The following is a 115,343-nucleotide window of genomic DNA, read 5'->3' on the forward strand; positions in this document are numbered from 1 at the left end:
CCGGTGCCCGGCTTATTATTTGCCCCGAGCCTGAAAAAGGGCTCAAAAATCCGGTTTTTAAATTCATCAGGAATGCCTTCGCCGTCATTACAAAAGACAATGGAAAGGATATCTTTTTCCGGGTCGTGAAATTTAATCTGTACCCATGCTCGTGTTGCTGCATATTTAACCGAATTAGATATAAGGTTGCTGACAATTTTATTCAATGCTTCTCTGTCAACAAATGCTTCTACAGGCCTTTGGATAAGGCTGGCCTTTAATTCAATATTAGCAGCAGCAGCTTGCGGCCTGAATGTCTGAACCTGTTCCATCAAAAGACCGTTGATATCTGTTTTAACAAAATTCAGACTAAATTGATATTCTTCTGTTTTTCTGAAATCAAGTAACTGGCTCACTAATTCCATCAAACGCTTTGTATTTTTTTCGGCGATTAACAAACTTTTTTTAATAGAGCTCTGACCCTCAAATTTTTGGGACAACCATTCTATAGGTCCTGCTATTAGCGTAAGGGGAGTTTGAATTTCATGTGTGATGTGTGTAAAAAACTCAATCTTTGACTGATATATTTCCTTTTCCATTTCACGTTCAAACAATTGTTGACGCTGCAAATTTTTTCGTTTCAAATGGGCATGATAAAAGTATAATGAGAAATACATACACAGCACTGCTGCTAAGAAATAAAACAGGTAAGCCCAGTTACTCTTCCAAAACGGAGGCAGGATTTGAATATAAAGATGCCGCTCTTTCCCTACCCAGCTTCCTGTATTGCTTTCAGCCTGAACTACGAATTCATAATGCCCGGGAGAAAGATCAGTGAAATAGGCATTTCTATTTGTATTTAGGTACGTCCAGTTACCGTCTAATCCTTTCATACGATACTTGTATCGTGTTACCCTGGGAGATGAATAGTTTAAGGCGGCAAACTGAATACTAAAATTGTTTTCATTGTATTTAAGCCTGATAGTATCTGTATAAAGAATTGAATGAATCAACGGGCCTTTTTCATCGGGGCTTAATTCTTTATTATTGATCTGGAATCCTGTAATGTATGTAGGTGGACTTTCTTCCTTTCCGTTAAACATCGAGGGGTTAAAAGCAATCAGTCCTTTTACAGTACCAAAATACATTTTGCCATTTTTATCCTTATAGGCTGAATTATAATTAAATTGATCGGTTATAAGGCCGTTTGATCTGGTGTAAACATTTATGTCTTCTGTTGATAAGTCAAGTCGCACAAGTCCGTTGTTGGTGCCTATCCAAAGATGTTTGGAATTGTCTTCTTGCATTCCGAATAAAATATTACTTGGGAGGCCATTCTTTTTAGTGATTTTTTTGATCGTTTTGCGGTCCTTACTTAGCTTAATAAGGCCTCCGCCAATCGTTGAAAACCAGATAGCATGTTCACTATCTTCAAGGATATAGTGAATAGGATATTCGTTAACTATTCTTCCGTTAACTACCTCTCCAAATCTAATGTTGCCACCTGCTTTTGTTTTAGGATTAAAGAAGTATGCACCACTTGATTCACTTGTTACCCATATGTTGTTTTCATAGTCTTCAGCGATGTGAAATACAGATGTGCCATGAGGTATTTGAGTAATGCGATTAAATGACTTCCTCTTTGGGTTGTAAATAAACAGCCCTGCTTCTCTGTATGCCGTGCCAACTAATATAGAACTATCTTTCGTTAAAAAAATGCTGACGACAAAATCTCCGCCTTTCTCATTCTTTTCGCCAACAAGATTAAATCGTTCTGTAATTATTTCTTTCCGGGTGTCCATAATCTCCATTCCATGTAAGAAAACACCGACTAAAAGCTGATGCTTATATGCTAACAATCCATGTATATTGTAATAGGATAAATCTCCTCCTTTTTCTTTAGAAGCAAAGTTTGTAAATTCACCTGTTCTTAAATTTAATTTGTTCAAACCTGCATCTTCGGTACCAATCCATAAATTACCCGAATCGTCGGCGCAAATCTCACCGACGGCTTCACCGGAGATAGAATTGTTTCCCCAAAAAGGATAATATTTTTCAAAACGTGCATTTTGCCTGGAATAATAATTTATACCACCAAAATAGGTGCCCAGCCATATATTGCCGTGGTAGTCTTTACACAGCGCATACACAGCGTTATCTGAAATTGAATAAGGGTCGCCATTTCGTTTCTTCAAGTTTATATTTGTACGCCTTACAGGGTCATAAATATATACACCCGATTCAGTTGCTATCCAATATTTTTCATTATTATCCGCAATAATGTCACGAACATAAAATGCATTGTTTCCTTCGGCACCCAAATGTAATGATTGAATTGCTCCGGATCTGACGTTATATGATTTTAGTCCTTGTTTAACGCACCCAATCAGTATCTCATTTTCATTTAAGGGGTATAGTTTACTAATAGCCCGCTGCGCCGCGGGAACATTCCGGCTAACAATGGGGAAAGAAGTAATGGACTTTTTGCGGTAATTATAAGCACTAATAGCTCCGTCATCATTCCCAATCCATATGTTATGTGAAAAATCTTTTGCAATGCAGGTTGCACTTATTTTTAGACTTCCCGGCTGGCCCGTTTTCTGATCGTAATAATAGAGAAATGAATTAGCAATAATCCATAGGTTATTGTCATTGTCTACTACGATTTGACTGATATTGGCCTGGGGGATCAACTGCAGCTCGGTAAAAACTTCCTTTTGGGGATCATATCTGAAAACACCTTTGCCTGTTCCAATCCATAATGCCCCATTCTTATCCTCTGCGATCGAAGTAATAACGTTATTACCAATTGTTCCAAACTTGTTGTTTTTGTTTTCGAGAATTTTGAAATTATAGCCATCAAAGCGACATAGACCGCCCCGTGTGCCTATCCATATCAGTCCCTTCCTATCCTGTAAAATAGATGTGACAGAATTATTGATCAAACCATCATCTACCTGGTATCGCTTCAAATAATATTGGCCGTAAGAGGTAGAAACGCTAACCTGAAATAACACATTGAGCAAAAACAAAGAAAAAAAGAATTTCATATACTAAATTCAAATATAAATATATTACTAAATTCAAAACATCGCGTTTTAAATACAATTATATCAATAGTTATAATGCGTTTGCCTGTTTGAAACGATTCGTCAAAATATTGAACAGAGTTTTCATAATGGGTTTACTTATTTTGATGTGTATACAACATGATGCTTTTTTGCCAGAAAGATAAATGACAGCTATTTAGCTTTAAGGTAAGGAATTGCCGGGCAGAAAATTTGTTCATTACGATAAATGAATATCAGCTTATTCAACATTTCGTTTAGGATAATAATAAAGCATTAAGCTAATATAGTAGCAACCTTCTGCGAAAGTGAAGAAGAAACAAATTAAATGTAGTTAAAATAGGTTAGAATGAAGACAAAAATTATAGCACTTGTTTTATTTTTAGCATGCGTGCTGTGTGCGCAAGCCCAGTTCAAGGTAGAGTACAACAGAACAGCAGACGGCGTTTATTTTCCCGGTATAAAAATATTATACGATGCAGCAGATGCTTTATCGGTAAAAACTACAGTACAATTCCTGGCAAAAGATGTAGAGCAGGTAACGGGCTTACAACCGGGTATATACACCAGGCCCGTGAATGCGGAGATGATGTTGATTGCCGGAACCTTACAGAGCAGGTGGATAAGCGAACTGGTAAAGTCCGGAAAAATTAAAACAGATTCACTTCAGGGACAATGGGAACGTTATGGTGTGTTTATCATAGATCGCCCTTTTCCTAAAGTGAAGCGTGCACTTGTTGTTGCGGGCAGCGACCGGCGTGCGGTTTCTTTTGGTTTATTTTCCATCTCTGAAGCGCTGGGAGTTTCTCCATGGTATTGGTGGGCGGATGTGCCTGTAAAGAAAAATAAAACCATCAGCCTTAGGGTGCAGGATTATATTTCACCTTCACCAAGCGTTAAATTCAGGGGTATCTTTATCAATGATGAAGATTGGGGTTTACTACCTTGGGCAAAAAACACGTTTGACCCGCAGTTAAAAGATATTGGACCTAAAACCTACGCAAAGGTTTTTGAACTGCTTCTCAGGTTAAAAGCCAATTACCTGTGTCCGGCCATGCACGAGGCTTCGGGCGCTTTTAATAAATATCCCGAAAACAAAATGCTGGCAGATTCCTTTGGTATTGTAATGGGGTCAACACATCCTGAACCGTTATTATTTAATAATGCCAGTGAGTGGGATAAAAAAAAGATGGGCGATTGGAATTATATGACCAACAGGCAAAATATTGTGGCAGCGCTTGATAAAAGAGTCAGTGAAAATTCAAAATACGAAAACGTATATACTCTGGCACTACGAGGCCTGCATGATAAACAAATGTCCGGAGATTACAGCCTGTACGACAGGTTACGGTTGGTAGATCACGCGATAAGCGATCAGCGGGATATTTTAAAGAAATATATTAACAAGCCCTTAGATGAAATTCCCAAGATATTTATACCTTATAAAGAAGTACTGGAGCTTTATAACGCAGGCCTTACAATACCGGAAGATGTCACGATCGTGTGGCCGGATGACAACTATGGCTATATCAAAAGGCTAAGCAATGAAGCCGAGCAAAAAAGATCCGGGGGCTCAGGCGTTTATTACCATGCCTCTTATCTGGGTATCCCACATGATTATTTATGGCTGAGTTCTTCCACGCCTAATCTTATGTTTGAAGAATTGAGCAAAGCTTATAAAACCGGCGCTAACAAGTTGTGGTTGCTGAATGCCGGCGATATAAAGTCGTGCGAGCAGCCAGTAACCTTGTTCTTGCAAATGGCTTATTCCCTTGATTCGTTTAACTTGGGTAATACACCACTTTTTCCTGCAAAGTGGTTGTCGGAACAATTCGGAGCGCGGTATTATGACCAACTTGTAAAAATTACACAACTTTATTCCCGGCTGGCATTTATTCGCAAGCCCGAGCACATGGGATGGGGGGTTGAATGGAATTCCAATAAATACCCGCGCGAACGACCCACAGATACAGAGTTTTCTTTCGATAACTATGAGGAAGCGCAAAACAGGTTGAAACAGTACACTCAACTGGGACAGATGGTGGAACTGCTCTATGCACAACTGCCTGAAGAGTGTAAACCTGCTTTTTATCAATTAGTATATTACCCTTCAAAAGGCGCGGAATACATGAACAAAAAGTGGTTATATGCTCAGCTCAGCCGTGAGTATTTTTACCAAAAACGCGCATCCACCAATGATATCCGGCAAAACGCACTGTTGTACCAAGATAGCCTTGTTTATATTACACAACAGTATGATACGCTTTTAAATGGAAAATGGAACCGTATTATGTCATTACGCCAAGGCGTAACGGCTTCTTATTTTGAAAAGCCTGTCCTGGACTCTCTGGCTGTTCCACAAAAGGGAATACTTAAAATTCAGGCGGCAGCTTCCAACAACCGTACTACCGGCATGCAGTATGTTTTGCCTGCTTTCAGTAAGGTGAGTGAACAGCCTGTTTATTTTGAACTTTACAATACCGGTAAGCAGCCTATACCTTTTTCCATCTCTTCTGATAATGAATGGATCAAGCTTAGTAAAGTAAGCGGAATGCTGGAAAAGCAGGAGCGAATAACTGTTGATGTAGATTGGGGAAAATTACAGGCCGGAACAGATTACCAGGCAATTATTCAAATAAAGTGGGAGGACATTACGCAAAAACTCTACATTCCGGTATACAACCCATTGTTGCCAACTGTTGATTTATTAAAAAATATTGCCATAGAGACCAATGGGTATGTATCTATACCTGCAGCTGGGTTTAACAGTAAGAAAGAAAGCCATACAGTAAAAATAGCTATAATAGATGAGCTGGGAATCGAAGGGCGCTCTGTGCAGTTGGGCGATCCGACCGGTCCTGTGAACGATCCACGCCGCAGTGATGCACCTTATGTTGAGTATGATTTTTATACGACCGGCCGAGGGATGGTAGACGTATATACTTATGTATTGCCCACTTTTCCTCTCTCAACTGGCCGCAATCTGGCTTTTCATGAGTTTTCCACTTTACAAACGAGATACGGGGTTTGCATAGACGATGGTGCAGTCAGCTATCCTTCTTCCTCTAATCCGGAATATACTCAAGCGTGGGCAGATAATGTTATACGCAACGCCGCGATCAACAAATCTGTTTTATACATTGATAAACCAGGATTCCACAGGCTGAAGGTAATAGCCGGAGATCCGGGTCTGATCATTCAGAAAATAGTTATAGATATGGGAGGAATGAAAAAATCTTATAGCGGGCCTCCAGCAACATTGATTAAATAGATTTAACGCTCTCCTCTAAAAGATATATCAGGTAATACAACTCATTTGAAACAATTCGACAAAATGTTGAATAAAAGCTATAAGTAGCGTTTGTTAATTTTGAGTTACAAAAAACTTAAAATTAATACAGGGTGAATTATGAAATAACCATAAGCAAAGGTTGCATACCCAACTATTAATGAATAAGGGCTATTCGATGTGGCAAATGAAAAGCAAATAAAAAATACACACATGAATTTTTATTGGATTGCAAGCAAGTATTATGTGGAAGATTTGAAATAAGGAATGAAAATAATTTTTGAGTTCTATTTTAAAATAAATAAATGAGTACGAATGAAAAGAAAATCTAATAAAACTATAACGCTCTTTAAGGATGCTAGAGTATATGTTGTAGTGGTGGCGATGATGTCACTGTGTATATCCACGACAACAGCTTACTCGCAAAATGATAACGTCGTGATGCAGGAATCAACGTTGCAAAGCAAAAAACGGATTACAGGTAAAGTAACCAACTCTGTCGGTGAGCCTTTGGTAGGAGCTTCCGTGCGTATTCAAAATACAACTACCGGTACCACTACTAACAACGATGGATTATATGTTATTGATGCATTTCCTACGGATATTCTTACTTTCAGTTTCACGGGCTACTTATCTCGTGATACTGCAGTTGCAACTGCAAAAGTATTGAATATAGCGCTTGAGCAAGATATACAAATGTTAGAACAGGTGGTGGTTGTGGGTTATGGAAAGCAAAAAAGAGCCGCCATGGTCAGTTCTATAAGTAGTGTTACATCAAAGGAACTCATGGTGCCTACAGGTAACATTACAGGCAATCTAGCCGGGCAACTTTCCGGTCTTATAGCCATCCAGCGAAATGCCGAACCTGGAAGAGATGCTGCTGAGTTCTGGATCCGCGGTATCAGTACGTTTGCAGGAGGTTCCCAGCCGCTTGTGCTTGTAGATGGTATCCCACGTAAGATAGGAGAGATAGAAGCCGATGAAGTTGAAACTTTTTCATTGCTGAAAGATGCGGCAGCAACAGCTGTGTATGGAGCGGAAGGTGCAAATGGTGTTATACTCGTTACCACCAAGCGAGGCATAATATCTAAGCCGCGCATATCTTTCCGTTCAGAGCTTTCTACCGCACAGCCACAGCGGTTGCCTGAGTTTGTAGACTCATGGACATATCTTGAGATGGCAAATGAAGCCCGCTTTAACGATGGGCTTGACCCCTATATTACCCAGGAACAAATTGAAAAATATCGTAGCGGCGAGGATAAAGACTTATACCCCAACACTAACTGGATGAAAGAGCTTTTGGCAAAAAATGTTAAAAATCAGCGCTATACCCTAAATTTTAGGGGTGGTGCAGAAAATGCCAAGTACTTTGTTTCCATGGCTTATTTCAACCAGGAAGGCGTTTTTAAAAAGAACGAGATCGGGAAATATAACAGTGATTTTGATTATCAGCGCTACAACCTGCGTAGCAATATAGATCTGAAAGTAAGCAATACTACTCAGTTGAATATAGACCTTGCCGGTCAGTATATTTCGCGTCTTACTGCCAACCGCTCGCCCGATGATATTTTTAAATTCATGCTTTTTACACCGCCACATCTGTTTCCTGCTATTTACAGTGACGGTACTTTAGCCACTTATAAGGTACCAGGCGATGCCAATAACCGCAACCCTTTTAACATGTTGTACAACCAGGGCTATCGCAAGGAGTTTAGTACGCGCATACAATCAAACGTAGGAATTAACCAGGACTTAAAGGCAATTACTAAAGGGTTAAGCGCCAGGGCTAATTTAAGCCTTGACTATGAGGGCAACAATGCAACATTACGCAACTACTGGCCTACACTGTATAATGCTTCAGGCCGCGATGCGGATGGCAAACTTCAATTTAATGAAGTAGTGTCAGGAAATGCCCAGTTGGAAGATCCTGTATATACTGATAATGGAAGAGATGCTTACCGCAACATATATATGGAGGGAGCTATTAACTATTCACGTGCTTTTGAGCGCCATAATGTAGGCGGCATGCTGCTCTATATGCAGAAAGAAAACCAGCGAGGTGACAATGTGCTGCCTTTCAGAAAACAAGGCCTGGTTGGCCGTGCTACTTACTCATTTGACAACCGCTATTTTATAGAGGGTAATTTTGGTTATACCGGTAGTGAAACATTTGCCAAAGGCAATCGCTTCGGGTTTTTCCCTGCAGTAGGTATAAGTTATTTTGTATCTAATGAGCATTTTTATCCTGATGCGTTGAAAGAAGTGCTAAACAGTGCTAAAATAAGGTTGTCTATAGGGCGCACCGGTAACGATAATACAGGAGGTTCGCGTTTTCTTTATCGCCCCACTTTTAGCACAGGAGGATTCAATTTTAACCAGGGCATCGGCACTAATGGTGGTACCAATGGACTGGGAGCGGGTATATTCGATCAGCGATTTGTAAACAATTTTATAGGCTGGGAAATAGAAAACAAACGCAACATAGGAATAGATTTAGGCTTCTTCAGAAACCAAATTGAACTCACAGCAGATTATTTTAATAATGAACGTACCGGCATCCTTATTCAGCGTCGTACTATTCCGGGTTCTGCAGGGTTCCATGCCGATCCATGGGAAAACTACGGTATTGTACATAATCACGGTGTGGATGCAAGCCTGAAAAGCAATCATAAGATAGGGGAATTTACAATAGGCACAAGAGGAACATTCACCTTTGCCCGCAACAAAGTTATTGAATACGATGAGCTGCCTCAAAACTATCCCTGGATGCAGATTACTGGCACAAGAGTAGGGGATCATAACCTGTACATAGCTGAAAGGCTCTATACAGAGGATGATTTTATAAGGACACAAAATCCAAACGGCACTTACCGCTACCAATTAAAACCCGGGTTGCCCGTACCTACTATGACCGGTAATGCTACAATGGGGCCAGGCGATATTAAATATGCTGATCTGAACAATGACGGCATTATAGATAATAATGACCGCAAAAGAGGCATAGGGCATCCTGAAAATCCTGAAATTAACTATGGATTCGGGCTGAATGTGGAATACAAGGGGTTTTATGTAAGCGTATTCTTCCAAGGTACTGCTAATACTTCCTTTGTAATGGGTACAGAGGGCTCGGGTACAGAAGCTTATACCTTCTGGCCTTTCAGTTGGGGTATAGAAAAAGGAGGCTATCGTACCGCTTTCTTAAACCGCTGGACGGCAGACAATGCTAGCCAGGATGTACTGATGACCAGACTGCATGATGGCTATGGAAACAATATCAGCAAGGAAGCCAGTACTTGGTGGATGCGCGATGCAAGCTTCCTGCGTTTCAAAAACCTGGAATTTGGATATACTATTCCCAAGAGCACGGTGCAAAGGATAGGTATCAGTGGTGCCAGGGCCTACATTATGGGCTACAACCTTTATGTGTGGGACAATATAAAATTATGGGATCCGGAAATGGGTGACCGTAACAAGGGCGTCAGCTACCCCATGTCTCGCACATTCACATTGGGGCTTGAAATAAACTTATAAAAAATTTCAAGAGTACATCTGATAATCATAAGATTTTTGGAGCAAATTATAATTCAAAGCAATGAAAATTAAATTCTCTATAGTAAAAAAAATACAAATGAAAAATAATTTTATAAAAATACTGTTAGCCAGCCTTTCCCTTAGTTGGCTTACATCCTGTAGCAAGTTTTTGGATGTGTCTGATGAGCTAGCCGGCGGTATCACTGATGTTGAACAGGTATTTGATAATGTAGACCGCACAAGGAAATGGTACGGGCAGGTATATAATAATGTACCTGATTATTCCGCCATATGGGTGTCGTCTGCTTCTATGGGCAATGCTTGGGCAGGCTATGCCGATGAGCTATACCACAGGTTGGCAAATAATACAGGGAAATATGGCAATTGGAACTCTTCCAACGGAAACAACCATCGTTGGGGCACGCTGTATGAAAGCATACGGCAGGCCAATATTTTCTTAGAGAAAGTAAAACCCATTGCCGCTACAGGAATAAATGCTAACGTACTTACCGAGGCAGAAGTACAGCGCTACAAAGCCAATGTACGCTTTATGAGAGCGGCTTATTATTATTACTTAATGGAGATGTATGGCCCTGTGCCTATTGTAACACAGTCCAAAACCTTGAAGGATGAGCTGGATGTGCCCCGCAACTCCCTTGATGAAGTAATTAATTTTATTGATTCAGAGCTGCAGGAAGCCATATTGGATATGGAGCAGGAGCCTTACCATACTCAGTTGGACTATGCCGCAGTGCCCACAAAAGGCGTAGCTATGGCATTACGAGCCAAGCTATGGGTATATGCCGCCAGCCCCCTCTTTAACGGTGGGTTTACAGAAGCGCTAGGCATTACTAATGCCGATGGTAAGCGCCTTTTCCCCGATCGTGACAACAGCAAAGTGCAGAAAGCCGTAGCAGTATTAAAGGAGTTCCTGGATTATGCCCACGGTGGCCGTTATGAACTCTACAAAAATACAGGCACTTTCGATCCTGCGCTGTCGCTATACGAAATGTTCCAAGTGTATAACAAAGAAATTATATGGGCCACTTCCAAAGATGCCTGGAATACTGCTACCACTGATGGTTTTGACCGTATGGTAACACCCCGCAATGAGCCAAGCGGCTTAGGAGCACTGCACGTAGTGCAGGAGCTGGTAGATGATTATTATATGGCAGATGGACGTCCTATAAAAAATACAAGTTTTCTTGCTGCATCACCTTCATACAAAGAAACCGGCTTTGGAATGTATGAAGGAGTAGAAGTGTCTAATATGTATATAGGTCGCGAACCTCGTTTTTACAATGCCATCACTTTCTCAGGTAAAAGATGGCACATCAGCAAGGCGGAAACTCAGTTTTACCTCGGCGGCAATGCCGATAAAAATGTAGTGGACGGCGCGCCTGTTACAGGATATCTTTTATATAAAAGAATGAGCCGTACGGTGTATGGCCGTACTGCCACGGGAGCCGTAACCAGGAGATACAGGCCTTCCATCATTTTCAGGCTGGCAGAATTTTACCTGCTGTATGCCGAGATGCTGAATGAAATGGAGCCTGGTAACCCTGATGTGTTGCGGTATACCAATCTGGTACGCGAGCGTGCCGGCCTGCCTAATCTTGAAGAACTGAACCCTGCCATAGCAGGCAGCCAGGAACTGCAGCGTGAAGCTATACGCCGAGAAAGCCGCATTGAGCTTGCCACCGAAGGGCAGCGTTACTTTGATGTACGCAGATGGATGATAGCTGAGAACCCGGTAGGCCAGGGAGGCCAGGGAGGAGAGTTTACTGGTATGAATCCTGACGGGAACAAAATAGCATTCCATACACGCAGGAGGTTCCAGACCCGTTACTTCGGCCGCAAAAATTACCTGTACCCTATACCGCTGGCAGAAATGCAGCGTACTAAAGGAATGCTGGTGCAAAACCCTGGTTGGGACAGGTAGCTATTACAGTCCATGTTGCTTCCTGCCTTAATGCCAGCAGGTTGAGTAGAGCAATGAGGACGGGGACCTAATCGGTAAGCCTAATACAAATAGAAACTATTTTGGTATAATAAAACTGTTTGAATTTTTTGATCAAGAACGCTAAGCTACAGGGCGCAAGTTGTTTCTTTTTGAGCCTTCGTAGTCTTTACTTTTAGTTCAAACAATTATAATTATTAAAAAAATAAAAACAGACAAATGAATAAAAGTAAAATATTGATTTTTGCCACTGTGTTTTTACTATCAGCGTTGCTGCTTGCAAGTTGCGACAAAAACATGGAGAAGGTGCAGCAAGTAAAAGTAGAAAGTGTTACTTTAAGTGAAGCGCTTAAAGGCGATAATATACTGCTTATAGGCACCAAGCTTGATGCAAGTTGGAAAGTAACCGTACTGCCGGAAAATGCCACAGACAGGGCGGAGAACTATTCTTCATCCAATCCTGCAGTTGCTACCGTAAGCGGATTGGGTATTGTAACTGCTGTCAGCAAAGGTACTGCCATCATTACGATATCGGTAGGTGGATATAGTGTTGAATTCCCCGTAACAGTAGTAGACAAAATTTTAATACCGGCTACGGAAATACGGCTGCTGAAGTCAGAGATAGACCTCGGATTAGGAGCTACCTACAACCTCTTAGATGATGTACATCTTGTGCCACTTAGCGCAAATGATGCCTTGGTTTATACTTCCTCTGATCCGGCAATAGTAGCGGTAAACGAAAGTGGTCAACTCACAGGTTTAGCCAAAGGCACGGCTAAGGTAACAGTAGCATCGTTGGAGCAGCCTTCCGTTAAAGCTACCACAACAGTAACCGTGGTGCCATTCAGCGGGGATTACCCAAGAGCCGGCTGGACGATGACCGCCTCTCATGCGCTAATGATTGCAACAGGTAATCCGGAAGGAAACTCGCTGTCCGCGGCAATTGACGGTGATCTTGCCACTAATTTCTGTCTTGTAAGACCTGGTAAGACTTCCGGTAATGGCACGGGCATTGTTTCTGTGCCCTCAGGAGAGGCTATACACTTTACCGTAGACATGAAGACCCCTCAGGAGGTGAATTACTTCAGGATACGTCACAGGAACACCACGCAAACCTTTGTAAGATGGTACGCTTTTGATGAAATACTGGGGAGTAATGATGGTACGAATTACGAGGTAATTGCAAAGAATGTGGTCATACCCGATGCTATAACAGGATCCTTGCAGGAGTCGGTTAATATATCCCTGCCCAAATCGAAGTACAGGTATCTAAAATTCTATGCGCAGAAAGCACAATGTTTCTATCAGTCATCCTACACCTCACAGGGTAATACTGTGCAGATACAAGAATTATACCTCGGCATTATACCCTAAATCCTGTAAGTGGTATTTTAAGCTTGATCTTAACGCGGGTAAGCTAAAACATAAAACATTCAAGAATGAAACGATTAATACTTATTGTATGTCTTCTGAGTAGTACATTAGTATGGACAGCTTGTGGCAAACCAGATGCCCCGGTGAAAAAGCCGGATCCGGTAAAACCTATACCCGAGCCACCTGCAGGTGAAGATGATTTAACCAAGTTCACCAAAGATGACAAGTTTACCAACCCTGTCATGCCGGGAGGGCCGGATCCCTGGGTAGTGCAGAAAAACGGCATTTATTACTACACATTTACACAGGGTAGTAAATTGGTGATCATCGAAACAAAAAATGTATCAGAGCTTGCTTCCGGACGTCGCACGGATGTATGGATACCACCTGCCAATCAGCCCTACTCAAAAAATGTATGGGCTCCTGAGCTTCATGAAATTAATGGTAAATGGTATTTTTATTTTGCTGCGGATGACGGCACAAATGCTAATCACCGCATGTATGTGCTGGAGAATTCCTCCCCCAATCCTACACAAGGTAACTGGGTTATAAGAGGAAAGATTTCAGACCCCACCAACCTTTGGGCAATAGATGGTACGGTACTTGATTATAAAGGCCAGCTGTATATGTTATGGTCTGGTGGTAATGCAGGTGCGCCGCCTCAAAATATTTATATAGCTAAAATGAGTAATCCCTGGACAATTACCGGAGAAAAGGTAATGATCGCTACGCCTAACTATGACTGGGAGAAAAAAGGCAATCCCATTAACGAAGGGCCACAAGTGCTTGTCAATCCTGATGGCCGTGTATTTGTAGTATACTCTGGCAGCGGCTACTGGTCTGACGGATATTGCCTAGGAGTGCTTACGTTAAAGAATAATGGTGATCCCATGAACGCTGGTGACTGGACAAAGGATCCTCACCCTGCTTTTTCCATGCTGGCGACGAGCAAGGCTTACGGACCCGGTCATAATGGTTTTTTCAAATCCCCCGATGGCAAAGAAGACTGGATCATTTACCATGCACGCAGCGTTGCCAACGATGGCAGCGCAGGGCGCACCCCCCGTATCCAGCGCTTTACATGGAACGCTGACGGTACTCCCAATTTCGGTACACCAACAAATATAGATATACCGCAAAACCGTCCTTCCGGCGAAACAGTCCGGTATATCCATCCTAAAACAAATTGGGATATCGCAGGATTTAGTTCAGAAGTAACGGCTAACGCCAGTAAGCGTATGATAGATGGCAATACTTCTACATTTTGGGCTGCAGCTACATCATCAGACTATCCGAATCATTATGTAACAGTGGATATGGGGGCGGTATCAAGGGTGAATGGTTTTATTATCAACCAGAAATCTGAGAATAGCAAAATTAAGGAGCTCCAGATAATGATCAGTAATGACAACAATACCTGGGAAAACCTCGGCACATTTACCCTTAATAATTTTGATCTGCGAAACCTATACATTGATCTGCCGCAACGTAAGCAGTTTCGGTATTTCAGGGTAGTGCCCAAATCCGGGCATGTGGCAAGTGAGAGGCAGCCTGGTCTGGCAGAAGTGTCTACTTTCAGGTATAAAGATTAAAAAATGAAAATGCATAATATTCTCTAGCAACAGGAATACACGCTGCCCAATTTTTAAACCTGATAAAATAGTATTTGTAAAAATGAACATAATGAAAAAAAAGATCTTTACGTTAGTATTGCTATCACTCCCCTTTCAGTATTTGTTTGCACAGAAAGATTTATTAACCGGCTTTCCCAAAGGTTACACTCCTGAAGAAGTGGGAAAACTTATTGCTTATCGTTTTGTGTATTCCAAACATGCCCTTCATGCCGGTAAATGGATCGGTTATCCGGAGACCTTCTATTGGAACGGAGCGCTTAACTTTGCCAGGCTAACGAAAGATCACATGCTGGCCGGGTTTCTTCAAAATAGGTTTGAGCCGTTGTTCTCTACAGAAAAAGCACTGTTGCCCATTCAAAACCATGTAGACCTCAATATGTTTGGCAGCCTGCCGTTAATACTCTGGCAGCTTACAAAAGAGCAGCGTTATTTTAATTTGGGGTTGCCTTATGCAAATACCCAGTGGGAGGTTCCTGCTGATGCAAACAGTGAGGAAAAAGCATGGGCAAGTAAGGGATATAGTTGGCAAACACGCCTGTGGATAGATGATATGTATATGATCACTATTGTGCAAACCCAGGCTTATAAAGCAACTGGAGACAAAAGGTATATTGACCGGGCTGCAAGACAAATGGTGCTTTATCTTGATGAACTGCAACGTTCCAACGGGCTTTTCTATCACGCACCGGATGTGCCCTTTTATTGGGGACGCGGCAATGGATGGATGGCAGCAGGCGTAACGGAGCTATTACGTTATTTACCCGGAAATAATAAATACTACCCGCGTATCTTACAGGGTTATCAAAAAATGATGAAAAGCCTGAAAAGCTATCAGCAGCCTAATGGTATGTGGAACCAACTGATCAATGAGGCGGATTGTTGGGCAGAAACATCCGGATCAGCTATGTTTGCCTTTGCATTTATAACAGGGGTGAAAAAAGGATGGTTAAATGCTGAAGAATATGCCCCAGCAGCCAGGAAAGCCTGGATGGCCCTGGTAAAATTTGTAGATGCTAAGGGGGCAGTTGCCGAGGTTTGCGTGGGAACAAATAAAAAGAATGATAAACAATATTATTACGACCGTCCGCGCAATACCGGAGACTATCACGGACAAGGGCCTTATCTATGGTGCGTAAATGCACTTCTTGAATAACAATTAACCTGGTTAACATTATAAATCAAAATCTTAGCCCAGGCCCTATTCAATATCATTTTTTCTTAATCATTGTTTAGGATTATAAATGGCAACACCTACTCTGCTGTCTGCACAGCCATAATACAGGAACCATTTGTTTTTAAAATAAACAAGTCCTTCCATAAAAACAGTACCTGCCGGGTATTGGCCACTTTTCTCAAAAGGTTCTGTAGGGATAAAGAAGGGCTTATCCAAACGTCGTATAACCTTTGAGGGGTTGTTCAGGTCGAACAGTACCTGTCCGCCTGCGTAGGTATTGGCTGTGTAATTGGTATCCCTTTCACTATTCCCTTTATTCTTGCCGTTATACAAAACTAAAATTCCTTGGTCTGTAATAATTGCAGGGGGACCGCACTCCGTCATGTCACTGTCAAAATGATGCTTCCTTGGTTTTAATATTAAATCCAGTTCCTTTTTTTCATTCAAGGCCGGATCCCAGTTTACCAGATCATCTGAAGTAGCAAGGTTCATGAAACGCTCGCCCCAGTACATTACATACTTTCCGTTCAGCTTCGTAATAACCTGCCTGCCGTTTTCTATTTTTGTAACGATAGATCCGGATTTGCAGAACATATCTTTAAACCGCCCATTATATGCCTTTTGGAACACCGGTCCATGCTTCGTCCAGTTTGTCAGATCTTTAGAAGTAGCTATTGCCAGGCGGGCGACTTTCCTGTTCCACTGAGTATACAGCATCACATACACGCCTTCTTTTGTAACCGCAATACGCGGATCTTCGCAACCACCCGGCCATTCAAATTCTTTTTGCCCGTCCTCATCCGGATAAAGAACCGGCTTATTTCTTTTCTTCATTTTAATACCATCCCTGCTTTCCGCAATCCCCAGCCTGGAGGTTCGCTTGCCGATACCTGTCCCTGACTTATCTTCTGCCCGATACAGCACGTATATCTTGTTGTTTTTTACAACCGCTGCAGGGTTAAATACATCGCCGGCCTCCCAGGAAATATGCTGCTTACTCATGGGGTCGAAGAAAACGCTTTGCGTATCCGGAGATAAAATAGGATTGGCATTGGACGGCCTTATAAAAGGACCCATTGCCCAGCCGGGAAGCTGATGCTGCGCCGATGCAAACAGAACAGCCGAAGAAAACGCTACAAACAACAACAAACGTAAAAAGAGATCATTCATAAATATAAAAATAGATTAGTTAATATGTATATATTTATTGTTTTTCAGTTGCTGCATGGAATTACTTCAGTGAGCTTCGTTTCGCCAGATAATAATTGCGGTTGGTATGCAGCATGTCTATTTCATGTGTTAATATTTAATTTTTCTGTTTGCCACACGGAATAACCAAAACCTTCATTCTTTATTATCATTCCCGGTTGGTATAGATTCTTAATCTTTATGGTTATTTCATGTGTTAATATTTAATTTTTTCTGTTTGCCACATGGAATAACCAAAACCTTAATCTTTATTATCATTCCGGTTGGTATAGATTCCTAATTTTTATGGTTATTTCATGTGTGTATAATTAATTTTTTCTGTTTGCCACATGGAATAACCAGCTTTTTAGATTCATACTCATTCACGGTTGGTATAGATTCCTAATCTTTATGAATATTTCATGTTTATTTATTCTAATAGTGAACAAGCAAAAGGATTATCTAAAGTTCGTTAATTTACCATATCAAGAGTCCGGCACTTTTATCTACGTTATACCTTAAACCTTCATAATTTACCGAATCTTAGGTATATTAAAGTTAGATAATGTTGCCAGATTTGCATTTATGGATTCGACTGTTAGTGTTTTCGCTTTATGCCAATTATTCTTTAAAACCTCTATTGTAATAGTTCGCGCCTCACCGGGCAATAACGAAAAGAAATTATCAGAATAGAATGTTGACGTCAACGTTGCTTTGTCTTTATCTATTAGCTTTACCTGTGTAAAGAATGCTATTTTATCGGATGTATTTTTTATATGCACATCCAAGAATATTTTTTCGTTAGTCTCTCTTTTTTTCACGCTACCAGTTAAAGCTGCTTCAGGCAGCTTACTAATGTCTGAAAACCCGGAAACTGCCGGACCGGTCATTGTCCAGGCGCCTTTGTAAGGGTCTTTGGATCGCCAGTAGAATGCTTCTGACACTTCTTTGCCCGCAGAAGATCTTAATACCAGTTTAATAAAATGCACCTGTGAGATGTCATTGCTAAAATCCAGCTTCAGCGCATCTTTTACCAACCCGTCTGCCGGGATATTTATTTTCTTTGAATGAGCATGCACCAGTTTTGAGTGCCAGTCATACACTTTTACTTCTAAGATATGACCGGGAAAAGGTTTCCGGTAGTCATTATACACCGAAACGGTATTTTTATAATAATCGAACTGAGGATGTAAGGGGGCCAGGCCGTTTTGCGCAAAATAAAGGGCGGCAGTAGGGCGCAGATACCAGTCGTACATACGGCTTGCCGTTTGTGGTAACGGGCTGTTATGATACCAGAATAAAAAGCCCGAGGCGAATCGGTCGCCCCAGCCAAATTTGTTATAATTCCATACTTCACAAATCGCCCGGTAGTTCATAGCGCCTACGAGTTGTGCCTTCTGTGCATACTCATCAATAGAAGATGATTCCCCAAACTGGTTTACCGCTTCCCTATATTTGGTATTCATATTATGAAAGCCATTTCCATCAAGGTAGTTCCAAACAGAGTCGTTAATAGGCCATAGATTTTTTTCAGGCATCATTTCCCGCAATGATTCCACCAGTGGCAGGCAGGGTGTGCCATATTCAGGGTTGAAGCCGTCCACACGGCTGCCTCTTGGAGAGGCGGTATTTTCAAAATATTGCATAGGGTTCTCATACTTATAGGGACTGCCGTCGTGTACCCCGCAACATTCGGATTGTTCCTGGTAACCGATCGTAGAGTCTAATGCATGTATAACCGCTTTTGTTCCGGGAAGCTCTTTTGACTCGTTAGAAGCTACATAATAAGCTACCGAAGGATGTGAACGTATGCGCTTAATGGTTGCCCTTAGATTTTGAAAGTACAGGGACGTATCTTGCGGAAAACGGGTATCACCTGTAATCCAGAATTCATTCCATACCAACAGCCCTAATTCGTCGCAAATATTGTAGAACTCATCGGACTCTGCTATGCCGCCCGCCCAAAGTCGTACGAGGTTGAAGCCAGCCTGTTTTGTATAGCGAAGCTCAGTTCTTGTTCTTTCGGCTGAGGTGCGTAACATGGCTTCCGGCACCCAGTTCGTTCCTCTTATGAATACAGGATGCCCATTCACTATAAACCTGCGGGATTTATCAGGCGTATGCCGGTCTGTTTGAATCTGGCGAACGCCAAAACGTGTGGTAAGCTGATGAGAAACTTTATTGCCTTGTTTGAACTCCAGTTTAAGTGAATATAAATACTGATTTCCCTTATATAGCGGCCACCATAATTTTGGATTTTTTATTTTAAGCTGCGGATAATTGTCCGGGTGAAATACAACCTGCTTTGTTTCTCCGGGTTGTAGGTCTACACGGGTCTCGAAACCTATATTTGTACCAGTAATATTTCCGGTAACCTTTCCGCTCTGTTTGGTGTTCGTTGCATTTTTTACATCAACCAATATCGTTTGCATGGAGAAGCTGGTATCAGGCAGAGGCAACCTGGTCTGAACAAAAGGATCCTGTAATACTACATCTCCTGTAGAGTATAACTCCACATCTCTCCAGATCCCTGTATTCCGGTCACGAATACCATCCGGTGAAGTAAAGTCCCATCCAACAGACATGAGCATGGTTACATTTTTACCGATCTCTCCATCGCCGCCATTATTATTTTCCCCTACGGCGCCGGTACGTTTTTTATTACTTTTGTATACATCGCCCGCAATATCTACCGGCAATACGTCTACTGCTAAAACGTTGCTGCCTGTTCGGTTTGCAATATCCGTAATATCAAAATCGGTTGCTTGAAACATACCGGACATAGTGCCCAGATTTTTCCCGTTCAGCCAGACGGCGGCCCGATAATTAATACCATGCAGCTTCAGCCATAATTTTTTACCATTTAATTCGGCAGGAACCTTGAACTCCGTTCTAAACCAGTAGTGGTAAAATTCTCTTCCGGCTTCGTACAAATCCGGTATGAGGTTGCGTGAACGGCGATTATTATCTCCGTAATAAGGGTCAGGATATATTTTATTATAAATCAGGCTGGTCAAAACCGTCCCGGGCACAACAGCGGGCATCCATCCATCGGGTTTGTAGGTTACAGAAGAAACCACTTCGCCGGAACCGGCTCTATCTGCTTTTTGCATATACCAGCTAGATCTGAAGCTATTGCCAGGTTTTAAAAATACGGACTGTGGCGCAGAGGCACTCATTTCAAAAGCTGCCTGCTGTGCATTTGAATGTAGCAATAGCATGGTAATAGTTACAGTAAATAATAAACGATTTGCTTTTAACATAAGAATAGATTGGTGCTCAAATATGATAAATATCTCAGGTTGTGGTTAATAATTTATTCAGGTATCCAGGATAGCTTCCAGAGGTATTTGTGCCATCGCCCTTGGTAATACTGTCGCCAAAACATACAATATCCTCTTTAGGAAGATTGTTGTATAGGATATAATCATATATGCAAAGCGCCATAAACCTATACCCGTTCGGCGTAGGGTGGATACCATCCGTTTTATTGGAATTGGCTTCATTTTGAATAAGTGAATCTTTATCTGTACCTATTTTTCCAACGGCCAGGAACCTTTGTTCCATATCAAGAATATGAGTTTTATACATCCCTGCCACTTTCCTGATGATATCGTTCACTTGTTTTCTCCTTCCTTCAACCCCTTCCGGCTCATAAAAAGATGCCCGATGGCGTGTAAGCAGGTAAGGTTCATATGCCGGCAAAATGGTCAGCATTAATAATCTGCTTCCGCCGGATACAATGCTATCTGCTATTGTTGCGAGGTTTTTTTCGTATTGATTAATCGGCACATACTTTACACTGTTCATATCATTGGTGCCTGCCATTAAAATAGTGAGTTTCGGCTTGTGTATCAGGCAATCCTTCCTGATGCGATTAAGCAGGTCAATGGTATTGTTTCCTCCAACCCCACTATTGATGACAGGCAGTTTTGTTGTAGGATGCCTTACTGTTTTTGTTGTTTCCAGCAGGCCACCTGCCATTGATTGGAAATAGGTTCCGGCTATAAGTCCGCTAACAAGGGCAGCGCCTTTTTCTAAAAAGTATCTTCTTGAATGGTCCATTTTCGGCGCGTTTAATGTTGTGGGCTCACAGGTACAAACAATACAGCATCTGCTGCAATGATGCCATTGGCATTTTGATTAGAGATCTCAACATATGTTTTCTGCCCGGCAGGCAAGCTGTATGTACCCAGTTCTACCCACTCGCCAGATGTCTGACCTGCTATTTTTACGTCCGCAGTGCGAATAGTCTTTAATGCCGCGTGTATTCCATTGTATACTTTAAGCTGCAGCACATCAGATGGATTTCGCAGACCCGGATAGTAAAAATATATTTTATAGCGGCCCGATTTTTTTATGTAAGGTTCAAAACGAACGCTGGCCGCTGGTTTCGTATTATTGGATAGAAATGAAGGGCCATACCCTCCTGTGCCTTCTCTTTTCCATTGCCCCGAAACCGTTTTAACATCGCTGTCATCAACAAGTATTTCCGGTATGCTACCATCAGCTAGTGGATCGTCCTTTAAATGTTTGTGCAGAAATCTTACATTCACCTCCTGAACCGCAGATCTCCCGTTAATGGCCAATGAGGCTGCAACAGCAGCAGATTGCCCCAGCACCATAAACACTGGTTCCATCCGTATAGAACCATAAGCCATATGACTTGCAGAAAGGCACACCGGAACGAGTAAATTGGTGCACTCCTTACGGTTCGGGGTAATAGAGCGATATGCTATTGGATAAGGCTGTATACCTTTAATCTGTACATCACCTTCATTCTTAACCATACCATTCCATATAATCCGTTGCGCATTATGGGAATCCATATTATATGCAGCCATACCAACGCCATCATTTACAATTGCCTTACCCACACAATTGGCTTCTGTCATTACGTATTCGCCAATCATGCGCCGCGCCTCCCGAACATAAAGCTGAGGGGTCCAGTGCTGTGTTTCTGCATATTCATCTTTGGGGTATCCCCACTGCAGCATCTCCTCTCTAAGATGTGCCGGCATGCTCATATCATGCCCGATAAAATACAAAAGTCCTTTTGTATAGTCCACATGATCCTGGAAGATCTTAGCTCTCGTTGCATAATCGCCATCAGGATAATCGTAGTTCATCCCGATCATATCCGTGGAGAAAGGCCCCTGGTTATTGATATCTGTTTTATGATTAGGCATCCTGTCTATTTTCAGGATCTCCCCCAACTGCTTTACAGGCTTCACCGAAAGATAACGCAGCAATAACCCGTATTTTGCGGAGTCATAATTTGCAGGACGGTCTATCGGCAGGCGGTTTTCTGGATTGTTGCTGAGGCATATCCTGAAATTGTAGGCCTGTATCTTTTTATCGCCGGAACCCACTTCCTTCAATGGTTCCTTGCTGATGCCCCATAACAACCCGCTTTCCGGTTTTCCCGGAATAATATAAGGATCTACCTCATCTGGAAACTGGTGCTTTTCTCTTAACTGCACGCCGTTAACGGTTTCATTGTATTGTACGTTCGGCTCTCTCCCGGTTGTATAGCTCACGCCGGCTTTGGCCATAAGGTCTCCCTCGTAGGAGCAATCAATAAACTGTTTCGCATATACCTGTACTGCTTCGGAAGAGCCATCGGAATTTTCCAGTATAATCGATTGTATAACAGTTCCTGATTTATTAACCTTATTTAATCGTTTTCCATACAAAACATGGCAGCCGGCCTTTTTAACATAATTGAGAAAAACTGTATGCGCTACTTTAGGTTCGAATATCCATTGCTCAAATTTCCCATAGTGCTGCCCTATACGCCGGTAAAAATCCCTGGCCAGCCCTGTAACCACATACTTATTACCTATATCTGTAAAACCTAAACCGCCGGATGATAAGCCTCCCAACCGGTGGCCAGGTTCCACCAGTAACACCTTCTTCTGTTGCATGGCAGCAGTGTAGGCTGCTATAACACCCGCTGAAGTACCGCCATATATGCAGATATCTACATTAAGCGTCGTTTCAGTAGACTGTCCTTGCGCCTGAACTAAAATGAGAATTGATAAACAAACTAAAATAAATTTCATGTGCATTGTAGTTGTTTTTCATTTTCCACATGGAATAACCATCTTTTTAGATTAAATGCTCATTCCAAGTTGATATAGATCTTAATCTTTATGGTTATTTCATATTACCTTTTATATACGTGGTATTTCCTATGCCGCTCGGATTGCTCTTGTCATTCATGTAAATTTTGCCACTTTTGATCCGGCAACAGTTGACCACTGATTACCACCCTTTATAAGTTGTCGCTATCGCTACACAGCGCATAAGCGCACCAAAGCATAGGTGCCTGCCCATGCAGGTCTCCGGTATTACGTTTACGATCAACATAATACTGATAATTATTTTGCGCATTCGTGCCTTCGCAAACATCTTTTATGTTATTATCACTGTTTATATAGGTTAGGAGCGAAAGCCATGCTTTGCGAGCGGCTGCCCCATATGTTTTTTTGTCGAGCCAGCCTTTTCTTACACCTACAATCATAGCGTAAGTAAACATGGCAGTCCCTGAAGTTTCTTTCCATAATTCACTTTTATCAATGAGCTGGCGCCACATACCGTCATCAGTCTGGTATTGCAGTAATGTACTCATCATTAATTTATAAGCATCTTCTATTTTTTTTCTGTGCATGTTGTCTTCAGGAAGCAATCTTAGTAATTCCGCCATTCCCACAGCCATCCAACCATTGCCGCGCCCCCAGTAATACGGTACGGTTGGTGTATGGTAAAATAATCCATTTGGACGTTGTATTTTATCAAGGTACATAGCCATTTCTTTGGCAGCTCTGTCTATATATATCCTGTTGCCTGTTACCTGGTATGCCTGGGCCTGCACGGCGGTTATCATGAACATATCATCAATCCAGATACGTGTTTGCCAGGAGTAGCCTTGATAGTGCCATTCTTTTTGTACTTGTGTGGCGTTTGCGGGCAGATCCCACTGTTTATCAGCATAAGCTAATCCCAGATTCAGGTATTTATTATCCTTTACTTTTTTATATAGTTCAAGCGGAACCGCCCCAAATATATTTTTATCGACATGATCGGGTGAAGGATACAAACTAGATGAGCCTGCCGAGAAAAATATATTGTCATACTTTGTCCGTAGCGTATTATACAACGACTCGTTCTTAACTGCCTGGGCAAACCAAAGCGCACCCAGCCAAGTACAAACATAGGGATAATTGCTACGTACACTATGAGCCGGATCACTGATCGTTTGGATGTATCTTTGTGCCAACTTTGTGCCTACTGTTTTAGGGTCTGCGGCCTCGGGGAAGTTTTCTAATCCGTAATCGTCATTATTTTTCGGTGTAGCTATAATTGAAACCTTGTTTGAGCGTTTCCCATTATCGGCAATTGATACGGCGGCAATAATATATTTTCCATAATCAGTCACTTGTATCAGGTAGCGCCCTGTCTGCCCCGAAACAGGTACATTTTTGCTGATCGCATTTACATCGCTCTGCCCTTCCAGAAGATAGGAGATGTCAATAGAGACAGCTTGTGAAGGATTATTCCAACTCACGGAAAGCTCGTTCGGATTATCGGTTGCTTCTGCCTTTAAGTTACTTACAGGTGAAATGATAGGATCTTCCCGGGAGCTACCATCTTTTTTACAAGCTGAAAATATCCAACCTACTATTACTGTCAAAAAGATTATTTTTAAGTTTCTCTTCATGCTTGTTCTTTACTTATTTTTCCAGGTGGCTATAAAGCAGCCTGTGTAAGATCGCAACGTTAAAAATTATTACTTCTGATTTTAAATTAGGTTTTTCGTTCTGTTATATTGGTAAATAAACTTCATCTTGAGATTTTTTATAGAGTAAAAAGAATTACTGTGCTTGTAGTTTAAAAAAATTATTTACCTGATAAAGCGGCGGCACACCACAGGTACGGAGCCTGTCCGTGAAAGTCCCCTGCATTGCGGGGACGGTCGTAATAATACTGCTTATCGTTCTTTTTCCCGGTGCCAATACAAACTTCGGTTACATTGTTGCGTGAGTCAATATAAGAGATCATAGCCAGCCACGCCTTTCGGGCTGCGGGGGCATACTCAGCGGCATCTAACCATCCTTGCTGAATGCCCATAATAAATGCATAGGTAAACATAGCTGTTCCGGATGTTTCCGGCCAGAAGTCTGGCTCATCAATAAGTTGATTCCACATGCCGTTTGGCCTTTGATAACTTTTCAGGCTTTTCATCATTTTCAGGTAACCTTCCATAATGCGCGGGCGGTCTTTGTGATCTTGGGGCATTATGCGCAACAGATCGGGCATACCTACCGCCATCCAGCCATCTCCTCTGGCCCAATAAAAAGGCACATCCGGCGCATGGTAGAAAAGCCCGTTGGGGTGTTGCAGCTCATCTAAGTACATCACCATTTCTTTGGCCGCACGGTCAAGGTATTTCCTGTCGCCGGTTACTTTATATGCCTCGCCCTGTACTACGGTGATCATGTACATGTCGTCTATCCACAGGCGTGTTTGCCAGGAAAAACCTTTATCTGCCCAGGCTTTTTCCTCGCGCTTTGCATTTTTTGGCAGCTCCCATTGTGTGTCAGCGTATTGCAATCCCATTTTCCGGTAACGTTCATCTTTTGTTATCTGATATAGTTTCAGTGCCAGGCTGCCGAACATGTTGTAATCCACATGGTTCATGGGAGGCAGGAGGGCCTTTTCGTAAGTAAAAAACGGTTCGAACTTATCCTGTAACAATTTAATGAGTTTGCGATCGTTTACTTTTACGGCATAGTCTAGGGCTCCATTCCACGTACATACTTCGTTATAATGAATGTGCTGTGCAAAATAAAGGTCGTGCCGGTCGTCCACAAAATGGTAGGCAAGACGCCTTCCTACTTCTTTGGGCGTTGATCCTTTTGGAAATCCAGCCAAGCGATTCTGTTGAGCAAACAATAACTGAAAAGAGAAAGTGGTTAACAGCAATAAAAATAACTTCTTACACATACTTTGTTTTTTACTGAACTTATTTATTTAAAATTTAATTGATTATAGTCTTTCGGATATATGAAAACGCTTCAAACCGGATGTCATCATGTGTACCTTAAATTACAACCCGCATTATTATCTTTTGCATATTCAATTCATTTGTAAAAAAACAAAAGATTTAAGGACTTTCTGGTTCAATGTTTTGTCGAAATGTTCCAAATTATTATCACAAAAGCCTTTAGCATTTACTGGCCCTATTTGTGTTTGTTTTACATGTGGCTCTAATGCAGGAAAAGTATTAGCACAGCTCATATTTATAGCCATCATCGGTGTTATCGCATTTGACGGCGCGTCTTTGTGGGATTGCCGGCTAAATATGGGCATGCTGGTTCTTTGGGGCCTCATCATATTTTTTGTAGCCGCGCGTGTATTCCGTTGGGAATAATTTAATAGAAAATATTTGGCTTATCTCTTAGAAATCAATAAATTGTATTATAGTTTCTATTCATCCTCAAAAATTATTTTATGGAAGAGAAAAATATTCCACAGCAGCACGAAGGTGCTTCTACCGATACTGTAAGTATAAAAACATTTGATAATCTACAAAGCGCCAAAGTATTCTACCAGGTTGTAAAAAAAAGAATGATTAGCGTGAATACATGGGATAAATGGGCTGGTAAAACATTGGCTGATTTTAAACTGCATGATCCATCCGGCACAGAGGTAAGCCGCGAGCCTCGCGAAGGAGATTATTTCAGTATAGATATTCCAGGGCCGGGCAATCCTTCCGGCGACGGCCGTGACTGGGTGCGTGTAAAGCAAGTTGAAGAAACGCATTCAGAAGATGCCTCCTGCTTTACTATGACAGTGCAGCCTGCTCCAAGCCCGCTGAACAACGATGACGATGTAGCACATTTCTTCGGCGAAGAAGCAAGCAGTACGTTCATTGTAAGGAGAAGCGGCCACGATGTGTCAGCAGAGGTGCACGGAAGAAATGAAAAGCCGAATGTAAAAGATGTGGATGTATCAGATAAAGTCAGGAATGCAGTAGTTGCAGTGGGCGGCATTTTAGGCTTCAGTAAAATACAATGGAAATCGCTTACAGAAGGGCTGATCCGGGAAGAGTAATTGTTTATCCAAATGTAAGTTCGATTATACTGCTAAGTCATTGCAAAGCGTTGCAGTATTTTAAAGGGTTTGCCGGCCCTATGATTTGATGTATTGCAGGCCTGTTCTGCCGGGTAAGCTCCGGACTATAAGGCGGCAGGAAAATAAGAATGATATTGCCAGGCACTTGCAGTTCTTTGGGCTTTATGAAAAATGCCATTTTCTTAGATAATAAATTTTAGCTCTTGCGGCTTTGGCCGGAAGCTGCTTTAGGAAATCTTGAAACATATCGGTGTTGCAATAAGTAGGTTTAGACTGTTTATAAAATATATTTTTGTATTAAGCAGATTACGCGTAAACATATTATTATTGATAATAGTTGTATGAAGCGATGTCGCTTAGTTGTAGCTTTGTTTTATAGCAATCAATGTTCAATTGAATAAACTTCAGCGGTATGAAATATATCATTTGCCTGGCTGTTTTGCTCTTGCCGCTTTCCTGCCTGGCGCAACTTTTTGATCAAATTGAAGGCGCTGTTGGTTTGTCTGTGCAGAGCTACACCATCTCAGAAAAGACAGGGTTCATAAAGCGTGCTGAGGGCAGGGACGGCGCTTTTCATATATCAATTTTGGGAAGGAGATTTATCAGTTCTAATCCTAAGTTTTCTTACCGGTACGGGATAGGCTTTGCAAGAGAACAACTCGCATTTTTTCCTTTAATGAAGGTTAGTGATATCAATGGATTTGCCAGCCCTGGTTATGATACCCTCACTGTTGCAGAAGTGGGTAATTGGGACTGGCAGTTCATAGCGCCGGCCGATATTTCTTATGAATTGTTTAAGCAGACGGATATTTATCCTCCTTTAATAGTGCTTCCCGGCATGCGCTTACGCGCAGGTATAGAGAACAGGTTTTCTTTTCACAGGATAAATACAGACGTTGTAATAGTTAAGAATTATGATGAGGAAAAAGATTATGCCTACACCATAGATAATAAAGATCTTAGGGAACGTCTTGGTAGTTTTTACTCGGATAATATAACACGTTACCGGTTAATGGCAGATGCGGGAGCAGAGTTCTTTTTCTATTATGTAAAAATTGGTGCAGTAGCGGGCGCTCAATATAAAATGCATCTATTGTCGCCTGTCAATAGTAAGATCCGCCGGCCTTCTTCGTTTGGCGCTTATATTGGTATTAGTTACCGGTTGGGAAAATAATGTGTTACCTTAACTTTCACACCGCTAAGCCTTTGGCGAAAAGCGCAAAAAAAAGTGGTAAAGTGAAGCATCTTTTCCATAGTTGCCCAGTAGGACTCGGATTTTAAATTGAAGAATAGACAGGCGCCATCGCCAGAAGTGATAGAATAACAGTGAAGCCAAGGCGCTAACCACAACGCTAAATCGCTTACAGAAGGGTTGACCCCTCGGAAAGATTAATTGGCTTATGCTTCTTTTGTCCATTGCCTTGCTTGCCATGATAGTATCAGGAAGCAGCGTCATTGCGATAAACCGCAGCGAAGGTATAGAATCAATCTTGGAGCGGGAGAGAAGGAGGAATTGTTCACGCAGAGTTCCCAAAGTTTTTCGCTAAGCGCACAGAGGTGACAGGTTGTTACATCATCAGGTTTATACTTCCTTTTTTCGTTATGAGGTAAGATTGCTTTGCTTCGTCCGGACGACCCCGGAACCGTCGGAGTACTCGCTCGCAAAGGCGCGTTCACGGAGGTTTCGTCATTGCGATAAACCGCAGCGAAGGTTTAGAAGCAATGCTCGGAGCGGGAGAGAAGAAGGAATTGTTCACGCAGAGTTCCCAAAGTTTTTCACTAAGCAAATGGAAAAAGAGGATGTATCAAAGTAAATTGAAAGCGTCGCGAATTGCTTGAACACAAACTTTCTGTACCTCCTTACCAAATAAAAGAGGCTGCCTCGATTTTGAGACAGCCCCTTTAAAAAACTTCTATCAGAAATTATTTGCCTGCTGCAGCTTCTTCCTGGCGCAATTGACGCGTCATTACAATAGAAGCAACAGGTATACGCGGAGGATTCATGATCTCCATGTTTTCTGTTTTAATATCTTCTACGCGAATATTGCCATTCACTTCAAGGTTGGTAATATCTACCTGGATGGCTTCTTTCAGGTCTTTGGGCAGACATTTTACTTTAATGGTTTTCAGCTTGTGGATAAGTTTACCACCGGCTTTTACGCCTGCTGCATTTCCGGTTAAGGCAATAGGAATATCGGCAATCAGTTTTTTATCTTCTACCAATTCTAAAAGATCAATGTGGGTAAGCACATCCTTTACTTTATCGAATTGAAGATCTTTTAAAATTGCGCGGTGTACTTCACCGTCGATGTTTACTTCTGCCAGCTGGAACTTACTGGTGTAAACCAAAGGTTTCAATTCTTTTGCAGAAGCATAGAAGTTGATTTCTTTAGCACCCCCGTAAATTACACCTGGTACATTTTCCTGAGAGCGAATTTGGCGGGTGGATGCTTTGCCGGTTTCGGTCCTCAGGTGACCCTGGATTGTAATTGTTTTCATGTGTTAATATTTATTTTTTTCTGTTTGCCACACGGAATAACTAAAACCTTAATACTTTATTATCATTCCCGGTTGGTATAGATTCCTAATCTTTATGGTTATTTCATGTGTATATTTTTTGTTTTTCTTTATGGTCACATGGAATAGCCTTTATTCATTGCGGTTGGTATGCAACTTTGCTTATGGCTATTTCATTTTTTTACTTTTTTATTTATGAACACCTCTCAATTGAGAGTGGATGAACAAACTGGTAATACTCTTGTTTTCATAGGCATTTTTTATCGCTATTGCCATAAGGTCTGCCACTGAAACGGTTTTTATCTTAGTTACATCTTTTCTTAACGGTATGGTATCGCATACCACTAATTCTTCCAGCACACTTTTTTCAATATTCTCGTAAGCCTCTCCGCTGAGTATCGGGTGTGTACAAAGCGCTCTCACGCTTCTGGCACCTTTGTCTTTCAATAGCTGTGCTGCCCTGCAAAGTGTACCTCCTGTATCAATGATGTCATCTATCAGGATAATGTCTTTATTGGTCACATCTCCTATCACCACCATGCTGGCTATTTCATTGGCGCGTTTGCGATGCTTGTCACAGATCACCATTTCCGCATCGAAATAGCTTGCAATTTCACGTACCCTTTTGGTACTGCCTACGTCAGGGGCCGCAAAGGTAAGACTTTTTAAATTTAGTTGCTCAATGTAAGGAATAAATATTGCGGAGCTGTCGAGGTGGTCAACCGGGATATCGAAGAAACCCTGTATCTGGGCCGCATGCAGGTCCATGGTGATAACCCTGTCTGCGCCGGATGCCTCTAAAAGAGTGGCAACGAGCTTGGCGCCAATAGCCACGCGCGGCCTGTCTTTCCTGTCCTGGCGGGCAAAGCCGTAGTAGGGTATTACCGCGATGATCCTGTTGGCGCTGGCACGTTTGGCAGCGTCGATCATCAGCAACAACTCCATGAGGTTGTCTGTAGGTGCGAATGTGCTTTGTACTAAAAATACATAATCTCCCCGAATACTTTCTAAAAAAATAGGCTGAAACTCGCCGTCGCTGAACTTCTGAAGTTTTATCTGACCGAGACGGGTACCGAATCTCTCTGCTATTTTGGTTGCCAGTTCAATAGAGCCTGTGCCGGAGAAAATCTTTACGGAAGGATTTATCATCGCTGAAATTAATAGGATTGAAACTTTGAATAGTGGCAAAGATAATTTTATACTACCAAAAAACTAAATTTTTATTATTTTTATGTGAATAACTTGCAAGCACCATGTCTAAGATTTCCATAAAAAACTGGGCAGAAGACGACAGGCCAAGAGAAAAGCTGCTGAACAAGGGTGCCGGTGTACTGAGCAATGCAGAGTTGCTGGCTATTATTATCAACAATGGCACAAAAGACCTTTCTGCGGTAGATGTAAGTAAAAATCTGCTGGCAGCCACGGGTAACAGCCTTACCAGGCTTGGAAAAATGACGGTAAAAGATATTTTACAATTGAAGGTAAAGGGCATCGGCGAGGCTAAAGCCGTATTCATTGTAGCGGCGTTGGAACTGCTAAACCGTAAGAACCAGGAAGAACATACCATCTCAACATTTAATTCCAGTAAAGATGCCGCAGCTTTTGTGCGCGCTAAGCTACAGGCTTATACAAAAGAGGTGTTTGGCGTTTTGTTTTTAAACCGGGCAAACAGGATCATAGCGTTTGAGATTATCAGCGAGGGTGGATTTACTTCTACGGTAGTAGATCCCCGTTTGATCTTTAAGCGGGCGCTGGTGCACAACACTACTGCCCTTATTCTTTCACACAATCATCCCAGCGGCAACGTGAAGCCGAGCGCCTCAGATGAAGAGCTCACTAAAAAAATTGTATCTGCAGGCCGTTTTTTAGATATACGGGTGCTGGACCATGTGATCGTGAGCGACAACGGCTATTTCAGCTTTGCAGATGAAGGCTTGCTGTAATTAGTTCAGCTGCGGGTCTGTAGGAAAATTAGACATCATTTTATATTCTCCGCCCATGCGCTCCATGCTCATCTTCCAGATAGCGGAAGGGTTGCTGTGAAACACCAGCTCGGGGGCAGCGTTTTGTATAATCCAGGTTTTCTCGTTGCATTCATCTTCCAGTTGCCTGGGATCCCAGCCGCTGTAGCCCAGGAAGAATTTAATTTCCGTTTGCTTTATCAGGTTGTTTTCTACGGCAAACATAGCTTTGTCATAATCGCCGCTCCAGAATATATTGTCTGTCACGGGCACCCCTTTTTCTATCAGGTCCGGGCGCGAGTGAATGAAATGGAGCGTTTCGGGCGCTACCGGCCCTCCGTAATAAGCCAGGATCTTATCTGAACCATTAATGGAAAATTCTTTGTTCCTGCGATCTCTGAATAGTTTGTTGACAACAAATCCCAGGCTGCCGCTTTCATCGCTTTCGCAAATGAAAATGACGGTGCGTTGAAAATAGGGGTCTTGTAGAAATGGGTCGCTGATCAACAATTTGCCTGCCGGTATTTGCATGAGTATACTTTTATTGGTTTACAATCACTACAACAGCATGTTGTATGCTGCTAAAAGTAAACTTACAAAATTTACGCCTAAAAAAAGCAGTGCTAGTGTAATAACTTTTTGTTGGTTTAATTAACATTGTAATCTGTATGAAATCATAAACTTATTGCATAGAATTAAGTCTTAAATTTGCTTATATTATATTTGTAACGCCCTGATGAATTAGGTAAAATAATCAGGATGCAACCAAATATGGTCTGGTATTTTTGCTTAGCTCATCTGACAATATAAATACCGATGAAACGAAGCATACAGAATTAGTATCTATACCAGGCGAAACAAATCGCGATGGAAATTTTAATGCGTAAAAAAACATAAAAATGCACATCAAATAGCCATAAGCAAGTTGCATAGCAACCGCGAATGAATAAAGGCTATTCCATGTGACCATAAAGAAAAAATAAAAATATACACATGAAATAGATAAAGATTAAGAATCTATACCAACCGGGAATGGGTATTGAATCTAAAAAATGGTTATTCCATGTGGCAACTGAAAACAAATAATACACACATGAAATAGCCATAAGCAAAGGTGCATACCAACCGCGGATGAATAAAGGCTATTACATGTGCCAACTAAAAAAACAATAACAATACACACACATGAAAAAAATAATTTCGCTTGCAGTATTCCTTTGTCCGGTACTGTTGTTTGCTCAGAATTTTAAGATCACGGGCAGGATCGGTAAAACCAATCCTAAAGTAACCAAAGTTGCTTTGTACTATGCACGCAACGGACAAAATATACTGGACAGCGTAGAAGTGCACAACGGCACCTATATATTTGAAGGCAGTGTTTACCAGCCCACCAGAGCCGATATTCTGGCTAAATATGATGGTAAAGTACAGCCGAGAATGTCCAGAGACCTGAAAACTATTTTCCTTGAACCCGGCAATATCACCATTAACAGCACAGATTCTTTTTCCAATGCTGTGGTGAGTGGTTCTGCTTCTAATGTAGAGTTTGAAAAATTGCAGAACATGGCTAAGCCGTACATGAGCAGGGCAGCGGCGGCTTCCAGGGATTTAGAGGCGCATACCAAATCTAAAAACACGGCTGCAAGAGACCGTGTACAAACCCAGTTGGATGCTATCAACAATGAACTGAAAGAGCAGGTGTACAAACAATATTTCAAAGCAAACCCCAATTCTCCGATCGCATTGTTTGCCCTGCAGCAATATGCAGGCGTGCTCATGGATGATCCCGTGGAGACAAATGCACTTTTCAACCAGTTGCCTGCGAAAGTCAAAGAGTCTGCTGAGGGCAAAAGGTTTGCACAGCTTATTAACTTTACCATGCGGGGCAATGTGGGCAAGGCAGCGCCTGACTTTACACAAAACGATGCGAACGGAAAAGCTGTAAAACTTTCATCCTTCAGAGGAAGCTATGTACTACTCAGCTTCTGGGCAAGCTGGTGTGCTCCCTGCCGCGCTGAAACGCCTACCCTCATTAACCTGCACAACAAATATGGCAACAGCCTGAAAATAATCAGTGTTTCACTCGACAAACCGGGGGAAAAGAAAAAGTGGCTTGACGCCATTCAAAAAGACAAGATGACCTGGACACAAATTTCTGACCTGCAATTCTGGAACAATGATGTAGCGGTGAAGTTCGGTGTATCAAGTATTCCGCAGAATATACTCATTGACAGGAATGGAAATATCATTGCCAGGAACCTGCGTGGTGAAGCCTTGCAGCAGCGCATAGCTGAATTATTGAAATAATAAAACTGATAAATTAGCGAATTGATTGAGCATCTACCGCCGGAATTAATCACCTCTCTGCAAAACATCACCGGATTTCATGAGGAGCGATTTAAAGAGGTTCACCGTTCAGATGAACTCGTTACTTCTATCCGTATAAATCCTAAAAAGATTTCAGGAGAACAGTTTGACGCGTATGCTGCTATCCCGTGGAATCCTTACGGTTATTACCTTCCGCAAAGGCCTATGTTTACACTTGATCCGTTATTGCACGCAGGAGCGTATTATGTGCAGGAGGCGGCAAGCCAGTTTTTGTGGGAAGTATTGCGGCAAAATTATCAACGTTCAGCGCCAGTAACAGCGCTCGATCTGTGTGCCGCGCCGGGTGGTAAAAGCACGTTGCTATCAACGTATTTTACCAATGGCCTGGTAGTAGCCAATGAAGTGATCAAAAGCCGCGCTGCTGTTTTGGAAGAAAATATCACTAAGTGGGGGAATATGAACGTGGTGGTCACAAACAACGACCCGCAACAGTTTCAGCGGCTGGAAGGCTTTTTTGATGTGATGGTTGTAGATGCGCCTTGCAGTGGCAGTGGCCTTTTCAGGAGAGACAATGAGGCGCTGGAAGAATGGAGCATATCCAACGTGGAGCTTTGCCGAAAACGCCAGCAAAGAATTTTACAAGATGCGTATACCTGCTTAAAAAAAGAAGGCATGCTCATCTATTCTACCTGCTCTTACTCTCCTGCTGAGAATGAAGAAATGGTTGATTATATTTTACAGCATTTCAATGTGCAGCCTGTACGCATTGCCGTAGATAAGGATTGGAATATTACAGAAACCATTTCAGAAGCAAAGCAAGGCTACGGTTACCGCTTTTTCCCATATGCCGTACGCAGCGAAGGCTTTTTTGTGGCGGCTTTTTTAAAAAATGACGGCACTGTTTTTACAGATAGCATCAAAGGCAATGTGGCGGCGGCCACTACGAAAGAAACAGCAGAAATCAATAAATGGATCAGTTATGCCCGGCCTGTATGTTTCTTTAAAATTAAAGATACTATCCTGGCTATGGATGCAGCACAAATGCAGGCGTTGTCTGCTATCCGCAGCAATTTATACGTAAAGAAAGCAGGGGTAGAAATAGGCGAAATAAAGAACAAAGGCCTGGTGCCGGCACATGCGCTGGCAGTTTCTGAAATATTAAATCACGAGCTGCCTTCTGTGGAGGTGAGCAAAGAAGTTGCGCTTGATTTTTTAAGCAGGCAGGAAATTACACTCGAAAACATAAAACCGGGCTGGACGGTTATTCAATATAATTCCCTGCCTTTGGGATGGATAAAAGTATTGCCGGCAAGAGTAAACAATTATTACCCGGTAGAATGGAGAATTTTAATGAAAACAAAATAAGCTATTGTTTTATTTAAGCTGGTAATTAGATAAATATTTATAATTTTATAGCCCGGTTTTAAAGAATAAAAAGTAAGGCTGCAATAACTCCGGATCAATTGCAACCATCAAAATAAATTAACAACATGCAACGATTCATAATACTGATATTGGGCCTGGCGCTTTCTTCGCCACTGCTGGCACAGAAGGTGCACACGGTAAAGACAGGCGAAACGCTTTCAGGCATTGCTCAGAAAAACGGCACTACGGTGGGAGATATCATGCGGCTTAATGGTATGACAGCCGACAGCAAACTATTGGTTGGCGCTAAGATAAAGATCCCCGGTAGCAGCAAGCCTGCGGGCAGGTCGCACAAAATAGCATCGGGAGAAACTCTTTCCATGCTTGCTGAAAAATACAATACCACTGTCGGCGACATTATGCGGCTGAATGGCATGAATGCAGACAGCAAGCTGGTAATCGGGGAAAGCTTAAAGATTCCCGCAGCAGGCGTTACTGTGGTACGTAAAGACGGTGGTACAACTTCTGCCGTTGCGAATGACGACTTTGAAGTTGTGGATGCCAACACCGTTACTACTTTTGAGAGCGAGCCAACCCCGCGTAAAGAAGCTGTGGTTGAGCGCAGTGATAGCTATTACGCATCGAGCTACAGAACTTCAGGCGCCGAAATGATAACTTCCGGCGATGCTAAAATTTTTAAATCTGCCAGCGGCTGGGGCGATAAAAAATACTTTATACTCATGAACGATCTTGAGCCAGGAAGAGTAGTGAAAGTACAAAACGGCGATAAAACTATCTACGCAAAAGTTTTGTGGAACTTAGGCACCGGCAAAGAAAACCAGGGGCTTACCTACCGCATCAGCGATGCAGCCGCGCAGGCATTGGGTGTGAATGGTGACAAATTTACCCTGTCTGTCACTTATTACCGGTAATCATTTGCCATATACTCAGCAATTATTTTCAATATATTCAGCATGCCCGCTAACTACGGGCATGTTTTATTTTCACAGAATGCAATTGCCATCAACGTTGTATTGCCGTTCATGAACTATTATAGTACGAGTTTTCCCGGGCATGGTGCATTGCTTAAATACGTAATAAAAACTTTCCCCATGTTTTAATGAAATCTTACCTTTGATCAACAGAGGCGAGCTCTGCAGGAACCATGTGTACTGAACTGATAAATTTATTGAGTGAAAGCTAATACTACAGAACAACCCAAATATATTTTAAACGAAGAGCAGGAAAAGAAAGAGATACTCAGGAATTATCGTGCGCTCATGAAAGCCTTACGCCCCAAGCTGAAGAAAGGCGATAAAGAACTGGTGCGAAATGCTTTCGAGATGGCTGCCGAAGCGCATGAAAACATGCGTAGAAAAAGCGGTGAGCCTTACATACTTCATCCGCTGGCTGTGGCAATGATCTGCGTGGAAGAAATAGGGTTGGGAGTGCGAAGCGCTATCTGTGCCATGCTGCATGATACGGTGGAAGATACCGTTATCAGTTTTGAAGATATACAGCGGGAGTTTGGTAATGAGATCGCCAAGATCGTTGACGGCCTCACAAAAATCTCATCCGTATCAGATTCCAGCTCCTCCAATTCACAGCAGGCAGAAAACTTTAAGAAGATTCTGCTCACCCTTACCGACGATCCGCGGGTAATATTGATAAAGCTTGCAGACAGGCTGCACAACATGCGCACCCTTGATTTCATGAAAACAGAAAAGCAACTGAAGATAGCCAGCGAAACTGTTTTTGTATATGCGCCGCTTGCGCACCGCATGGGCCTTTACGAGATCAAGACAGAGATGGAAGATCTTGCCATGAAATACATGGAGCCTGAAAATTATAAACTCATTGCCCAGAAATTAGCAGAAACAAAAAGAGAGCGAAACCGTTTTATTAACGAGTTCATTAAGCCTATCAGGCTCAAACTTGAAAAGGGAGGATTTAATTTTGAAGTATATGGCAGGCCTAAAAGCATCCACTCCATCTGGAACAAAATGAAGAAGAAAGGGGTGGAGTTCGAAGAAGTGTACGACCTGTTTGCCATCCGCGTGATTATTGACTCTGAGCCGAACAAAGAAAAAGAGGATTGCTGGAAAGTATATTCCATGATCACGGATGAATACCCGCCTTCTCCGGAGCGCCTGCGCGACTGGCTGAGCAACCCCAAAAGCAATGGTTACGAGGCTTTGCATACAACGGTGATGGGCCCGCAGGGTAAATGGGTGGAAGTGCAGGTGCGCAGCCGCCGTATGAATGATATTGCCGAAAAAGGCCTTGCCGCACACTATAAATACAAAGAAGGCAGCGGCGTGCAGGATGAGGACAGGTTTGATAAATGGTTTGCACAGATCCGCGAAGTAATGAGCGCCGGCTCAGACAGCGTAGACTTTTTGCAGGATTTTAAAACCAGTTTTCTTGTTGAAGAGATCTACGTATACACGCCGAAAGGTGAGGTGAAAATGCTGCCGCAGGGCTCAACGGCTTTGGATTTTGCATTCAGTATCCATACCGCTGTCGGCTCGCAATGCATTGGCGCTAAAGTAAATCACCGGCTGGTGCCCATTGGCCATAAGTTGCGCAGCGGAGACCAGGTAGAGATCATTACCAGCCAGAAGCAAAAGCCTACCGAAGACTGGCTGAACCTGGTGGTGACAGCCAAAGCACGCAACAAAATCAAAGATGCACTTAAGGAAGAGAAGAGAACCATAGCCGAAGACGGCAAATATATTTTACAGCGCCGGCTCGACAATATGGGTGCAGCTTTTTCTGCACACAACATAGAAGAACTGTATACTTTCTATAAACTTAACTCCCAGCTTGACCTTTTCTACCAGATCGCTATTAAAAAAATAGATTTAAAAGAGCTGAAAGAGTTCAAGGTTATCGGCGACAAGCTGGAACTGCCGCGGCCTGTAAAGCCCGTGATTGTTGATTCGCAGGAAGAAAGGCCGCCTGTATTTAACAAAAAAGATTCGGAGCTTATCATTTTCGGGGAGAGCAGCGACAAGATCATGTACACGCTTGCCAAGTGTTGCCATCCCATTCCCGGCGATGATGTTTTTGGCTTTGTAAGCACCGGCAAAGGCCTGATTATTCACCGTAACTCATGCCCGAATGCACCCCAGTTGCTGGCTAATTACGGCCATCGAATTGTAAAAACCAAATGGGCGAAAAATAAAGAGATATCTTTCCTTACAGGGGTAGAGATCATAGGCGTAGATTCCTTCGGCATGCTCAGCAATATTACTGCCGTGGTCAGCAATGATATGAACATCAATATTTCCGCGCTTTCCATAGAATCTGAAAGCGGATTTTTCAAAGGCCGTCTGAAAATATTTGTGCGCGATAAAGAAGAATTAGACCGCCTGATCATAGCGCTGAAGAAAGTGCAGGGCGTGCAAAAAGTCAGCCGGTTCGATGCAGAAGAAAAGTAATTATTGGTATTTATTTAAACTGATTGTTTGATTTTTTAAGCTGGCTTATGCTAATGTTAATGAAAGTTGTAATTTAGGCCTTAGAAATGTGTAGTGATGAAACGAAGCGATGGGATTGCGAAAGGATTGGTGAAGCGTAGTTCTATCCGCCCATTAAGAACATTAAAAATTTACGGATGAAACGCAGCGAACGGATTATTTCTACGGAACGGATTGGTGAAGCGTAGTTCTATCCGGCCATTAAGAACATTAAAAAATTTACGGATGAAACGCAGCGAACGGATTATTTCTACGGAACGGATTGGTGAAAGCGTAGTTCTATCCGGCCATTAAGAACATTAAAAATTTACGGATGAAACGCAGCGAACGGATTTTTTCTTTTACGAATGAGTTGGTCAAGCGTAGTTCTATGCGGTCATTAAGACCATTAAAAAATTTACGCATAAAATACACTATTCTATGTATTGCTTTTAGCTTGCTCGCCCTATTGGCATTTGCTCAAAAAACGAATACTATCCGTGCTTCATCTCCGGACGGCAGGGTGCTCCTCACTGTTACCATCAATGATAAAATCAGCTGGTCTGTAGAAAAAGACAAGCAGGCCATCATTGTACCCTCAGAGACTTCCCTGACGCTTGGTAACGGTACGGTGTTTGGCAGGTTTTCAAAATTCAGGTCCAGTAATATCACACATAAAAGCAGCGTTGTAAAGAGTTTCAATTATAAGAAAGCAACAATCCAGGATAGCTATACAGAAGCTGTATTGTCTTTTAAAGAGAGTTTCAATTTAATATTCCGGGTATATAACAATGGTGTAGCCTATCGTTTTTCTACTTCTATAAAGCATCCTGTAACTATCCGCAGCGAAGAAGCAAATTTTAATTTCGATAAAGATTATGCAACAGTAGTGCCGTATGTAAATACACATGTCACCAAAAACGGCACCGGAGATGTATACTTCAATTCTTTTGAAAATACTTACAATTATCTAAAGATATCGCAGCTCCATAAAGATACTTTGGCATTTACTCCCATTCTTGTAAACCTTGATAACGGTAAGAAGGCGGCTATTATGGAGGCTGACCTTGAAGATTACCCGGGTATGTTTTTGAAAGTAAAGAAAAATGGTTTTTACGGAGCGTTTGCGCCTTTACCAAAAACAGAAAAACAGGGCGGGCACAATAACCTTCAGTCTCTTGTAACTGCCCGTGAAGAATACATTGCAAAAACTGACGGCAACAGGAGCTTTCCGTGGCGTATAGTTACAGTAAGTGATGAAGATAAAGAGCTTTTGAATAATGATCTTGTATACTTACTGGCATCGCCATCACGTGTTCAGGATCCTTCCTGGATAAGGCCAGGCAAGGTTGCCTGGGACTGGTGGAATGACTGGAATATAAAAGGTGTTGATTTTAATGCAGGCATTAATACAGCTACATACAAATTTTATATAGATTTTGCGGCTGCCCACAATATAGAATATGTTTTGCTGGATGAAGGCTGGGCCAACAGCCTGGACATTATGGATATTGTACCTGCGATTAACTTGCAGGAGATTATTGATTACGGCAGGCAAAAAAATGTGGGCATCTGGTTGTGGGGAGGATGGCTGCCGCTGAGTAAGAAAATGGATGAGGCTTTAAGCAAATATGCCTCCATGGGCATCAAAGGATTTAAGGTTGATTTTATGGATCGCGACGATCAGAAGATGGTAAATTTTTATTACAAGCTCGCTGAGAAAGCCGCACAGTACAAGCTCATGATAGATTTTCATGGCTCTTATAAGCCCACCGGTTTGCAGCGCACATATCCGAATGTGGTAAATTTTGAAGGTGTTTACGGTATGGAACAGCTCAAATGGGGAAATTACCTGGACATGCCAAAGAATGATGTAACCATTCCTTACCTCCGTATGCTTGCAGGGCCGCTGGATTATACACCCGGCGCCATGTCCAACGCAAACAGAAAAAATTTCAGGCCTATCGGTTCAAAGCCTATGAGCCAGGGCACCCGGTGCCACCAGTTGGCTATGTATATAATTTACGAAGCGCCTTTTTCCATGCTTAGCGATAACCCCAATGCCTATATGGCTGAAAAAGAATCAACAACGTTTATTGCTGCTGTGCCCACGATATTTGACGAAACCATAGCAATAGACGGGCGCGTTGGCGAGTATGCCGTAATAGCAAGAAGGAAAGGCGATACCTGGTACATCGGAGGTATGACAGACTGGACCGAACGTGCTATTACCCTTGATCTTTCTTTCTTAAAAAACGGAAATTATACCATAGAATTATTTACTGACGGCGTAAATGCCGGCCGTGATGGTACAGATTATAAAAAGCAGGTTAAAAGTATTTCTTCTGCTGATAAAATTAAGATACACATGGCGCCCGGCGGCGGCTTTGCAGCAACCATACGATAGTATGGTACCGCTTATACTTTAGTTGCATCGGCTATTTTTACATCTATGCCCATTTCCTGTAAGCGTGTAAGCAGGTGTGCAGGCGCATTGCTGTCTGTAATAATCTGCTGCACGGCGCTCAGGTCGCAGATCTTGCCAAACCCCTTTTTGCCGAATTTGCTGGAGTCGGCAAGCACAATAGTTTTCTGTGAGGCTTCAATCATTTTTTTGTTCAGCTGCGCTTCCATCATATTTGTAGTGCTAAGCCCGAATTCCGGATCAATGCCGTCAACGCCCAGGAAAAGCTTACTAAATGAAAAGTCTTTAAGTATACTTTCGGCGTATGCGCCGGTAACCGACGAAGAAGTTTTGCGCATAATTCCTCCAAGCTGTATTACTTCTATATTGCTATATTGATTAAGCTCAAGAGCTACATTCAAACCCGGTGTGACCACCGTAAGCGTTTCAGTAGGGTTGATGTTTTTGGCAAAATAATAAACGGTAGTGCCGGAGGCAATAAGAATGCAATCATTCGGCTGTATCAGTTGTGCCGCCAGCCGGCCTATTCTTTCCTTTTCAGGCTCGTGTAGAAAAAGCTTATCCTTCACATGCCTGTCTGTGATGTAAGGATCTGTATAGGTTGCACCGCCGTGATTGCGGTATAGCAATTTCTTGCCCTCTAAAAGCTCCAGGTCTTTGCGTATGGTTACAGCAGAAACGTTGAGCTCTTTGCTGAGCTCAACTACGGAGACGCTGCCCGTTTCCTGCAGCTTATTAATAATAAACTGGTGCCTGTCTGTAAGACTTAGAACTGACATACAGCGAAATTAGTAACAATTAGTTAATTACATCCATTTGCCTCCTGTAATTTTTTTGTTTTTATTTGAATGAATTTTCTTTTTGTATTTTTTTAAGCTGTTATTATTTCATTTTATTTCAAAAAAATATTTTTTTGTTTCGAATTGTTTTATTTAACTTTGTATTAAGCTAATTTTATGAAAATTATTAAATTGTGTAAATATGGATCGAGCTATATGTTTAAGACAGGTACAAGAAGGAAAACAATGGGATATGATTGTCGTGGGCGGTGGAGCTACGGGCTTAGGTATTGCGGTGGATGCGGCTTCGCGAGGGTATAAAGTTTTATTGTTAGAGAAATATGATTTTGCAAAATCCACTTCATCCAGAAGTACTAAGCTGGTACATGGCGGCGTGCGGTATTTGGCCAACGGGGATATTAAACTTGTTTTTTCTGCACTATACGAAAGGGGCCTCATTTTCAAAAATGCCCCACACCTCGCAAGAGAGCAAAGCTTCCTGATACCTTGCTACACCACAATAAGTAAAATAAAATTCTTGGTGGGGTTGAAATTATACGACTGGATGGCAGGCAGGCAGCGGATCGGCAGGTCCGTTTTTTTGAACAAATCTAAAACACTTGAAAAACTTCCTACTATAAAATCCAAAAGCCTCAAAGGCAGCATCCGCTATTATGACGGGCAGTTTGATGATGCCCGCATGGCTGTAAATCTTGCACAAACAGCAGTGGAGCATGGGGGCTCGGTTATTAACTATGCAGCTGTAACCGGCCTCTTGGAAAAGAATGGCCAAATCATAGGTGTAAAATTTACAGATACAGAAACCGGCCATGTATATGAAGCGAGCGCCAAAGTGGTGATCAATGCTACAGGAGTTTTTGTAGACGATATCCTTAAAATGGCTTCAGTAAACCATAAGGCGCTTGTAAGGCCCAGTCAGGGAACACATGTGGTGGTAGATAAAAAATTTCTTGGTGGAGAGGATGCTTTAATGATCCCGGAAACCAGCGACGGAAGAGTGTTGTTCGGTGTGCCGTGGCACGGGCACGTACTGTTAGGAACTACAGATACGCCACTGGATCAGCATCTGGCAGAACCCCGCCCGTTACCTGAAGAGGTAACATTTATTTTGGATACTGCAGCACAATATATGACTTCACCTCCCAAGCGAGAAGATATATTAAGCGTTTATGCGGGTATGCGCCCCCTTGCTGCTAAAGGTGATAAAGACAATGGCTCTACAAAGGAGATATCCAGAGACCATAAACTTATTGTAGATAAAAAAGGTTTGATCACTATCACAGGAGGTAAGTGGACCACTTACCGAAAAATGGCGGAAGAAACTGTTGATAAAGCTATTAAACTCGTAAATCTTGATCCTGTTGTCTGTAGAACAAAAAACCTGCGTGTACATGGTTATGAAAGAGCCGATGATAACAGTACATCACACTGGAAGTGCTATGGCAAAGACAGGGAAGCTATCAATAAATTAGCGGCGGGCACGCCGGAGCTTGCCGGCCTGCTACATCCTAATCATTCATATATTAAAGCAGAGGTCGTATGGGCTATTGAAAATGAAATGGCTCGTACGATAGAAGACGTATTGTCGCGCAGAATAAGATTGTTGATGCTGAATGCAAAAGATTCGTTGGAATGTGCGCCGTGGGTAGCTAAAATATTGAAAGAAAAACTTAACCGTAGTAATGACTGGGAGCAGAAACAATTAGCTGAATATGCTGAGCTGGCAAAAAATTATTTTTATAATTAATTAAAGATGCACTTATGCACAAAGAATTGGTTTTGGCATTAGATCAAGGAACAACAAGCTCAAGAGCGATACTTTTCGATAGACAAGGAAAGATTGTATCTATTGCGCAAAAAGAGTTTAGGCAAATCTACCCTCATTCTGGTTATGTAGAGCATGATCCCGAAGAAATATGGACTACACAAATAGCTGCCGCTAAGCAGGTACTCAATGATGCCGGAACAAGTCCTGAAAATATTGCCTGCATCGGTATTACTAACCAACGCGAAACTACGGTGGTTTGGAACAAGGAAACCGGCATACCATTGTACAATGCAATTGTATGGCAAGACAGGCGTACAGCTGACTACTGCAAACAGCTTGATAAAGAAGGCTACGTGCCATTTATCAGAAAAAAAACAGGACTACCGCTTGATCCCTATTTTTCAGCAACAAAAATAAAATGGATATTAGATAATATTCCGGATGCAAAACAACTTGCTGCAGAAAACAAGCTATTGTTCGGTACTATAGATACTTGGTTGGTATGGAAGCTTTCCATGGGAGCACTTCACTTGACGGATGTATCAAACGCATCCAGAACCATGCTTTATAATATTCATAGCCTACAATGGGATGAAGAATTGCTGCAATTGTTTGGCATTCCTATGCAAGTGCTGCCACAGGTATTGTCTTCTTCGGAAATATATGGCCATACTGATAACAGAATATTGGGTAGCGCCATACCAATTGCGGGTATTGCCGGCGATCAGCAGGCTGCGCTGTTTGGCCAGCTTTGTACGAAAGAAGGAATGATAAAGAATACGTATGGTACAGGATGTTTTATGCTGATGAACACGGGCGATAAACCGGTAAATGCCGATGAAAATCTATTGACAACAATTGCCTGGAAAATAGGCAGCATTACAACCTATGCACTCGAGGGAAGCATTTTTGTTGGTGGAGCTGTAGTGCAATGGCTGCGCGATGAGTTGGGTATCATAGAAAACTCAGCAGACATTGAATTGCTTGCTTCTGAAGTTGCTACAAGTGAAGGTGTATATATGGTGCCGGCATTTACCGGGCTGGGTGCTCCTTACTGGGATTCATTTGCAAGAGGAATCATTATAGGACTGTCTCGTGGTACAGGTAAAGCCCACATTGCAAGAGCAGCATTAGAAAGCATAGCATATCAGTCTGATGAAATTTTTTCATTAATGCAGAAACAATCAGGTATTGATATTGCCGAAATTAAAGTAGATGGTGGCGCCGCTAATAATGATTTGCTCATGCAGTTTCAGGCAGAGCTGATAGGCAAAAACATCATTCGTCCGAAAAATACGGAAATCACCGCCTTAGGGGCTGCTTACCTGGCAGGCCTGGCAACCGGATTTTGGAAAAGTATGGATGAGCTCGCGGCCATCCAGGAGCATAATAAAATATTTGTGCCGGCTAAAAACGTACAGTATATACAGCAAAAGAAAAATGAATGGCAGCGTGCTGTACAAACAGTTTTATTCTGGTCGTCATATTCATCAGGCAAAACACAATAATATGAATATTTTTTTAGCAGAGTTTATAGGTACCGGTGTTATGATATTGTTGGGCTGTGGTGTGGTAGCTAACGTAGTGCTCGAGAAAACGAAAGGTAACAATGGAGGGTGGATTGTAATTACAACAGCTTGGGCATTAGCTGTTTTTATAGGGGTTGTTATTGCTGGCCCTGTTAGCGGAGCACACTTAAATCCGGCTGTTACTTTAGCAAATATATTACTGGGAAAAATGACGGTATCCTTAGCGCTATGGTATGTGACAGCACAATTTTTGGGGTCTGCAACAGGAAGTTTTCTTGTGTGGGTAATGTATAAAAAGCACTTTGATGCAACCAGTGCTTCAGACTTAAAGCAGGCCGTATTTTGTACGGCGCCCAATATTTATCATATACCTTCTAATTTTTTATCAGAAATGATCGGAACGATGGTATTAATATTTACCATTTTGAGTTTTACGGATGTGAAAGTAAATAATGAAGCCACTGTTGGGATGGGATCTTTAGGGGCCATTCCCGTAGCTCTATTAGTATGGGTAATAGGCCTTTCTTTGGGTGGCACTACAGGATATGCTATTAATCCGGTAAGAGATCTGGCGCCAAGGATTGTTCATGCCCTGTTGCCCATCAAAAATAAAGCTCACTTTAATATACGTTACGCATGGATTCCTATATTGGCACCACTCACGGGCGCTACGCTTGCCGCATTATTATTTAAATTATTTCAGCATTCAAATTGATTCTTTTGAATACACCAAAAAATATAATATACTGGTTTATACTGATGCTGTGCATTGCCTTCTTACCCCTTGCGTGTAAGCCAAAGAGTGCTTTAATAGAAAAGATACCTGTGCAGGCACTGCCTGGAATGGACCTTGTAGGACGCGTCACCATTAATCAAAAACCAGCATCCGGCGTGGTGGTAAGCGATGGTTATTCTGTGGTGAGTACAGATAAAAATGGAGTATATCAGATGAAGGCGAATGAAAATGCACGATTTGTATTTACTTCCATTCCGGCATCTGCTAAAATTCCTATGAAGAACGGATTGCCGGAAATATACAAGCCGATCTATAAAAATAAGCAAGTTGCCCGACAGGACTTTCATTTAGAAGCAGCAACAAAATTCAGTAAGTTTCATTTGCTGGCACTGGCTGATGTACAAATAGCCAATAATACGGATCTGTCTTTATTAAAAGCCGATATAGAAAAAATAAGAGAACACACGCTTGCCTTAAAAGATTCAGGGGAAGTAATAGGTATATCCTTGGGTGATCTTGTTTGGGACAATATGTCTTATTTTCCAAATTATGCCGAGGAAATAAAAAAACTTAAGATTCCGGTTTTTCAGGTTATTGGTAATCACGATCATGATTTAACAGAGAGCGATGATCGTAAGGCTATTCGTCATTTTGAAAATAACTTTGGTCCTGCATATTATTCGTTTAATTTCGGCTCTAATCATTTTGTAGTATTAGATAATGTGCTATACAAAGGCAATAAAAAATATACAGGTGAGATTACAGAAGCGCAACTGAATTGGCTGAAGAACGATCTTGAGTATGTAAATAAAGATCAGCAGATTATTGTGGCACTACATATACCTACGAGCAAAAGATTTTCATCTTTTGTAAGTCCCAATAGTCAGAAATTATATTCACTTTTGGAAGGCTATAAAGTAAAAATATTATCAGGCCATACACATTATAATGTAGTAACTACAGTTAATAAAAATATACAAGAATATACGATCGGCGCTGTCTGTGGCGCATTTTGGACGGGCGACATTTGTAGCGACGGAAGCCCTAGAGGCTTTACAGTGTTTAAGCTAAAAGATAATGAGGTAGTAAATAAATATTATAAAGGCACGAATCATGAAAAGGCCTATCAAATAAAAGTGTATGAGCCGGGCAAAGCTGTGAGTACAGGCTTGAAGAACGATGTGATAATGAATGTTTTTGGATGGCATACTAACTGGACAGTAAGCGTGTCTGAAGATAACCAAACGCCGGTAGTTTTAAAGAATATCACTGAAAAAGATCCGGATGCTTTTAATACGATGAACGGGAAGTCTTTGCCTGTATACAGGCCATTTGTAGAGCCGCATGCAAAAAATGACCACATGTTCCATTACCGGCCTTCTGCCAACTGGCAACAAATAAGCGTGCAGGCAGCAGACCCCTATGGAAATATATATAAGTCAGTACTTAAAAAAAAGTAATACCTCTATCCGCAAGCGTATTACAATCATTTTAAACTTCATGCTATGAAATTAAAATCAACCAAAATTACGGAGAAGCATATACCTAAAAGTATCCTGCTTTTCACATGTACCTTGCTGTGCATGGCTTTTTTGTTTGTCTATCCTGCCGTCGCACAATCAGGCACAAGCAGAATTGTAGGTAAGATGATAGACTCCGTTAGCAGCGAGCCCTTGCCTGGAGTGTCGGTTTTTTTAAATGGCAGAGCCGTTACTGCTTCTGACGGAAATGGGGTATTCAAGGTGCAAGCCAACCCCGGAGACAATATATCCTTTAGCCTTATTGGTTATTTAAACAAAAACATTATTATTGGAACTATTAAAGATACCATAACAGTATCGTTGCAACAAATACATGCTGATATGGGAGATGTTGTAGTAACTGCTTTAGGCATTCGCAGAGAAGAGAAATCATTGGGCTATGCACTTACAAGTGTTTCGGGTGAAGAGCTCACAGAAGCAGCTTCTAATAACTGGACCGATGCTTTGTCCGGGAAAGTAGCCGGGTTAAACCTGGTGAAGTCCGGTGCAGGTCCTGCCGGCACCAACCAAATTATTCTACGCGGAGAGACTTCACTAACAGGTGGAAATGATGCCTTAATCGTAATTGATGGGGTAGTGCTGGGTGGCGGTGTAGTGAGCACCGCTACAGGGAGTGGTAACTACCAGTCTGCCGACGCTCCTGTTGATTTCGGCAATGCACTTGCAGACCTAAGCGCAGACGATATAGAGTCTGTATCTATATTAAAAGGACCGGGAGCTTCGGCCTTATACGGTTATCGGGGAGCAAACGGGGCAATTATCATAACAACTAAATCCGGGAAGCCTATACATAAAGGGTTAGGCATTTCGGTAAATTCAAATTTATCTGTAGGTACCATAAATCGATGGCCTGAATATCAAAACGAGTATGGTCAAGGGGTTCGTGGCGGCGACCTGTACTATTCTTATGGCCGGTCAGAAGATGGCCCCAGCACACTTAGTACAAGCTCTGCGTGGGGGCCAAAGTTTGACGGGCAATTGTATTATCAGTACAATCCTGATTATTATCGTGTAACACCTCCTGAAAGGACGCTTTGGAGAGCTTATGAAAACAACAGGAAAGAATTTTTTGAAAATGATTTTACGGCCAAAAACAGTATTTCTATTTCCGGAGGAAACAGCATAACTTCTGCACGCCTGTCCTACACCAATACCTACAATTCCTGGATTATCCCGAATACAGGATTTAACAGGAATGCTATTTCCTTACAACTCAATCATAAAATAGGAGAAAAGTTAATCTTGTCTTCCAGAATGAATTATACATTGAAAAAAAGCGATAATCTGCCTAATACAGGCTACAATAACCAAACTTATATGTATTTTATAAGAGGCGTTGTGCCCAACTGGAACCCGGCATGGTTTAAGCCCTACTGGCGCCCGGGAGAAGAAGGAATCGTACAAACCACGCCTTTCTCTAATTTGCTTGATAATCCATATACTATTGCTTATGAAATGCTTAACTCGCAAAATAGAAATAATTTTGTTGGCAATGTACAGGCTACGTACAATTTTACTGATAATTTTAATTTAATGGTACGTGCCGGAATTGACTTTGCGTTCGATAAGCGCTTACAGAGGCGCCCGTTTGACACATACAGATATGCTTATGGCTATTATCGCGAAACAGGCGTAATGACTCAAGAGTCAAGCGCCGACTTTTTATTTAGTTATATGAGCAAAAAAGCTAAAACAAAGGATTTCCAATATGGCGCTTCTGCCGGAGGATCCATGACCAATAATAAATATGACCGAAGCGATCTTTTTACCCAAAAACTTGTGTATCCTAATGTGTATAACTTTGCCAATACGGCAGAAGACCTTACTTATAATCCTTATCGTTCGCAATACGCTGTTCACAGCCTTTATGGATTGTTGAATGCATCGTATAAAGAATGGCTTTTTGCTGATGCGAGTGCACGTATAGATTGGGCAAGCACTCTGGCCCAACCGTTGCAGTCGAGTGTGGATCCGTTCTTTTATCCCTCTGTTAATCTTAGTTTTATAGCATCACAAGCGTTTAATTTGCCTAAGGCGATTAACTTTTGGAAATTACGGGCATCTGTTGCTTCTGTGGGTGGAGGGGGCACCATACCTTACCGCACTTCCTATACTTATAATGTAGTAGATAATTTTTCTCCCGGCCTCACCAACCCGGCAACTATACCTAATCTCAATTTAAAAAACGAAGGTAAACGTTCTTTTGAATTAGGAACGGATCTCAGAATGTTTAAAAGCAGGCTACAACTGGACCTTACCGTATATAAGAGCAATACTTTTGACCAGATATTAGAAGTGCCTATTGATCCCGCCAGTGGTTACCGGTACCAAATAGTAAATGCTGGTAATGTGGAAAATAAAGGCTTGGAAATGAGCCTGTCTGGTACCCCGGTTAAAAACAAAAAATTTACCTGGAGACCTTATATGAAGTTTACAGCGTTTGATACAAAGATCATTTCTTTGGCAGATAGTGTACAAAGTATTGTGCTATCTACTGTGTTTGGTAGTCGCGGTACGGTAGAGGCGCGCGTTGGTGGGCGTTATGGCGATATGTACGGCTTTGGATATATGCGCAACGAGAATGGAGATATCGTGTATAAAAATGGACTACCTCTTACAACCAATGAACTTATTTACCTCGGCAATGCAAATCCTACAAAGAAATTCGGCTTCGGCAATGAATTTAAATATAAAGACTTTAAATTTAATGTATTAATAGATGGCCAGTATGGTGGCGTAGGATATTCACTTACACATGCCGTATTGATGGAAGAAGGAAAACTGAAAAAGTCTTTACCCGGAAGATATAACGGCATTATAGGAAATGGCGTGGTTAAAAATGCTGATGGCACTTATAGTCCCAATACCGTTGTAGCTGACGCAGGAGATTATTATTATGCACATTTTAACCGGGATCAATTGGAAGCAAATGTTTTTTCTACTGATTTTATAAAAATCCGGGAAGTCAGGTTGGATTATACTTTTCCATTAAAAACAGCTGCTAAGTTAAAAATGAATAGTTTAGTAGTAGGATTATATGGTAGAGACTTGTTTGTATTCTCGAATTGGCCTGCCTTTGATCCGGAATTTGCGTCTTTAAATAGTAGTGGCATTGAAAAAGGGGCTGAAATAGCACAGTTCCCGTCCACCAGGATTTTTGGTATTAATATTACTGCAACTTTTTAATGTTAAAATATGAAAATCAATAAACTATTATTCATCTTATTTGCAGGCATTACATTTTTAGCAGGATGTACAAAAGATTTTGTAGAAATAAATACAAACCCGAATGCCAGCTCGGTAGCCAGTCCGCAAAGTTTGTTGGCACCTGTGCTTGTTAGTACCATAAATAATAATCTCGACAGAAACTTCAGGATAAATAATGAATTGATGCAGGTAACTGTAACCACTTCGGATGCCAGAGAGTTTCATCGCTACGAAATAAAACCGTCTGAGTCTGAATATATGTGGAGGGTGTGGTATTCTTCGCTGACCGACATTAGAGATATTTATACCAATGCTGAAGCTACCCGCCAGACCGGTTACCAAACTTTTCAAGGAATTTCTCTCATTCTTGAAACCTGGGTAACTTCGTTGCTAACAGATGCTTTTGGCGATGTGCCGTATTCAAACGCTATAGAGGGCAGAAAAGGAAACACTACTCCATATTTTGACAAGCAACAGGATATATATACAGACCTGTTTAAAAAATTAGATTCCGCTAACGCATTGTTAAGCGTAAAAGTAAACTTACCCGCGGATATCAGCAATACAGAGCCTGTCTATGGAGGAGATGCAGCTAAATGGCAAAAGTTTGGTAATTCATTGTTTCTGAGATTGCTTATGCGGGTTGCTCATAAGCCGGAAAGTAATGCTATAGAAAAAATTAAAGCAATAGTAAGTAATCCTTTACTCTATCCTATAATCAGAGACAGCAGTGAATCAGCCATATTGTATTTTACTAATAAACTGCCTTATGTAACCCGTTTTTACAACGCCAGGGATTTTGATTTTAACGGTGATAAAGGATATTCGGAGTTCTTTATTAATAACTTAATGGAGCTCCAAGACCCTCGACTTTCAAGATGGGCTACTGAAGCATCGTTAGGTGTTTATGGTGGCATGCAGAGCGGATACCCCAAAGGCGCAGTGCCAGAACCTCAATCCCGCCTTCAGTTATCTCTAAAAACCGAGCCGTTATTAGGAAATATTATGAATTATGCAGAGCTCCAGTTTATACTCGCAGAAGCTGTATTAAGAGGTTATATCAACGGAGATGCCGAAGCATATTATAAAAAAGGTGTTATAGCTAATATGGAAATGTGGGGCTGCCAGGTTCCTGAAAATTATTTTACAAAACCAGCAGCAAGTTTTTCCGGTACGGAAAGAGAATTAATGAATAAGCTGTTTCTGCAAAAGTATTTCTCATTGATGTTTACAGACTTTCAGCAATGGTATGAGTATAGACGAACAGGCCTGCCTGAATTGTATATAGGTCCAGGATTGCTCAACGGTGGAAAAATGCCGGTAAGGTTCAATTACCCTTTGATAGTCCAGTCTCTTAATAAAAGTAATTATGACAAGGCTGTTGCGGGTATGGGCGGCGATAGTGTGAATGAAAAAATGTGGTGGCAGCCGTAAAAAACTTTTTAAATTATTGCGTGGTAAAAAGATTAAATATGATTGAAATGAAAAATACAAATTATCGCATAGTATTCTTTAGTTTACTGCTATCTTTTTTAGCAACAGGATGTATAAAAAAGGATATAAATACAGCGGAGGGCATACCTAACCCACATGTTTCATTATATGTATTACGAAATGTGTTTAAAGGCAACGAACTGACTATTAACAGAGATATTTTAGGAGGAGCATACAATACGTCAGGAGTAGTAGTCTCTAATCACGAAAATAAAAACCTTCCGCCTAATACTATAGCTTTGCAGAGTGTCTGGCGGGGGCAGTCAAGAGGCATGCTGATACGCGTGCCCGAAGCTGGTTCGTACAGCTTTGGCGACTCTTTACATATTAATGTAGAGCAGGCAAGGCTGGTAATGGACAAAGGCATGCTTGTATTGGACGGACTTACGAAAGATAAAATTACCAAAGTGGCAGAAGGCGTGCGTAAGGGTTATATGCCCGTATCTATTCAAAATCTTTTGAAGAATGCAGGCGCCTATGAAGGCCAGTTGGTAAGCATTACGGCAGATGTGGACCCCGATCCTGCGCCCGGAACTACGTTTAGCGGTAAAAAGTATCTCAAAGACAGTGAGGGAAATCAAATGCAATTGTTTACAGAGGAGGGAGCTGTTTTTGCCGGAAGCAAAATAGCGCCAAGCGCTACTTTCCAGGGAGTCCTTGTAGGGTCGGATAATGGGCCGCAACTGCGGTTGCAAAAGCTCGAAGATATGACATTTCCTTCCGGAAAAATATACCAGGGATGGCCCGAAACCTTTGAGAAGCCTTATCGGGGCAAGCTTAGCTACAATATTTCAGAAACAAAAAATCTGCTGCAAATGTCAACAGGTGAGTGGTGGCTTTATCAGGTTATTCAAGGTGAAACCGCTGGAGGAGACCGCATCGTAAGCGGTAAGCAGGCATTGCGTTTTCAGCAAAACAGATCTGATAATGCATACGCACAAATGAATTTTGACATGCCCGACGGGGCTTCAAAAGTTACTTTCTGGTATGGAGCTTATTCTACAGACAGATCCTGTACATTCCAGCTTGAATATTCTGTAAATAAGGGCGCATCATGGGAGAGAATCGGGAGCCCTATATCCAATGTGCCTACGGTAGTGGAAAGCCCTACACCAAAACAAGCAATATATTTAATGAATATCAATCAGCCTGTTAGATTTCGCATCAATAAGCTTGGGCTCGGTACCAGCAGTAACACAATAAGTAACGGGCGCTTAGGTATTGATGACTTTGCAATATACCAGTCTTATTAAATTGAACATTGTGCAACAATATGCGTTTATTAAAAAGTATTTGATTTAAACCCTTCTTGAATATGCTCCAATTCTTAAAACCAGCTCCGCATAAGGCAAAGCTGCCCGATTCTGAAATAGATGCTACGTATAAGAAAATACGCTGGCAGGTGTTTGTAGGTATTTTTGTAGGTTATGCAGGCTATTACCTGGTGCGCAAAGTATTTTCTATGGTTATGCCCGATCTTATTGAGCAGGGATTTACCAAGGGGCAACTCGGCTTAGCGCTTTCGGCTATTTCTATAGCTTACGGACTTAGCAAGTTCGTAATGGCTACTGTGTCTGACAGGAGTAATGCGCGTATTTTTTTGCCGCTTGGCTTAATACTCTCTGCCGTTACCATGATCTTTATGGGCTTGCTGCCTTTTGCTACTTCATCTGTAGCTGCTATGTTTGTTTTTCTTTTTATCAACGGCTGGTTTCAGGGTATGGGTTGGCCGCCTTGCGGACGCGTAATGGTACATTGGTTTTCTGTAAAAGAAAGAGGTACAAAAATGTCTATCTGGAATGTAGCGCACAATGTAGGAGGCGGTATTATGGCGCCTCTTGCGATTGCAGGCATATCTGTGTTCGGCGTATGGCAGGGCAAATTGTATTTCCCTGCAGTAATAGCTTTGCTTATTGCTTTTATTACTTATATGCTCGTAAGGGATACCCCGCAGTCATGCGGCCTTCCTTCTATTGAAAAATTCACCAATACACATACCAAAAGCTACGATCAGTCGCACGAAAAAGAGTTGAGTACGCGCCAGATACTTTTTGATTATGTATTGGTAAACAAGTTGATCTGGTATATAGCATTTGCCAATGCATTTATTTACCTGGTACGGTATGGGGTACTCGACTGGGCGCCTACTTACCTGAAGGAAAATAAAGGCTTCTCACTGTCTGAAACCGGTTGGGCATATTTTTTATACGAATGGGCAGGCATTCCGGGCACATTGCTTTGTGGGTGGCTCAGTGATAAAATATTCAAAGGGCGCCGTGCGCCGGCAACCATTATATATATGGTGCTGGTAACGGTAATGGTATTTGTTTACTGGAAAAATCCGCCGGGCAATCCATTGATCGACAACCTCGCGCTGGTGGCCATAGGGTTTCTTATCTACGGACCCGTGATGCTTATAGGCGTTCACGCGCTGGACCTGGTGCCTAAGAAGGCAGCCGGCACAGCTGCCGGGCTTACAGGGCTTTTCGGGTACCTCGGCGGCGCGCTGTTTGCCAATGCAGCCATGGGCTATGTGGTAGATCATTGGGGATGGGATGGCGGCTTTATAATATTGGTAGCATCCTGTGTGCTTGCAATAGTTTTCACAGCATTTACCTGGAAAAAAGAAATAAAGGAATTGGAAGTACAATAAAAGAACATTCATGAAATAGCCATAAGAATGTGCATACCAACCGCAGATGAATAAGCGAAAGGAAGTTCACTGCAAGTATTCCATGTCAGGATTTAAAAAAAGCCGCAAAGGGGAGCACTAAAAAATATACACATGAAATAGCCATAAGCAAAGTTGCATACCAACCGTTGATGAATAAATGCTATTCTATGTGCCAACTGAAAAACAAATAAAGATATGCAAATGAAAATGTATAAGCTTTATGCCTTACTGTTATGGCTATTGCTGCTGGTAGCTTCCTGCAGCAAAAACACAGGCCCTGATAATCCGCCACCACCGGATCCGAAGCAGGAGGTGACTTTAGAAAAAGCAGTGTTTAATGACCCTGCAATATTAGCGAAAGGGGAAAATGCCAACAATATTAAAACCGAGATCTTACGCTATCTCAGCTCTGCAGTAAAAGGCTCTCTGGTGCATATCAATATCTATCTTGTAGATGATGATGATATTGTCAACGCCATTGTCAATGCTCATAATTATGGTGTCAATGTCCACATGCTTATCGACAGCAGCCGCGCAACAAGCCAGCAGCAAAACAAGCAGGCTATAGAAAAGTTGCGTGGAGTCCTCACCGGTACCTCAAGCCTGAAGGTAGTAAAAAGCGATGTGATCATTAACCCCACTAGCGGCTCTATCAACCACCATAAAAGTATGCTTTTCTCCGAAGTAGCCCTTAAAGAAGGAATAGCAAAAAATGTAGTGTTTTCTACCTCGCAAAACTTTATAAAAACAGGGGTTAGAAAAGTCCAGGATGCAGTAATATTTACAGACAAAGAGCTATACAATGCATTTCTAAGTAACTGGAACGCCATTGCAGACCGCGCCTCCTCAGGCATGAAAACTTTTGCATACAACGTTTATAATGCAGCAGACGGCAAAACAACAGCTATATTTTTTCCAAGGCTTATTAATGGCCAATGGGATAGTAAAGACGACATTGTAGACATTCTTGACAAAATAAGCGATCATAAAAATGCAACGGTACAAATAGGCATGTCTGACTGGTCAGATTCCAGGAGGCCTGTTGTGGATAAGCTGGCGCAGCTCCATGAGAAAGGAGTAAAAATTGAAGTGATCGCGAAGTCTGGTATAGGCGACTTTACAAGAGCGCAACTGCAAAAGCTGGCTGACAAAGGCGCCTATATAAAGATATTACAAATGCCGTCGCAAAACATACACTCAAAATTTATGCTTATCAACGGCACCTGGGATGGAAAAGCGCAGACTGTGATCATCAACGGTACACATAACTATACGCCCAATGCACTTCGATACAACAATGAAGTGATACTGTTGCTTAAAAACAGCCCGTTGTTTAAAGAATACCAGGCTAACTATGAAAAAATTAAAGCTAATTTTTGACAATTTTAGAGGCAATAAATTATGCTAATCTCATTAATATAAATAAACTAAAGGATTTATCAGGACAATTATGCATATTGCGGCAGACAATAAAAGATTAAGCTTAGTGATGAAACGCGACGATGGCTATATCTTGTACAACTGGTCTGTGGCTGCCCGCATTAAAAAGTAAAAGCTAAAAAAAGATAAGAATGCAATAAGCATAAGACGACGCATCGTGACCAACCGAGGATGATAATAAAGCATGAAGGTTTTAGTTATTCCATGCGTCAAACAGAAAAAATTAAATATTAACACATGAAAAATCTATCGTTGTATACAACCATATCGGTTCTCCTGCTAATGGCTTCCTGTGCTACCTCTAAAAAGGCGCCGGGACTGGCTTTCCCCGTATTTGATACCGAAGCTCATCGCGGAGGCAAAGGACTGATGCCCGAAAATACCATTCCGGCTATGCTCAACGCCATTGACCTGGGTGTAAGTACACTTGAAATGGACTTGCAAATATCGAAAGATAAAAAAATAATTGTATCTCACGATCCGTATTTCAATCACAATTTTACAACTACACCCGAAGGGAAATTTTTGTCTGCTGCGGAATCGCGCAAGCTTTTATTGTATAATATGGATTATAGCAACATTAAGAGGTACGATGTAGGGCTGAAATATTACCCGGACTATCCGCAACAAAAAAAAATAGCTGTGCACAAGCCGCTGCTGGCCGATCTTATAGATGCTGCTGAAAAATATGCCGCAGGCAAAGGACGTAAAATGCTGTACAATATTGAGATAAAATCAAACAGGAAAAACGATGGCATCAACCACCCGCCTGTGGCGGAGTTTGTAGATCTGGCTATGAAGGTTATTCTGCAAAAAGGGATTGGCGCCAGAACCATCATCCAGTCTTTCGATCCGCGTGCGTTGATAATCATGCGCCGCAAATACCCGGCAGTAGCCACCTCTTTGCTGATTGATGGCAACGATAAGCGCAGCCTGGATGAGCAGTTGCAGGAAATAGGGTTTGTGCCTGTTGTATACAGTCCGCATCATAGCTTAGTTACCAGGGAGCTGGTAGAAGCATGTCATGCAAAAAATATGAAAGTAGTACCCTGGACGGTAAACGATGTGAGCAGGATGAAAACCTTGATTGCATTGAAAGTTGATGGTATCATTTCCGATTATCCCAACTTGTTTGCCGGGGCTCTGCAATAATAAAAAGATATAAGAAAGCTGCATGCCAGGCGTGCATGAAATAGCCATAAAGATCAGGAATCTATACCAACCGGTAATGAATAAAGGCTATTCCATGTGATCATTAAAAACAGCGCAAAGCGGCGCACTAAAAATTACACACATGAATAAGCAAAACAAAGTTTACTGGTAAAGTATATAACTCTTGCAAATTTAAGCAAGAGGATTTTATGTGGAGCAACAGGATCTTTGCAACCTTAATCATAAGTACATAGTTTTCTGATCTTTTCTTTCCGCAATTATGCCTTCCACAAATTCCGGTCTTGCCTATCGTACAGCAGAGATATTGATCTCTCTTTATGAGTTTGCCAGGGAATACTGTTTATAATAACAAACCCCAGACTTTTGTACCGGCAATACATGCGCAGCAATTAGTAACAATTTGTTAATTAGAGGAATTCAATTCCTCTATTTTTTTGAGTTTTATTTGCAAAAAATTTCTATTTATATTTTTTTTAAGTTCTTGTAGTTTCATTGTATTTCAAATAAAAATATTTTTTATTCCGAATTCTTTCTTTTAACTTTGTTTTAAGCAAATTTTTTGAAAAAATAGGGATATGAAATAATCATAAATGAAAAAATCTACACCAACCGGAAATGATAATAAAGAATTAAGGTTTTGGTTATTCCGTGTGGCAAACAGAAAAAAAAATTAAATATTAACACATGAAACGCTCATGATAATTTTTCGCACACAGGGAAATGTATAATCGGCGTTCCATTCCACAAAAACATTAGCCGCAAAGCGGCGCACTTAAAATATACGAATGAAATAGCCATAAGCAAAGTTGCCTGCCAACCGCGAATGAATAAAGGCCATTCCATGCGACCATTAAAAACAGCTGTAAAGCGGCACACTAAATATATATATACGCATGAAATAACCATAAAGATTAGGAATCTATACCAACCGTGAATGAGTATGAATCTAAAAAGCTGGTTATTCCATGTGGCAAACAGAAAAATTAATTATACACACATGAAAACAAAAATTGTATTACTTACGTTTATGGCAATAGCCATATGTTATCACACGCTTGCGCAGACAGGTACGGGCAGAACTATACAAGGTACGGTGTCCAATGTAGAGGGACAGCCATTACAAGCGGCTTCTGTAGTTATCAAGGGCTCTACCACAGGCGCAATTACAGATAGTGAAGGCAATTATCAGATAAGGGTCCCGGAAGAAGGAACCCTCATCTTTAGTATGCTCGGCTATAGTGCACAGGAAGTAACCACGAGTGGAAAAACAGTAATTAACGTACAGCTTATAGAAGTAGGTGCTGATTTAAATGAAATAGTGGTTGTAGGGTACTCCGAAGTTGAAAGAAAGCACGTAGCATCTTCGGTGTCGCAAATGGATATGCAAAAGGCCCGTTACCGTCCTATTTTTAAATTGCAGGAAGCATTCAGCGGTACTATACCCGGCGTAACAAGATTGCAGGGCAGTAACCTGCCGGGGTCAGGAGGAGGCGAAATATCCATTCGTGGCATAAGCACATTGCAAAGAGCATCGCCTCTGGTGATTGTTGACGGCATTGAACAGTCTCTTACAGATCTTGATCCAAACCAGATAAAAAGCATAACCGTGCTTAAAGATGCAGCATCTGCGTCCATGTACGGTTCCAGAGGCGCGAACGGTGTAATTATTATTGAAACAGAAAGAGGATATACCGGTCAGTTCAAAGTTGATATCAACGCGTGGAGCGCAGTGAGTGATGCTATTGATCTTCCTGACTTTGTAAACTTGGCTGATTATATGAAACTGAACAACGAAGCCAAAACTATACAAGGCCAAACGAAATTATTTACCGATGAGCAAATAGAAAAAGCTAAAAGCGGAGAGGTGAAAGGCGTTAACTGGCTGAATGAAGTTATGGAAAGACGCCCGTTTGCCCACAACACTACAGCAAGCATTTCAGGCGGAGGCGGCGTGGGGTCTTTTAACCTGATGCTGGGACATATTAAGGAAGGCGGCCTCAATGAAATTGAAGGAACTGAAAAATTTTCTGCCCGCTTCAATACCAACGTAAACATAGCCGATAAATTTGTATTATTGGCAGATTTTTATGCGCACCGCCTACAGGTCAACCGGTTATTGGCAAATGATGACGGCCATGGGCTTTATCAAATAGCCTGGAGGATGAACCCTTCACAACAGCTATATTATGACTCTTCTGACATACCTAATCATTATATGCTGCACGACGGGCTAAACCCTGTGGCTTCCATAAAACATGGCGGCACTAAAAATTATCTGCACGATAGAAGCACTATCAACCTTCGTCCGAAATACTACATTACCAAAGAGCTGAATGTTGAAGCCAATATTTCTTACATGCTTAATAAATCGGCTAATAAATCAAAAAGAGAAACATTTAAATTTTATGATGGCAATGGCCGCCCTGTTACTATCTGGGGGAATATAGTAGACTCAGAACAAGGGGTTAGCGAAAGCCAGATCACCGCACGTGCCTTGCTCAACTATATTAAAGATTTAAGAGGATCGAAAGATAAAATTTATCTTACTCTTGGCTCTGAAATAATGAATTATGCGTATACAGATTATAAAGAAATAAGCAAAGCCTCGTTTTTTGGCAAACTCAATTATTCTTTTGCTAACCGGTATCTTTTAGAGCTTACTGCAAGAGGCGATGGAAGCAGCAAATTTGCTCCCGGTCACAGGTGGGGATTTTTCCCGGCCGCTGCATTAGCCTGGAATGCACATAATGAAGCTTTCCTGCACAATTTAAAGAACAGTGGCATGCTTACTGAACTAAAGTTCCGCTTTTCTTATGGGCTCATAGGAAATGAGAATGTGGATCCTTACCTGTGGCAGGAGGTTGTAAATAACTGGGGCTGGGTAATGCGTGTGCCCAACCCGGAATTTTCATGGGAGAAACAAAACCAGTGGAATGCAGGCGTTGATGTAACCACTCTCAACAAAAGATTAAGCTTCACGGCAGACGTTTATAGAAAATACTCTTATGATCTCATTTTTTCTTCCTTCCCAGTGCCGCCACTTACCGGCGCAAGCAACTTGGAATCTTCAGTAAATGTGGGTGAAGTGGAGAATAAGGGATGGGAATTTTCTGCCAACTGGAACGACAAAATAGGCGAGTTTTATTATAAGATCGGCGGAATGATATTTGATAATAAAAACAAAGTGTTAAAAGCCGGTTACAAGAGTTCAGATACCCTTATTTTTAAAGGAGATAACGATAGGATCTGGTTCAACGGCACAGCCATAGAAAACTACTATGGCTTCCAGACTAACGGCTACTTCCAGACCCAGGAGGAGGTGGACGCCACCACGGCTAAGCAGCCCAATACATTTGTCGGCGACATCCGCTACGTAGATCAAAACGGCGATGGCATCATCAATGATCAGGACAGAGTAATATTGGGAGATCCCTATCCGCACCTAAATTATTCTTTAAACCTGGATATGAAATATAAGCGCTGGGACTTTAGTTTTCTCGGTCAGGGTATAGGCAAAAGAACAGGCAGATTGGGAGGCATGGAAGGCTATCCGATTTACGTAGACGGCTCGAGCAATTCGCTGGGTTCGCCAAGGCAATACTATGCTAACAACAGGTGGACACCGGGAACCCCCAACAGCAGGTTTCCACGTGTATGGACAGGCAATAGCGCCAACACGTACCTGAGCGATGTGTGGTTGAGCAACGCCGCCTTCTTTCGGGTGAAAATGCTTCAATTGGGCTATACCATACCTCAGGTTGGAAAATATTTCAAAAATGTGAGGTTATACATCAACGCGCAGGACGCCATCACTTTTACAAAATGGGAAGGACTTGAGCCGGAAAGAAATGGCGGAAATGGTTCGTATCCAAGAATGGCAACATATAGCTTCGGGATAAGAACAACCATTTTATAATTTTTAATAAAAAGAAAATAGCCACAAACAATTCTCGTGACCAACCACGGGTAAAAATACGGCGAAACGAAGTTCACTGAAGTAATTCCATGTGACAACTAAAAAACAAATAAATATACACACATGAAATAACCATAAAGATTAGGAATCTATACCAACCGGGAATGAATATGGAATCTAAAAAGCTGGTTATTCCATGTGGCAACTAAAAAAACAAAATAAATATATACACATGAAAAACATTTTATTAATAATACTTATTGCCATTGCGGCAACAGGCTGCGAAAAGTTTTTAGACAAAAGAGACCCCAAGGCTACTACTTTTCAGGAGTTCTTCAACACGGAAGAAGACCTTAGAAGAGTGGTGTACAGTAGCTATACGGATGTCTTTACAACTGTAACTGACAGAAGGTTGTTGTTTTATATGCAGGATGGCAGAACAGACGACGCCTATTCAAGAATCTCGGGAGATCATCACCAGCTCATTGCCAACGGCTCTATGAACAGCAATGCAAGATTAAGCGAATATTACTGGACCATCCACATGAAGCATATAGGCCGTTTAAATACATATATTGCCAATGTAGACATTCCCTATGTAGATGACGAAGCGGTAAGGGAAAATTACAGAAACATCCTGGAAGGATTAAGAGCCTGGCACTATTTTATAGCCACCTCACGGTGGGGAAACGTACCCTTTCTTTTAGAACCCGCCGATCTGGAAACTGCTAAACAGCCCGCCAAGCCTAAGGAAGAAATATTAAACCTGCTCTTCCCCATGGCAGAAGAAATTGCTAACAAACTCCCGCCGGATGAATATACCACCAACGCATACATGTTCAATAAATATTCTTTGAAGGCATTGATTATGCGCTACGCCTTGTATAATGGAAAATATGAAATGGCTGCACGCCTTGCCAAAGAAATAATGGATAGTAAAAAATATGAGCTTTTTGCCAGCTATGCCAATCTCTTCAATTACAAAGGCGATAAGATAAATAAAGAATTTATCATGAAAATGGACATGCCCAGCCACAACAACACCGCTACAAATTCATTCAGAGATTTAGGGCCTCAGTACAGAACTGGTCCCGGACAGTCTTATTCCGTGCCTACGAAAGCGCTGGTAGATGCTTACTGGACATTGCAGGGACGGCCAATAGACAAATGCCCGCTTTATAAAAAAGAACAGTATGAACTTAATCCTAAATTAAACCGCGATCCCCGTTTCTCAGCCAGCATCTTCGGGCATGGAGACAAGTTTTCAGGAGAAATCATCAATATCTATGATGAAAACAGCCCATTATACTACAAAAACCTGCGGGCAAGCAGCACCGGCTATTGGTACAAAAAATTTGTAGATGAAGCAGATGCTTTCAAAACCAGCGGTGGTAACATGCACTTTCCGCTACTGCGCTACGCCGAAGTACTGCTCACCTACGCCGAAGCAAAAATAATGTTAGGCGATGTGGATGATCTGGCAAAAAGCTGCATCAACCAAATACGCAAGCGTGCCGGGCTGGACATGAGCGTTGCAGATGTAACTCTCACACCTAAAACAAAACAGGAATGGATTGACCTCATCAGAAACGAGCGCCGCACAGAATTCGCAGCAGAAGGGCTTCGCTACGATGATATAATAAGATGGAAAACCGCAGAAGTGGTGCTTAACAAGCCGGCTTTGGGGCACACCAGGAAAATAGATGATTCTCTTGTAAGCTTAAAAATAGAAGATAGAGAATTCCTTACGCACCAGTATTTATGGCCGTTCCATGAAAGCTCATTAAGAGTAGAGCCAGGATTAAAACAAAATCCCGGTTATTAAAAACATTTCCGTCAATGTTTTACGAGGTTGTATTGCTGTGCTTATACAGCAGTACAACCTTTGAGTCTGGTATTAATTTATGAATATTACCTTAGCATATGAATTCCTGTATATGTGGTATAAAAAAAATAACAACTTCGTTTGTTTACAATTACCACTATCTTTAATTTTCGCAAATCCGTATTAGTTTACATTCAAACAATTGCTTTTTCATGAATCGCAGAAAATTTATTAAAAATAGCGCCGCCACCATGGCTGCCTTTTACATTGTGCCTTCTCATGTACTGGGCGGTACCCGCCACATTGCGCCCAGCGACCAGCTAACAAGGGCTATCATTGGTGTAGGCTCCATGGGCCGCGGGCATATCCGCTACCCGGGCGCCAACCTCGTGGCCATTTGCGATGTAGATAACAATCATCTGAAACGCGCTTTAGGGCTCTCTCCGAAAGGAACAAAAACATATCATGATTACCGTGAGTTGCTCGGAGATCCGGGCATCGATATCGTTCATATTGTAACACCTCCGCACTGGCATGGCATTATGAGTGTGGATGCAGCCAATGCCGGCAAAGACATCTGGTGCGAAAAGCCTATGACGCGTACTATTGGCGAAGGCCTCCGTGTAAGGGAAGCTGTAAAGCAGAATGGCCGTATTTTCAGGCTAAACACCTGGTTCCGTTTTAAGGATACATTTTACGGAATGAAGACTACCGTGCAGCCTGTTAAAAAACTGGTGCAGAGCGGGCTGCTGGGCTGGCCGCTGAAATGCACCATCAATGCTTCCACCGGGTTCAACTGGAAGTTTTTCTGGATCGGCAAAACCGATCTGGATGTACAGCCTGTTCCTGCCGAACTGGATTATAACATGTGGCTGGGCCCGGCGCCGTTCAAGCCATACCATCCGCACCGCGTTCACGGAACTTTCCGCGGCTATTGGGATTACGATGGTGGCGGACTGGGCGATATGGGCCAGCATTACCTGGATCCAGTGCAGTATTTTTTGGGTAAAGATAATGAGCTGCCTGTGCGCATTGAAGTGGATGCTGCCCAGCAGCACCCGGATGCAGCAGGCACGTGGAAACGGATTGAACTTACCTATGCGGATGGTTGCAAAATTGTATTGGATGGTGAAAACAAAGATACCAATGCGGCATTTTTGGAAGGCCCCGCCGGAAAACTCTTCCCCGGCTTCCGGTCTACAATTCCTAACCTGGAAAAAAAATTAGCTGCATTTCCCGAACCGGAGCCGCAGCTGACGGATTTTTCGGAGGCGGTGAAAACCCGGAAAAAATTTGCCCTGAATGAAGATAATGGCTTCCATTCGGCTACGCTCGTAAACCTGGCCATTATGGCTGTACGTTTAAACCGTTCATTGCAATTCGACCCTGTTAAATTGCAGTTCATAAACGATCCCGCAGCTAATGCGCTTATCCACCAGCCCATGCGTGCACCGTGGAATATTTAAAGGATGCAGCTAAATGCGGCATATATACATTGTTGCTTGCTAAGCAAGCGTAGTTAAGCAAATGTGCAGGCTGCAGCAATGCTTTTGCCCACGATCATAAATAAAAAAACAACTGATTCCTGAATAAAATGAAACAACTACAAATTTTTTTACTTGCGCTGTTTTTAATCCCCGTAATTACTTTCGCCCAGCCCGGAACAGATGTAAGGTCTATTGAAACCAAAGTAGCCGACCTGCTGATGCAGTTGCCGGCGCAGAATACGGCTTCCCATAATGCCTTAATGAAAGAATTATCATTATTCGGCAACCCGGGCATCAAAAACCTGGCCTCTAAACTGGTCGCTCCCGGAAAAGGTAATGATGCATCAGCACGTTATGCCATTAGCGGGCTGGCCAAGTATGTTGGGCAGCTAAATGATATTCCTTTGAGACGGGCCACTTCTGCTGGCCTGCTAAGCGCTTTGGGTACGGCAAAAGATGATGAAGTAAGAGATTTTATTTTACAGGAGGCACAGTATGTTGCGGGCGATGAGGCTGTACCGCTTGTACGAAAATACCTGGTTGATAACCGCCTCGCCGATCCGGCTGCCCGCTTGTTGTTAAGAGTAAGAACCGGCGATGCCTCTAAAGCTATGCTTTCTGCGCTGTCCTCAGCAAAAGGCAGCCCCCGGCTTACACTAATAAAAGCGCTGGGCGATGCACAATATAAGCCGGCCGGTGCAAGATTGTTGCAACTGTGGCCTAAAGCCGCCAATGACAATGTTAAGAAAGTAATACTTCGTTCGCTTGCGCAAATAGGCGAATCCGCTGCGGCGCCCACGCTTAAAGCGGCTGCGGAAAAAGCAAATTATAAATTTGATTCTCTTGATGCGACAGGCTCTTACTTGGTTTTCCTGGAGCGCCAGTTACAACAAGGAAATAAAACATATGTTGAGCGGTCAGCAAGGAACATGCTTGAAAATACAAGTATCCCTGAGCAAATAAGAAGCGCTGCACTGTCTTTACTTTCAAAAGCTGCTGCCGGCGGCGCGGCTGCTGAATTGCTTCATGCGCTGAATTCACAACAAAATAACTATCGGGGCACGGCTGTCAGCTTGCTGACTGATATTTACACGCCTGAGGTTTCCAGGCAGGTACAAAATATTTTAAGAACTACAAAGGATGCGCAGCTGCAATCAGCATTGGTGTATCTGCTGGAGCAAAAGGAAGATAAAGCGGCTTTGCCGTTATTGATTGAGCTGTTCAACAGTTCCGATCAGCAGGTTCAGTTTGCTGCGGTCAATGCTGTGGCTAAAGCGGGCAAACAGGATGCTATTGCACCACTTATTTTACTGATTCAAGGCGCCAAACCGGATATTATACACGTAGCTAAAAATGCCTTGCTGACGATTCCGGGTAATGCTGTGGCTGATGCTGCTGCAGGCGCGTTGCCACAATCGGCAGGAGCAGCTAAAGTAGCTTTGGTAGAGATTATCGCTCAACGCATGGCTGCAGCACATTCAGGATTGATTTTTAATGAAGCAAATAATGTAGATGCGGCTGTGCGGCTGGCAGCTGCTAAGGCATTGAGTAATCTGGCAGGGGAAAGCGATGCCCATAGAATTGCGCAGCTTCTCAATAATGCTTCTGAACCCAGGCTTGTAACAGCATACCAGCAGGCTTTAACCAATGCCATAGCAGCAAAATCAAAAGCAGATCAGATATCCGGCGTTCAGGAACTGATGAATAAGAGTAATAATAAACAACACCTGTACTACAGCGTTCTGTCTTCAACAGGCGGCAGGGAAGCGCTGCATATTGTACTGAACGATTTTAAAAATGGCACGGCTCAACAAAAGGAAGCGGCCATGAAAGCATTGTCTTCATGGAATGATGATACGGTTTTAGAAGCGCTGTACCAGATCGCAAAAGTAAGCAACGGGGCTACGAAAGAAACAGCGCTTAACAGTTTCATTGCCGCCATCAACAATTCAAAAAACACTACTGATCAAAAAGTGCTTATGTTTCGCAATGCCATGGACATAGCTGCAACCACCGCCCAGAAACGGAATATTTTGAATGGTATTTCAGCTAACAGCACTTTACAATCGCTGATATTTGTGTCAAAGTATTTTGACGATAAGGACCTGCAGCAGGATGCCGTACAGGCTGTTATTAATATTGTTTTGGATCATAAGGAACTGTATGGAAAAAATGTTGAAGCAATTGCCAACCGGGCTATTGAATTAAATAAAGACAAAGAATCTGATTATTTAAAACAAGCGCTCATCCGCCATCTGGCGGCGCTGCCTAAGGAAGAAGGCTTTGTGGCGATGTTTAACGGGAAAGACCTTTCAGGATGGAAAGGCCTCGTGGAAAACCCGATCAAAAGAGCATCAATGAGTGCATCAGAGCTTGCAGCCAGGCAAAAAGAAGCAGACGCTCAAATGCGCAAAGACTGGAGAGTTGAGAACGGCGTTTTGGTTTTTCAAGGTAAAGGTTATAACAACCTTGTATCAGAAAAAATGTACGAAGATTTTGAAATGCTGGTGGACTGGCGCATGGAACCCAAAGGAGATGGAGGCGTTTATTTAAGAGGCTCGCCGCAGGTACAGACATGGGATACTTCTCGTACAGATGTGGGCGCACAGGTGGGCTCAGGTGGTCTCTACAACAATAAAGTTCACCGCAGCACACCCCTGAAAGTAGCTGACAATCCAATTAATGAATGGAACACTTTCAGGATTAAAATGATTGGAGACCGGGTTACGGTGCATTTGAACGGCCAGCTTGTAACAGATAATGTAATACTCGAAAATTACTGGGATCGCAAAATCCCGATTTTCAGTAAGGAGGCCATAGAATTACAGGCGCATGGTACCAGGCTTGAATTTCGCGATATTTATGTGAAGGAAATACCACGCCCCAGGCCTTATGAGCTGAGTGTACAGGAAAAGAACGAAGGGTTTGTTCCGCTTTTCAATGGTGTAAGCCTTGACGGATGGGTGGGCAATAAAGTAAATTATTACGCCCAGGAGGGCATGATCGTTTCTGATCCTGCGCCCAAGCGCCCCGCCGGGATGAACAAGAATATTTACACGGATAAAGAATACAGCGACTTTATTATGCGATTTGAATTTCAATTAACGCCAGGCGCAAATAACGGCTTAGGTATTCGCACGCCGCTGGAGGGAGACGCTGCCTACGTGGGCATGGAATTACAAATCCTGGATAACGAAGCTGAAATCTATAAAGACCTGAAACCTTATCAATACCATGGATCTGTTTACGGCATTATCCCGGCGCTGCGCGGTTATTTAAAACCCATAGGCGAATGGAATTACCAGGAAGTGAAAGCTATCGGCAACCGCATCACCATTACACTTAACGGCAAGGTGATCCTTGACGGCGACATTGCTCAGGCCAGCAAAAACAATACAGCCACAGCTGACGGGAAAGCGCACCCCGGCCTGCTTAATAAATCAGGCCATATTGGTTTCCTCGGACATGGCTCTTACCTTAAATTCAGGAATTTGAGAATAAAAGATCTGGGGAAGAAATGAAAAGACAATTAAGGGTATTTAAGCCTTGTCTTACAAAAAAATGATGCTTAACCCCGGGTTAAAATATAAAGCCGCGAAAACACTTATGTATCGCAGGCCAGGATTGCAGGCATACAGGTATTGCCTGAAGAGTAGCAGATAAAGCCGCACTGCATCTTCAGAAAATGGATAATGCCTGCTGTAAGATGAATACATGATAATTTATAAGTGGTTGTTTGGAACTTATACGAATTGGGAACCGGATAACCCAAAAATCAGGATATAGATTATTGGTGAATGCCTACCTTGCAAAAATATTTGGTTCGTATTGCTTTCACTTGTACTTTTGCAACAGTTCTTAAAATTCTTATCAAGAAAGGCTGAGTGACTGGCACGTTGAAGCCTTGGCAACCTCATCAACAGATGAAAGGTGCTAATTCCAACCAATATAAACTATTGGAAAGATAAATCGGATGATAACTTTTAAAGCAAATATTGTAAAATATATTTAGGAGCCTGTCTGATTTCAGACAGGCTTTTTTTGTTGCAACCAAAACAATACTAGCTTTAGATGACCGGCTGATAAGGGTTTCAAAGAATTTTTAAAAATTATTTTGAACCTTTAAAAAGACAAAAATGGCAGACTTAAAATTTGAAACCCTGCAACTGCACGCAGGACAGATCGTAGACAAAGAAACTAACTCACGTGCAGTACCGATTTACCAGACTTCTTCCTATGTATTTAATGACGTTACCCATGCGGCAAATCTTTTTGGACTGAAAGAATTCGGTAATATTTACACCCGGCTGCAAAATCCCACCACTGATGTGTTTGAACAAAGAATAGCTGCACTGGAAGGCGGTGTGGCCGCATTGGCCACATCATCCGGACAGGCTGCTCAGTTTATAGCGCTGAACAATTTTTTACAGGCAGGAGACAACTTTGTTTCATCACCGTTTGTATATGGCGGCACCTACAACCAGTTTAAAGTTGCGTTCAAACGTTTAGGTATTGAAGCGCGTTTTGCAGAAGATGATACCGCAGAAAAACTGGAGGAAAAAATCGACGGCTCTACAAAAGCTATCTACCTTGAAACTATTGGCAACCCGCGCCTGAACATCCCGGATTTTGATAAGATAGCAGCATTAGCCCGGAAGTATGATATACCATTTGTAGTTGATAATACTTTCGGCGCCGGCGGGTATTTGTTCAATCCCATTGCACACGGAGCAAACGTGGTAGTGCATTCTGCTACCAAATGGATAGGCGGCCACGGCACTACGCTTGGCGGCGTAATCATTGACGGCGGCAACTACAACTGGGGCAATGGCAAATTTCCGCAGTTCTCCGAACCATCCGAAGGCTATCATGGCCTGAATTTCTGGAATACTTTCGGAGAAGGAAATCCTCTTGGCTTGCCGAATATTGCATTCGCAATCCGTGCACGCGTGGAAGGGCTCAGAGATTTTGGACCGGCACAAAGCCCTTTCAATGCTTTCCTGCTGTTGCAGGGAATTGAAACCCTTTCTTTACGTGCAGAACGCCACGTATCAAATACGCTCGCATTGGCAAAATGGCTGGAAGCACAGCCTGAAGTTGAGTTTGTATGGTATCCCGGCCTGGAAAGCAGTCCCTATTATGAACTGGCTAAAAAATACCTCACCAAAGGTTTTGGCGGAGTGCTGAACTTTGGTGTGAAAGGTGGTAAAGACGCAGCTTTGAAAGTGATCAATAATTTCAAGCTGGCAAGCCTGCTCGCCAATGTAGGAGACGCTAAAACACTGGTGATACATCCGGCATCTACCACACACGAACAGTTAAGCACCGAAGCACAGGAGAGAGCAGGCGTATTGCCCAATTTAATACGTGTAAGTGTCGGCTATGAACATATTGACGACATCATTGCAGATTTTGAGCAGGCAGTGAAGAGTAGTTGACAATTGATAATGGATAAGTGATAATTGATAATGGACAATGAAGTAGAGAGAGGAGAGTGAACGGCCTTAGAGGTTCGTCATTGCGATAAAACGCAGCGTAGCGGAGTTGTAGAAGCAATCTCTGTCGCGATTGAGGGCTGAGTTGAGATTGCTTCGCTCCGAAGGACTCCGGAACCTTCGGAGTCCTTCGGACGCAATGACGGTCTTTAGGGTTAATGGACAAATTGATAATTGATAATGGACAATGAAGTGGAGTGAAGGTTTAAGCTGAACGCTGATTGCTAAAACGCCAGCATGATAATGTACAATAGGCGGAAGAGAAAAGTGGATAAAAACACTACACAAAATAACTCGATCACTTGATCACTGGATAACAACGGTAACTATGAAACCATCGGTTTATAAATACAAGAAAGATTTTCTTTTAGAATGCGGTAAAACTATCGCAGGATTTCACTTGCAGTATGCTACTTACGGTAAAATGAATGCCGATAAAAGTAACGTGGTATGGGTATTTCATGCGCTCACCGCCAACAGTGATGCAAAGGACTGGTGGCCGGGACTTATAGGAGAAGAGAAGCTGTTCAACCCTCAGGAGCATTTCATTATCTGTGCAAATATTCCCGGCAGTTGTTATGGCAGTTCCGGCCCGCTGGATATCAATCCCAAAACAAAAAAGCCATACTACAAAGACTTTCCCATCTTTACCATCAAGGATATTGTCAGAAGTTTTATAGAATTAAAAGCACACCTGGGGATTGATAAGATCTGGCTGGGCATCGGCGGCTCTCTCGGTGGCATGCAGTTGTTGGAGTGGGCTGTAGAAAATCCTGATGATTTTGAACACATCATTCCTATTGCTACCAGCGCCAAAGCATCGCCCTGGGTCATCGCCATGAACACCTCGCAGAGAATGTGTATCGAGCAGGACCCAACCTGGAACAATGGTAAAGATGACGCGGGAAAAAACGGCATGAAAACTGCGCGTACCATTGCTTTGCTTTCTTACAGGAATTATGAAACCTACACCCAGTGCCAGCAGGGCGTCACGCTCGACACAGAAGACCTGAGCATAGATCAGCAAGTGTTCAGGGCTGAAACCTACCAACGCTACCAGGGCGAAAAGCTGGCTAAAAGGTTCAACGCATACAGCTACTACAACATTACCAAAATATTAGATACGCATGATGTAGGGCGGGGCAGAGGCACGGTAGAGTTTGCATTAAGCATTATCAAGGCAAAAACTTTGGTCATAGGCATTTCATCAGACCTGCTTTTCCCGGTAAAAGAACAGGCGCTGATAGCCGAACATGTAAAAGACGCACACCTGGAGATCATAGAATCGTTTTACGGACACGACGGCTTTTTGCTTGAGTTCGAGGTGATCCATTATATCATTTCAAAATTTTTAAAATCAAAATAAATGTCAGAAGAAAAAGAATTAGTCATAGGTATGTTTGGCTTTGGCGTGGTTGGGGAGGGCTTGTACCGCATATTACAGCAAACGCCTTCTTTGAAAGCCAGGATGAAGAAAGTATGTATCAAACATCCCGGTAAAAAAAGAAATGCACCTGAAGATCTTTTTACTACCGATAAAAATGAATTGTTGTTTGATGAGGAGATCAACGTGATCGTTGAGGTGATCAATGAGTCTGATGCAGCATTTGATATAGTTTCCACGGCATTGAAGAATAATAAGAATGTAGTCAGCGCCAGCAAGAAAATGATCGCTGAACATTTACAGGAAATACTTGACCTGCAAAAACAAACAGGGCTTTCTTTTCTTTGCGAGCCTGCTGCCTGTGCATCCATACCGGTCATCCGCAACCTGGAAGAGTATTACGATAATGACCTGCTGCACTCTATACGTGCCATCGTAAACGGATCTACGAATTTTATTCTTACCAAAATGTTTGATGAAAATTTGTCTTTCCAGGATGCGCTGCTGCTGGCGCAGCAACTAGGCTATGCAGAGACTGACCCTACGCTGGATGTAGAAGGCTTTGATGCTGCCAACAAATGGACTATTTTATTGAACCATGCATACGGTATTGTGGTGCGCAGCGGAGAGATATTGTTTTCAGGCATACAAAACGTACAACTGAGCGATGCTAAGGTAGCCAAAGAAAAAAAATGGCAGATAAAACTGGTTGCCCAGGCCAAGACATTGCTCAATGGTAAAGTGGCCGCATTTGTATTGCCGCAGTTTGTAGAAGATGAAGACCTGCTGGCATTTGTAAAAAATGAATTCAATGGCGTGGTCATAGAAAGCGGTTTTGCAGACAAACAGTTTTTCTATGGAAAAGGCGCAGGCAGCATGGCTACCGGCTCTGCTGTGATGAGCGACGTGGCTGCATTACGCTATGGCTACCGCTACGAGTATAAAAAACTTTATCACCACAAGCCTAAAGAACTAACCAACGATTTTTACCTGCGTGTGTACGTGAGTTTTGATGAATTTTCAACCATTGAAAAAGACGATTTTGAATGGATAGAAGAATGGCACGGCGGCCTTGACAGGAGCTACCTCATCGGCGTAATACATTTTGAAAAATTGGTAAAGAACCAATGGTGGAAAGAAAAAGGCATTTCCTTAATACTCTCTGCAGATGAGATCATTGAGGAGATCGAATCGCGGAAAGTAAAGAAGCGCAGCCTGGAGCTTGCAGGTATACAATTGAAATGATCTTAAGCTTCTTTGTGAGGCTTATTTTGCTTCAGCCTTATTTTTTTATAAATATCAATAGCTGCAAATAGTACTGCTATCAGCAATATAATGCCTACCAGGGCATAGAGCAGGCTCAATGAACTTTTTACTACTGCCAGAAACACAACAGCTACCAGGATCACCGTGGCTACTTCGTTCCAGATGCGGAGTTGTTGTGAAGTGATCTTGTAAACATTGCGCAATTGCTGTTGAAGAATTTTATGAAGTGAATAATTATACCAGTAAAACAAAACCACTAGTATAAGTTTTATCAACAGCCACAGCATGCTTCCTTCAAAAAGGTAACGCCAGTAGCCGCGTTCGATCAGCAGCCAGGTGCCGGTGATTAAAGAAATAACAGCAGATGGAATGGTGATGCCGTACCACAGGCGTTTTGCCATCACGTTGAACTGCTTTGTCATGATGGCGCGCGCATTGCTATCCGGCTGTTCCTGCGCCTCTATGTTATAGATAAAAAGCCTGGGCAGATAAAAAATTCCCGCAAACCAACAGACAACAAACACTATATGTATAGCTTTTAAATATAAGTAGGTCATTTTAAATTACAAATTACAGATTACAAATTACAAATTTCAGATTACTACTTCATTGTCCATTGCGCATTAAGCTCTCCAGTCATTTTAGCTTTTAGCAATCAGCGTTCAGTTTAAACTCTCCACTGTCCACTTCATTATCAACTATCCATTGTTAATTCTCCATTAAACTGCCTCTTTCCACTCTCCTCTCTCCTCTCTCCTCTCCCCTCTCTCTACTTCATTATCAAACTTCCATTTGTCAGGGACGCACAATTCTCCATTGTCAATTCTCCATTGCCATTGTCCATTGATCAGCATCAACTTCCCTCACCAATTCCGCAACCGTGTCTACCCAAAGCTTATCTGTATTCAGGCACGGAATGTAGGTATAGCTTTCTCCGCCGCTGTGTAAAAATTCTTTTTTCCCTTCCACGGCTATTTCTTCCAAAGTTTCCAGGCAATCGCTCACAAAAGCAGGGCATACGATCAGCAATTTTTTTACGCCTTCACCGGGTAATTGCTGTAGACGCTCCTGTGTACTTGGCGCCAGCCAGGGATCGCGCAGCAAGCGGCTCTGGTAGCTTATCTGCCACTGGTCTTTGCTCAGCGCTAATTTTTTGGCTACCAGTTCTGTAGTAATAGTGAGCTGGTGCCTGTAACAGGTTTTGTGAGATTCACTGGCTTTGTAGCAGCAATTTTCCACCTGCATGCAATGGCTTTTAGTAGGGTCTGATTTTAAAATGTGCCGTTCCGGAATGCCGTGATAGCTAAACAGCAACTGGTCGTAGTCTTGCGACAGGTATGGTTGAATGCTTTGCGCCAGGGCATTGATGTAGGAAGGATGTTTATAATAGGGCGCCACCACTTTCAGTGCAAAAGAATATTTTTTCTTTTTATAAACTGTACGCATGTGTTCCACAGCCGTTTCGTAGCTGCTCATGGCGTAGTGGGGGTAAAGCGGTACCAGTATTACCTCTTCCAGGTTTGGCTCCCGCTGCAGCAGGTCGTTGTAAGCCGCTTCAGGTGTAGGATTCCCGTACCGCATAGAGATGGTCACCGGGCCTTCAAAGTGTTCCTGCACCTTATCTCTCAATTGCCTGGTCAGTTCTATCAGTGGCGAGCCTTCCTTCCACCAGATAGACTCATAGGCTTTGGCAGATTTAGGCGCTCTGAAAGGAGAGATAATGCCGCGCACAAGCAGGAAGCGAAGCAGGAAAGGCTTATCTATTACTCTTTCATCCATGAGGAATTCATTGAGGTACCTGCGCACATCGGGCACAGACGTGCTGTCTGGCGAGCCGAGATTCATTAAAACAATGCCTTTTTTTGCCATGTAATTCAAAGTGTATCATTCACCACATGGTGAATAGTTAAGTGTAATGTCCAAAAATAAACATTACAAATGTACTTCAAAAAGGTTATTGAATCTAGCTAAAAGAGAATTGTTGGTAAAGATGACAGAGTTCAGACTTTTACTTTAGATGCCTGTTTTTTCCCGTTTTTATTTTGAATTTTTTGCTGTAAAAACCGGTCGATAGCTACGGCCATATTCGGGCTGTCAGGTGCAGGGCTCGCTATCACTACATGTAAGCCTACTTCCTCTGCTTTCTTCAAAGTATTCGGGCCAAATGTACCGATGTTGGTTTTTTGAAGTTTGTCTTTTACATTGGCTTCCATGGCAGCAGCTATGCCGCTTGGTGTAAAGAAGCAAACAATATCATAGTCGTCCTGCAATATTTCGGCAATGTTGTTGTCAACAGTGCGGTACATAAACGCCAGCCTGTATTCACAGTTGTGGTCTTTCAGCCATTTTTCTATTTCTTTATCCTGCTGGTTTTCGCTGCACACATAGAGAAAGTTCATTTCTTCTTTGTGCTTATTGATCACATCAAACAGGGTTTTATTGGTGCCGTGGGCTCCGAAGAATACTTTTCTTTTTCGGTAAAGGATAAATTTTTGCAGGTAAAGCGCTACTGCTTCAGATACGCAGAAGTATTTGGTATCCTGGCTCACGTTTACTTTCAGTTCTTCACACACCCTGAAAAAATGGTCAATGGCGTGGCGGCTGGTGAATATAACGGCTTTGAAAGCAGTGATGTCTGTCTTCTGTTTCCTGAATTCTTTGCCTGTAAGCCCGTCCAGACGAATGAAAGGATGAAACGTAAGTTTTGCATTGTATTTTTCCTCCAATACAAAGTAAGGAGATTTTTCACTGGCAGGATTAGGCTGAGAAATTAAAATTTTTATTCCGTTTGTTGCTTCGTTACTTCCTTCACGTTTTGCCATAATCAATAATACAATTCTAAGGTTTATGTCTTCATTGATCTGTTAATCTTATGTCAAGCCTCTTGCGTTGATTTGTTCTGTTAAAAACTTATAAGTAACAAGTATCGGGATGAATTCGACAGCGCAAAGGTAAATAAAAAAATGGAACGCGTTGATTTTTAAATTGTTTTTGATTAGTATGAACGAAACGAAATACCGGTAGAGCAACAGTAGTATAAATACAACTGTTAATACTGAAAAAACTTTCTGTACCAGCGGGTCCATGGTGGGATTGTCGCGGAAAGCAATGAACATAAGTAAAAATAACAGCAAAATGCCGATGAATTTATTTACCATAAACACAATATGCGTATAGGTAGATACTGCTTCACCCGCGTTGAACAGGTAGCCGCTTAGCTTCAGTACAACAAATTTCACGATATATACGGAGGCAAGTATTCCTGAAAAAATAGCCCATAGCTCCCAAAGATTATAAGCCTGCACGCTGTGTTGAATAAACAAAGCCACAGTAAGGCCGCCGCAAAGCACAAACAGCAGGTTAAGTAAAAAGGAAGGGAATTGGCCTCGCGCCAGATTTTCACGCGTTTGAGAAAGGCGGTAGCCGGGTTGGGTAAAGGATTGCAGGAAGCCCATGAAATAATCATCGAAAAAGTACATGACAATACCCAGCAGCAGAAACATGCCGGCAAGAATGTAAAATAAAACATCCTTGTTGCGGTGAATGTGGGGTTCGTTGATGGATAAAATGCTTTTCTGATTGAGCTGCAATCCGGGTGATGCAAAAAGCCTTTGCTCAAAACTTTTGGAGAAAATAGCCGTATCGCCGTGTTTGCGTGCTGCAATGTTGTCGTAGTAGGAAATAAATTTTTTATGTAAGATGCTGTCGGGCACTTTTATTGTACTCACCTGCCATGAGTGCACAGTATCGCTTGCACGGGCAGTTGCTGAAGTGTCGCGTCGCTGCGCAGATGATTGTACCATCAATAGCGCCGTAAGCATGAGAGTAAATATTGCCCTGCATTGAATCATGTGGCAAATATATAAAATGTGTTTTGATGCATGGGAAGATTCGAAACATTCTTAGTTAAATTTAATGAATAAAGATGCGCTTTGCAAAAACTGCATGAAGCTTGTGGTGTATGATAGCGATACACATAACTGAAACAAACTATTACCACCAAAACCTAAACTATGAAGCAGGAAATAATCAAACTGATAGAAGAACAACTGAATGCATCCCTGGCCAACCTGGAAAATTACAGCGAAGGGCTGCGCACAGCTGCTGACCTGGATGAAGAAGAAACCCGCGAGCTGGACGATTATTCGCAGCAGGCAGAAGACCGGGACATGGAAGCCCGCATGAAACAGCAGGCATTGATGGTCGGCGAAAGTATTAACTGGCTGAATGCACATGCCGCCACAACATCAGAAATTGTAGAACCCGGCGCACTGGTAGAAACTAAAGATACCTGGCTGTATTTTGGTATTCCTTTGCCCAATATGGAAATAAAAGGTAAAAAGCTGGTAGGCGTGTCTGAAGATGCACCAGCATTTGCAGAAATGCAGGGCAAAAAGAAGGGCGATAAAATAATGCTGGGAGATCAGAAACTTACCATTGAGGCTATTTATTGATTGGAGAATATTGAGCTTAGGCTCTTTGAATTGCCAGTGACGAAAGGTGATGTAAAGGTTTTTTTAACAAGAATTTAATAAGATGTGCCGGCCCTGGTAGCGGATTAATTTCATTTTGCATATCAGAAATTATGTATTACCTTTGCAGACCTTAGAAAAAATCAGACTTTCCCTGTTGTGGACAATGCGCGCAAATACTGTTCCTCCAGTGGTAAGTTAGATAATATTTTTACATAAACCGGTTAAAATATAATATGTCATCTACTAAAGTTCAAAACAACAGGATCAATTTTGGTAAAACAAAACATCTTGCTGACACTCCTGATTTATTAGACATTCAATTAGAATCTTTCCGGGAATTTTTTCAGTTAGAAACTACTCCGGACAAGCGCAACAACGAAGGCCTTTTCCGCGTTTTTAAAGAAAACTTCCCTATTTCCGATACAAGAAACATTTTTGTATTGGAGTTTCTCGATTATTTCGTAGATCCGCCCCGCTACTCCATAGATGAGTGTATGGAGCGCGGACTAACCTATGCAGTTCCGCTGAAAGCCAAGCTGCGTCTGAGCTGTAACGATGAAGAGCACGTTGATTTCCAGACCATTGTTCAGGATGTATTCCTGGGTAATATCCCTTACATGACGCCGCGCGGCACTTTCGTGATCAACGGCGCTGAGCGTGTGGTGGTATCGCAGCTTCACCGTTCTCCCGGCGTTTTCTTCGGGCAGTCAACACACCCCAACGGTACCAAGATCTATTCTGCACGCGTTATCCCTTTCAAAGGTGCGTGGATGGAATTTGCTACAGACATTAATAATGTAATGTATGCATACATTGACCGTAAAAAGAAATTCCCCGTAACTACTTTACTTCGTTCCATTGGTTACGAAACAGATAAAGACATCCTGGAATTGTTTGGCATGGCTTCTGAAGTAAGCGCAGACAAGAAATCCCTGGAAGAATATATAGGCCAGAAGCTGGCCGCCCGCGTATTGCGTACCTGGGTAGAAGATTTCGTGGATGAAGATACCGGCGAGGTGGTTTCCATTGAGCGTAATGAAGTGGTATTGGAGCGCGATACAATTATTGATGAAGACACGATTGATGCCATCCTGGATTGTGAGGTAAAGAGTGTATTCATACAACGCGAAGATGTTAGCGGCGACTATGCTATTATCTACAACACATTAAACAAAGATACCTCCAACTCTGAGCTGGAAGCCGTACAACATATTTACCGCCAGTTGCGCGGCGCTGATGCTCCGGATAATGAGACAGCACGCGGCATAATTGAAAAATTGTTCTTTAGCGATAAACGTTACGATCTCGGAGAAGTAGGACGCTACAAGATCAATAAAAAATTAGAGGTAAAACAAAACCTGAACGTAAAAGTTCTTACCAAAGAAGATATCATTGAGATCATCAAATACCTGGTAAGGCTTACCAACAATAAAGCTGAGATTGACGATATAGACCACCTGAGCAACCGCCGCGTACGTACAGTAGGCGAGCAGTTATACGCTCAGTTCGGCGTAGGCCTCGCAAGGATGGCGCGTACCATCCGCGAACGCATGAACGTAAGAGACAATGAGGTGTTCACCCCGGTAGACCTGATTAACGCAAGAACGCTCTCTTCTGTTATCAACTCATTCTTCGGTACATCGCAGCTTTCACAATTCCTGGATCAGACAAACCCGCTTTCTGAGATCACGCACAAACGCCGTATTTCTGCCTTAGGCCCCGGCGGTCTGAGCCGTGAAAGAGCAGGCTTTGAGGTGAGAGACGTACACTACTCACACTACGGCCGTCTTTGTACCATTGAAACTCCGGAAGGACCTAACATTGGCCTGATCTCTACGCTTTGTGTACACGCTAAGATCAATGACATGGGCTTTATTGAGACTCCTTACCACAAAGTAAACGATGGTAAAGTAGATCTGAAGACTATGAAATTCCTGAGCGCTGAAGAAGAAGATGAAGCAAGAATTGCACAGAGCAGCGTGGAACTTACAGATAAAGGAGAATTTGTAGAAGACAGGATCATCAGCCGCGAAACAGGCGATTTCCCTGTACTTGACAAAGAAGAAGTACAATACATGGATGTAGCGCCCAATCAGATCGTTGGACTGAGCGCTTCCCTGATTCCTTTTCTCGAACATGATGATGCCAACCGTGCCCTTATGGGATCAAACATGCAGCGTCAGGCAGTGCCCCTGTTGAAACCTCAAAACCCGATCGTGGGTACAGGCCTCGAAGGTGTGGCTGCACGCGATGCCCGAATACAGATACATGCAGAAGGCGACGGTGTGATAGAATTTGTGGATGCAAAAGAAGTACATGTAAGGTACAACCGCAATGATGCCGACAGGCTGATAAGCTTTGATGATGACCTAATCGTATACAAACTTACCAAATTTATAAAAACCAACCAGGCTACTTCCATTATCCTGCGCCCCGCAGTTGTAAAAGGCCAGAAGGTGAAAAAAGGAGATTTCCTTACCGAAGGTTATGCAACAAAAGGCGGAGAGCTGGCCTTGGGCCGTAACCTCCAGGTTGCATTCATGCCTTGGAAAGGCTACAACTTTGAGGATGCTATCGTAATCAACGAAAAAGTGGTACGTGAAGACCTGTTCACCTCTGTACACATTGATGAGTATGAGCTTGAAGTGCGCGATACCAAGCTGGGTGAGGAAGAATTAACACCCGATATTCCCAACGTTTCTGAAGAGGCTACCAAAGACCTGGATGAAAACGGTATTATCCGCATCGGCGCTACCGTTCGCGAGGGTGATATCCTTATCGGGAAAATTACACCGAAAGGAGAATCTGATCCTACACCGGAAGAAAAATTGCTTCGCGCTATCTTCGGCGATAAAGCCGGTGACGCAAAAGATGCTTCGCTGAAAGCGCCAAATGGCACCGAAGGTGTGGTGATCAATAAAAAGTTATTCCAGAGAGCCAAAAAAGACAAGAACAGCAAGCTGCGTGAAAAATCACAGCTTGATAAAATTGAAGCCGGGCACAATAAGAATGAAGCCGAGCTGAAAGAATTGTTGCTGAATAAATTGCAGACGCTTCTGAAGGATAAAACTTCTGCCGGCATCAGCAATAACTTTGGTGAAGTGCTGATACCGAAGGGTTCTAAATTCAATCAAAAGAATTTAGGTTCTATCGATTATCAAAACGTGAACCCGCTGGGATGGACCGGCGATGACAGCATTGATAACAGCATCAACATTCTATTGCACAACTATAACATCAAATACAACGAAGAACTTGGCCGTTACAAAAGAGAGAAATTCAATATTTCCATCGGTGACGAATTGCCTGCAGGTGTATTGAAGCTTGCTAAAGTATATATTGCAGTAAAGCGTAAGCTGAAAGTAGGTGATAAAATGGCGGGCAGACACGGTAACAAAGGTATTGTAGCCAAGATCGTTCGCCAGGAAGATATGCCGTTCCTCGAAGACGGTACTCCTGTTGATATTGTATTAAACCCGCTGGGTGTACCTTCCCGTATGAACCTGGGACAGATCTATGAAACTATTCTCGGATGGTGCGGTAAGCAACTCAATGTAAAATTTGCCACTCCGATCTTCGACGGCGCTATGCCGGAAGAGATCAGCGAATATTGCGAAAAGGCCGGCATACCTCAGATGGGGCATACCTATCTTTATGATGGTGAAACGGGCGACCGCTTCCATCAGAAAGCCACCGTGGGTGTGATCTATATGATCAAGCTTCATCACATGGTAGACGATAAGATGCACGCACGTTCAATCGGGCCATACAGCCTGATCACACAGCAGCCGCTGGGTGGTAAAGCACAGTTTGGCGGACAGCGTTTTGGTGAGATGGAGGTTTGGGCGCTTGAAGCATACGGTGCATCTAACATCCTGCAGGAATTGCTTACCATTAAGTCTGATGATATCATCGGCCGCGCTAAAACTTACGAAGCGATTGTGAAAGGCGATAACGTACCAAGGCCGGGCGTTCCTGAATCATTCAATGTATTGATCCATGAACTGAGAGGTCTGGGACTTGACCTGAAGTTTGAATAAGCTTTATTAAATTAATATGAAAGGCCTGTGTAATGCAGGTCTTTTTTGTTGGCAGCAAGCATATGATTCACGCGAGGAAAGTATGTGCAATGAAGTGATTTGCCGTCATGCATCTCCTATACGTAGCAGGATATGTATTAAACGCAAAAGGTAATTGTAAACCGGTCTCATATTAATGCACAGGGTATTTGATTCTGCCAGTAGGAGACAATACTGTGCCAAAACGATGAATGCACAATTTACTGATTGACAATATTATTTTTCTTTCCATGTTTGTTTAAATTCATCTAATTTATTAATCGCCTGGTTAATTAAATCGGCAATAACTTTGTCATTGATGTTTGCCAGACTTATTATTTGAATTTGTCGCAAAAAACGGCTTGTTTTTGTTAATAAAATATTTGAATGGTCGGTTAAGTATGAACCAATGAAAATTCAAACCGACATACTTTTTTGTCAGGCTAATTGAACAAATCCAATGGTGGAAATCGTTATTTACAGCAAAAGCTATTTATCGCCAGTTGATAGCGCATTGGAGATTGGGATTACAGCCCTTAATTATCATGAAAGCCTTTGGATTATTTCCTTCTGATTTGCATCGGCTTTACTTATAAAATCTTTAATTTCTTTGTTCTCTGTCATATTATTCAAATTACAATGTTCTTCTTTGTAAAATAGCATACGACGGTTTCGGGCCTGCAGAAGATGGGATTTTAGCATCTTTATAGCTATTGGAGTTCACCCAAAGAACGAATGTGGAGTCTTTACAAAATGTCCGGTGAAGCCGGTAACCTCGTTTTTTGGTAATGCAATGTTATGTGCAATGGTATTCAATTATTTTAAATGATGTTTAGATTTTACTTCGAAACTAACTCTGCTAAATTAGCAGCTATTCCTTTTAGTTATCCATTGTACTTAATCCACTGCAAGCAACTCCAAACCAAATCAAAGATACAAGCTTTTCACACATAAAATAGACTGTAAATATATATTAGCAGTCGATAGGTTTACTTATTCATTATCCCCTGTCGTTACTTCCCTGTTCTGTTCTTTCTTCTCCCTCAATATCAAATTCAAAAGTATACCTACAATACTGCACAGCCCAATGCCCGACATTTGAAAAGATCCTATCTCAAAGTGTGCGCCGCCGATGCCCAGTACCAGTATCACAGAGGCGATGATCTGGTTCTTGGTGTTCATTAAATTTACCTTGGCATTGATCATGGTATTTACGCCTACTGCCGCAATAGAGCCGAACAGCAACAGCATTACACCACCCAGCACAGGCTTGGGTATAGAAGTAAGTAAAGCTGTAAGCACGCCGATAAAAGAAACTACAATGGCTGTAATGGCAGATATCCGCAATACTTTCGGGTTGGTGACCTTGGTGAGTTGTATAGCGCCTGTTACTTCCGCATAGGTAGTGCTGGGCGGCCCGCCGATAAAAGAAGCAAAGAAGCTGCCTACGCCATCGCCCATAAGGGTGCGGTGCAAGCCGGGTTCTTTAATGAAATTTTTGCCTGCCACGTTGCCAATGGCGTATATGTTGCCAACATGCTCTACAATCGGCGCTATGGCAACCGGCGCTATATACAGGATGGCCTGCCAGTCAAATGCCGGCAATACTACCGGCGGCACACTCAGCCAGCCTGCGTTGTGAATGCCGGAAGTATCTACATGCCCCGTAAAATAAGCAGCCAGGTAGCCGGCTACCAGCGCTGTAAAAATGGGAATCAGCTTCAGCATACCTTTACCATACATCACTGTTGCCACAGCCGTGAGCAGCGTGATCAATGCAATACCCCAGTTCTCCCCGGCATTGCTAACCGCGATGGGTGCAAGTGAAAGGCCGATAACCATGATCACTGGCCCGATGACTACCGGCGGGAATAGTTTATCAATAAAACCGGTGCCGAAATATTTTACCAGTAAACCAAACAGGAAATACATGACGCCCACAGCTACCAATCCTGACAAAGTATTTTCATAACCATAGGCAACGATTGCCAGCGGTATGGGTGCAATAAATGCGAAGCTGCTACCCAGGAATACCGGCACCTTACTTTTGGTGATCAGGTGAAAAATTAAGGTAGAAATACCCGCAGCCAGTAAAGCAATCGCAGGCGAAAAACTCTTATAGGTTTCAGGAAAATCGGTGATGCCTTTCTTCGCCAGCTCGGTCTCTACGCCGCTGGTTACAAGTATGGGTACCAGAACGGTTGCACCGAAAGCGACAAACATAAACTGTATGCCGAGGATTATATTTTTCATCAGCTATGATTACTTAACTTGTGAAACAATTATTTCAAGAATAGATAAAGCGCCGATGAACCACATAATGGGATGTATCTTATCGAACTTTCGCGTGAAAATGCAGAGCAGTAAATAGCTGGCAAATCCATAAGCAATGCCCGTGCTGATGCTGTATGTCAATGGCATTAATATAAGCGTAAGAAATGCCGGCACGGCAATATAGAGTTCACTGAAGTTTATTTTAATTAAATGTTTTGACATATAAATACCCACCATGATCAGTGCGGGAGCCGTAGCATAAGATGGTACCACGCCGATCAGCGGCGCAAAGAACATGGCCAGCAGGAAAAACACAGCTGTAAAGATGGAGCTTAATCCTGTGCGGGCCCCATTGGCAATGCCTGCCGCAGATTCTACGTAGGTAACGGTGCTGCTGGTGCCCAGTACGCCGCTCAGCGTTGTTGCTACCGCATCTGCTTCCAGTACTTTTTTAATGTGCGGCATCTTGCCGTCTTTATCTACCAGTCCTGCTTCCATAGAGCAGGCAATGGCTGTGCCGATAGAATCAAATAAATTCACAAACAAAAAAGAAAATATAGGTACAATGAAGGCGATTTTCAATACAGACCATATCTCCAGTTTGCCCAATACGGGCGCCATGGAAGGCGGCGTGCTCACCACTTCTGCGGGCATGGTAAGGTTAGCATCGAAGATAAAGCCAAGAACGGTGGCGGCAATGATGCCAATGAGAATGGAGCCTTTTACTTTATAGATCTCCAGCAATACGATCAGCAATAAAGCTACGATGCCTATCACCAGCGCAGGGCTGAAGCTTCCTACACCCACGATGGTTGCTTCGTTTGGCACGATCAGCCCCATCTGTTTAAACCCGATGAATGCAATAAATAAGCCTATGCCCGCACCGATGGCTATGCGCAACGATTGTGGTATAGCATCTATGATCTTATGCCGCAAACCTAAAATAGAGATAAGAATAAAAAATATGCCCGACATGAACACTACACCCAGCGCCTGCTGCCAGCTTGCGCCCTGGCTCAGTACCAGTGTGTAGGCAAACATGGCATTCAGCCCCATGCCCGGAGCCATGGCAAAAGGTACATTTGCCCAGAGGCCTACAATGAGCGTACCGATAATGGCTGCCACACAGGTCACGGTGATCAGTGCTTCCTTAGGCATACCGGCGTCTGCCAGTATGTTTGGATTTACAAAAATAATATAAGCCATGGTAAGAAAAGTTACCAGGCCGCCCATGAATTCCTGCCGGATGCCGGTTGACCTTTCCTGAAGTTTAAATAGCTTGTTTAGCATGTTGATTTAGTTTTAAAAATTACCAGCCCCATTTAACCATTACCGTAGGAAATACTTTCAGATCATCTGTGCCTACAACAAAATTTTTACTGATCTCTACTTCTGAGCCTATGGAAAACTTCGGTGTAATGTTGTACAGGAACTGTGGCTCGGTGAGCAGTACAGCCGTTTTCTTGTTTTTATCGTTCCAGTGCTTTGGCTGGCTCCATACATCCAGGAATCCGCGGATGGTCATTTTATCGTTGAACAGGTTCTGGTGCCATACGGCAGTAAACTGCCCGTCGAGCCCGTTGGAGCGCTGGATATTTTTATAAAGGTAAGAAGTGTTTAAAACAAAATTGCCCAGCTTTACCGGGAAGCCAACACCTGCCAAAACAGCACGGTTGATGGGTATGCCAATGGGTGTTTCCGATTTGGAGATCAGCAGGCCGTCATTGTATTCAATGTGCGCATTCAAACCGTCTATTGCTTTATTGGGAATATTGAATTTGCGCGCGATCTCAAAATAGGCCAGGGAAGCGCCGCCTTTGTGCCTGTTGAAGTCTACATCCGTAAACATAAAGGTGCTGCCGAGCCTGTCGGGCTTAAAAATTTCGAAGGTACCGGTGAGGTATTGCCTTTCTTTCAGGAAGTCGTAGTGTAGTTGCAGTTCCTGCGCATGAGCATGTATGCCGCTTGCAAGAAGTAGTGAGCATAATAATTTTCGCATAATAAATTAATATAGATCTTGATGGGAAAAAGTTGTGCAAAATTATCAATAATAACAACACGGGGAAGATGATTTTTATCAATAAAAAATCCGCCTGTAAAAAGGCGGATCATATAAATATGTAATGTCAGTTATGACTAACTTACTAATTGCTGGTAAGCTTCTGCACTAAGCAGCCCTTCTGTTTCGGAAGGATTTGTCATTTCTACTTTCACCATCCAACCGTTGCCGTAAGGATCAGAGTTGATCAGTTCAGGAGCATTGGAAAGTTCGGGATTTACTTCCAGTATCTTGCCGCTGATGGGTAAGAAAAGATCGCTCACTGTTTTTACAGCTTCAACGGAGCCGAACACATCGTTTGCATTCAAATTTTCACCCACGGTAGAAATATCCACGTAAACAATATCTCCCAGCTCTGTAGCAGCAAATTCTGTAATACCGATCACTGCAATATTACCTTCTGCAATACGTAGCCATTCGTGGTCTTTAGTGTATTTTAATTCGGTCGGGTAGCTCATAGTTTAAAATTTTGTTGTACAAACCTAATAAAAACTTACATCATTAAAAAATTTTTTCCAGTCTGTGCTTCTTATTCCACGGTCATCAGCGGCGCTACGTTTTTGTAGATATCTGCATTGATGAAAATGATCTTTTTAATATCTTCCACACGGTTGTAGTTGCCGTTTTGTTCGCGGTAAACAACAATAGACCTGGCTACATTCCTGGGTATGCCTACTGCTGTCATCTCCTTCTCTGTAGCGGTGTTGATGTTGACGGCCTTTGCTGTAGTAGTTGCTGAAACCGCCTGTTCATCAGTGTTTCGTAAGGTTGTTGGCATAACAACTTTTGGGTTGCTGATTTTTAAATAAGGCCTTATTGTTTCAAAAGTAGCATCTGAAATGCCATATACTTTTTTAATATCTTCAATAGCTGCAAAGGCTTTAATGCTGTTCCTGTATTTGACAATTCTTTCACTAAGCACATCGCCAATGCCGGGTAGCGCCTTGAACTCGGCAGCATCTGCCTGGTTGATATCTATAGCAGCCACTTTTCTTTTTTCATAGCCTGACGAAAAATTATTCCGTGCTGTTTTTTTGTTTTGAATGCGGATGTAGGGAATGAGTTTGTCAGCTTCCTCTTTCTTCAGCCCCCATATTTTCCGGATGTTTTCAGGCTCGGAGAAGTAGCCTCCCTTGCTTGTATAGTTGATGATGGTATTGGCTGTTTTCCTGCTGAGGCCCAGTGAAAGCCAGCCTTCCAGGTCCAGCGTGTTGGGATCGAAAGTAAATAGTTTTTCTTCGGTAATGCCTGCTGCATCTACTTCTTCCTGTGCAAAGAAATCTTTTCCGGCAGGTATTTGTGCAAGTGCACTGTCTGCACCGGATATGCCTGTGGCCTTCTTATTCCTGTTAAACAAAAATGGCGCAGCGATTACGGCCCCGATAATCACCATTGTAATTACAAAAGCATTTCTGTCTTTTTTAGATACGGCAAAATAATCTTTCCAGGAACTTTTTTGTAGCATGTGTATAGTTTAATGGTGTGTTATAATTTTTCAATCCATTAAATGCGATCACAATCCGCAGCGGCTTGGTGCAACAATACATTTATCAATAAAGTTACAGTATTTAAATAATTCTGTAGCTGAAAATTGGTGATATATTTCTACATTGTTTTCAGCAATGTTACCAGGTCTGAGAAATAATCTTTACTCCATATTTTAAGCACGCTGGCATCAGGAATAAACCTGGCTACATCATTTTTAGCAGTTTCCAGGTTTATCTGTTCTATTCTTTTGTTTAATAATTTTAAAAGCTCTGCGCGCGTTATGGTTGTTTTGTTCCAATCGCCGCTTTCATAAGCTCTAATGGCAAAGTGGGTAAGATTTAAGGCAATGCCACGGTGTATATACCATTCCATATCGTACCAATCTCTGCCTTTGACATTTTTGCCCCATTTTCTGAATAATAATACATGCATTTTTCCTGCAAACAGATCCTGGATATGAAAACATTTTACATAGAATGCAAACGGCCTGAGCAATAGCTTTTCTTCCGTTTCAAAACCGAGAGGTGGCTTTGTGTCAACCTCAATTTTTATTTTCACGCCTGCTACCTTTTTTAAACCCATTTGTGGAATTATGTTTTCCAGCAACAACTCACTCCATATTGTTTCGGACTTTAAAAATGCAGATTCTATATGCGTATCTTTAGTTTTATGTTTGATCTTAACCTTTACATTCATTCCTTGTGCTGTAAATTCACGCTCAATAGCCGGAATGTAATTTTCTAAATCAAAGTCATCGTATTGTTTAATTAATGAAAAATCCAGGTCTTCAGAAAAACGTTTTAGCTCGTAAAAAATTCGTAGTGCAGTACCACCATAGAAAGCAGCTTTTTCGAAGAATCCTCCGCGGTACAAGCCCGCGAGCGCTATCTGCTGCATCATTTCACGCAATGCCTGAATATATTCCTGTTGATTAGCAGGCCTGTATGCTGCTATCCAATCTTTTATCATAATTGTTCAATAGCTTTAATAATGTATTTGAGAGATGCCTTTTTAGGCGCATGCTTTACCCATATTTGCATAGTTTTGACGTCAAACTTCCTTAACAAATCTTCATCAATTCTTAGGTTTTGCAGCATAAAGTCCCTCGCAGAGGATATGCTTCTTAATAAAACTCCTGACGTAGTAATCACTTTATCAAACAATGCTTTTTCAGCAACAGCCATTAGTGAAAATTGTCCATCCCGGATTTCTACCTGTTCTACTCCAAAAGCATAATAAGGTGCAGGAAGTTTTATGTATTCGAAATTCCCGAGATGGGTTTTAAATATTTTAGATTGCTTCAAGGTCATAGATACAATGGAAAAAACTCTTTCCGGAATTATGCCCCGATAAGATAACGCAGATTCTGCCGATACATAACTGGGGCCGTATAACACGTTCGCAATGGAAAATGGCTCGGGCAAAACCTGGTTATTCCAAACGTATAAACCACGCCTGAGAGGAACCAGTTTATGGTTACTGACCATTTCATAAATCTTGTCATTTGGTCTTTTGTAATCTTTAAGAAGACTTAACAAGGTCTGATGCGAAATAGGATGATTATACAAATTACTATTTATCGTAACCGGATTCATATAACAAATGTAAAAAAATAACACGATAATCGGAAATAATCCGATTATCTACCTAAAATTTTACAGTTAATTGAAGATAATACTGATATTAAAATTTTACAGCATTCAGCAAGTCTATATAAAACTCAATGCCTTCATGGATCTCTTCGATGTAGATGAATTCATCAGCGGTGTGGCTCCTGGCGCTATCGCCCGGCCCGCACTTAAGCGTGGGAAACGGCATAAATGCCTTATCTGAACTGGTTGGGGAGCCATAAGGTTTTTTGCCAAGCTTTATGCCTGCAGCTACCAGCGGATGATCTACATCAATGCCCGACGATTTTAGCCTGAAGCTGCGCGGCTTCACTTCGCTGTCAATGTGATCCTGGATGATAGCCAGAATTTCCGGGTGGGTGTAGCATTCAGGAAACCTTATGTCTACGGTATAATGGCAGGAAGCAGGTACCACGTTGTGCTGCCGGTTTTCGGTATGGATAGCAGTGACAGTCATTTTTACTTTGCCCAACCATGCCGATCTTTTATCGAAAGTATAGTTGCGAAACCATTCAATCTCCCGGAGCGCTTTATAAATGGCGTTCTCGCCTTCCTCGCGCGCTGCATGGCCAGCCCTTCCCTGTGTAGTTACGTCCAATACCAGCAGGCCTTTCTCTGCCACAGCGAGCTGGGTTTGGGTAGGCTCTCCTACAATACCGCACCATTTTTTTTCAGGAGCTTTCAAGTCAGCTTCCTGTATGGTTTGCAGGAAATCAGCGTTTGACAATAACGCTTCTATACCGTTTACTCCCGACACTTCTTCCTCAGCGGTACAGGCTATTACCAGGTTAAAAGGAATGTCTGCAGGATAAAAATGTTGAAATGCAGCGATAAGTGAAACCAGGCAGCCGCCGGCATCGTTGCTGCCTAAACCAAAAAGCCTGCCGTCTTTTTCTATGGGTGCAAACGGATCCAATGAGTAATCGGGGTTAGGCTTTACGGTATCATGGTGCGAGTTAAGCAGTATGCAGGGTTTCGCGCTGTCAAAGTTTTTATTTACTGACCATACATTGTTCAGATAACGCTGGCAAACCATTCCGTTTTGTGTAAAATATTGCTCCAGGAGAGAAGCTGTTTTATCTTCTTCCCTTGAGAGAGCGGGTGTGGCTATAAGTTGTTTCAACAAGCTTAAAGCCTGATCATACAAATGTTCTGTTTGTTGCATGGTGTAGTTCTGAACGGTCAATTGCTTTTGCGCAATGTAATTATTTATACCAATATTTATAACAATTATTAACAACTTTCTTTTAAGAGATAAGGGTATATTTGTAGACTTTATGGTGTAGAAATTGTAGTATACACCTTGAAATCTGACTATAATGCAGGAGACTTCTATACACAAATCCGCTGCAAAATTGCATGAACCTGTTGCTGATCTCAAGGACAGGAAAATCGTGTATCTCATTAATCCCATCTCCGGCAATAAGAACAAAAAAACACTGGTAAATCTTGTAGAGAAATACAGTAATGAGCATGGTCTCTATTGCGAAATGTTTGAAACCAGCAAGAAAGGCGATTATGTACACTTGCAGGAAAAAATACGGCAGGAAAGAATTACCGATGTGGTAGTGGTGGGCGGAGATGGCTCAGTAAACCAGGCACTGGCTGCTTTGCATGGAGAAGATGTGGTTTTCGGCATAATACCTTACGGCAGTGGCAACGGGCTGGCAAGAGCAGCAGGCATTCCTACGAAGCCGAAACTGGCATTTGATCTGGTGTTGCAGGGAAGGTGGAAATATGCAGACGCGTTTATGGTGAATGAACATTACGGCTGCATGCTCACCGGCTTGGGGTTCGACGCGCAGATAGCCCATGAGTTTGCCAAATCATCGCAGCGCGGACTGATCACTTACACACAGCAAAGCATCCTTAATTTTTTTAAAGCGCATCCTTACCAGTTTGAAGTAGAAATTGACGGTTTTAGTTTTTTTACGGAAGCCTACTTTATCAGCATTGCTAATGGCAACCAGTTTGGCAATAATTTTACCATCGCACCGCAAGCTTCGCTGGATGATGGTTTGCTGGATATTGTAATTGTGCAGAAAATGAGTAAAGCCAAGCTGCCCTTTGCTGTGCTCAAACAAATACGCGGCAACAACGAACTGGAGCAGTTTGTATCATCTGTATCTTCAAAAAATATTCTTTATTTCCAGAAGCCCTCAGTAAAAATAAAAAATATAAAGCATGCGCCCATCCACATTGACGGCGATCCGTGTGAGAGCTGCCGCGATATAAATATAAAAGTGCTGAAAGATAATTTCAAACTGATTTATTAAAGCCGATTGCACCCGATAACCCGGTATTTTCACGCAAACCACGCCAAGATTTCGCAAAGCGCGCAAAGTAATTATAAAGCGCTCAAGGTTCAATATCTTAGTTTCTTTGCGCGGCAACTTAGCGGCTCTTTGGGTGAACCGGCATTTCAACACTGCACACATATATAGTTTGTTTCTACGTGGATAATACACGGCCGCTGTCTTTATCGGAGGCAAAATTAAACCACCATGTAAACAAGGTTTCACAAGGTTCACGAAACTCACTATGCGTAGAGCGGAAGCGCCCCAAAAACTAATTTAAAGCAAATATGCTTCCGGAATTTCACAGACAGGTATGGGAATCATTTTGTGCAGATTGGCTTTGTGCCTGCTTTGGTAGATTTCAAACACCTGCTTTTGTCTTCCTTCAAAGTCTTCGGGCCGGTGCGTGTCTGCAAGTTCCATTGCCCATTCCAGTTCGGGATACGATGCGCCTATTTGGTCTTCATCTGTTGGTGAGTTGGCAAATAAGCCATCCGTTGGTGCTGCCTGTTGTATGCTTTCAATAATATTCAGGCCTTTTGCCAATTCGTACACCTGTGTTTTCATCAGGTGGGCAATGGGGCTGATGTCCACCCCGCCATCGCCGTATTTGGTGAAAAAACCAATACCGAAATCCTCCACCTTATTGCCGGTGCCTGCCACCAGCAATCCATTGAGTTGTGCGTAATAATAAAGCGTGGTCATGCGCAGGCGCGCCCTCGTGTTTGCGAGTGCGAGTTCTTTTACAGCTGCATTGGAGGCATCGCTTGCCGTTTGGTTTTTAAAGCTGTCGAAAACAGGGCTTAAGTCAACGGAGAAATTTTCTACATTCGGATAATCTTTTTGCAATGCCGCCATGTGTTCTTGTGCGCGGGTAACCTGGTCTGTAGCCTGGTGAATAGGCATTTCCAGTAAAAGCGTTTGCATGCCGGTTCTGGCTGCCAATGCTGAAACTACGGCAGAATCTACGCCGCCGGATATGCCGAGTATAAAACCTTTTGCCCTTGCCTGTTCCGCATAGTTCTTCATCCAGGATACAATATGGTCAATTATTTTTTGTGTTTGCATAGTTTGGGATTAATGGTTGATCAATTTGTTATCATAAATTATTCCAATAGCTTGATGAGGCCTTCTTGTTCAAAGAGTATTTTTCCTATTTTAACGTTTGACCATCCCCGCTTTAGCTGATAGGTAAACTTAGGTGTATTTTCTACAACGATAGATTCCAGGAAAAAATCATCCACGGTATTTCTGTCAATATCTTCATCCAGCGCATGTAAATGAGTAGATATAAAAAAATACGAATTGCTGAATTTCTTCAACCCATTTATAGTTTTATTGCTAACCCATAACGCATCTTCCATATTTGTTCCTTTAAAAAGTTCATCAAAAACAGCAAAACATCTACCTGTTGCAGCCGCCTCAACAACCATTTTCAAAGCCTTAATTTCTGTCATAAAGTGGCTTAATCCATTATCAATATCATCAGGATGATCTATGGATATAAATATTTTATCAAAAAATTGCAGAGTAAATCCCAAGGCCGGCACAGCCAGTCCTACATGAGCAAGATACACACAAAGCCATACAGATCTTAAAAATGTTGATTTGCCGGACATGTTTGAGCCCGTGATCAATATTACATTTTTGTTGGTCGATAAACTGTTTGAAACACAGTTCCTGACCGCAGGATGGTAAACTTCATCTACAGAGAATATATTTTCTGAAAATTCAGGGAATGTAAATTTATTCTTTTCTATGGCACAGGCAATAGAGATATAAGTTTCAAATAAAATAAAATTATCCAGAAAATGAGCAAATGTTTTTTCTGTTTTTATTGTATCTACAACCTGCAGTATCCGTAATATTTTTTTATCGGTAAAAGTGCCGCTTCTTATGGCATAATTGTTTTCTGCTAAATCAAATCTCTCCAGAAAATTTTTTATGATATGAATGGTTTTTTTAAAAGATGGATATTGCTCGCCACTGATCCTGGCGTAATATTTATCGTACAGTGGAAAGAAGAAAACGATAATATTGCTGATGCCGGAGTACAGTGGGTTATAAATTTCTCTGTTGCTGCGCTTCCATAACTTAAACTGAAACAAACTTTTTTCTGAAAAAGATGTTTTATACTTTGTTTGCTCTAAAAAGTTGCAACATTCGTAAAACGGATACGGCGGATAATTATATCCTTTAAATATGGGGGTGAGTGTTTTTAATTCCAGCAACAGATTTTGCCTTTCAATAATGCTTTGTTGAGATATCAGCGGTTCCGACAAGAGGTTCAGAAGGCTTTCCCTTGCCAATTTATTATTAGTCAAATCAAAAAGCGGGAGAATATCTTTCTCTAACATTGCATTTATCATAATTGTATTACACGATATACTTTTAAAAGTACAAAACAGTCGCATTACAGAAAAATATTTATCTTGTGATAAATAATGCTGATGATTTATGTTTGAAAAAGAAGAAATTTTTGTTGACTCCGAAATAGGGCGATTGCGACGCCTCATTATTCACAGCCCCGACGGAGGAATAGGGAAAATTGTACCGGGAAAATTTAAAGAATGGCTGTACGACGATACAGTACACCTTACTCAAATGCGCAAGGAATACAACAGTTACATAAAAATCCTGCTTTGGTTCCTTGACCCCGAAAAAGCAAAGTATGTAACCCAGTACGAACAGGATAACCCCGGCAACAATGATTGTTACAAACCGGATAATAAAAATTATTTCAACAGTTCCAAAGTATTGGATTCGCAATACCTGCTTGCCCAGATATTGCAGGATGAAGCTACTCGTAAGCGCATCATTTCCGCAACCTGCGCCTGGGAAGGCGTAAGTACACTCACCGAAAAGAAGCTTGAAAGGATTACAGATGCCCATGAGCTCGCAAAAACGCTGATCTCCGGCACCATGAAGGACAGCACAGGCAGGGAAATTGATTTTATTTTTCCGCCATTGCCCAACTTTATTTTTACACGCGACATAGCCATCACTATAAACGATCACCTGTTGCTGAGCAATGCACACGCGCCTGCCAGGGAAAGAGAGTCGCTTTTTGCGCGCTACATTGCACAATACCTTTTGTTTAAAGACAAAGAAGAAAAACTGATAGAGATATCTGAGCCAAGCAATTTCTTCCTGCTGAGCGAAGAGTTGCAGCAGCGCAAAAAGACCAGCATTGAAGGCGGCGATGTAATGATGATATCGCCTAACCATTTGCTTATCGGGTGCAGCGAGCGTACAACCGCTTCAGGCATTAATGAAGTGATCCATGCTATTTTTGAAAAGAAGGCCACAGGCATCGAAAAAATTTCAGTGATCAAGATCCCCAAGCTGCGCGCTATAATGCATATAGACACTATCTTTACGCAGGTACGCAAAGATACCTGGGTGTTGTTTGGCCGTTTTTCAGAACGCCTGAATAAGAAGCGTACGCGCTTTGATTATTACGAAAAGATCACCCATGAAGATGCGCTGGGCAAAGATTCTAATGTGGAAATACTGCGTTTTGAAAAGAAAATATACGAAGACTATTCACCTGAAAAAAATTACCAGGCCGATATATCGGGCAAAATTACCGGGCTTGAGTCGCTGCTGAGAAACATAAGCATAGAAGATTTTCAAGTAAACCCTGATGATGTAAAAATTATTTACAGCGCCGATAATATTTTCCCCTTTGACGAGCGGGAGCAATGGACAGATTCCTGCAACGTGCTGGCGCTTAAAAACGGCGTGGTTATCGGGTATGAGCGAAATGAAAAAACATCTCAAAGCTTTATTGAGCATGGGTTTGACGTTGTGGATGCCGACGCGCTGCTGGAAGATTTTGCTTCAGGAAAAAAAGACCCTGATAAAATTGAAAATACACTAATATTGCTTACAGCTTCAGAACTGTCAAGGGCCAGGGGGGGATCACATTGTATGAGCCTGCCTTTGTTGAGAGATAAAATTTAAACCAATGCAAACCGCATCTAAAATATTAATGATCAGACCTGCGGCCTTCGGCTACAATGCAGAGACCGCGCAAAACAACTATTTCCAGACAGAGGTCTCGGGCAGGTCGCCACAGGATATCTTGTCTGCAGCGCAACACGAATTTGACCGCTTTGCTCAAACGCTTACAGCACATGGCATTGAAGTGATCATAGTGGAAGATACGCCTTCCCCTGTAAAGCCGGATGCTATTTTCCCAAACAACTGGTTTTGTACCTTTCCGAACGGCAAGCTGATGCTGTTTCCCATGTATGCCGAAAACAGGAGACTGGAAGTAAGGCAGGATATACTGGATATGCTGAAGAAACAATACATCGTTACCGCCTTTGAAGACTGGACCGAAAAAATACCAGAAGGCCAGTTTCTTGAAAGTACCGGTAGTATGGTGTTTGACCACGATAATAAAATCGCCTATGCATGTTTATCACAACGCACAGACAAAGAGTTGTTCAGGCGTTTCTGCGACCGGCAGGATTATAAGCCTGTTGCCTTCAACGCATCAGATAAAAGTGGCAGGGAAATATACCATACCAATGTGATGATGCATGTCGGTGAAACCTACGCGGTTATTTGCCTGGAAGCGATTGATACCGTAAAGGAGCAGATCAGCGTGGCAGATTGCCTGCGCACTACCGGTCACAGCCTTGTCAATATTTCTTATGAGCAGATGCAGCACTTTGCCGGTAATATGCTGCAGGTACACAATGCGGCTAATGAGCAATTTACGCTGCTCAGTAAGACAGCCCATGCATCTCTTACCACCGAACAGAAACAAAAATTAAAAAAGCATACAAAGCTGTTGCCTGTGGATATAACTACGATAGAGACTATTGGCGGCGGCAGCGTAAGATGTATGATGGCAGAAATTTTTTTAGATAAAATACATGAACAGTAAAATATACATATTTCTTATTTTCATTTTCACGCTGATGAGCAGTTGCCGTGGACAGGAAAATAATTCAATCACCAAAACTAACCAGACTATGCCAGCCAATAATCCGCATTACTCCAAAACAGACACAGCTAAAGTGCAGACAACTGACGAAGAGTGGAGAAAGATTTTATCTTCCGAGGTATATGAAATAGCCAGGAATAAAGCAACAGAGCGCCCCTTTACCAGTCCTTTTGAAACATCAGATGAAGTAGGTACTTATCATTGCAAAGCCTGCGGCAACCCGCTCTTTAAAAGCAATGCCAAATTTGAATCGGGCTGTGGTTGGCCGAGCTTTTTTGAGCCCATCAGCAAAGCATCCCTGATCTACAAACCTGATAACAGCCACGGCATGCGACGTACAGAAGTACAGTGCGGGCGATGCGAAGCGCATTTGGGGCATGTGTTTGAAGACGGGCCGCCACCTACAGGTTTGCGCTATTGCATCAACGGCGTTATCCTGGATTTTGACAAGCAATAGCACGCTTATTTATTCGCCGGCGTAGATACAATAAGCCTTAGCGAATTTTATACAGGTTGTTGCAGTTGCGAACACCTTTAATATTTTATCTTTGCTCACATGAGCAATAAAAAAGTAAGAACACGTTTTGCGCCTTCGCCAACCGGGGGCCTGCATCTTGGCGGTGTGCGCACCGTGCTGTTTAACTACCTGTTTACGAAGCAAAATAACGGTGAATTTGTCTTAAGAATTGAAGATACAGACCAGACAAGATTTGTAGAAGGCGCGGAGGCTTACATCAATGAAACCCTTGCCTGGTGCGGTCTTGAGCCCGATGAGAGTGTTGAGAAAGGCGGGGCGTACGGGCCTTACAGGCAAAGCGAAAGAAAGGCACAGGGCATTTACAGTCAATATGCAGAGCAATTAATTCAAAAAGGTTTTGCTTACTATGCTTTTGATACGCCGGAAGAGCTGGAGAAAATGCGCACAGAATTTAAAACCGAAAGCAACCCTTCACCGAGGTATGATGCAGCATTGAGGCATAAGATGCGCAACTCACTTTCTTTGTCGGCGGATGAGACGGACAGCCTGCGAAAGGCCGGCACTCCTTACGTGATCAGGATAAAGATGCCGGAAAACGAAACAGTCTCTTTTACAGATATGGTGCGCGGTGAAGTGACTTTTAATACATCGGAAGTAGATGATAAAGTATTGCTGAAAGCCGACGGCATGCCCACTTACCATCTCGCCGTAGTTGTAGATGATTATTTAATGAAGATCTCACACGCATTCCGCGGGGAAGAATGGCTGCCGAGCGCGCCGGTGCATGTAAAGCTTTGGGAATATTTGTTCGGACTGGAACATATGCCCCGGTGGGCACACCTGCCCCTGATAATGAAGCCCGACGGCAAAGGCAAACTCTCTAAGCGCGATGGCGACAGGCTGGGCTTCCCGGTATTTGCCATGAACTGGACAGACCCGCGCACAAAAGAATTTACCAATGGCTTTCGCGAAAGAGGCTTTTTGCCGGAAGCATTTGTAAACATGCTGGCACTGTTGGGTTGGAATGATGGTACAGAGCAGGAATTGTTTTCTTTGGAAGAATTAGTACAAAAATTTTCTACTGACAGGATACACAAAGGCGGTGCTAAATTCAGCTATGAAAAAGCTTTGTGGTTCAACCAGGAGTGGATAAAGCATTCTTCTGCCGATAAGCTGTTGCCCTACGTTAAAAATATTATTTCTGAAAATGATATAGCAGTAAACGACGATGATAAATTACTGCGGGTAATTGAATTGGTGAAGGAACGCTGCACACTGCTCACTGACTTTATGGTACAGGCAGGATTCTTTTTTAAAACGCCCGAAAACGTTGATATGTCAGCAGTTCAGCCTAAGTGGGATGCTGATAAGGATGCTTTTTTCAAAGCCCTGGCAACAACCTATCAGCAGAAGGCATCTGAAGATTTTACCAATGAAAAATTAGAGCATCACTTTAAAGAGCTGGCATCAGCCAAAGGTATAAAAGCCGGGGAGCTTATGCTGCCGCTGCGCATTATGCTCGTCGGCGGTAAGTTTGGCCCGCACGTATTTGAAATTGCAGAAGCGATCGGTGCCGAAGAAACCATTAAAAGGATTAACAATGGTTTGCAGTCATTGTCCGGTAATATAGAATAAAATAAATCAGTATGAAATAAGCCATCACGCCTGAGGCGAGACCAACCGGGAATGAGTATGGAATCTAAAAATGGTTATTCCATTCTACAATAAAACAGCCGCAAAGCGGCGCACTAAAAATATACACATGCAAAAAATTGCAATCATTGGCGGAGGAAATTTAGGAGCATCCATTGCGCTGGGACTTATAAACAGCGGCTTTCTGCAACCGGAAAACCTTGTGCTTACAAGAAGGAATATTGCATTGCTTCAGCCGTTCCAGGAAAAAGGCGTTACGGTTACACATGATAACCAGTACGCTGTACAGGATGCGGAGTGGGTGGTTTTTGCTGTGAAGCCCTTCCAGATCAAAGAAGTGATCGCTCAATTGGGGCCTGCGTTAAAAGCCGGCCAACATAAGATCATCAGCGTGATCACCGGCGTGTGGATTAAGGACCTGCAGGAAATGCTTTCGCCTGACTTTACTATTTTCAGAGCCATGCCTAATACAGCCATTGCCGTAAACGAAAGTATGACGTGTATCTGCAATGTGAATGCTTCGGAAGCGGAGCAAGATTTTGTGGCCAATCTTTTTAACCAGGTTGGCAAAACGGTGGTGATAGAAGAAAAACTGATGGATGCCGCAACTGTACTCGGGGCCTGTGGCACCGCGTATGCGCTTCGTTTTATCCGCGCTAACATCCAGGGCGGTATTGAAATAGGTTTTAGCGCTAAAGTTGCTTCACTGATAGCTGCACAGACCGTGAAGGGCGCGGCAGAATTATTGCTGATCAATAATACCCATCCGGAAGAGGAGATTGATAAGGTTACCACGCCTAAAGGATGTACCATTGTAGGTTTAAATGAGATGGAGCATCGCGGATTTTCTTCTTCACTTATCCGCGGTATTAATTCCAGTTATAAAAAGATCACCAACGACATGTAGGTAATGATTATCGGAATATATACTTTAGCAATAAGGCAATGCATTAAACCCAGCGTTAACTGTGACTCCACCGCGTCTCTAAAATCCTGCCTCGGTACACCGGGAGCCTGCGCAGTCATGAGGTATTAAACTTTAACAGGAAAGACAGAGCAGTATGAAATACGCAATTATTCACCCTGACTTAAGATTACAAGCCTATGTACAATACTTCTGGACATTAGAAGCGGAGCCTGACAATTGCCAAAGGGACATTCGCACGTTTGTTGATGATTCATCAGGCATTTTGATGGAGTTTTCTTCAGGTAAAAATGACGGTACTCTTCAGAGAACAATGGTATATGGCCAGACTACAACACCGACGCTGAATCAAAACCAAAAACCATTTTCAGTAGTGGGCGTACTGTTTCATCCTTGCGCCATCAATGAGTTATTCCACCTGCATGCTTACGAATTAACAAATCGCCGCATTGGTTTGGATGATTTTCTTAAAGTTGGAATTAGCGAAGCTATTGCCTCGAAGAAGACCCGTTCAGATAAACTAAATTTTTTATCACACTATCTTTTTAGCCGCCTTTCCACAAGTGAAAGCGCTGACCATTTAATCAGGCATTGCGTTGCGTACATAAGGCAACAAGGCGGCATGTTGACTGTAAAAGACCTGCAGGTAAAATTCAGGATTTCTGAAAAAGGGTTGGAAAGAAAATTTAAAGAAGTCATAGGTGTTTCACCGCGACACTATTTAAAAGTAAGCAGGTTTAGGCAAGCTGTAAAGTTACTGTCTGGAAAGGCTGCCGGCACAATGACAGATATAACATACGAACTGGGTTATTTTGACCAATCTCATTTCATCAAACAAACAAAAGAACTATCAGGATTGAATCCCGGGGCTTTGAAGAAGGAGTTGACCGCTTCCGTTGCCAATCTTATTGTGTAGCTCCATTTCCCTTATTGTGCGATGTCGGAAACTTACAATTTCCCATGCTTGATTACAGGCACCTTTGTAAAAAAAATGATTCACAGATTGACTGGCTGCTTCCTCCTGGTACTTTTTCTTTGTACCTGTAGCTTCAATGAATCAAATAAGTATCGAAAGTCAGCAGATACATATGTTTTGATTCATGGGGGCTTTCACAGTGCCTGGTGTTGGAACAAGCTAAAGCCATTGTTGGAAAAACGAGGTTTCCATGTAGTTACTCCCAGCTACCGGGTTGGCGGCAAAGAATTTTTTAGCTATGCTGATAGTATCGGCGCATGGCTCACAACCCGGCAGCAGCCCGTAATCCTGCTTGGCCACAGTTCGGGCGGTATGGTTATTTCAGAATTAGCCAAAAGATACCCGGATAAGATAAAAGGACTGGTTTACTTGTCTGCTTTTCTGTTGCCAGAAGGCATGTCGCCTCCGCAAATATTAAAAGGCGATTCACAATCAATCATGCAATCCTCATTGATTATTGATGAGCAAAATCAAGTAATGAGGGTCGATAAAAATAAAGCGAAGAGGTTGTTTTATGAAGATTGTGATGATGCAACAGCACATTGGGCCATTAAACAACTGAGAGCAGAACCATTAGTGCCTCATTCCGTTGGCGATCAAACCCTGCAAGAAGACACTTCGGCCGCAACATTTATGAGGAGGTTTTATATTGAAACACTGGATGATCGTGCACTTGGTATTGCAAGCCAACGGAAAATGCAAGCGCCTATGCCCTGCGAAAAAGTATATACTTTAAAAAGCGGGCACTCACCGTTTTTGTCACAGCCCGATAGCCTGGCAGCAATACTGGCAGAAATTAGCCTTGCACTTAACATCAAACAAAATAAATAACTATTTCATCTTTTCTTTATGAAAAAATATGATTTGCAAACTGTGAGTAAGTGGCATGAAGCATTAAATACAAAGAATAAGGAAATCCTGGGTTCACTAGTGGCAAAAAATGTCGGCATGTCTGGCCCGAAAGGCGATGTGGAAGGCGTAAACGTTATGTTGGATTGGGTAAGCCGTGCCAACATCACACTGGAGCCAATAAGCTATTTCCAGTTCAGAGATACGGTTGTGGTGGAAGAATGTGCTACATGGCATGACATAGAAACGGGAGCGGAAATTAGCTCTGCGTCAGTAGCTACGGTGTTTATTCTTGCTAATGGTTTTATCACCGCCATTCAAAGGCACAACAATCTACGGGAAGCGCTTCAAGCGGCGAGTTTGACTGAAAAGCACCGGGTTGACTACAAATAAGCGCCTGTACAACTAAGCGAGGTTGTTTCTGCCATACCGGATCATAAACAGGTGCCGCACAAGTAAAAAGTATTCTGCTTTACTTATAATCATGCAAAGGCATCACCGACGCAGATAGTGTGGAAATACCCTTACCTTAATTATAAAAAATCCATGGTTTATGCTGAAGTAAAGGATCGCAAATTTGTAAATTTATATAATGGTTTGAACGGATTTGCCGGGATGCTTACAACGAACTCAACAATTCATATTCGCCTCTGCTGTTAATACCGATAAGCGGCAGTTGTTTAGTGCGCTCAAAATAATCATAAATATACCGCAGGGATAAAGTAAAACGTTGACTGTTGTAATCACCTTCAGCATATTTAGTGTAGTAGTCCAGCGCCTTGGTATTATTGAACCTGAAAGGATACACATGCACGGGAATATATTTTTGCCCGCTTAGTTTAGCGCCGCTTGCCAGCAGATATACTTCTTCAACCTGGTTGTTTTGCAAAGGGATGCATCCTACGCTTACGCAGCTTCCGTGGATATAGATCTCCCCTCCCGGGCTTATTTTATCACTGAGTATTCTGTCGCTTTCATTGGGATAATTGAGCTTGAGAGAAAGGTAAAATTCACTGTTTGGCTTAAATTCAGAGATGTAATAAAATCCTTCCGGTACCTGGAAATCTCCCTCCAGTCTTTTTGGCCCCAGATCGCCGGCCATTACACAAACCTTATAGGTTTTAAAAAGCGTGAAAGGCTCTCTTTCACTATTCCTTACCCAAACTTCCAGCTCATGGTCATATTTGAAGGAGCGAATAAAAACCTGCTTTACAGGGTAGCTGAATCCTGCTTTCTGGAAGTCGTTACGCAATATTGTTTCCTTCTGCCGCATGCTTTGCGTTTTCGCAGGCGAGAGATTCATCATATCTGCGATGTTGTACTGTGCATATATGCCACCAGAAGAAATAACCAACAGCAATAACACAACTATTTTTTTCATAGAAATCAAAAATATATCTTTATTTAGATAAAAATATTTAGCAATAGTTAAATTTGCGCTTTCTCTTCAATAGATATCTATGCAAAAAATCGGGATACTTGGTGGCGGGCAGCTCGGCAGAATGTTGTTGCAGGCAGCGGCAAATTATGTAGTGGAAACATATGTAATGGAAAATGATGAAGCTTGTCCGGCTGCACATTTGTGTCATCATTTTATCAAAGGCGATATAAAAAATTATGATGATGTAGTTGATTTCGGAAAAGATCTTGATGCCATCACAATAGAGATTGAAACAGTAAATGTAGAGGCGTTGGAAACGCTTGAAAAAGCCGGCGTGCGTGTATATCCCAGGCCATCAGCCATCAGGATCATCAAAAATAAGATCATCCAGAAAAATTTCTATAAAGACAACGAAATACCTACCTCCGATTATGTGATCACCGAAAGCAAAAAAGATGTTGAAAAGAATACCAGCCTTTTTCCGGCGGTGCATAAGCTGGGGCAGGGGGGTTACGATGGCAGAGGCGTAGAGGTTATATATGATGAAAGGGGCATGGACAGAGCGTTTGACGCGCCATCTGTATTGGAAAAGCTGGTAGATATTGAAAAGGAGGTGTCTGTAATTGTTGCCAAGAGCGACACGGGTGAGCTGGTGTTCTTCCCGCCGGTAGAAATGATGTTCGACAAAAAACTCAACCTCCTCGATTTTCAATTGGCTCCTGCCAGAGTGCAGAAAGAAGTGCTTTGGAGAGCCGAGGCCATGGCGCAGAAAGTGGTACAGAAACTGGATAGCCCGGGCATCTTTGCGGTAGAACTTTTTGTAGACCGCAATCAGGATGTATATGTAAATGAAACTGCACCGCGGGTACACAACAGCGGCCACCAGACAATTGAAGCCAACTACTCAAGCCAGTACGATATGTTGTGGCGCATTATGCTGCAGTATCCTTTAGGCAATACAGACCCTATTTTGCCATCGGCCATTGTAAATATCCTGGGCGCAGAAGGCTTTGACGGCGAAGCTGTGTATGAAGGCTTGGAAGAAGTGCTGAAAATGGATAAAGTTTTTGTGCACCTTTACGGAAAAACACACACCAAACCGGGGCGTAAAATGGGGCACGCAACTATCCTGGGCGAAAATATTGCAGAGCTTACCTACCTGGCCAATAAGATCAAAAGCACTTTGCGTGTGGTGGCTAAGCCATAGCGTTCATCAGCTCTTCAACTGTTGTTACCGGCGCGCTGCAGGCATAGTTTTTACAAAGGTATATTCTTGTTTCTTCAGCAATTTCTTTGCCTGCCAGTAAAGGGAATTGCTCATTCTCTATATTAGATGCAAAAAGAATTTTGTGCGGAATATACCTGTGCAAAATATTTTTAGCTGCTTCACCGGCCTCTTTTCCGGTCACGGCAATTTCATTGATACCGTACACATATTTCTGCGCCACCAGGCACCACACACCAAAAGACACAGGGTGCTGTATAGCTGCATGGCCTATGGATTGCAACATCTGCAATGCGCGCTCATTCCACTCCGGCATATCAAAAGCTATAGACAAATGTTGCAGGTTGCCGGCCATTACTGCATTTCCCGAAGGCGTAGCGCCATCATGTATTTCTTTTTTTCTTAGGATAACATCTGTATTGCCTGCTTCTGTAAAATAAAAAAGTATATTTTCTTCATCGGTAAAATGATGTATTACAAACGCAGTAAGTTCTTTTGCTTTTAGCAGGTAGTGAGTATCGGCAGTGCATTCATGCAGGTCAATATATGCCTTCACCAGGTAAGCCAGGTCGTCCAGGAAGGCGTTGATCTTTGCTTCGCCGTTTTTAAAAGTGTGCTTCCATTTGCCATCGGTTTGAGTGAATAAATACTTTTCAAGCAACTGCATGGTAGTTGTTGCAAGTGTCCTGTAATGTTCTGTACCCAGCGCTGCATAAGCCTTACAGAGCGCAGATATCATCAGCGCATTTAAGCCTGAGATGATCTTGTCGTCTGTGGACGGGCGCACTCTTTCCGTTCTTTTATTGAATAATTTTTCTTTACATCGTGCAAGAACTGTTTCTATTGTTTCTTTGTCTGTTTGTTCTTCATCCGCTATTTGCTCCAAAGGTTTCGGAAGCCAGAGTATATTGGTGTGCTCCCAATTGCCCTCAGCAGAGATATTGTATGCTTTGCAAAACAGGCGGCTGTCTTCTTTGAGTATTTCATCAATTTCAGTTTTGGTCCAGGTGTAGAATTTGCCTTCTACGCCTTCGCTGTCCGCGTCCAGCGCGCAGAAGAAGCCTCCGTTTTCATGCATTAATTCCCTTTCAACAAAAGCAATAGTTTCTTCAATGGTTTTTTTATAATGCTCTTTTCTTGTCAACTGGTAAGCTTCCGAAAGTGTTTCTACCAGCAAAGCGTTGTCGTACAGCATTTTTTCAAAATGAGGTGCAAGCCAGTATTCATCAGTGCTGTAGCGCGAGAAACCTCCGCCTGCATGGTCATAGATGCCGCCGCTGATCATTTTATCCAGGCTTAGCAAAGCCTGTTGCAAAGCAGCTTCGTTTTTCTGAAAATAGCTGGCCCTTAATAAGTTTAGGATGGCAAAGGTTTGCGGAAATTTAGGCGCCCGTGAAAAGCCGCCCCATTTTTTATCTGCTGATTGTAAAATGTTTTCAGTGATAAGCCTCGTCATTTCTTCGTTCAACGGCAGGGCATTGGTTTTGTTGGCGTTGAGGGTATTTGCATTTTTTATATAGTCTGTAAGCTTATTGGCCTGCTGTATTACTTCTTCTTTTTTTTCTGTGTAATACTGGTGAATACTTACCAGCACATCTTTCCACGAAGGCCGGTTGTAGTATGGTTTAGGCGGGAAATACGTACCTCCGTAGAAAGGTTTCTTATCCGGCGTAAGGAAAACATTTAAAGGCCAGCCTCCACTTCCGCTCATCGCCTGCAATGCATCCATGTAAATGTGGTCCAGGTCAGGGCGTTCTTCCCGGTCTATCTTTATATTTACAAAAAAGGCGTTCATCAGCTTTGCCGTCTCTTCATCTTCAAAGCTTTCGTGCTCCATCACATGGCACCAGTGGCAGGCTGCATAACCTATAGACACCAGTATTGGTTTATCTTCCAGCTTTGCTTTCTGTAGTGCTTCTTCGCCCCACGGGTACCAGTCCACAGGGTTATGTGCGTGTTGTAAAAGATAAGGGCTTGTTTCGTTAATAAGATGGTTAGGCATTTTACAATTGTTTCGGTTGATATTACACTCAATATACGCTAACTTTGAACAACCGTATTCAATAATAACAATAATAAAACCTTAAATATGAAATTTACATTCAGTTTTATTGTGGCAGCTTTTCTTTTTACTTCCTGCGCTAACCAGAACAACGAGGTAAAGAATACTCCGGAGATTGAGGTAGAAGAAGATCATACCATGGGTGGTAAAGACAATAGCCATTTATACACAAATGTGCAGTTTGCGATGGATAAAGATCCTGTGTGTATGATGCCTTTAAGTGCAGGAATTACTGATACAGCGGTGATCAACGGGAAAAATTACGGCTTTTGTTCTCCGCAGTGTAAAGAAACCTATGTAAAGGAAAACAGAAAGTAATTTATTTTACCGGCTTTTTCACTCTTCTTGAGAAGTACAGGCCTGCAACGATCATGGCAGAACCCAGTATTTGCAGCCAGCCTATTGCCTCTCCGTCTACATACCCCCAGAAAAGTGCCACCACCGGCAACAGCAAGGCTACATTTGAGGCAAACAACGGCGATGTGTCTTTAATGAGTTTGTAATTGTAAATATTGGCAAGTACAGTACCGAAAAAGGAAAGAATAAAGATATATCCCAAACCTTCCCAACGCGCAGGATAGCTATTGAAATTATGAAAAAAACCTGTGATCAATAAAGTGATGGCTCCCGGCACGATCAGCGCCACACCAATGTAAGATGCCCAGGCAATAGCAGGTACGCGCATACGCCTTTTTGTAATGAATGTATTAATGGCATAAAACACGGTGGCCAGAAGCAGCAGGATAAAATAAAGCCAATTGCTGTCTTGTGAAGTTGCACTTTTTTCACCTCCCACAAATAAAAGCAATACGCCGATGAATGCCATGATCACGCCGATAATTTCTCCGCGGCTGGAATGCATTTTCAGGAAGATTGCGCCAAGCGTAATGATGAATATGGATTGTGTAGAGTTCAATACGCCCGCAACAGCGCTGCTCACATGCTCCTGCGCATACGGGAAAATAAACATTGGCAGCAGGTTGCCGGTAAGCGCTGCCAGCAAAATCCATTTAAGGTGTCTCCTGGGAAATATTTTTCTGAAACGATAGGCAGTTGGCGCCAGCATCAGCCCTGCCAATGTCATACGGATGGCGCCTACCTGGAATGGGGTAAAGGAAGCAACACCCTTTTTTATAAGAATAAAAGAAGAGCCCCAGACTATAGATAGCAGGAAAAGTGTGATCCAGTCTCTTACTCTTAATTTCATCCGTAAATCTTTTAATGTTTGAATGGCCGGATATGCATTCTTCCCGGTAGCTATCGGGAAGAATGCTTTGTTACATATGTATATGTTTTTGTTTTTGCGAGCACATGGAATTTACCATAAAACTTCCAGCATGTTTGGTAAAAATCTACTCAAAATTCTTATGGACATTTCATGCGCATTTAACCTTATTTCTTTACCAGGTTTTAGGATGTACTGGAGCCGTTTGATCGCCAAATATACATGCATGCTCTCCTGGTAAAAAATGGTAGGCAAAGGTAAGCGATTAGTGAATTATTTAAATAGAGCCGTAAATTTTTTGAAAATAATTAATAGTACAACCAAAAACAACCCGGCAGTTGTAAATTTTCTATTTAAGCTTCATGTAAACAGAATAAAAAACGCCTATACGCATAAAAACGTATAGGCGTTGGTAAGTTCTTTTAAAATTATAATTCCGGATACAAAGGAAACTGTTCCATAAATGCGTTTACCTCTTTTTTTACAGCTTCTATGGTGGCAGTATCTTCACTGTTCATCAATACCCTGTCTACCACATCTGCAATAAACTGCATGTCTGTTTCCTTCATGCCGCGTGTGGTGATGGCAGCAGTGCCAAAACGTATACCGGAGGTAACAAATGCTGACTTATCGTCGAAGGGCACCATATTTTTATTGGCAGTAATCTCGGCTTTCACCAGAGCCTGTTCTGCTTTTTTGCCGGAAATATTCTTGTTGCGCAGGTCTATCAGCATCAGGTGGTTTTCTGTACCCCCGCTGATGATGTTGTATTCCCTGGCCACAAATGCAGCAGCCAAAGCCTGTGCATTCTTTTGTACCTGGTGCGCATATTGTGTATAATCGTCTGATAAAATTTCACCGAAAGCTACTGCTTTTGCAGCTATTACGTGCATTAAAGGCCCGCCCTGTATGCCCGGGAATACTGCCATATCCAGCAGATGGCTCATCATTTTGGTATTGCCTTTATTGTCTTTATGCCCCCAGGGATTTTCAAAATCCTTGCGCATCATTATGATGCCTCCGCGTGGGCCGCGCAATGTTTTGTGGGTAGTGGAAGTAACAATGTGGCAATGATCAAACGGGTCACTGAGCAATCCTTTTGCTATGAGGCCTGCAGGGTGTGCAATATCGGCCATCAACAGGCAGCCAACTTCATCAGCCACTTTTCTTACCCTGGCATAGTCCCAGTCGCGGCTGTAAGCGCTGGCGCCTACAATGATAAGTTTGGGTTTTATTTCGCGCGCTTTCTGCTCAAGCATTTCATAATCCACCAGTCCGTTTTCTTTTTGCACACCGTAGAAATGCGCTTCATACAATTTACCGCTATAGTTCACATTGGAGCCGTGTGTAAGGTGTCCGCCCATGCTTAGGTCAAGCCCTAAAATCTTATCGCCGGGATTTAAAATTGCCAGGTGCACTGCTGCATTTGCCTGTGCGCCGCTATGCGGTTGTACGTTGGCATACTCCACGTTGAATATTTGTTTCAAACGGTCAATGGCAAGGTTTTCCATTTCATCTACTACTTCACAGCCTGCGTAATACCTTTTTCCGGGATAGCCTTCGGCATACTTGTTTGTAGGAACACTGCCCATGGCCTGCATCACCTGGAGGCTGGTGAAATTTTCTGAAGCTATTAACTCAATGCCGCTTCTCTGGCGTTGTAATTCTTTGGCTAATAAGTCAAAAATTGGGGTATCTCTTTGCATAGAGGATGTATTTTTAAGAATAACAAAAATAGCCAAATAATTCTATAAAACGCCGCGCCACCTGCATGGCGAATAAAAACTTTGTACATTTGCCTCTTACATACAACGCACAACGTATACATAACCTATGGTGTGTAGAAAAAAATAAATTCTAACGGATGAAAGCAATAATACCGGTTGCAGGCACCGGCGCAAAGTTACGGCCTCATACATACACCCAACCCAAAGCATTGCTGCCGGTAGCAGGAAAAACTGTTCTTGATTTTACAGTAGAGCAATTAAAAAATGCCGGCATCAGAGAGTTTATCTTTATTATTGGTTACCTGGGTGGAAAAGTACAGGAGCACGTAAACGAAAAATATCCGGATCTTATCTGCCATTTTGTACAGCAGGACAAAAGAGAGGGTACGGGCCATGCCATTATCCTTGCTAAAGAAATTGTAGCCAACGATGAACTGATCATTGTCATGGGCGATACCATCACTGATTTTGATGTGGCTGAAGTAATTAATGCAGATAAAACCATGATCGCGGTAAAAAGGGTCGACGATCCGCGCGGCTTTGGTGTGGTACAGCTAAAAGCTGATGGCTATATATCCCACCTGGAAGAGAAGCCCGCCATACCTATGAGCAACACTGCACTGGTGGGTGTGTACAGGATCAAAGAAACCAATATATTGTTTGAATGCCTGGATACACTTTTCTCCGACAACATAAAAACGCACGGACAATACCACCTTACAGATGCACTGCAATGCATGATCTCTAAAGGTGTGCGCATGAAATCTTTCGGGGTGCGGCGCTGGTACGATTGTGGCCGCAAAGATACACTGCTGGAAACAAATGCTTTCCTGCTGAAGCACCAGAGCATGGGGATACATGAGAGCGTGACCACCGAAAGGTCCATCATCATTGCACCGGTAAGCATAGGCGCTAATTGCGTGATAGAAGGTTCTATCATAGGCCCGCATATTTCGGTAGGGGAAAATACCATTATCAGCAATTCCATTGCACGGGACTCCATCATTGGTTCCTACGCCAAACTCGAAGATATGGTGATCTATAATTCCCTCATTGGGAGTGATGTAAGCCTGCATGGCTCAGGTAAGAGCCTGAATGTAGGCGACAATACAGAAATTGATTTTAATAAATAAAAATATTTTAATGATACAGGATTTGCAGCAACGTTGGTGGAACCTGGAAGCTAAGCTGGCAGAGAAGTTCGGCAAAAAGCCTGACATGGAAACCATACTTTTTCTCATAGGCATACAGGAGACGGGTTTTATGCCGCATAAAATTACCAAGGAACAAAAGCAGGATCTGATGCACGTAGCTGTTTGCACGCTGCTGCTATCCAGCGGTTACTATAAGTTTGAAGGAAAGGATAAGGACGGCTGGCCGCATTTTTCACAGATCAAAGAAATTAAGATCCAGTCTTTATTTGAGCAGGAAGATTTCCTGAAAGACCATATATTGCTGTATTTTGAGCAGCATGGGTTATAGCTCTATCCTTATAAGTTCTTCGCCGCGATGAATATTCACATCAATAACTGGTTTCGTCAAGCTTTACTTTGCCTCTGAAAGTTTTGTAAACAAATACAGTGTAAGAGATCACCAGCGGTGCGCCGATGGCTACCATTGTAAGCATTATACCCAGAGATTTATTGGAGGATGCTGCATTATAAACTGTAATGCTGTTGGCCGGGTCTATGGTTGAATGAAGCAATACCGGGTAAAGTTCTATTGCTACCAATAGTAAAAGCAAGCTGATGGTAAGTGAAGAAAACAGGAAAGCCTGTTTGAATTTCTTCTTACTTGCCAGCCGCGGTACATTAAGGATGCTCAGGATGGTAGCAAGCGGCAGGGCCAGTAAATATGGGTTTTCTTTGAAAGAATCTGCAATGTTTGGGGAAATGATAAACGTGTAGAACGACATTACACAAAAACTGGCAATGAAAAAAATATTCCCGAATTTACCCAGCCTGATCAGCTTTTCATAAAGCTGGCCTTCCGTTTTCATCAGCAGGTAAATGGCGCCGTGGGTCATAAAAAGCGCTAAGGTAGTGATGCCTACCACAATGGTGTAAGGATGCAGAAACTCAAAGAAAGGGCCGCCTATATATTCATGATTTTTGTCAAGCGGCATACCTCTCAACACATTTCCCAGGACCACACCCAGTAAAAAGGCCAGCATGATGCTGGAAATGCAGTAAGCCACATCCCAGGTATTGCGCCACCATCTCATTTCTTCTTTCCCCCGAAATTCAATGGATACAGCCCTAAAGATAATGAACATTAAAAACAGCATGAAAGGAATGTACATGGCAGAAAACAGGCTGGCATACAATACCGGGAAGCCTGCAAATAAAGCGCCGCCGCCGATCACAAGCCATACTTCATTACCGTCCCACACGGGCCCTACAGCGTTTAAGGCTGTCCTTCTATCCTTGTCTTTTTTAAAGGAAAGATGCCATGCGCCGGCGCCAAAGTCAAAGCCATCAAGAATGGCATAGCCTGAGAAAAGTCCGCCTACGACCAGAAACCAGAGAGTGGGATAATCTATTCCTAAAAAAGTTGACATAATAATGTTTATTTATTTCTGATAATTACATCGGCTATTTCATGCTGGTGCGGCCTTAAGTCTTCCAGGTGCTCATCATCGGGGCCGTGCTTGATTTTTTTGGTGAGCAGGTAAAGGAATAAAAACAGCAGCAAGGTATAAATGACCATGAATAAAATGAGTGAAAACAATACCTGGTTTGCTTCTACAGACTTGGATAAGGCATCGCTGGTACGCAATAAACCGTAAACAACCCATGGCTGCCTGCCCATTTCTGCCGCATACCAGCCAACCTGATTGGCTATCTGTGGCAGTATCACTGCAAGTGCAAATACCCATAGCAGCCATCGTTTATCAAACAATTTTTTCTTCCACCACAGGTAGCAGGCAAACAAGGTTAACGCTATCAGGAATATACCAATAGCAACCATGATGTGGTAAAATTGAAAAATAGCATTTACTGCCGATGGCCTGTCTTTCTTATCAAAAGCATTGAGTCCTGTCACAGGCTTATTAAAATCTTGGTGTAGCAGGAAAGAAAGGCCGCCCGGGATTTTTAGCCCGTAAACTTTTTGTTGGTCCTTATTTACCCAGCCAAGCAGGTACATGTCTGCGGGAGCCGATTTTTCAAAATGCCCTTCGAGCGCTGCAAGCTTTGCCGGCTGGTGCTCTGCCACCACTTCTGCCGAGCTATGCCCGGAGATCAACTGGCTCAGTGCAAACACAGTAGCTACAACCAAGGTGATCCTGAACGCTTTCTTAGATATTTCCACATGCCTGTTCTTTAAAATATAATAAGCATGTACGCTTAAAATTAAAAAAGCACCCGCCAGGAATGCGCCCTGCCATACGTGAATAATGCGGTCAACGCTTGACGGGTTAAATACCATTTCCCAGAAGTTTGTAACCTCTGCCCGCGCCTGCATACCTTCACCTACAATTTTATAGCCTGTAGGGGTCTGTTGCCAGCTGTTGGCAACCACGATCCACACTGCTGAAAACATAGAGCCGAAAAACACACCGATGGTAGAAAGCAGGTGTACCCAGGGTTTCACGCGGTTCCAGCCAAAAAGCAACACGCCCAGAAAGCCGCTCTCCAATGCAAAAGCAAAGATGCCTTCTGCAGCCAGAGCGCTACCAAAAATATCGCCTACATAGCGCGAATACGTAGCCCAGTTTGTGCCAAACTCAAACTCCATTACAATACCCGTAGCCACCCCAATGCCAAACGTAAGTGCAAATATCTTTGTCCAGAATTTGGTTAATACTTCGTACTGTTTATTTTTTGTTTTGATGTAAAGGCTTTCGAAGACCACCATCAGCAGGCCGAGGCCAATGCTCAATGGCGGATAAATATAATGAAACGCAATAGTAAAAGCGAACTGTATTCGGGCAAGAATTTCTACATCCATCTTTATGAGATTATGGCACAAAGATATTACAAAATCGCCCTGGTATAGTTAATTTATCATCAACAATGGAAAATGACGCTATTATTACGAAATACCGAACAACATTGTGTTATCCCGAATAGGTATGCACACTCATAGAGGCTGTAGGAAGGTAGTTGACCCCAAACCAGCAAACCATCAATAAGATAAACGCTATAATGATAATGGAAAAGTTAGTGGTTGCCTCCTTGTCTTTGTATTTGTAGCGGTAGTGAATATAAACCAGGTAGCCAAGCCAGCTAATAAATGCCCAGGTTTCTTTGGGGTCCCAGGTCCAGTAATGGCCCCATGCTTCCTTTGCCCAGAGCGCACCAAACAGTAAGCCGAACGTTAGGAAAGCATAGCCTACATTTACGAGCCTGTCTACGATCAGCACAGTTTCTTCCGGTGCATAAGGCTTGTATTTTATGCCGGCGATAGCTGACCGGTTGGGCCGCTTATGCTGGTATAACCCGTAAAGTGCTACAACCGTGGCCATGCCCAGCATTGCGTAAGCAAATATATACACGATCACGTGGGGGATAAACCACACGCTTTGCAAAGCAGGCATCAGCGTTTTGTTCATGGTATCCGGCTTAAAATACGTTACCAGTAAAAATACCGTGGCCATCAGCGCTGCATAGTTCAGCATCCATTTTTGCCTGTACATCCTGTACACCACCAGGCCGATTGCACCCATAAAAAAGGTATACCAGATGCGCGTTTCAGCAAGCGTACGCAGCGGAGGTCTTTCCAGCGATATCCACAGCGCTGTAATGAATGCGCCAATGATCAATGTGGCTAAGGCATGCATCAGTATAGCTATGGTGTTCAGGCTGCCTTTTCTGGCATAAATAAGAATGGCCGAAACAGCCCAGAGAGCGATTGATGTAAAAGCGATGTATGAAAAGTATTGCCACATAATTATTTCCTGTTTTTAATAAGAAAAGCCACTGAACCTGCCATCAGAATAAAGATGCCTGTGTACACCAGCGGCAGCCAGGGATCCAGTACCAGTTCTACAATGCTCACATCTGACCAGCGGCCAAGGCGCTCGTCATAGCTGGTCTGGTAAATTTTCCAGCCGTCAATTTTTACGGGGTGGTTTACCTGTATATTCTCTTCCCGTATTTCGTCTTTATTCTTTTGATAGATCACTACATCAGATTCAAATCTTCTGGCTTCGGCCGGAGCCATCACCAGTGTATGGCTGCTGTCCAGTATTTTAGCTACCGGCGGAAACTGGAAGTTGCCTGCTGCTATCCATTGTGTATGCTTTTCTTTTGTCAGAATATTTTCTATGGTAATGTTGGCAGCGTTTGTAGCGCCCCACATCGGATTGGCAGCATATTCATCATCACCTACGGGCACTGCATTCGGCAGGTATTTGTTAAGCGTGATCTTCCAGTCTAAAATGGTGTGGCTGCTGTTGTCATTCTCCAGTAAAAAACTTTGCGGTTTACTGGCAGGTAAAGGATTGCCTTCGCGGTCTATAATATAAACCTTATTGGGGTAAATATCAATATTAAAGTTTTTCAGTTCAAGCGCTATCGGCAGTTCTGCCACGTTGCCGTATTCATCTGTAGCCCGCCATTCAGGTGTATCTTTCTTCAGCGTCATGGTGAGGCGTGTAAGATCGCCCTGGCCCAATACGCCTGCAAACAAAGTTAACCACAAGCCAAAATGGTTCAGTAAAAAAGTGATATTCTTTGTCTGGAACACCAATGCTCTTTTCAGTGTTGCCAGCCACAGGTTGGTAAGCACCATTAAAAAAATGAGCGCAAAATACCAGGTTGTAGTAATATTGTCCAGTCCCATTCTGAGTAAAACAGGGTGGGTATTTTTATTGGCAGGGTCCAGGTGTATGCTGCCCAGGCCGATGGTGAGCACCCCCAGCACTATGGTCGTGACCAGTGCAAAAGGCACGCTGCTCAGCAGGTTGATAGATTCACGCTGCTTGTATAAAAAAAAGAGGGTGGTGAGTATGCCGATAAAAGCCAGCCCTACAAACAGGTTATTGGGAAAAGAGAACCATTCTTTTGAAATGGTTCCCATAAAGTATTGCAATAAAAAACCGATGATCAGTAAGCCGGCTGTAATGTATATTGAATTTCTGTACTGGTATTTTTTGTGAAATTGTTTATTAAAATTCATATTGGTCAGTCAGTTGCGGTTTAGTTTTTAGCTGAAACCAGCAATCCTTTTTGTCTGGCTTTCTGCAGCCACTGTGGTACAACATTTTTTATGAATTGCTCTTTCGCAGCATGCTCTTTCGCCATGTCGAGCCCAATAGCAGTTTGTGCTTTAGCTTTGGTGCTGATATCCGGCATGGCAAATGTAGCGGTTATTTTCATTTTATCGGTTAAACTGTTCATGTTTGTTTCTGCCAGCATAGCATAATACAGGCCGTCTGCCAATACCCTCTGAGATTCTATGGGGGCATGGAAAGATGCTCCGTGAGATGCAGTAATGTAATCCCAGCGCCATTGAGATTTCCTGATCAGT

General features: G+C 42.5%; 82 protein-coding genes and 1 riboswitch (1 of these 83 running past the window's edge). Of the genes, 47 read left to right on the forward strand and 35 right to left on the reverse strand.

All coding sequences use genetic code 11. The annotated features are described in order from the left end of the window. Positions 1 to 3,029 (reverse strand): ligand-binding sensor domain-containing protein (locus tag OD355_RS01545; protein WP_263036682.1); only part of this gene is annotated, 3,029 nt, incomplete at its 3' end. A 367-nt stretch (positions 3,030 to 3,396) separates the two neighbouring features. Between OD355_RS01545 and OD355_RS01550 the strand changes: the two genes are divergently transcribed. The 6 genes from OD355_RS01550 (at position 3,397) to OD355_RS01575 (ending at position 15,988) form a co-directional block, all read left to right on the forward strand. Next, a complete protein-coding gene (locus tag OD355_RS01550; RefSeq protein WP_263036683.1) occupies positions 3,397 to 6,318 on the forward strand; it encodes a glycosyl hydrolase 115 family protein in 2,922 nt (973 codons plus the stop codon). A 333-nt stretch (positions 6,319 to 6,651) separates the two neighbouring features. After that, the gene (locus OD355_RS01555) at positions 6,652 to 9,867 is read left to right on the forward strand and encodes a SusC/RagA family TonB-linked outer membrane protein (RefSeq protein WP_263036684.1); all 3,216 of its coding nucleotides are present in this window, start codon (positions 6,652 to 6,654) and stop codon (positions 9,865 to 9,867) included. A 97-nt stretch (positions 9,868 to 9,964) separates the two neighbouring features. Further along, a complete protein-coding gene (locus OD355_RS01560) occupies positions 9,965 to 11,809 on the forward strand; it encodes a RagB/SusD family nutrient uptake outer membrane protein (RefSeq protein ID WP_263036685.1) in 1,845 nt (614 codons plus the stop codon). 237 nt (positions 11,810 to 12,046) lie between these two features. Beyond that, positions 12,047 to 13,201 carry an Ig-like domain-containing protein gene (locus tag OD355_RS01565; RefSeq protein WP_263036686.1) on the forward strand — a complete coding sequence of 385 codons (1,155 nt, stop codon included), beginning with the start codon at positions 12,047 to 12,049 and terminating at the stop codon, positions 13,199 to 13,201. A gap of 65 nt (positions 13,202 to 13,266) precedes the next feature. Further along, positions 13,267 to 14,793: a family 43 glycosylhydrolase gene (locus OD355_RS01570; RefSeq protein ID WP_263036687.1), complete on the forward strand. Its 1,527-nt coding sequence runs from the start codon at positions 13,267 to 13,269 to the stop codon at positions 14,791 to 14,793. A 91-nt stretch (positions 14,794 to 14,884) separates the two neighbouring features. Beyond that, positions 14,885 to 15,988 carry a glycoside hydrolase family 88/105 protein gene (locus tag OD355_RS01575; protein ID WP_263036688.1) on the forward strand — a complete coding sequence of 368 codons (1,104 nt, stop codon included), beginning with the start codon at positions 14,885 to 14,887 and terminating at the stop codon, positions 15,986 to 15,988. Between the two features lie 69 nt (positions 15,989 to 16,057). On the opposite strand, the gene OD355_RS01580 is transcribed toward OD355_RS01575, so the two are convergent. From OD355_RS01580 to OD355_RS01605, 6 genes are all read right to left on the reverse strand, one after another. After that, the gene (locus OD355_RS01580; RefSeq protein ID WP_263036689.1) at positions 16,058 to 17,179 is read right to left on the reverse strand and encodes a glycoside hydrolase family 130 protein; all 1,122 of its coding nucleotides are present in this window, start codon (positions 17,177 to 17,179) and stop codon (positions 16,058 to 16,060) included. Between the two features lie 551 nt (positions 17,180 to 17,730). Then, positions 17,731 to 20,460, reverse strand: a complete 2,730-nt coding sequence (locus OD355_RS01585; protein WP_263036690.1) for a beta-mannosidase — start codon at positions 20,458 to 20,460, stop codon at positions 17,731 to 17,733. Between the two features lie 34 nt (positions 20,461 to 20,494). Then, the gene (locus OD355_RS01590) at positions 20,495 to 21,262 is read right to left on the reverse strand and encodes an SGNH/GDSL hydrolase family protein (protein ID WP_263036691.1); all 768 of its coding nucleotides are present in this window, start codon (positions 21,260 to 21,262) and stop codon (positions 20,495 to 20,497) included. An 11-nt stretch (positions 21,263 to 21,273) separates the two neighbouring features. Then, the gene (locus OD355_RS01595) at positions 21,274 to 23,262 is read right to left on the reverse strand and encodes an FAD-dependent oxidoreductase (protein WP_263036692.1); all 1,989 of its coding nucleotides are present in this window, start codon (positions 23,260 to 23,262) and stop codon (positions 21,274 to 21,276) included. A 212-nt stretch (positions 23,263 to 23,474) separates the two neighbouring features. Further along, positions 23,475 to 24,893: a glycoside hydrolase family 88 protein gene (locus tag OD355_RS01600; protein ID WP_263036693.1), complete on the reverse strand. Its 1,419-nt coding sequence runs from the start codon at positions 24,891 to 24,893 to the stop codon at positions 23,475 to 23,477. A gap of 206 nt (positions 24,894 to 25,099) precedes the next feature. After that, positions 25,100 to 26,206 carry a glycoside hydrolase family 88/105 protein gene (locus tag OD355_RS01605; RefSeq protein ID WP_263036694.1) on the reverse strand — a complete coding sequence of 369 codons (1,107 nt, stop codon included), beginning with the start codon at positions 26,204 to 26,206 and terminating at the stop codon, positions 25,100 to 25,102. Between the two features lie 507 nt (positions 26,207 to 26,713). Between OD355_RS01605 and OD355_RS01610 the strand changes: the two genes are divergently transcribed. Continuing rightward, positions 26,714 to 27,316, forward strand: a complete 603-nt coding sequence (locus OD355_RS01610; protein WP_263036695.1) for a hypothetical protein — start codon at positions 26,714 to 26,716, stop codon at positions 27,314 to 27,316. Positions 27,317 to 27,353: 37 nt separating this feature from the next. Here the strand turns inward: OD355_RS01610 and OD355_RS01615 are convergent, their stop codons facing one another. After that, on the reverse strand, positions 27,354 to 27,515 hold the full coding sequence (locus tag OD355_RS01615) for a hypothetical protein (RefSeq protein WP_263036696.1): 162 nt from the start codon (positions 27,513 to 27,515) through the stop codon (positions 27,354 to 27,356). 234 nt (positions 27,516 to 27,749) lie between these two features. Here OD355_RS01615 and OD355_RS01620 point away from each other — a divergent pair, with 234 nt between their 5' ends. Further along, the gene (locus tag OD355_RS01620; RefSeq protein WP_263036697.1) at positions 27,750 to 28,511 is read left to right on the forward strand and encodes a hypothetical protein; all 762 of its coding nucleotides are present in this window, start codon (positions 27,750 to 27,752) and stop codon (positions 28,509 to 28,511) included. A 749-nt stretch (positions 28,512 to 29,260) separates the two neighbouring features. On the opposite strand, the gene OD355_RS01625 is transcribed toward OD355_RS01620, so the two are convergent. Together OD355_RS01625 and OD355_RS01630 are read right to left on the reverse strand one after the other, a co-directional pair. Next, positions 29,261 to 29,836 carry a 50S ribosomal protein L25 gene (locus OD355_RS01625; protein ID WP_263036698.1) on the reverse strand — a complete coding sequence of 192 codons (576 nt, stop codon included), beginning with the start codon at positions 29,834 to 29,836 and terminating at the stop codon, positions 29,261 to 29,263. Positions 29,837 to 30,043: 207 nt separating this feature from the next. Continuing rightward, entirely contained in the window at positions 30,044 to 31,003 is a 960-nt protein-coding gene (locus OD355_RS01630; protein ID WP_263036699.1) for a ribose-phosphate pyrophosphokinase, read from the reverse strand. Between the two features lie 104 nt (positions 31,004 to 31,107). Here OD355_RS01630 and radC point away from each other — a divergent pair, with 104 nt between their 5' ends. Then, on the forward strand, positions 31,108 to 31,797 hold the full coding sequence (gene radC, locus OD355_RS01635; RefSeq protein WP_263036700.1) for a RadC family protein: 690 nt from the start codon (positions 31,108 to 31,110) through the stop codon (positions 31,795 to 31,797). Here the strand turns inward: radC and OD355_RS01640 are convergent, their stop codons facing one another. Further along, positions 31,798 to 32,346, reverse strand: coding sequence for a YqgE/AlgH family protein (locus OD355_RS01640; protein ID WP_263036701.1), 549 nt, complete (start codon positions 32,344 to 32,346; stop codon positions 31,798 to 31,800). A gap of 654 nt (positions 32,347 to 33,000) precedes the next feature. Between OD355_RS01640 and OD355_RS01645 the strand changes: the two genes are divergently transcribed. The 6 genes from OD355_RS01645 to OD355_RS01670 all read left to right on the forward strand — a co-directional run bounded on the left by OD355_RS01645 (position 33,001) and on the right by OD355_RS01670 (position 41,376). Then, positions 33,001 to 34,122, forward strand: a complete 1,122-nt coding sequence (locus OD355_RS01645; RefSeq protein ID WP_263036702.1) for a TlpA disulfide reductase family protein — start codon at positions 33,001 to 33,003, stop codon at positions 34,120 to 34,122. Positions 34,123 to 34,143: 21 nt separating this feature from the next. After that, positions 34,144 to 35,508: a methyltransferase RsmF C-terminal domain-like protein gene (locus tag OD355_RS01650; RefSeq protein WP_263036703.1), complete on the forward strand. Its 1,365-nt coding sequence runs from the start codon at positions 34,144 to 34,146 to the stop codon at positions 35,506 to 35,508. 125 nt (positions 35,509 to 35,633) lie between these two features. Further along, positions 35,634 to 36,440 (forward strand): LysM peptidoglycan-binding domain-containing protein, encoded by an 807-nt coding sequence (locus tag OD355_RS01655; RefSeq protein WP_263036704.1) that lies wholly within the window; start codon positions 35,634 to 35,636, stop codon positions 36,438 to 36,440. A 42-nt stretch (positions 36,441 to 36,482) separates the two neighbouring features. Next, complete coding sequence (locus tag OD355_RS01660) at positions 36,483 to 36,629, forward strand: hypothetical protein (protein WP_263036705.1); 147 nt, start codon at positions 36,483 to 36,485, stop codon at positions 36,627 to 36,629. Positions 36,630 to 36,701: 72 nt separating this feature from the next. Then, on the forward strand, positions 36,702 to 38,951 hold the full coding sequence (locus tag OD355_RS01665) for a RelA/SpoT family protein (RefSeq protein WP_263036706.1): 2,250 nt from the start codon (positions 36,702 to 36,704) through the stop codon (positions 38,949 to 38,951). Between the two features lie 352 nt (positions 38,952 to 39,303). After that, positions 39,304 to 41,376 carry a glycoside hydrolase family 97 protein gene (locus OD355_RS01670; RefSeq protein WP_263036707.1) on the forward strand — a complete coding sequence of 691 codons (2,073 nt, stop codon included), beginning with the start codon at positions 39,304 to 39,306 and terminating at the stop codon, positions 41,374 to 41,376. A gap of 11 nt (positions 41,377 to 41,387) precedes the next feature. Here the strand turns inward: OD355_RS01670 and OD355_RS01675 are convergent, their stop codons facing one another. Beyond that, positions 41,388 to 42,173: a DeoR/GlpR family DNA-binding transcription regulator gene (locus OD355_RS01675; RefSeq protein WP_263036708.1), complete on the reverse strand. Its 786-nt coding sequence runs from the start codon at positions 42,171 to 42,173 to the stop codon at positions 41,388 to 41,390. Positions 42,174 to 42,375: 202 nt separating this feature from the next. On the opposite strand from OD355_RS01675, the gene OD355_RS01680 reads away from it, so the two are divergent. From OD355_RS01680 to OD355_RS01760, 17 genes are all read left to right on the forward strand, one after another. After that, a complete protein-coding gene (locus OD355_RS01680) occupies positions 42,376 to 43,941 on the forward strand; it encodes a glycerol-3-phosphate dehydrogenase/oxidase (RefSeq protein WP_263036709.1) in 1,566 nt (521 codons plus the stop codon). Between the two features lie 14 nt (positions 43,942 to 43,955). Continuing rightward, complete coding sequence (gene glpK, locus OD355_RS01685) at positions 43,956 to 45,470, forward strand: glycerol kinase GlpK (RefSeq protein ID WP_263036710.1); 1,515 nt, start codon at positions 43,956 to 43,958, stop codon at positions 45,468 to 45,470. 1 nt (position 45,471) lies between these two features. Further along, entirely contained in the window at positions 45,472 to 46,206 is a 735-nt protein-coding gene (locus tag OD355_RS01690) for an MIP/aquaporin family protein (protein ID WP_263036711.1), read from the forward strand. A gap of 5 nt (positions 46,207 to 46,211) precedes the next feature. Beyond that, the gene (locus OD355_RS01695) at positions 46,212 to 47,687 is read left to right on the forward strand and encodes a calcineurin-like phosphoesterase family protein (RefSeq protein ID WP_263036712.1); all 1,476 of its coding nucleotides are present in this window, start codon (positions 46,212 to 46,214) and stop codon (positions 47,685 to 47,687) included. A gap of 45 nt (positions 47,688 to 47,732) precedes the next feature. Next, complete coding sequence (locus OD355_RS01700; RefSeq protein ID WP_263036713.1) at positions 47,733 to 50,954, forward strand: SusC/RagA family TonB-linked outer membrane protein; 3,222 nt, start codon at positions 47,733 to 47,735, stop codon at positions 50,952 to 50,954. A gap of 9 nt (positions 50,955 to 50,963) precedes the next feature. Further along, positions 50,964 to 52,409: a SusD/RagB family nutrient-binding outer membrane lipoprotein gene (locus OD355_RS01705; protein ID WP_263036714.1), complete on the forward strand. Its 1,446-nt coding sequence runs from the start codon at positions 50,964 to 50,966 to the stop codon at positions 52,407 to 52,409. A 47-nt stretch (positions 52,410 to 52,456) separates the two neighbouring features. Further along, entirely contained in the window at positions 52,457 to 53,722 is a 1,266-nt protein-coding gene (locus OD355_RS01710) for a DUF5689 domain-containing protein (protein WP_263036715.1), read from the forward strand. A 62-nt stretch (positions 53,723 to 53,784) separates the two neighbouring features. Further along, complete coding sequence (glpT, locus tag OD355_RS01715) at positions 53,785 to 55,122, forward strand: glycerol-3-phosphate transporter (RefSeq protein ID WP_263036716.1); 1,338 nt, start codon at positions 53,785 to 53,787, stop codon at positions 55,120 to 55,122. 222 nt (positions 55,123 to 55,344) lie between these two features. Continuing rightward, positions 55,345 to 56,523, forward strand: coding sequence for a phospholipase D-like domain-containing protein (locus tag OD355_RS01720; protein ID WP_263036717.1), 1,179 nt, complete (start codon positions 55,345 to 55,347; stop codon positions 56,521 to 56,523). A gap of 297 nt (positions 56,524 to 56,820) precedes the next feature. Further along, entirely contained in the window at positions 56,821 to 57,735 is a 915-nt protein-coding gene (locus tag OD355_RS01725; RefSeq protein WP_263036718.1) for a glycerophosphodiester phosphodiesterase, read from the forward strand. 1,018 nt (positions 57,736 to 58,753) lie between these two features. Beyond that, the gene (locus OD355_RS01730) at positions 58,754 to 61,672 is read left to right on the forward strand and encodes a SusC/RagA family TonB-linked outer membrane protein (protein WP_263036719.1); all 2,919 of its coding nucleotides are present in this window, start codon (positions 58,754 to 58,756) and stop codon (positions 61,670 to 61,672) included. Positions 61,673 to 61,904: 232 nt separating this feature from the next. After that, entirely contained in the window at positions 61,905 to 63,497 is a 1,593-nt protein-coding gene (locus OD355_RS01735; protein ID WP_263036720.1) for a RagB/SusD family nutrient uptake outer membrane protein, read from the forward strand. 212 nt (positions 63,498 to 63,709) lie between these two features. Beyond that, positions 63,710 to 64,963 carry a Gfo/Idh/MocA family oxidoreductase gene (locus OD355_RS01740; protein ID WP_263036721.1) on the forward strand — a complete coding sequence of 418 codons (1,254 nt, stop codon included), beginning with the start codon at positions 63,710 to 63,712 and terminating at the stop codon, positions 64,961 to 64,963. 128 nt (positions 64,964 to 65,091) lie between these two features. Then, positions 65,092 to 68,505, forward strand: a complete 3,414-nt coding sequence (locus OD355_RS01745; RefSeq protein WP_263036722.1) for a DUF1080 domain-containing protein — start codon at positions 65,092 to 65,094, stop codon at positions 68,503 to 68,505. A 343-nt stretch (positions 68,506 to 68,848) separates the two neighbouring features. Beyond that, positions 68,849 to 68,955, forward strand: a riboswitch (SAM riboswitch). Positions 68,956 to 69,120: 165 nt separating this feature from the next. Beyond that, a complete protein-coding gene (locus tag OD355_RS01750; RefSeq protein WP_263036723.1) occupies positions 69,121 to 70,422 on the forward strand; it encodes an O-acetylhomoserine aminocarboxypropyltransferase/cysteine synthase family protein in 1,302 nt (433 codons plus the stop codon). Positions 70,423 to 70,807: 385 nt separating this feature from the next. Further along, complete coding sequence (locus tag OD355_RS01755; protein ID WP_263036724.1) at positions 70,808 to 71,845, forward strand: homoserine O-acetyltransferase family protein; 1,038 nt, start codon at positions 70,808 to 70,810, stop codon at positions 71,843 to 71,845. Next, complete coding sequence (locus tag OD355_RS01760; protein WP_263036725.1) at positions 71,846 to 73,108, forward strand: homoserine dehydrogenase; 1,263 nt, start codon at positions 71,846 to 71,848, stop codon at positions 73,106 to 73,108. Between the two features lie 2 nt (positions 73,109 to 73,110). On the opposite strand, the gene OD355_RS01765 is transcribed toward OD355_RS01760, so the two are convergent. The 4 genes from OD355_RS01765 to OD355_RS01780 form a co-directional block, all read right to left on the reverse strand. Beyond that, on the reverse strand, positions 73,111 to 73,686 hold the full coding sequence (locus tag OD355_RS01765) for a CopD family protein (protein ID WP_263036726.1): 576 nt from the start codon (positions 73,684 to 73,686) through the stop codon (positions 73,111 to 73,113). Between the two features lie 262 nt (positions 73,687 to 73,948). Then, a complete protein-coding gene (gene hemH, locus OD355_RS01770; RefSeq protein ID WP_263036727.1) occupies positions 73,949 to 74,998 on the reverse strand; it encodes a ferrochelatase in 1,050 nt (349 codons plus the stop codon). 131 nt (positions 74,999 to 75,129) lie between these two features. Beyond that, positions 75,130 to 75,951, reverse strand: coding sequence for a uroporphyrinogen-III synthase (locus OD355_RS01775; RefSeq protein WP_263036728.1), 822 nt, complete (start codon positions 75,949 to 75,951; stop codon positions 75,130 to 75,132). Positions 75,952 to 75,999: 48 nt separating this feature from the next. Further along, complete coding sequence (locus OD355_RS01780) at positions 76,000 to 76,950, reverse strand: DUF4271 domain-containing protein (protein WP_263036729.1); 951 nt, start codon at positions 76,948 to 76,950, stop codon at positions 76,000 to 76,002. A 192-nt stretch (positions 76,951 to 77,142) separates the two neighbouring features. Between OD355_RS01780 and OD355_RS01785 the strand changes: the two genes are divergently transcribed. Both OD355_RS01785 and rpoB read left to right on the forward strand, forming a co-directional pair. After that, a complete protein-coding gene (locus OD355_RS01785) occupies positions 77,143 to 77,583 on the forward strand; it encodes a hypothetical protein (RefSeq protein ID WP_263036730.1) in 441 nt (146 codons plus the stop codon). Between the two features lie 254 nt (positions 77,584 to 77,837). After that, complete coding sequence (gene rpoB, locus OD355_RS01790; protein WP_263036731.1) at positions 77,838 to 81,644, forward strand: DNA-directed RNA polymerase subunit beta; 3,807 nt, start codon at positions 77,838 to 77,840, stop codon at positions 81,642 to 81,644. Between the two features lie 1,011 nt (positions 81,645 to 82,655). On the opposite strand, the gene OD355_RS01795 is transcribed toward rpoB, so the two are convergent. From OD355_RS01795 to OD355_RS01830, 8 genes are all read right to left on the reverse strand, one after another. Continuing rightward, a complete protein-coding gene (locus OD355_RS01795; protein ID WP_263036732.1) occupies positions 82,656 to 83,915 on the reverse strand; it encodes a uracil-xanthine permease family protein in 1,260 nt (419 codons plus the stop codon). 9 nt (positions 83,916 to 83,924) lie between these two features. Further along, a complete protein-coding gene (locus tag OD355_RS01800; RefSeq protein WP_263036733.1) occupies positions 83,925 to 85,226 on the reverse strand; it encodes an NCS2 family permease in 1,302 nt (433 codons plus the stop codon). A gap of 19 nt (positions 85,227 to 85,245) precedes the next feature. After that, a complete protein-coding gene (locus OD355_RS01805) occupies positions 85,246 to 85,935 on the reverse strand; it encodes a DUF5020 family protein (RefSeq protein WP_263036734.1) in 690 nt (229 codons plus the stop codon). A 137-nt stretch (positions 85,936 to 86,072) separates the two neighbouring features. Then, positions 86,073 to 86,453: a glycine cleavage system protein GcvH gene (gene gcvH, locus OD355_RS01810; RefSeq protein WP_263036735.1), complete on the reverse strand. Its 381-nt coding sequence runs from the start codon at positions 86,451 to 86,453 to the stop codon at positions 86,073 to 86,075. A 71-nt stretch (positions 86,454 to 86,524) separates the two neighbouring features. Then, positions 86,525 to 87,460, reverse strand: coding sequence for a helix-hairpin-helix domain-containing protein (locus OD355_RS01815; RefSeq protein WP_263036736.1), 936 nt, complete (start codon positions 87,458 to 87,460; stop codon positions 86,525 to 86,527). Between the two features lie 140 nt (positions 87,461 to 87,600). Next, the gene (locus OD355_RS01820; RefSeq protein WP_263036737.1) at positions 87,601 to 88,452 is read right to left on the reverse strand and encodes a nucleotidyl transferase AbiEii/AbiGii toxin family protein; all 852 of its coding nucleotides are present in this window, start codon (positions 88,450 to 88,452) and stop codon (positions 87,601 to 87,603) included. Then, complete coding sequence (locus OD355_RS01825) at positions 88,449 to 89,078, reverse strand: type IV toxin-antitoxin system AbiEi family antitoxin domain-containing protein (protein WP_263036738.1); 630 nt, start codon at positions 89,076 to 89,078, stop codon at positions 88,449 to 88,451. The genes OD355_RS01820 and OD355_RS01825 overlap by 4 nt, the downstream gene beginning before the upstream one ends. An 88-nt stretch (positions 89,079 to 89,166) precedes the next feature. Then, a complete protein-coding gene (locus OD355_RS01830; RefSeq protein ID WP_263036739.1) occupies positions 89,167 to 90,276 on the reverse strand; it encodes a M20 family metallo-hydrolase in 1,110 nt (369 codons plus the stop codon). Positions 90,277 to 90,430: 154 nt separating this feature from the next. Between OD355_RS01830 and OD355_RS01835 the strand changes: the two genes are divergently transcribed. Further along, the gene (locus tag OD355_RS01835; RefSeq protein ID WP_263036740.1) at positions 90,431 to 91,387 is read left to right on the forward strand and encodes a diacylglycerol/lipid kinase family protein; all 957 of its coding nucleotides are present in this window, start codon (positions 90,431 to 90,433) and stop codon (positions 91,385 to 91,387) included. 297 nt (positions 91,388 to 91,684) lie between these two features. Here OD355_RS01835 and nadE read toward each other — a convergent pair whose 3' ends face one another. Together nadE and OD355_RS01845 are read right to left on the reverse strand one after the other, a co-directional pair. Beyond that, positions 91,685 to 92,476: an NAD(+) synthase gene (gene nadE, locus OD355_RS01840; protein ID WP_263036741.1), complete on the reverse strand. Its 792-nt coding sequence runs from the start codon at positions 92,474 to 92,476 to the stop codon at positions 91,685 to 91,687. A gap of 38 nt (positions 92,477 to 92,514) precedes the next feature. Continuing rightward, positions 92,515 to 93,765: a MutS-related protein gene (locus OD355_RS01845; protein WP_263036742.1), complete on the reverse strand. Its 1,251-nt coding sequence runs from the start codon at positions 93,763 to 93,765 to the stop codon at positions 92,515 to 92,517. A gap of 100 nt (positions 93,766 to 93,865) precedes the next feature. Here OD355_RS01845 and OD355_RS01850 point away from each other — a divergent pair, with 100 nt between their 5' ends. The 8 genes from OD355_RS01850 to OD355_RS01885 all read left to right on the forward strand — a co-directional run bounded on the left by OD355_RS01850 (position 93,866) and on the right by OD355_RS01885 (position 101,642). Further along, positions 93,866 to 95,374 carry an arginine deiminase family protein gene (locus OD355_RS01850; RefSeq protein ID WP_263036743.1) on the forward strand — a complete coding sequence of 503 codons (1,509 nt, stop codon included), beginning with the start codon at positions 93,866 to 93,868 and terminating at the stop codon, positions 95,372 to 95,374. Between the two features lie 4 nt (positions 95,375 to 95,378). Beyond that, complete coding sequence (gene ctlX / locus OD355_RS01855) at positions 95,379 to 96,308, forward strand: citrulline utilization hydrolase CtlX (RefSeq protein ID WP_263036744.1); 930 nt, start codon at positions 95,379 to 95,381, stop codon at positions 96,306 to 96,308. After that, complete coding sequence (msrB, locus tag OD355_RS01860) at positions 96,298 to 96,825, forward strand: peptide-methionine (R)-S-oxide reductase MsrB (protein WP_263036745.1); 528 nt, start codon at positions 96,298 to 96,300, stop codon at positions 96,823 to 96,825. The genes ctlX and msrB overlap by 11 nt, the downstream gene beginning before the upstream one ends. Positions 96,826 to 96,924: 99 nt before the next feature. Continuing rightward, entirely contained in the window at positions 96,925 to 98,481 is a 1,557-nt protein-coding gene (gene gltX / locus OD355_RS01865) for a glutamate--tRNA ligase (RefSeq protein ID WP_263036746.1), read from the forward strand. A 127-nt stretch (positions 98,482 to 98,608) separates the two neighbouring features. Continuing rightward, positions 98,609 to 99,406, forward strand: a complete 798-nt coding sequence (gene proC / locus OD355_RS01870) for a pyrroline-5-carboxylate reductase (RefSeq protein ID WP_263036747.1) — start codon at positions 98,609 to 98,611, stop codon at positions 99,404 to 99,406. Positions 99,407 to 99,560: 154 nt separating this feature from the next. After that, positions 99,561 to 100,340 (forward strand): AraC family transcriptional regulator, encoded by a 780-nt coding sequence (locus OD355_RS01875; RefSeq protein ID WP_263036748.1) that lies wholly within the window; start codon positions 99,561 to 99,563, stop codon positions 100,338 to 100,340. A 75-nt stretch (positions 100,341 to 100,415) separates the two neighbouring features. Beyond that, a complete protein-coding gene (locus OD355_RS01880; protein ID WP_263036749.1) occupies positions 100,416 to 101,231 on the forward strand; it encodes an alpha/beta fold hydrolase in 816 nt (271 codons plus the stop codon). A 117-nt stretch (positions 101,232 to 101,348) separates the two neighbouring features. Beyond that, on the forward strand, positions 101,349 to 101,642 hold the full coding sequence (locus OD355_RS01885; protein ID WP_263036750.1) for a hypothetical protein: 294 nt from the start codon (positions 101,349 to 101,351) through the stop codon (positions 101,640 to 101,642). A 226-nt stretch (positions 101,643 to 101,868) separates the two neighbouring features. On the opposite strand, the gene OD355_RS01890 is transcribed toward OD355_RS01885, so the two are convergent. Then, on the reverse strand, positions 101,869 to 102,630 hold the full coding sequence (locus tag OD355_RS01890) for a L,D-transpeptidase family protein (RefSeq protein ID WP_263036751.1): 762 nt from the start codon (positions 102,628 to 102,630) through the stop codon (positions 101,869 to 101,871). 79 nt (positions 102,631 to 102,709) lie between these two features. On the opposite strand from OD355_RS01890, the gene OD355_RS01895 reads away from it, so the two are divergent. Continuing rightward, positions 102,710 to 103,837 carry a 5-(carboxyamino)imidazole ribonucleotide synthase gene (locus tag OD355_RS01895; protein ID WP_263036752.1) on the forward strand — a complete coding sequence of 376 codons (1,128 nt, stop codon included), beginning with the start codon at positions 102,710 to 102,712 and terminating at the stop codon, positions 103,835 to 103,837. Here OD355_RS01895 and OD355_RS01900 read toward each other — a convergent pair. Further along, on the reverse strand, positions 103,827 to 105,857 hold the full coding sequence (locus tag OD355_RS01900) for a thioredoxin domain-containing protein (protein ID WP_263036753.1): 2,031 nt from the start codon (positions 105,855 to 105,857) through the stop codon (positions 103,827 to 103,829). The genes OD355_RS01895 and OD355_RS01900 overlap by 11 nt on opposite strands. 87 nt (positions 105,858 to 105,944) lie before the next feature. Between OD355_RS01900 and OD355_RS01905 the strand changes: the two genes are divergently transcribed. Then, entirely contained in the window at positions 105,945 to 106,235 is a 291-nt protein-coding gene (locus tag OD355_RS01905; RefSeq protein WP_263036754.1) for a hypothetical protein, read from the forward strand. 1 nt (position 106,236) lies between these two features. Here OD355_RS01905 and OD355_RS01910 read toward each other — a convergent pair whose 3' ends face one another. Then, entirely contained in the window at positions 106,237 to 107,124 is an 888-nt protein-coding gene (locus tag OD355_RS01910) for a DMT family transporter (protein ID WP_263036755.1), read from the reverse strand. Positions 107,125 to 107,570: 446 nt separating this feature from the next. Continuing rightward, positions 107,571 to 108,848, reverse strand: a complete 1,278-nt coding sequence (locus OD355_RS01915) for a serine hydroxymethyltransferase (protein WP_263036756.1) — start codon at positions 108,846 to 108,848, stop codon at positions 107,571 to 107,573. Positions 108,849 to 109,006: 158 nt separating this feature from the next. On the opposite strand from OD355_RS01915, the gene OD355_RS01920 reads away from it, so the two are divergent. Next, positions 109,007 to 110,002, forward strand: a complete 996-nt coding sequence (locus OD355_RS01920; RefSeq protein WP_263036757.1) for a sugar phosphate nucleotidyltransferase — start codon at positions 109,007 to 109,009, stop codon at positions 110,000 to 110,002. Between the two features lie 10 nt (positions 110,003 to 110,012). Beyond that, positions 110,013 to 110,351, forward strand: coding sequence for a hypothetical protein (locus tag OD355_RS01925; protein ID WP_263036758.1), 339 nt, complete (start codon positions 110,013 to 110,015; stop codon positions 110,349 to 110,351). Positions 110,352 to 110,391: 40 nt separating this feature from the next. On the opposite strand, the gene cydB is transcribed toward OD355_RS01925, so the two are convergent. The 5 genes from cydB to nrfA form a co-directional block, all read right to left on the reverse strand. Next, complete coding sequence (cydB, locus tag OD355_RS01930) at positions 110,392 to 111,429, reverse strand: cytochrome d ubiquinol oxidase subunit II (RefSeq protein ID WP_263036759.1); 1,038 nt, start codon at positions 111,427 to 111,429, stop codon at positions 110,392 to 110,394. Between the two features lie 8 nt (positions 111,430 to 111,437). Beyond that, positions 111,438 to 112,820 (reverse strand): cytochrome ubiquinol oxidase subunit I, encoded by a 1,383-nt coding sequence (locus OD355_RS01935; protein WP_263036760.1) that lies wholly within the window; start codon positions 112,818 to 112,820, stop codon positions 111,438 to 111,440. A gap of 109 nt (positions 112,821 to 112,929) precedes the next feature. Then, positions 112,930 to 113,760, reverse strand: coding sequence for a cytochrome c biogenesis protein CcsA (ccsA, locus tag OD355_RS01940; RefSeq protein WP_263036761.1), 831 nt, complete (start codon positions 113,758 to 113,760; stop codon positions 112,930 to 112,932). A 2-nt stretch (positions 113,761 to 113,762) separates the two neighbouring features. Further along, positions 113,763 to 114,992 (reverse strand): cytochrome c biogenesis protein ResB, encoded by a 1,230-nt coding sequence (locus OD355_RS01945; protein ID WP_263036762.1) that lies wholly within the window; start codon positions 114,990 to 114,992, stop codon positions 113,763 to 113,765. A gap of 20 nt (positions 114,993 to 115,012) precedes the next feature. After that, positions 115,013 to 115,343, reverse strand: the final stretch of a protein-coding gene (nrfA, locus tag OD355_RS01950) for an ammonia-forming cytochrome c nitrite reductase (protein ID WP_263036763.1). Its footprint extends 1,139 nt past the window's final position; the window shows 331 of its 1,470 coding nt (coding positions 1,140-1,470); its start codon lies off the right edge, out of view; its stop codon occupies positions 115,013 to 115,015.

This window comes from Haoranjiania flava, assembly GCF_025631005.1.
Classification (GTDB): Bacteria; Bacteroidota; Bacteroidia; order Chitinophagales; family Chitinophagaceae; genus Haoranjiania; species Haoranjiania flava.

Coding starts and splice junctions, on each gene's coding strand:
- OD355_RS01820 (WP_263036737.1), bottom strand. CDS start 88,452: ATGATAAAAGATTGGATAGCAGCATACAGGCCTGCTAATCAACAGGAA.
- glpK (WP_263036710.1), top strand. CDS start 43,956: ATGCACAAAGAATTGGTTTTGGCATTAGATCAAGGAACAACAAGCTCA.
- OD355_RS01925 (WP_263036758.1), top strand. CDS start 110,013: ATGATACAGGATTTGCAGCAACGTTGGTGGAACCTGGAAGCTAAGCTG.
- OD355_RS01730 (WP_263036719.1), top strand. CDS start 58,754: ATGAAAACAAAAATTGTATTACTTACGTTTATGGCAATAGCCATATGT.
- OD355_RS01590 (WP_263036691.1), bottom strand. CDS start 21,262: ATGGACCATTCAAGAAGATACTTTTTAGAAAAAGGCGCTGCCCTTGTT.
- OD355_RS01585 (WP_263036690.1), bottom strand. CDS start 20,460: ATGTTAAAAGCAAATCGTTTATTATTTACTGTAACTATTACCATGCTA.
- OD355_RS01595 (WP_263036692.1), bottom strand. CDS start 23,262: ATGAAATTTATTTTAGTTTGTTTATCAATTCTCATTTTAGTTCAGGCG.
- OD355_RS01875 (WP_263036748.1), top strand. CDS start 99,561: ATGAAATACGCAATTATTCACCCTGACTTAAGATTACAAGCCTATGTA.
- ctlX (WP_263036744.1), top strand. CDS start 95,379: ATGCAAACCGCATCTAAAATATTAATGATCAGACCTGCGGCCTTCGGC.
- OD355_RS01895 (WP_263036752.1), top strand. CDS start 102,710: ATGCAAAAAATCGGGATACTTGGTGGCGGGCAGCTCGGCAGAATGTTG.
- OD355_RS01915 (WP_263036756.1), bottom strand. CDS start 108,848: ATGCAAAGAGATACCCCAATTTTTGACTTATTAGCCAAAGAATTACAA.
- OD355_RS01945 (WP_263036762.1), bottom strand. CDS start 114,992: ATGAATTTTAATAAACAATTTCACAAAAAATACCAGTACAGAAATTCA.
- gltX (WP_263036746.1), top strand. CDS start 96,925: ATGAGCAATAAAAAAGTAAGAACACGTTTTGCGCCTTCGCCAACCGGG.
- OD355_RS01670 (WP_263036707.1), top strand. CDS start 39,304: ATGAAACGCAGCGAACGGATTTTTTCTTTTACGAATGAGTTGGTCAAG.
- OD355_RS01725 (WP_263036718.1), top strand. CDS start 56,821: ATGAAAAATCTATCGTTGTATACAACCATATCGGTTCTCCTGCTAATG.
- OD355_RS01785 (WP_263036730.1), top strand. CDS start 77,143: ATGAAGCAGGAAATAATCAAACTGATAGAAGAACAACTGAATGCATCC.
- OD355_RS01745 (WP_263036722.1), top strand. CDS start 65,092: ATGAAACAACTACAAATTTTTTTACTTGCGCTGTTTTTAATCCCCGTA.
- OD355_RS01880 (WP_263036749.1), top strand. CDS start 100,416: ATGATTCACAGATTGACTGGCTGCTTCCTCCTGGTACTTTTTCTTTGT.
- ccsA (WP_263036761.1), bottom strand. CDS start 113,760: ATGTGGCAATACTTTTCATACATCGCTTTTACATCAATCGCTCTCTGG.
- OD355_RS01845 (WP_263036742.1), bottom strand. CDS start 93,765: ATGTTAGAGAAAGATATTCTCCCGCTTTTTGATTTGACTAATAATAAA.
- OD355_RS01905 (WP_263036754.1), top strand. CDS start 105,945: ATGAAATTTACATTCAGTTTTATTGTGGCAGCTTTTCTTTTTACTTCC.
- OD355_RS01825 (WP_263036738.1), bottom strand. CDS start 89,078: ATGAATCCGGTTACGATAAATAGTAATTTGTATAATCATCCTATTTCG.
- OD355_RS01620 (WP_263036697.1), top strand. CDS start 27,750: ATGAAATATATCATTTGCCTGGCTGTTTTGCTCTTGCCGCTTTCCTGC.
- OD355_RS01630 (WP_263036699.1), bottom strand. CDS start 31,003: ATGATAAATCCTTCCGTAAAGATTTTCTCCGGCACAGGCTCTATTGAA.
- OD355_RS01885 (WP_263036750.1), top strand. CDS start 101,349: ATGTCTGGCCCGAAAGGCGATGTGGAAGGCGTAAACGTTATGTTGGAT.
- OD355_RS01710 (WP_263036715.1), top strand. CDS start 52,457: ATGAAAAATACAAATTATCGCATAGTATTCTTTAGTTTACTGCTATCT.
- OD355_RS01835 (WP_263036740.1), top strand. CDS start 90,431: ATGCAGGAGACTTCTATACACAAATCCGCTGCAAAATTGCATGAACCT.
- OD355_RS01690 (WP_263036711.1), top strand. CDS start 45,472: ATGAATATTTTTTTAGCAGAGTTTATAGGTACCGGTGTTATGATATTG.
- OD355_RS01605 (WP_263036694.1), bottom strand. CDS start 26,206: ATGTGTAAGAAGTTATTTTTATTGCTGTTAACCACTTTCTCTTTTCAG.
- OD355_RS01660 (WP_263036705.1), top strand. CDS start 36,483: ATGCCCGCTAACTACGGGCATGTTTTATTTTCACAGAATGCAATTGCC.
- OD355_RS01805 (WP_263036734.1), bottom strand. CDS start 85,935: ATGCGAAAATTATTATGCTCACTACTTCTTGCAAGCGGCATACATGCT.
- OD355_RS01560 (WP_263036685.1), top strand. CDS start 9,965: ATGAAAAATAATTTTATAAAAATACTGTTAGCCAGCCTTTCCCTTAGT.
- OD355_RS01625 (WP_263036698.1), bottom strand. CDS start 29,836: ATGAAAACAATTACAATCCAGGGTCACCTGAGGACCGAAACCGGCAAA.
- OD355_RS01755 (WP_263036724.1), top strand. CDS start 70,808: ATGAAACCATCGGTTTATAAATACAAGAAAGATTTTCTTTTAGAATGC.
- OD355_RS01775 (WP_263036728.1), bottom strand. CDS start 75,951: ATGGCAAAACGTGAAGGAAGTAACGAAGCAACAAACGGAATAAAAATT.
- OD355_RS01645 (WP_263036702.1), top strand. CDS start 33,001: ATGAAAAAAATAATTTCGCTTGCAGTATTCCTTTGTCCGGTACTGTTG.
- OD355_RS01700 (WP_263036713.1), top strand. CDS start 47,733: ATGAAATTAAAATCAACCAAAATTACGGAGAAGCATATACCTAAAAGT.
- nadE (WP_263036741.1), bottom strand. CDS start 92,476: ATGCAAACACAAAAAATAATTGACCATATTGTATCCTGGATGAAGAAC.
- msrB (WP_263036745.1), top strand. CDS start 96,298: ATGAACAGTAAAATATACATATTTCTTATTTTCATTTTCACGCTGATG.
- OD355_RS01740 (WP_263036721.1), top strand. CDS start 63,710: ATGAATCGCAGAAAATTTATTAAAAATAGCGCCGCCACCATGGCTGCC.
- radC (WP_263036700.1), top strand. CDS start 31,108: ATGTCTAAGATTTCCATAAAAAACTGGGCAGAAGACGACAGGCCAAGA.
- OD355_RS01720 (WP_263036717.1), top strand. CDS start 55,345: ATGAAAATGTATAAGCTTTATGCCTTACTGTTATGGCTATTGCTGCTG.
- OD355_RS01555 (WP_263036684.1), top strand. CDS start 6,652: ATGAAAAGAAAATCTAATAAAACTATAACGCTCTTTAAGGATGCTAGA.
- OD355_RS01920 (WP_263036757.1), top strand. CDS start 109,007: ATGAAAGCAATAATACCGGTTGCAGGCACCGGCGCAAAGTTACGGCCT.
- rpoB (WP_263036731.1), top strand. CDS start 77,838: ATGTCATCTACTAAAGTTCAAAACAACAGGATCAATTTTGGTAAAACA.
- OD355_RS01550 (WP_263036683.1), top strand. CDS start 3,397: ATGAAGACAAAAATTATAGCACTTGTTTTATTTTTAGCATGCGTGCTG.
- OD355_RS01750 (WP_263036723.1), top strand. CDS start 69,121: ATGGCAGACTTAAAATTTGAAACCCTGCAACTGCACGCAGGACAGATC.
- OD355_RS01850 (WP_263036743.1), top strand. CDS start 93,866: ATGTTTGAAAAAGAAGAAATTTTTGTTGACTCCGAAATAGGGCGATTG.
- OD355_RS01900 (WP_263036753.1), bottom strand. CDS start 105,857: ATGCCTAACCATCTTATTAACGAAACAAGCCCTTATCTTTTACAACAC.
- hemH (WP_263036727.1), bottom strand. CDS start 74,998: ATGGCAAAAAAAGGCATTGTTTTAATGAATCTCGGCTCGCCAGACAGC.
- proC (WP_263036747.1), top strand. CDS start 98,609: ATGCAAAAAATTGCAATCATTGGCGGAGGAAATTTAGGAGCATCCATT.
- OD355_RS01800 (WP_263036733.1), bottom strand. CDS start 85,226: ATGCTAAACAAGCTATTTAAACTTCAGGAAAGGTCAACCGGCATCCGG.
- OD355_RS01580 (WP_263036689.1), bottom strand. CDS start 17,179: ATGAATGATCTCTTTTTACGTTTGTTGTTGTTTGTAGCGTTTTCTTCG.
- OD355_RS01765 (WP_263036726.1), bottom strand. CDS start 73,686: ATGACCTACTTATATTTAAAAGCTATACATATAGTGTTTGTTGTCTGT.
- OD355_RS01640 (WP_263036701.1), bottom strand. CDS start 32,346: ATGCAAATACCGGCAGGCAAATTGTTGATCAGCGACCCATTTCTACAA.
- OD355_RS01780 (WP_263036729.1), bottom strand. CDS start 76,950: ATGCTTACGGCGCTATTGATGGTACAATCATCTGCGCAGCGACGCGAC.
- OD355_RS01830 (WP_263036739.1), bottom strand. CDS start 90,276: ATGCAACAAACAGAACATTTGTATGATCAGGCTTTAAGCTTGTTGAAA.
- OD355_RS01570 (WP_263036687.1), top strand. CDS start 13,267: ATGAAACGATTAATACTTATTGTATGTCTTCTGAGTAGTACATTAGTA.
- OD355_RS01735 (WP_263036720.1), top strand. CDS start 61,905: ATGAAAAACATTTTATTAATAATACTTATTGCCATTGCGGCAACAGGC.
- OD355_RS01935 (WP_263036760.1), bottom strand. CDS start 112,820: ATGGATGTAGAAATTCTTGCCCGAATACAGTTCGCTTTTACTATTGCG.
- OD355_RS01615 (WP_263036696.1), bottom strand. CDS start 27,515: ATGGCATTTTTCATAAAGCCCAAAGAACTGCAAGTGCCTGGCAATATC.
- OD355_RS01705 (WP_263036714.1), top strand. CDS start 50,964: ATGAAAATCAATAAACTATTATTCATCTTATTTGCAGGCATTACATTT.
- OD355_RS01610 (WP_263036695.1), top strand. CDS start 26,714: ATGGAAGAGAAAAATATTCCACAGCAGCACGAAGGTGCTTCTACCGAT.
- OD355_RS01760 (WP_263036725.1), top strand. CDS start 71,846: ATGTCAGAAGAAAAAGAATTAGTCATAGGTATGTTTGGCTTTGGCGTG.
- OD355_RS01565 (WP_263036686.1), top strand. CDS start 12,047: ATGAATAAAAGTAAAATATTGATTTTTGCCACTGTGTTTTTACTATCA.
- cydB (WP_263036759.1), bottom strand. CDS start 111,429: ATGTCAACTTTTTTAGGAATAGATTATCCCACTCTCTGGTTTCTGGTC.
- OD355_RS01795 (WP_263036732.1), bottom strand. CDS start 83,915: ATGAAAAATATAATCCTCGGCATACAGTTTATGTTTGTCGCTTTCGGT.
- OD355_RS01815 (WP_263036736.1), bottom strand. CDS start 87,460: ATGCTACAAAAAAGTTCCTGGAAAGATTATTTTGCCGTATCTAAAAAA.
- OD355_RS01680 (WP_263036709.1), top strand. CDS start 42,376: ATGGATCGAGCTATATGTTTAAGACAGGTACAAGAAGGAAAACAATGG.
- OD355_RS01890 (WP_263036751.1), bottom strand. CDS start 102,630: ATGAAAAAAATAGTTGTGTTATTGCTGTTGGTTATTTCTTCTGGTGGC.
- gcvH (WP_263036735.1), bottom strand. CDS start 86,453: ATGAGCTACCCGACCGAATTAAAATACACTAAAGACCACGAATGGCTA.
- OD355_RS01675 (WP_263036708.1), bottom strand. CDS start 42,173: ATGTCAGTTCTAAGTCTTACAGACAGGCACCAGTTTATTATTAATAAG.
- OD355_RS01575 (WP_263036688.1), top strand. CDS start 14,885: ATGAAAAAAAAGATCTTTACGTTAGTATTGCTATCACTCCCCTTTCAG.
- OD355_RS01910 (WP_263036755.1), bottom strand. CDS start 107,124: ATGAAATTAAGAGTAAGAGACTGGATCACACTTTTCCTGCTATCTATA.
- OD355_RS01655 (WP_263036704.1), top strand. CDS start 35,634: ATGCAACGATTCATAATACTGATATTGGGCCTGGCGCTTTCTTCGCCA.
- glpT (WP_263036716.1), top strand. CDS start 53,785: ATGCTCCAATTCTTAAAACCAGCTCCGCATAAGGCAAAGCTGCCCGAT.